This is a genomic window from Paenibacillus sp. UNC217MF (genome assembly GCF_000686865.1).
GTDB lineage: Bacteria > Bacillota > Bacilli > Paenibacillales > Paenibacillaceae > Paenibacillus_B > Paenibacillus_B suaedae.
The window spans coordinates 1-115,343 of the sequence record NZ_JMLT01000018.1 but is presented as its reverse complement, the minus strand read 5'-3'; the positions used below and the strand labels follow the sequence as shown (position 1 = coordinate 115,343).

Annotated in this window: 98 protein-coding genes and 4 pseudogenes (1 of these 102 running past the window's edge); 62 read left to right on the top strand and 40 right to left on the bottom strand. The window is 46.6% G+C overall.

Going from position 1 to position 115,343, the window contains the following annotated elements; all coding sequences use genetic code 11:
• Both BP95_RS0111455 and BP95_RS0111450 read left to right on the top strand, forming a co-directional pair.
• Window positions 1-240: the 3' portion of an alpha/beta fold hydrolase gene (locus BP95_RS0111455; protein WP_021254049.1), read on the top strand. 789 nt of this gene lie to the left of the window's left edge; the window shows 240 of its 1,029 coding nt (coding positions 790-1,029); its start codon lies off the left edge, out of view; the stop codon is at window positions 238-240.
• Window positions 241-442: 202 nt separating this feature from the next.
• Window positions 443-1,303, top strand: a complete 861-nt coding sequence (locus BP95_RS0111450; protein ID WP_021254050.1) for an AraC family transcriptional regulator — start codon at window positions 443-445, stop codon at window positions 1,301-1,303.
• An 89-nt stretch (window positions 1,304-1,392) separates the two neighbouring features.
• Here BP95_RS0111450 and BP95_RS0111445 read toward each other — a convergent pair whose 3' ends face one another.
• The 9 genes from BP95_RS0111445 to BP95_RS0111405 form a co-directional block, all read right to left on the bottom strand.
• Window positions 1,393-2,271: an SDR family oxidoreductase gene (locus tag BP95_RS0111445; protein ID WP_021254051.1), complete on the bottom strand. Its 879-nt coding sequence runs from the start codon at window positions 2,269-2,271 to the stop codon at window positions 1,393-1,395.
• Between the two features lie 29 nt (window positions 2,272-2,300).
• Window positions 2,301-3,458, bottom strand: a complete 1,158-nt coding sequence (locus BP95_RS0111440) for a hypothetical protein (protein ID WP_021254052.1) — start codon at window positions 3,456-3,458, stop codon at window positions 2,301-2,303.
• Window positions 3,455-4,774, bottom strand: coding sequence for a F390 synthetase-related protein (locus BP95_RS0111435; RefSeq protein ID WP_021254053.1), 1,320 nt, complete (start codon window positions 4,772-4,774; stop codon window positions 3,455-3,457). The genes BP95_RS0111440 and BP95_RS0111435 overlap by 4 nt, the downstream gene beginning before the upstream one ends.
• Window positions 4,767-5,657, bottom strand: coding sequence for an MBL fold metallo-hydrolase (locus BP95_RS0111430; protein WP_021254054.1), 891 nt, complete (start codon window positions 5,655-5,657; stop codon window positions 4,767-4,769). Before BP95_RS0111430 ends, BP95_RS0111435 begins: the two co-directional genes overlap by 8 nt.
• Window positions 5,648-6,664, bottom strand: a complete 1,017-nt coding sequence (locus BP95_RS0111425) for an NAD-dependent epimerase/dehydratase family protein (protein ID WP_021254055.1) — start codon at window positions 6,662-6,664, stop codon at window positions 5,648-5,650. Before BP95_RS0111425 ends, BP95_RS0111430 begins: the two co-directional genes overlap by 10 nt.
• Window positions 6,661-7,989: an ATP-grasp domain-containing protein gene (locus BP95_RS0111420; RefSeq protein WP_139170634.1), complete on the bottom strand. Its 1,329-nt coding sequence runs from the start codon at window positions 7,987-7,989 to the stop codon at window positions 6,661-6,663. The genes BP95_RS0111425 and BP95_RS0111420 overlap by 4 nt, the downstream gene beginning before the upstream one ends.
• On the bottom strand, window positions 7,979-8,974 hold the full coding sequence (locus tag BP95_RS0111415) for a beta-ketoacyl-ACP synthase III (protein ID WP_021254057.1): 996 nt from the start codon (window positions 8,972-8,974) through the stop codon (window positions 7,979-7,981). The genes BP95_RS0111420 and BP95_RS0111415 overlap by 11 nt, the downstream gene beginning before the upstream one ends.
• Window positions 8,975-9,517: 543 nt before the next feature.
• Window positions 9,518-10,879: an FAD-dependent oxidoreductase gene (locus tag BP95_RS0111410; RefSeq protein WP_028532207.1), complete on the bottom strand. Its 1,362-nt coding sequence runs from the start codon at window positions 10,877-10,879 to the stop codon at window positions 9,518-9,520.
• A gap of 260 nt (window positions 10,880-11,139) precedes the next feature.
• Window positions 11,140-12,033, bottom strand: coding sequence for a CPBP family intramembrane glutamic endopeptidase (locus tag BP95_RS0111405; protein WP_021254059.1), 894 nt, complete (start codon window positions 12,031-12,033; stop codon window positions 11,140-11,142).
• 263 nt (window positions 12,034-12,296) lie between these two features.
• Between BP95_RS0111405 and BP95_RS0111400 the strand changes: the two genes are divergently transcribed.
• From BP95_RS0111400 to BP95_RS32420, 4 genes and pseudogenes are all read left to right on the top strand, one after another.
• On the top strand, window positions 12,297-13,655 hold the full coding sequence (locus tag BP95_RS0111400) for an erythromycin esterase family protein (RefSeq protein WP_028532205.1): 1,359 nt from the start codon (window positions 12,297-12,299) through the stop codon (window positions 13,653-13,655).
• A gap of 161 nt (window positions 13,656-13,816) precedes the next feature.
• Window positions 13,817-15,625, top strand: a complete 1,809-nt coding sequence (locus BP95_RS0111395) for a helix-turn-helix transcriptional regulator (protein WP_021254061.1) — start codon at window positions 13,817-13,819, stop codon at window positions 15,623-15,625.
• A gap of 147 nt (window positions 15,626-15,772) precedes the next feature.
• A pseudogene (locus BP95_RS32425) lies at window positions 15,773-15,916 on the top strand (DNA-binding response regulator); the annotation flags it as partial.
• Between the two features lie 7 nt (window positions 15,917-15,923).
• Window positions 15,924-16,314, top strand: a pseudogene (locus BP95_RS32420) (alpha/beta hydrolase); the annotation flags it as partial.
• Between the two features lie 223 nt (window positions 16,315-16,537).
• On the opposite strand, the gene BP95_RS0111385 reads toward BP95_RS32420, so the two are convergent.
• On the bottom strand, window positions 16,538-20,842 hold the full coding sequence (locus BP95_RS0111385; RefSeq protein WP_028532203.1) for an S-layer homology domain-containing protein: 4,305 nt from the start codon (window positions 20,840-20,842) through the stop codon (window positions 16,538-16,540).
• A gap of 174 nt (window positions 20,843-21,016) precedes the next feature.
• Between BP95_RS0111385 and BP95_RS34410 the strand changes: the two genes are divergently transcribed.
• Together BP95_RS34410 and BP95_RS34405 are read left to right on the top strand one after the other, a co-directional pair.
• Complete coding sequence (locus tag BP95_RS34410) at window positions 21,017-21,391, top strand: serine hydrolase domain-containing protein (RefSeq protein ID WP_028532202.1); 375 nt, start codon at window positions 21,017-21,019, stop codon at window positions 21,389-21,391.
• A gap of 284 nt (window positions 21,392-21,675) precedes the next feature.
• Window positions 21,676-22,107 (top strand): hypothetical protein, encoded by a 432-nt coding sequence (locus BP95_RS34405; RefSeq protein ID WP_028532201.1) that lies wholly within the window; start codon window positions 21,676-21,678, stop codon window positions 22,105-22,107.
• A 169-nt stretch (window positions 22,108-22,276) separates the two neighbouring features.
• Here BP95_RS34405 and BP95_RS0111370 read toward each other — a convergent pair whose 3' ends face one another.
• Window positions 22,277-23,236, bottom strand: coding sequence for an NADP-dependent oxidoreductase (locus BP95_RS0111370; RefSeq protein WP_021254065.1), 960 nt, complete (start codon window positions 23,234-23,236; stop codon window positions 22,277-22,279).
• A 336-nt stretch (window positions 23,237-23,572) separates the two neighbouring features.
• On the opposite strand from BP95_RS0111370, the gene BP95_RS0111365 reads away from it, so the two are divergent.
• Together BP95_RS0111365 and BP95_RS0111360 are read left to right on the top strand one after the other, a co-directional pair.
• Complete coding sequence (locus BP95_RS0111365) at window positions 23,573-24,172, top strand: nitroreductase family protein (RefSeq protein ID WP_021254066.1); 600 nt, start codon at window positions 23,573-23,575, stop codon at window positions 24,170-24,172.
• A 305-nt stretch (window positions 24,173-24,477) separates the two neighbouring features.
• On the top strand, window positions 24,478-25,641 hold the full coding sequence (locus BP95_RS0111360; RefSeq protein WP_021254067.1) for an Ig-like domain-containing protein: 1,164 nt from the start codon (window positions 24,478-24,480) through the stop codon (window positions 25,639-25,641).
• A gap of 243 nt (window positions 25,642-25,884) precedes the next feature.
• On the opposite strand, the gene BP95_RS0111355 is transcribed toward BP95_RS0111360, so the two are convergent.
• Both BP95_RS0111355 and BP95_RS0111350 read right to left on the bottom strand, forming a co-directional pair.
• Window positions 25,885-26,427 (bottom strand): transcription repressor NadR, encoded by a 543-nt coding sequence (locus BP95_RS0111355; protein ID WP_021259883.1) that lies wholly within the window; start codon window positions 26,425-26,427, stop codon window positions 25,885-25,887.
• Window positions 26,417-27,562, bottom strand: a complete 1,146-nt coding sequence (locus BP95_RS0111350; RefSeq protein ID WP_028532200.1) for an IscS subfamily cysteine desulfurase — start codon at window positions 27,560-27,562, stop codon at window positions 26,417-26,419. The genes BP95_RS0111355 and BP95_RS0111350 overlap by 11 nt, the downstream gene beginning before the upstream one ends.
• 235 nt (window positions 27,563-27,797) lie before the next feature.
• Here BP95_RS0111350 and nadB point away from each other — a divergent pair, with 235 nt between their 5' ends.
• From nadB to BP95_RS0111330, 4 genes are all read left to right on the top strand, one after another.
• The gene (gene nadB / locus BP95_RS0111345; RefSeq protein ID WP_028532199.1) at window positions 27,798-29,495 is read left to right on the top strand and encodes an L-aspartate oxidase; all 1,698 of its coding nucleotides are present in this window, start codon (window positions 27,798-27,800) and stop codon (window positions 29,493-29,495) included.
• The gene (gene nadC / locus BP95_RS0111340) at window positions 29,477-30,310 is read left to right on the top strand and encodes a carboxylating nicotinate-nucleotide diphosphorylase (protein ID WP_028532198.1); all 834 of its coding nucleotides are present in this window, start codon (window positions 29,477-29,479) and stop codon (window positions 30,308-30,310) included. The genes nadB and nadC overlap by 19 nt, the downstream gene beginning before the upstream one ends.
• A gap of 22 nt (window positions 30,311-30,332) precedes the next feature.
• Window positions 30,333-31,430, top strand: coding sequence for a quinolinate synthase NadA (nadA, locus tag BP95_RS0111335; protein WP_021254072.1), 1,098 nt, complete (start codon window positions 30,333-30,335; stop codon window positions 31,428-31,430).
• A 203-nt stretch (window positions 31,431-31,633) separates the two neighbouring features.
• Complete coding sequence (locus BP95_RS0111330) at window positions 31,634-32,290, top strand: DJ-1/PfpI family protein (protein ID WP_021254073.1); 657 nt, start codon at window positions 31,634-31,636, stop codon at window positions 32,288-32,290.
• A gap of 149 nt (window positions 32,291-32,439) precedes the next feature.
• Here the strand turns inward: BP95_RS0111330 and BP95_RS0111325 are convergent, their stop codons facing one another.
• Window positions 32,440-33,021, bottom strand: a complete 582-nt coding sequence (locus BP95_RS0111325; protein ID WP_021254074.1) for a TetR/AcrR family transcriptional regulator — start codon at window positions 33,019-33,021, stop codon at window positions 32,440-32,442.
• A gap of 344 nt (window positions 33,022-33,365) precedes the next feature.
• Here BP95_RS0111325 and BP95_RS0111320 point away from each other — a divergent pair, with 344 nt between their 5' ends.
• From BP95_RS0111320 to BP95_RS0111275, 9 genes and pseudogenes are all read left to right on the top strand, one after another.
• Window positions 33,366-34,529 carry an MFS transporter gene (locus BP95_RS0111320; RefSeq protein ID WP_231515093.1) on the top strand — a complete coding sequence of 388 codons (1,164 nt, stop codon included), beginning with the start codon at window positions 33,366-33,368 and terminating at the stop codon, window positions 34,527-34,529.
• A gap of 178 nt (window positions 34,530-34,707) precedes the next feature.
• Complete coding sequence (locus BP95_RS0111315; RefSeq protein WP_028532196.1) at window positions 34,708-35,769, top strand: LLM class flavin-dependent oxidoreductase; 1,062 nt, start codon at window positions 34,708-34,710, stop codon at window positions 35,767-35,769.
• 66 nt (window positions 35,770-35,835) lie between these two features.
• A pseudogene (locus BP95_RS30145) lies at window positions 35,836-36,782 on the top strand (alpha/beta hydrolase).
• Between the two features lie 226 nt (window positions 36,783-37,008).
• Window positions 37,009-38,571 (top strand): histidine ammonia-lyase, encoded by a 1,563-nt coding sequence (hutH, locus tag BP95_RS0111305; protein WP_021254078.1) that lies wholly within the window; start codon window positions 37,009-37,011, stop codon window positions 38,569-38,571.
• Between the two features lie 53 nt (window positions 38,572-38,624).
• Window positions 38,625-40,289, top strand: coding sequence for a urocanate hydratase (gene hutU, locus BP95_RS0111300; RefSeq protein WP_021254079.1), 1,665 nt, complete (start codon window positions 38,625-38,627; stop codon window positions 40,287-40,289).
• Window positions 40,290-40,414: 125 nt separating this feature from the next.
• Window positions 40,415-41,701: an imidazolonepropionase gene (gene hutI, locus BP95_RS0111295; protein ID WP_028532194.1), complete on the top strand. Its 1,287-nt coding sequence runs from the start codon at window positions 40,415-40,417 to the stop codon at window positions 41,699-41,701.
• A 403-nt stretch (window positions 41,702-42,104) separates the two neighbouring features.
• Window positions 42,105-42,905 carry a CPBP family intramembrane glutamic endopeptidase gene (locus BP95_RS0111285; protein WP_028532193.1) on the top strand — a complete coding sequence of 267 codons (801 nt, stop codon included), beginning with the start codon at window positions 42,105-42,107 and terminating at the stop codon, window positions 42,903-42,905.
• A gap of 67 nt (window positions 42,906-42,972) precedes the next feature.
• Window positions 42,973-45,240, top strand: coding sequence for a sensor histidine kinase (locus BP95_RS0111280; RefSeq protein ID WP_028532192.1), 2,268 nt, complete (start codon window positions 42,973-42,975; stop codon window positions 45,238-45,240).
• Window positions 45,230-45,853, top strand: a complete 624-nt coding sequence (locus BP95_RS0111275) for a response regulator transcription factor (protein WP_021254083.1) — start codon at window positions 45,230-45,232, stop codon at window positions 45,851-45,853. The genes BP95_RS0111280 and BP95_RS0111275 overlap by 11 nt, the downstream gene beginning before the upstream one ends.
• A gap of 173 nt (window positions 45,854-46,026) precedes the next feature.
• On the opposite strand, the gene BP95_RS0111270 is transcribed toward BP95_RS0111275, so the two are convergent.
• Complete coding sequence (locus tag BP95_RS0111270; RefSeq protein WP_021254084.1) at window positions 46,027-46,428, bottom strand: RidA family protein; 402 nt, start codon at window positions 46,426-46,428, stop codon at window positions 46,027-46,029.
• A 464-nt stretch (window positions 46,429-46,892) separates the two neighbouring features.
• On the opposite strand from BP95_RS0111270, the gene BP95_RS33845 reads away from it, so the two are divergent.
• Window positions 46,893-47,120, top strand: coding sequence for a hypothetical protein (locus tag BP95_RS33845; RefSeq protein WP_021254085.1), 228 nt, complete (start codon window positions 46,893-46,895; stop codon window positions 47,118-47,120).
• Window positions 47,121-47,353: 233 nt separating this feature from the next.
• The gene (locus BP95_RS0111260; RefSeq protein WP_021254086.1) at window positions 47,354-47,800 is read left to right on the top strand and encodes a hypothetical protein; all 447 of its coding nucleotides are present in this window, start codon (window positions 47,354-47,356) and stop codon (window positions 47,798-47,800) included.
• Window positions 47,801-47,913: 113 nt separating this feature from the next.
• Here BP95_RS0111260 and BP95_RS0111255 read toward each other — a convergent pair whose 3' ends face one another.
• Window positions 47,914-48,573 (bottom strand): PadR family transcriptional regulator, encoded by a 660-nt coding sequence (locus BP95_RS0111255; RefSeq protein WP_021254087.1) that lies wholly within the window; start codon window positions 48,571-48,573, stop codon window positions 47,914-47,916.
• A gap of 33 nt (window positions 48,574-48,606) precedes the next feature.
• A complete protein-coding gene (locus BP95_RS0111250) occupies window positions 48,607-49,833 on the bottom strand; it encodes an MFS transporter (protein ID WP_028532190.1) in 1,227 nt (408 codons plus the stop codon).
• Window positions 49,834-50,085: 252 nt separating this feature from the next.
• On the opposite strand from BP95_RS0111250, the gene BP95_RS0111245 reads away from it, so the two are divergent.
• On the top strand, window positions 50,086-51,000 hold the full coding sequence (locus BP95_RS0111245; protein ID WP_021254089.1) for a DMT family transporter: 915 nt from the start codon (window positions 50,086-50,088) through the stop codon (window positions 50,998-51,000).
• 250 nt (window positions 51,001-51,250) lie between these two features.
• Here BP95_RS0111245 and BP95_RS0111240 read toward each other — a convergent pair whose 3' ends face one another.
• Window positions 51,251-52,531 carry a Kelch repeat-containing protein gene (locus BP95_RS0111240; protein WP_051614056.1) on the bottom strand — a complete coding sequence of 427 codons (1,281 nt, stop codon included), beginning with the start codon at window positions 52,529-52,531 and terminating at the stop codon, window positions 51,251-51,253.
• A gap of 335 nt (window positions 52,532-52,866) precedes the next feature.
• Between BP95_RS0111240 and BP95_RS32410 the strand changes: the two are divergent.
• The 4 genes and pseudogenes from BP95_RS32410 to BP95_RS0111220 all read left to right on the top strand — a co-directional run.
• Window positions 52,867-53,157 (top strand): annotated as a pseudogene (locus BP95_RS32410) (EamA family transporter); the annotation flags it as partial.
• Between the two features lie 476 nt (window positions 53,158-53,633).
• Entirely contained in the window at window positions 53,634-54,284 is a 651-nt protein-coding gene (locus BP95_RS0111230; protein WP_021254092.1) for an MBL fold metallo-hydrolase, read from the top strand.
• 124 nt (window positions 54,285-54,408) lie between these two features.
• Window positions 54,409-55,281, top strand: a complete 873-nt coding sequence (locus BP95_RS0111225; protein ID WP_028532188.1) for a pentapeptide repeat-containing protein — start codon at window positions 54,409-54,411, stop codon at window positions 55,279-55,281.
• 168 nt (window positions 55,282-55,449) lie between these two features.
• The gene (locus BP95_RS0111220; RefSeq protein ID WP_021254094.1) at window positions 55,450-55,875 is read left to right on the top strand and encodes a GNAT family N-acetyltransferase; all 426 of its coding nucleotides are present in this window, start codon (window positions 55,450-55,452) and stop codon (window positions 55,873-55,875) included.
• Window positions 55,876-55,939: 64 nt separating this feature from the next.
• Here the strand turns inward: BP95_RS0111220 and BP95_RS0111215 are convergent, their stop codons facing one another.
• The gene (locus BP95_RS0111215) at window positions 55,940-56,773 is read right to left on the bottom strand and encodes an MBL fold metallo-hydrolase (RefSeq protein WP_021254095.1); all 834 of its coding nucleotides are present in this window, start codon (window positions 56,771-56,773) and stop codon (window positions 55,940-55,942) included.
• A 31-nt stretch (window positions 56,774-56,804) separates the two neighbouring features.
• Window positions 56,805-57,431: an ArsR/SmtB family transcription factor gene (locus BP95_RS0111210; protein ID WP_021254096.1), complete on the bottom strand. Its 627-nt coding sequence runs from the start codon at window positions 57,429-57,431 to the stop codon at window positions 56,805-56,807.
• A 273-nt stretch (window positions 57,432-57,704) separates the two neighbouring features.
• Between BP95_RS0111210 and BP95_RS0111205 the strand changes: the two genes are divergently transcribed.
• From BP95_RS0111205 to BP95_RS0111190, 4 genes are all read left to right on the top strand, one after another.
• On the top strand, window positions 57,705-58,361 hold the full coding sequence (locus BP95_RS0111205; RefSeq protein WP_036666971.1) for a DUF2306 domain-containing protein: 657 nt from the start codon (window positions 57,705-57,707) through the stop codon (window positions 58,359-58,361).
• A gap of 166 nt (window positions 58,362-58,527) precedes the next feature.
• The gene (locus BP95_RS0111200; RefSeq protein ID WP_021254098.1) at window positions 58,528-58,953 is read left to right on the top strand and encodes a DMT family transporter; all 426 of its coding nucleotides are present in this window, start codon (window positions 58,528-58,530) and stop codon (window positions 58,951-58,953) included.
• Window positions 58,954-58,981: 28 nt separating this feature from the next.
• The gene (locus BP95_RS0111195; RefSeq protein ID WP_021254099.1) at window positions 58,982-59,683 is read left to right on the top strand and encodes a Crp/Fnr family transcriptional regulator; all 702 of its coding nucleotides are present in this window, start codon (window positions 58,982-58,984) and stop codon (window positions 59,681-59,683) included.
• 12 nt (window positions 59,684-59,695) lie between these two features.
• On the top strand, window positions 59,696-60,145 hold the full coding sequence (locus tag BP95_RS0111190) for a DMT family transporter (RefSeq protein ID WP_021254100.1): 450 nt from the start codon (window positions 59,696-59,698) through the stop codon (window positions 60,143-60,145).
• A gap of 333 nt (window positions 60,146-60,478) precedes the next feature.
• On the opposite strand, the gene BP95_RS0111185 is transcribed toward BP95_RS0111190, so the two are convergent.
• Window positions 60,479-63,064, bottom strand: a complete 2,586-nt coding sequence (locus BP95_RS0111185) for a TPM domain-containing protein (protein WP_021254101.1) — start codon at window positions 63,062-63,064, stop codon at window positions 60,479-60,481.
• A 364-nt stretch (window positions 63,065-63,428) separates the two neighbouring features.
• Here BP95_RS0111185 and BP95_RS0111180 point away from each other — a divergent pair, with 364 nt between their 5' ends.
• Both BP95_RS0111180 and BP95_RS0111175 read left to right on the top strand, forming a co-directional pair.
• Entirely contained in the window at window positions 63,429-64,121 is a 693-nt protein-coding gene (locus tag BP95_RS0111180) for a YjjG family noncanonical pyrimidine nucleotidase (protein ID WP_021254102.1), read from the top strand.
• A gap of 75 nt (window positions 64,122-64,196) precedes the next feature.
• The gene (locus tag BP95_RS0111175; protein ID WP_021254103.1) at window positions 64,197-64,943 is read left to right on the top strand and encodes a Fic family protein; all 747 of its coding nucleotides are present in this window, start codon (window positions 64,197-64,199) and stop codon (window positions 64,941-64,943) included.
• Window positions 64,944-65,036: 93 nt separating this feature from the next.
• Here the strand turns inward: BP95_RS0111175 and BP95_RS0111170 are convergent, their stop codons facing one another.
• The 5 genes from BP95_RS0111170 to BP95_RS30140 are packed head-to-tail and all read right to left on the bottom strand — an operon-like array spanning window position 65,037 to window position 69,323.
• Entirely contained in the window at window positions 65,037-65,957 is a 921-nt protein-coding gene (locus BP95_RS0111170; RefSeq protein WP_021254104.1) for a transporter substrate-binding domain-containing protein, read from the bottom strand.
• Window positions 65,954-66,721 carry an amino acid ABC transporter ATP-binding protein gene (locus BP95_RS0111165; protein WP_021254105.1) on the bottom strand — a complete coding sequence of 256 codons (768 nt, stop codon included), beginning with the start codon at window positions 66,719-66,721 and terminating at the stop codon, window positions 65,954-65,956. Before BP95_RS0111165 ends, BP95_RS0111170 begins: the two co-directional genes overlap by 4 nt.
• A 35-nt stretch (window positions 66,722-66,756) precedes the next feature.
• Window positions 66,757-67,413: an amino acid ABC transporter permease gene (locus BP95_RS0111160; RefSeq protein WP_021254106.1), complete on the bottom strand. Its 657-nt coding sequence runs from the start codon at window positions 67,411-67,413 to the stop codon at window positions 66,757-66,759.
• On the bottom strand, window positions 67,394-68,059 hold the full coding sequence (locus BP95_RS0111155; protein ID WP_028532185.1) for an amino acid ABC transporter permease: 666 nt from the start codon (window positions 68,057-68,059) through the stop codon (window positions 67,394-67,396). Before BP95_RS0111155 ends, BP95_RS0111160 begins: the two co-directional genes overlap by 20 nt.
• Before the next feature lies 1 nt (window position 68,060).
• Window positions 68,061-69,323 (bottom strand): threonine synthase, encoded by a 1,263-nt coding sequence (locus BP95_RS30140; protein WP_036591202.1) that lies wholly within the window; start codon window positions 69,321-69,323, stop codon window positions 68,061-68,063.
• Window positions 69,324-70,217: 894 nt separating this feature from the next.
• On the opposite strand from BP95_RS30140, the gene BP95_RS0111145 reads away from it, so the two are divergent.
• Together BP95_RS0111145 and BP95_RS34525 are read left to right on the top strand one after the other, a co-directional pair.
• The gene (locus BP95_RS0111145; RefSeq protein ID WP_028532184.1) at window positions 70,218-72,209 is read left to right on the top strand and encodes a methyl-accepting chemotaxis protein; all 1,992 of its coding nucleotides are present in this window, start codon (window positions 70,218-70,220) and stop codon (window positions 72,207-72,209) included.
• Between the two features lie 236 nt (window positions 72,210-72,445).
• The gene (locus BP95_RS34525; protein ID WP_028532183.1) at window positions 72,446-72,982 is read left to right on the top strand and encodes a tubby C-terminal domain-like protein; all 537 of its coding nucleotides are present in this window, start codon (window positions 72,446-72,448) and stop codon (window positions 72,980-72,982) included.
• Between the two features lie 79 nt (window positions 72,983-73,061).
• Here the strand turns inward: BP95_RS34525 and BP95_RS0111135 are convergent, their stop codons facing one another.
• Both BP95_RS0111135 and BP95_RS0111130 read right to left on the bottom strand, forming a co-directional pair.
• Window positions 73,062-73,868 carry a WYL domain-containing protein gene (locus tag BP95_RS0111135; RefSeq protein ID WP_028532182.1) on the bottom strand — a complete coding sequence of 269 codons (807 nt, stop codon included), beginning with the start codon at window positions 73,866-73,868 and terminating at the stop codon, window positions 73,062-73,064.
• The gene (locus BP95_RS0111130) at window positions 73,855-75,165 is read right to left on the bottom strand and encodes a helix-turn-helix transcriptional regulator (RefSeq protein ID WP_028532181.1); all 1,311 of its coding nucleotides are present in this window, start codon (window positions 75,163-75,165) and stop codon (window positions 73,855-73,857) included. Before BP95_RS0111130 ends, BP95_RS0111135 begins: the two co-directional genes overlap by 14 nt.
• A gap of 304 nt (window positions 75,166-75,469) precedes the next feature.
• Here BP95_RS0111130 and BP95_RS0111125 point away from each other — a divergent pair, with 304 nt between their 5' ends.
• From BP95_RS0111125 to BP95_RS0111115, 3 genes are read left to right on the top strand one after another with little or no spacing between them, the layout of a single operon-like run.
• Window positions 75,470-76,267, top strand: a complete 798-nt coding sequence (locus tag BP95_RS0111125) for a nucleotidyltransferase domain-containing protein (RefSeq protein ID WP_028532180.1) — start codon at window positions 75,470-75,472, stop codon at window positions 76,265-76,267.
• Window positions 76,267-77,559 (top strand): class I SAM-dependent methyltransferase, encoded by a 1,293-nt coding sequence (locus BP95_RS0111120; protein WP_028532179.1) that lies wholly within the window; start codon window positions 76,267-76,269, stop codon window positions 77,557-77,559. Before BP95_RS0111125 ends, BP95_RS0111120 begins: the two co-directional genes overlap by 1 nt.
• Entirely contained in the window at window positions 77,543-80,125 is a 2,583-nt protein-coding gene (locus BP95_RS0111115) for an AAA family ATPase (RefSeq protein WP_021254115.1), read from the top strand. Before BP95_RS0111120 ends, BP95_RS0111115 begins: the two co-directional genes overlap by 17 nt.
• A 115-nt stretch (window positions 80,126-80,240) precedes the next feature.
• Here BP95_RS0111115 and BP95_RS30135 read toward each other — a convergent pair whose 3' ends face one another.
• Window positions 80,241-81,041 (bottom strand): alpha/beta fold hydrolase, encoded by an 801-nt coding sequence (locus tag BP95_RS30135; RefSeq protein WP_021254116.1) that lies wholly within the window; start codon window positions 81,039-81,041, stop codon window positions 80,241-80,243.
• A gap of 147 nt (window positions 81,042-81,188) precedes the next feature.
• On the opposite strand from BP95_RS30135, the gene BP95_RS0111105 reads away from it, so the two are divergent.
• Both BP95_RS0111105 and BP95_RS0111100 read left to right on the top strand, forming a co-directional pair.
• Complete coding sequence (locus BP95_RS0111105) at window positions 81,189-81,575, top strand: winged helix-turn-helix transcriptional regulator (protein WP_051614055.1); 387 nt, start codon at window positions 81,189-81,191, stop codon at window positions 81,573-81,575.
• 198 nt (window positions 81,576-81,773) lie between these two features.
• The gene (locus BP95_RS0111100; protein ID WP_051614054.1) at window positions 81,774-83,246 is read left to right on the top strand and encodes a stalk domain-containing protein; all 1,473 of its coding nucleotides are present in this window, start codon (window positions 81,774-81,776) and stop codon (window positions 83,244-83,246) included.
• A gap of 177 nt (window positions 83,247-83,423) precedes the next feature.
• Here the strand turns inward: BP95_RS0111100 and BP95_RS0111095 are convergent, their stop codons facing one another.
• On the bottom strand, window positions 83,424-83,978 hold the full coding sequence (locus BP95_RS0111095; protein ID WP_021254119.1) for a DJ-1/PfpI family protein: 555 nt from the start codon (window positions 83,976-83,978) through the stop codon (window positions 83,424-83,426).
• Window positions 83,979-84,265: 287 nt separating this feature from the next.
• On the opposite strand from BP95_RS0111095, the gene BP95_RS0111085 reads away from it, so the two are divergent.
• Entirely contained in the window at window positions 84,266-85,003 is a 738-nt protein-coding gene (locus BP95_RS0111085; RefSeq protein WP_021254120.1) for a response regulator transcription factor, read from the top strand.
• Entirely contained in the window at window positions 84,996-86,396 is a 1,401-nt protein-coding gene (locus BP95_RS0111080) for a sensor histidine kinase (RefSeq protein ID WP_028532176.1), read from the top strand. The genes BP95_RS0111085 and BP95_RS0111080 overlap by 8 nt, the downstream gene beginning before the upstream one ends.
• Window positions 86,397-86,603: 207 nt before the next feature.
• Here BP95_RS0111080 and BP95_RS0111075 read toward each other — a convergent pair whose 3' ends face one another.
• The 4 genes from BP95_RS0111075 to BP95_RS0111060 are packed head-to-tail and all read right to left on the bottom strand — an operon-like array spanning window position 86,604 to window position 89,390.
• Window positions 86,604-86,957: a YxeA family protein gene (locus BP95_RS0111075; RefSeq protein ID WP_028532175.1), complete on the bottom strand. Its 354-nt coding sequence runs from the start codon at window positions 86,955-86,957 to the stop codon at window positions 86,604-86,606.
• Window positions 86,958-86,981: 24 nt separating this feature from the next.
• Window positions 86,982-87,713, bottom strand: coding sequence for an ABC transporter permease (locus tag BP95_RS0111070; RefSeq protein ID WP_028532174.1), 732 nt, complete (start codon window positions 87,711-87,713; stop codon window positions 86,982-86,984).
• A gap of 13 nt (window positions 87,714-87,726) precedes the next feature.
• Window positions 87,727-88,476, bottom strand: coding sequence for an ABC transporter permease (locus tag BP95_RS0111065; RefSeq protein WP_021254124.1), 750 nt, complete (start codon window positions 88,474-88,476; stop codon window positions 87,727-87,729).
• Window positions 88,473-89,390: an ABC transporter ATP-binding protein gene (locus BP95_RS0111060; protein WP_021254125.1), complete on the bottom strand. Its 918-nt coding sequence runs from the start codon at window positions 89,388-89,390 to the stop codon at window positions 88,473-88,475. Before BP95_RS0111060 ends, BP95_RS0111065 begins: the two co-directional genes overlap by 4 nt.
• 258 nt (window positions 89,391-89,648) lie before the next feature.
• Between BP95_RS0111060 and BP95_RS33040 the strand changes: the two genes are divergently transcribed.
• Window positions 89,649-89,792, top strand: coding sequence for a hypothetical protein (locus BP95_RS33040; RefSeq protein WP_155987228.1), 144 nt, complete (start codon window positions 89,649-89,651; stop codon window positions 89,790-89,792).
• A 28-nt stretch (window positions 89,793-89,820) separates the two neighbouring features.
• On the opposite strand, the gene BP95_RS0111050 is transcribed toward BP95_RS33040, so the two are convergent.
• Both BP95_RS0111050 and BP95_RS0111040 read right to left on the bottom strand, forming a co-directional pair.
• Window positions 89,821-91,863, bottom strand: a complete 2,043-nt coding sequence (locus BP95_RS0111050; protein WP_021254127.1) for an ATP-binding protein — start codon at window positions 91,861-91,863, stop codon at window positions 89,821-89,823.
• Window positions 91,864-92,325: 462 nt separating this feature from the next.
• The gene (locus BP95_RS0111040) at window positions 92,326-92,799 is read right to left on the bottom strand and encodes a GNAT family N-acetyltransferase (protein WP_021254129.1); all 474 of its coding nucleotides are present in this window, start codon (window positions 92,797-92,799) and stop codon (window positions 92,326-92,328) included.
• Between the two features lie 271 nt (window positions 92,800-93,070).
• Between BP95_RS0111040 and BP95_RS0111035 the strand changes: the two genes are divergently transcribed.
• The 6 genes from BP95_RS0111035 (at window position 93,071) to BP95_RS0111010 (ending at window position 97,553) form a co-directional block, all read left to right on the top strand.
• Window positions 93,071-93,826, top strand: coding sequence for a cyclase family protein (locus BP95_RS0111035; protein ID WP_028532172.1), 756 nt, complete (start codon window positions 93,071-93,073; stop codon window positions 93,824-93,826).
• A 165-nt stretch (window positions 93,827-93,991) separates the two neighbouring features.
• On the top strand, window positions 93,992-94,882 hold the full coding sequence (locus BP95_RS0111030; RefSeq protein ID WP_021254131.1) for a GNAT family N-acetyltransferase: 891 nt from the start codon (window positions 93,992-93,994) through the stop codon (window positions 94,880-94,882).
• A gap of 218 nt (window positions 94,883-95,100) precedes the next feature.
• Window positions 95,101-95,433: a PadR family transcriptional regulator gene (locus BP95_RS0111025; RefSeq protein WP_021254132.1), complete on the top strand. Its 333-nt coding sequence runs from the start codon at window positions 95,101-95,103 to the stop codon at window positions 95,431-95,433.
• A gap of 2 nt (window positions 95,434-95,435) precedes the next feature.
• Window positions 95,436-96,008 carry a hypothetical protein gene (locus tag BP95_RS0111020; protein ID WP_021259638.1) on the top strand — a complete coding sequence of 191 codons (573 nt, stop codon included), beginning with the start codon at window positions 95,436-95,438 and terminating at the stop codon, window positions 96,006-96,008.
• Window positions 96,009-96,259: 251 nt separating this feature from the next.
• On the top strand, window positions 96,260-96,796 hold the full coding sequence (locus BP95_RS0111015; protein WP_021254134.1) for a pyridoxamine 5'-phosphate oxidase family protein: 537 nt from the start codon (window positions 96,260-96,262) through the stop codon (window positions 96,794-96,796).
• A 13-nt stretch (window positions 96,797-96,809) separates the two neighbouring features.
• A complete protein-coding gene (locus BP95_RS0111010) occupies window positions 96,810-97,553 on the top strand; it encodes a YggS family pyridoxal phosphate-dependent enzyme (RefSeq protein ID WP_028532171.1) in 744 nt (247 codons plus the stop codon).
• An 85-nt stretch (window positions 97,554-97,638) separates the two neighbouring features.
• Here BP95_RS0111010 and pdxR read toward each other — a convergent pair whose 3' ends face one another.
• Complete coding sequence (gene pdxR / locus BP95_RS0111005) at window positions 97,639-99,069, bottom strand: MocR-like pyridoxine biosynthesis transcription factor PdxR (RefSeq protein WP_028532170.1); 1,431 nt, start codon at window positions 99,067-99,069, stop codon at window positions 97,639-97,641.
• Between the two features lie 191 nt (window positions 99,070-99,260).
• Between pdxR and glyA the strand changes: the two genes are divergently transcribed.
• A complete protein-coding gene (gene glyA, locus BP95_RS0111000; protein ID WP_028532169.1) occupies window positions 99,261-100,520 on the top strand; it encodes a serine hydroxymethyltransferase in 1,260 nt (419 codons plus the stop codon).
• A 90-nt stretch (window positions 100,521-100,610) separates the two neighbouring features.
• Here the strand turns inward: glyA and BP95_RS0110995 are convergent, their stop codons facing one another.
• Window positions 100,611-101,174 carry a CGNR zinc finger domain-containing protein gene (locus BP95_RS0110995; RefSeq protein ID WP_021254138.1) on the bottom strand — a complete coding sequence of 188 codons (564 nt, stop codon included), beginning with the start codon at window positions 101,172-101,174 and terminating at the stop codon, window positions 100,611-100,613.
• Window positions 101,175-101,425: 251 nt separating this feature from the next.
• Here BP95_RS0110995 and BP95_RS0110990 point away from each other — a divergent pair, with 251 nt between their 5' ends.
• The 7 genes from BP95_RS0110990 (at window position 101,426) to BP95_RS0110960 (ending at window position 111,204) form a co-directional block, all read left to right on the top strand.
• Window positions 101,426-102,577, top strand: a complete 1,152-nt coding sequence (locus BP95_RS0110990; protein ID WP_028532168.1) for an epoxide hydrolase family protein — start codon at window positions 101,426-101,428, stop codon at window positions 102,575-102,577.
• A gap of 199 nt (window positions 102,578-102,776) precedes the next feature.
• Complete coding sequence (locus BP95_RS0110985) at window positions 102,777-103,097, top strand: hypothetical protein (RefSeq protein WP_139170632.1); 321 nt, start codon at window positions 102,777-102,779, stop codon at window positions 103,095-103,097.
• An 870-nt stretch (window positions 103,098-103,967) separates the two neighbouring features.
• Window positions 103,968-105,341, top strand: coding sequence for an extracellular solute-binding protein (locus BP95_RS30130; RefSeq protein WP_231515091.1), 1,374 nt, complete (start codon window positions 103,968-103,970; stop codon window positions 105,339-105,341).
• A gap of 2 nt (window positions 105,342-105,343) precedes the next feature.
• Window positions 105,344-107,119, top strand: a complete 1,776-nt coding sequence (locus BP95_RS0110975) for a sensor histidine kinase (RefSeq protein WP_028532166.1) — start codon at window positions 105,344-105,346, stop codon at window positions 107,117-107,119.
• Window positions 107,120-107,139: 20 nt separating this feature from the next.
• Complete coding sequence (locus BP95_RS0110970) at window positions 107,140-108,723, top strand: response regulator transcription factor (RefSeq protein ID WP_021254143.1); 1,584 nt, start codon at window positions 107,140-107,142, stop codon at window positions 108,721-108,723.
• Window positions 108,724-108,898: 175 nt separating this feature from the next.
• A complete protein-coding gene (locus BP95_RS0110965; protein ID WP_028532165.1) occupies window positions 108,899-110,005 on the top strand; it encodes a hypothetical protein in 1,107 nt (368 codons plus the stop codon).
• 407 nt (window positions 110,006-110,412) lie between these two features.
• Window positions 110,413-111,204, top strand: a complete 792-nt coding sequence (locus BP95_RS0110960) for a YdcF family protein (protein WP_231515090.1) — start codon at window positions 110,413-110,415, stop codon at window positions 111,202-111,204.
• A 107-nt stretch (window positions 111,205-111,311) separates the two neighbouring features.
• Here the strand turns inward: BP95_RS0110960 and BP95_RS0110955 are convergent, their stop codons facing one another.
• Complete coding sequence (locus tag BP95_RS0110955; RefSeq protein ID WP_028532163.1) at window positions 111,312-112,361, bottom strand: 2,3-butanediol dehydrogenase; 1,050 nt, start codon at window positions 112,359-112,361, stop codon at window positions 111,312-111,314.
• Window positions 112,362-112,596: 235 nt separating this feature from the next.
• On the opposite strand from BP95_RS0110955, the gene BP95_RS0110950 reads away from it, so the two are divergent.
• Together BP95_RS0110950 and BP95_RS33840 are read left to right on the top strand one after the other, a co-directional pair.
• On the top strand, window positions 112,597-113,625 hold the full coding sequence (locus BP95_RS0110950) for a LacI family DNA-binding transcriptional regulator (RefSeq protein WP_021254147.1): 1,029 nt from the start codon (window positions 112,597-112,599) through the stop codon (window positions 113,623-113,625).
• Window positions 113,626-113,724: 99 nt separating this feature from the next.
• Window positions 113,725-113,856: a CatA-like O-acetyltransferase gene (locus BP95_RS33840; protein WP_081819863.1), complete on the top strand. Its 132-nt coding sequence runs from the start codon at window positions 113,725-113,727 to the stop codon at window positions 113,854-113,856.
• Between the two features lie 78 nt (window positions 113,857-113,934).
• On the opposite strand, the gene BP95_RS32400 is transcribed toward BP95_RS33840, so the two are convergent.
• Window positions 113,935-115,289, bottom strand: a protein-coding gene (locus tag BP95_RS32400; protein ID WP_155987224.1) for an IS3 family transposase whose coding sequence is annotated in 2 segments (ribosomal slippage) — window positions 113,935-114,836 and window positions 114,836-115,289 — 1,356 coding nt in all. Because the reading frame shifts where the segments join, the coding sequence is not laid out codon by codon here.
• Window positions 115,290-115,343: the final 54 nt, after the last annotated feature.

The window sequence follows — 115,343 nt, the reverse complement described above, 5'->3', positions numbered from 1 at the left end:
TTGATAGGGCAGGCATTGAAGAAGCCATTGCCTACATTTGTTACCAAGCTGGAAGTACCGGTCTATTTCATTATGGGGCAGTACGATTACATGACATCTGCGAAAGCTGCCAAAACGTATTTTGACCAAATCGATGCAGCTAAAAAGGAATTTATCACATACGATCAATCCGCTCATTATCCACAATTTGAAGAAAAAGAAAAGTTCTCGCAATGGATGGCGGACACGTTCGCAAAATGATGGATTCCAGCACTAAAGTCGAACCCTTGTTCATGACTGCCGCTAATCCAATGAATGACTCAGGCATTGTATGGGTTGAATAGATGAGAATAAGCGGGGACGATGATACGAACAGATGATAGGTCTGTCACACGATCGCACAGAATGACAGGATGGCAAGAGGCAGCCTTGATAAGATGTACTCAGAGAGGAGCAATTGCGAATGGAATGGCTGAACCGAATGATGTCGGCGCTTGATTTAATCGAAGCGAAGATGCAGGAGCCCTTGGATATGGCGGAGCTTGCGAAGGCGGCGTATTCTTCTCCCCACCACTTTCAGCGGATGTTCTATATGGTGACTGGTATGACAGTGGCTGAATATGTGCGGAAACGGCGCTTAACCTTGGCTGCTCAAGAGTTAGCGATGACTGGTTCTAAAGTGATCGACGTCGCGATGAAGTATTGCTACGATTCGCCAGAATCGTTCTCTAAGGCGTTCCGCAAGCTGCACGGCATCTCGCCCTCTGAGGCTCGAAATTCGGGTGTTCAGCTGAAGGCCTTCCCTCGCATTTCCTTCCACTTATCATTGAAGGGAGACAAAGAAATGGATTATAGAATTGTACAGAGAGATGCGTTTACCGTAGTAGGAAAGTCGATCCAGACGACCACGAAAGAGGGAGAAAATTCGATCGAGATTCCGAAGTTTTGGCAAGATAGTCACGCGGATGGAACCGTCGCTAAAATTGCTGCACTGGGCAAAAATCAAGATACCCTAGGCATTTGTTATGGCGCGCAGCAGGGCGGTGAAGTCTTTAACTACGCGATTGCGGTAGAGACGGATCGAACAGAATCAGAAGGTGAGTATGATTTTATTCAAATTCCAGCTGCGACGTGGGCTGTATTCACCTCAACAGGCCCAATGCCTGATTCCATTCAAGACGTATGGGGCCGCATCTATCAGGAGTGGTTCCCCGCTACAGATTATGAGCAAGCCGAGATCCCTGATTTCGAGCTGTATCCTCCAGGCAATCCGTGGGCAGAGGACTATCGCAGCGAAGTATGGATTCCGGTTATTAAGAAATAAATACGAAGAGTAAGAATTGACGGTTCATCAATCACTTACTAAACAACAAGGAGGCTGGCCCAACTGTATACCGGGCACAGCCTCCTTGTCTATCGTCGTAAAGCCCACAGCACGAGCCGCTCATACCACTTCCACGGCAATAGCCGGATAATGCGCAGGGGCATTGCCCCCCGACCCATGAAATAGCGCAGCTTCGGTCTTGGCATGCGCGCAATCCTGACGATGTGACGCGCCACCTCCTGCGGGGGAGGAGCCGTTTCAGAGCTGCGCTTCGAGAACTGCAGAACCGATTGAAGCAGCTTGCTGTAAGGCGAATTCTCGCGTATTTGGATAGAGGAGAACCCTTTCTCCCATATATCAGTTTTGTAGGCGCCGGGTTCGATTAGAACGGCATATACGCCGAAAGGCAGCATCTCAAGCCGCAACGCTTCTGTAAAGCCTTCAACGGCGAACTTGGAGGCGGCATATGGGGCGTAGCCTGGAAAAGCATATCGGCCGCTAATGCTGCTCACATTCATGATGGTTCCACTGCGTTGTTCCCGCATGATAGGCAGCGCTGCGCGCGTAACAGCGACCGTGCCGAAGAAATTGGCCTCCAGTTGGGCGTGCCAAGCGTCCATATCCACTTCCTCAACGTATCCACCTGCGGCATAGCCTGCATTGTTCACGAGCAAATCGACCCTGCCGTACTGTTGGCGAATATGCTCGAAAGCAGCTTCAATACTCTCTTGATTCGTGACATCAAGGGGCAGCACATGGATGTGTTCGGAGACGCCGCTTGTCTGGGCTTCAGCAAGCAACTTTCCTTGCTTGGCAGTATCACGCATCGTCGCCACGACATCATATCCTGCGCCCGCCAGCGCGACACTTGTGTAAAGCCCGAAGCCGCTGGACGTGCCGGTCACGACGGCGATTGGACGCGAAGGAGAACCATTAGAATGCTGCGACTTCGTATGTGGTGATGTCAAACATGAATCCTCCTTCCTCGTCTATATCCTCATAATTTATGTCGTTCCATCAGCGGAACGCCGATTCGATTGGCTACCAAGGAAATGAACGACCAGCAGCTCCGGCGATACACCGGCAGATGCCGATCCATGACGGCGGAATATTCCCAATGCCCGGTAGCTCCCCGGTTGCGCTTGAATTGTGCTGCGCCCGAGCTCTCGTTCCATTGCATGCCAAGTCGCTGCGCCTCACGGAACAGGACAGCGGAGAGCATGCGGTACAGGCCTGTTTCCAGCGGAAGGGCTGTATCGTAACCGAAGATTGGCGTCGTCAGTATACCGTCGCGGCAGAAGTAACCCATAATTCCGTCTATTCGTCCCCTCGATGTACGCAGAGCGACGAAGTGCAGTGTCTTCGTCGTCAGTGCATGTTCGAAGAAGCGCTCATTAAACTGCGGATTGCACGGTGAATATTTATCGATATAGAGCAAGTTGTACAGTTGAACCATGCGGGGAATATCGGCCGGTACAAGCTCTTCATGCCGAACGATCTCGTATTCATGCTTCGCAAGCAGTCCTTCATCACGCTTGATTAACCATCTCGCCTTGGCATTCTGAGTTCTGGAATCGCGGGTATCCAAGCAATAGATTTGGCGGCTAGGCACAAGCGCACATCCAGTTTCCTCCAAACTGCGACACAGCTCCGGGTAGTAGTGGCGATTCAACGAACGGAACACGATCGCGTGATCGGGGAACCGAGCTTGCAGCAGGGGGATGATGGCTAATACGTGTTCTGCCGTCATACGTGGATACAAATTCGTAGACAGCAGCCAATTGTTCACATGCACGACGCGATTGCACTGCGCAAACTTCATTCCTAATCCGATTCCACTTAACAGCCACGCAAGCGGCCGTTCCAGCAGCGGCTGCTTCAGCATGCCGAGCTCTTGCTTCGCATAAGTAACATAGTGCGTATACGGCGAGCATACATATGCGTTGTCGTACTCTCGTTCATTAACGGTAATCGGCAGCACATATTGGTCGTCGATGACGATCACCATCATCTGGGTCTGAATATTATCCACGTCGCGTTCCGGCCCATATCGTATCCATGGCTCTATCCATGCCTTAGCCGCATGCCCCTCCTCATCGTTCGGCCAAGGCAGCCGATCGATATTCGCTGCATCATATAGAACTGCGATACTCATACTGTAAACTTCCTCTCGATCCGGCGCAGCTTGTGCCCGGCAGACTGCGGCTTCCACTCGGTAAATTGAATCTCAGGCGCTGCACACTGAACGATTGCACATAGCTTTTGTAGTTCGAGCATAATGTCCCGTTCACATGCTGTCCGATATTGAGTAGGCACTTGCAGCGCCACCGTGATGTGCGTTGGCGAATGCTGCACCGCCGCATAGTGTTCAATCTTCGATGAGGCGGACAGAATTGCACGGCGAATAAAATCGGGAAATACAGTCGTAAGAGTGCCGTCTCTTAGTGAAGGCATATAGAACATATCATCGTGACGCCCTTCGATGCGCTCCAGTGCAGTGAAGGGAGATCCGCACGGACAAGGCTCGTTTCTCTCTGTCAAGACATCGTCCAGCCGATAACGAACGATCGGCTGAGTCATACGCCGGAAGTCAGTAATAATCGGAGTGAATTTTCTTTCCCGCTTGTCTAGCCACTCTTTCTCTACGAAGACGAGGTCTTCGTTCAAGTGAAGCGTCCCATGTCCGCACGTAATGCCGAGAAACCCCTCCGTGCATTGATAGATTTGGTGCACGATCTGCTGGAACGACGCGCTAATTATCGCTTCATCGAGCGGATCAAGGACTTCAGCTACGGCAAAAAGCTTGCGTGGACGTATCGCGAGCAAGCCCAGTTCCAGCTGTTCTGCAAGCATGCGGAGCATAGACGGCGGCGCGACGAGCAGGGTAGGGGCGTAAGTGTTCAGTCGCTTGACCTGCTCCTCCAATGGGTCGAGCAGGTCGAAGTAGGCGAACTGCAGCCGGCGCTTGCTCACGCTCCCGTACAAGTTGCTGTTGGCACGCAGGAAGAGCGCGATGCGCTCCCGAGCCAATACGGAACCAGGCAGAGCCTTGGCGAGCATCGCTCCGGCCCATGCCATGCTCTCCTGTGGGCTGACGAGGAAGAGGCCGCGATTGCCTGACGTCCCCGAGGACATACCGACGGTAATACCATTCCATTCTGGAGTGAAGTCGCGGCTCTCCTCAGCTGCCAGTGCCATGGCGAACGCTTCCTCCTTTCGTACGCCAGCGGTATTAAGGGCATCGAAATGCTCCATCATCAGCGACTTGTCCATGACTGGCATGCCGCGCCACTGATCGTCGGGGAGCTCGCCCATGCGCTCGCGGAAGAAGGGGGAGCACTGCCTGATTCGCCCCAGATGCTTCATCACTTGACGATGCTGCCACCGCTCCAGTGCTTCCCTGCTGCTCCAGCTTCGTCCGTACTTCGTGCGGATATATTCCCGGGCAGCGATCATCATACCTTTATCCACGCTGAGCACCTCCTTGAACCTTAGGGCTTGTTACGTACCTCTGTTCGGCCTCCCGGCAGTGCGTTGGGATGATGTGAAGATCCGGTCGCCTACGATGCAGGATATGTAATCGATGAAGGTTATCCTTATATTGCTGCCAATCCGCTTTGATCAGTTTGACGATGGACTTCGGACGCCGATGCGATGCATAGGCTGCCGTTGACCAAGCAGCGTCGGCGCAGAGGAAGTATTCATGCCCTGCAGAGCGCAGAAGCAGGCCAAGCTGACCCAGCGCATGCCCCGATAGGTTGATGCCGATGATGCTACCGTCCCCGAACAGATCGTATCCCTCTGTGAAGGGCGCATATCCCTCGTCCAAGCTTATTTTGCTGCATGTCTCCTCAATAAGACGGGACCGATCACCGAATCGATCCGGCAATAGCCCAGGCAGAAAGCCGGCTTTCGTAGCTTGGAAAGGAGACATGTCCTGCAGGGGACGATAAGCCTCGCGCAAATAATAAAACTCGGCATTCGCGAAGTCGCGCACACCGCCGATATGATCTGCGTGAAAGTGCGACAAAATAATTGTCCGCACGTCCTCCGGCATTACGCCAAGATTGCGCAGTTGATTGGCTGCACTCTCTTCTTCGCCGATATTGACCGGCGTCGTCCACCGATACAGCCTCGCGGGAAAGGACGATGTAGCCTGAAAGAAGCGCGTGGAATAGCCGGTGTCGAACAGGACTGGTCCGAGTCGCGGGTGCTCGATATAGGCGAACATGGCCGGAAAGCGCACAGAAGCGCCGCTCCCGCCTTGAATCGTAAGCCATTCCCGGTGCGTGCAGTACCCTGCGGTCATCAAGTTCACGGAAACTTCTGTTATGGCTCCTTTGTTCACGTCCATGCAGCTGACGAGCCTCCTTCTTGTACCCATGCTTCAGCAAATCGCTTCATGCCTTCCTCGATACCGATTCTAGGCTTATAACCCAACATCTCGCGGGCAGCCGTAATGTCGAGCGTCTGACTCCGTCCGATTAGTCCAACCGTATACCGCGTCAGCTTCGGCTCCTTGCCTCTGGCAAACCAGCGGGCGTTAAGCTCCAGCATCCCGGCCGCCGCCGAAGCGATCGGGTAAGCGAGCGGGATGGGGCGGAACGGCATTTCGAGCAGGGCGAACAGCCTAGCCAGCAGATCGCTCAGCAGCCTAGGCTCGCCGTTCGTAATATTGTACTTGCCGCCAAGCGCAGCCGCGTCAGCTTCGGCGGCTAGCAGCAGCGCATCGACCACGTTGTCGACATACGTAACGTCGAGCATCGACCGGCCGCCGCGAATGAGCGGCATATAGCCGCCTCGGTTCGCCTCTATGAGGCGCGGGAGGATGGCGCGGTCACCTGGACCGTAGATCGCGCGCGGCCGCAGCGTAATGGCGTGCAGCCCAGCCTCTTCTACGGCCTGATCCACCTCCCGCTCGGCTAGCAGCTTCGTGGCAGAATAGGCCGTAGCCTGTTTAGAAGGCAGTGGATCTGTCTCCTTAATATTCAATCGGTCACGCCAATTCCAGTAAATGCTCGGCGTTGACACATGCACGAGCCGTGCTCCTCCGCTTACGCATCCTTGTACGACATGGCGTGTGCCGATGACGTTGCTGGCGTAGAAGTCGGCATATGCGCCCCATGGAGCAGACAGTGCCGCGCAGTGGAAGACGGTATCTTGACCGTGGCATATCTCCTTAATCCGCTCGGCATCGCCTAACTCAAGCGGAATGAATCGGACACCCATCCGTTCCAGTTCATGACCTACATGCGTATTGCGGCCAATGGCGCTGACGGTATAGCCTTCTTCGACCAATCTTAATGTCAACCGCTGCCCTAGGAATCCAGTTCCTCCCGTCACTAATGCTCGTCGGCTCATGATGATTCACCATTCCATTCTATATCTGATGTAGTGGCCTCTATTAGTGAGACGGAGCGCTTTTTGCTCTCTCGCCAGAAGCGGTATAGCATAACGGCCTGCGCGACAAACGGCTTCGGATCCTGCCAGCGGAAGATGACATCTCGTCCTTTCCATAGCTCCCTCAACCAATAGCCCCGCTGAGGACTCCTCCAGCCGTACGCCAGCATGGCGAGCGTCAACATGGCAGGGCGGGTGGATGTTGGCTCGATGGGGTAGGCTCTCGCATGATGCTCGCCAAGATTTGCATCAAAATTTGCATCAAAATTTGCATTAAGATATGTATTTTGATTAGCAGTGTTATTTGTGCAGCCGTCCATGCCGACCTCTGTGTCGCCATTTCTCCCACCATTCATCTCGAAGAACGCTTTGTCCAACTGATCAGATGCGGTAAAGCAGTGGACGCCGCTTGTTGCACGGGGATTGCACTCGATTGGGTAGATGTTCTGTTCCGGCGTGACGATAAAGTCAAACGCAATCTGCCCCGTATATCGAAGCGGGGCGACAAATCGCTGCACCCATGCCAGCAGATCGGCCTGCGGCTCATGCTTGAAGGCGATGCTTGCTCCTGCACCAACAGTGAATTCGGAGGGATAGCAGGCATGAGCACGTACAGAGCCATCGCGGACAATGCTGTACGTGCAGTACAATGTGCCGCGAATATATTGCTGCCCGACCCAAGGATAGTCCGGGGTGATTAGGATATCGTCCGGAAGGGCATAGCCAGCCCGTACGAATAATACACGGCTCGCGAAGCGTGAGTAGGCCGGCTTCAGCACGGCAGCATCTTCCCCAAGCGTCTGTATGTAGCCGCATGCTTCCGCTTGTGATGTCAGCAGCTGTGTCGAAGGTGCGTGTAAGCCAGCTTGCCGGATCATTTCGATGAATTGTCCCTTATGATGAAGCTGCTTAAGCAGCTCCCACGGAGGAGCAAATAGCTCGCATCCATTGGGCCATGCCCGCTGTCTCTGTGCTAGATAGAACACTTCCTCGCAGGTTGGAATTACGCAATCCACCTGCTCGTCTATCACGATACGCTCTATCATAGCTAGGAACCGCTCTTGTTCATGGCGGGGAGGCGGATAACAGTAATGGCGGGTGACAAAGCGGGAGGCCGAGCCTATTGTGACGAGCAAGCTATCAGCCATGATGATCCGGTGCCCAGCACCACCCAATAGCCGCGCCAGTTCCAAGGAGACGGGGGAGCGGCTGCCGGTAATTAGGACAGTTCGCCTCCCATCCCGCGGAATATCGTTGGACGGACTGCTAGAACTGCTAGTATTCAAGCACCAGCCCTCCCAATGACAGCCCGGCAGAAGTTCCAAGCATCAGAATACGGTCTCCCCGCTGCACCCGCCCTTGGTGAATGGCCTCATGCAACCCCATCGGAATCGAGGCGGCAATCGTATTTCCGTGATCCGATGTAATGTTCATGAGCTGCTCTGGAGCAATGCCCAGCTTGCGGCTAATCAGGCGCATCGCCATAGCGCTGCCTTGATGCGGTATGATAAGCGGGAATTGCGACATTGCCGTATTTCCCGATCCAAGCAGCCGTTCAAGGAAGTCAGGCAGCAGCTTGGACGCCATTTTATAAATCGGCTGACCATCCATATGGAACATATAGTCGCTCATTCGAGCATCATCGTAATATTTAGCGTGCAGCCCCGTACCTCCGCCCCGTATCTCGGAGTATGAGGCTCCGGTACTATAGGTTTCTATTAATGAGGCTTCGATACGAGATTGCTCGTATGCTGCTGCTTGGCCTACGATAACGGCAGCGGCGCCATCGCCGAATAGAACCGCGCTTTCTTTATGCTCCCAGTTCAGGCCGACTGAGGCAACCTCTGTCGAGACGATGAGGATACGCTGATAGCGTCCAGCGGCAATCAGATATGACATGACGTCGAGCGCGGCTAGGAAGCTAAGGCAGGTCGAATTAATGTCAAAAGACGGCACCCCGGAGTTTCCTTTCCCCATTGCTTGCTGTATCAAAGCCGCTGTGCATGGAATCGGCTGCTGCATTGTACCGCTTGCGCATACGATGCAGTCGATGTCAGCGAAGGTGAGCCCCGCATCCTGCAGTGCGGCTTGTGCAGCGAATGCCCCCATCTCGGCGGCTGTTTCGTTTTCAACAAAATATCGTACGCGAACCTCCGACTTTTTCAAGGACCACCCGGCGGGTACGCCAAGCTTCCGATCCATTTCTTCCGAAGTAACGCGCTGCTTCGGTAAATATACCCCCGTACCGATAATTTTCACTTTTCTCTCCATACTCCCATGGCCTCGTTCCTCTTGTTGATTTCGATCATGACGTGAAGCTCTTGCTTATTACCCAAAAGCCCCCTCTATTGTAATGCACATTCTCTTGGTGGTTTCATCAATTTACTCGTTCGGTTGATTCTTCTATTATATATCGGAGTACTTTTACATTGGCGTGATAATCTGTCTTGCAAAAAAAATTGTAAAAAAACCTTACGATTAAAAATGCCATTACGTTCCTATCCAGATGTGTTGCTGTTGTTGCGTAATAAAAATGTAGTTTGTCGAGCAGAAAAAAGGTTGGGCTTAAGAAGGGCAGGCAAAAAGGGGAGAGTCGCCAAACTATCGCTATTCTTAAAAAGACGCTAACCGAAGTGTTTGTTTATCAAGAAAAGTGATACATATAGTAGAAACTACTGATAGAGAATCAATGGCCATGGTTTCATTTGTACAGATGTCAGAAACAATGGTGGTCATGAAAGTAAATCCCATGAAAGGGGAGTGTCCCTCGTCATATTCAATGACTATTGGGACACTCCCTTCATGGTAGTGCTTTTAGGCGTGCTGCAGTTCTCCGTCTACGAACTGGGGAAGTGCGGCAATGCCGGCCGTATTCAAAAAGTTCCAAGGCTTGTTAAAGTGAGGCTGGAAGAAGAAGTCGACGAAGGCCAGCTCGTCGATCGTCATCCCATTTTGAATGCATACCGACAAGGTATTCATCGCTTGGGTCAAGTCAACTTTGGACATGATTTGCGCTCCCAACAGGCGGCGGCTTTCTTTCTCATACACAACCTTCAAGGTTACGGTCTCTGCCGATGGCATAAATTCCGGCCGGTAGGCATCGATTACCGTAACTGCTTCGGCATTGATTTTCTCATCTGCGCATGCGACCTCGGTAAGTCCTGTCGAAGCCAGGTTGATATCGTATATTTTGAGACCGGATGTCCCCTGCGTACCTAAATATCTCGTCGTTGGCCCCATTAGATTGCGGGCTACCAGCATTCCCATCCGCACTGCATTGGTAGCCAGCGGGATATAGGCAGCTCTACCTGTCGGATTGTAATGAACAGCACAGCTGTCGCCGGCGGCAAACACGTCCTGCTTGCTGGTTTGCATATATTGATCGACGATGATTGCGCCATTTGGCAGCATATCCAACTGACCTTTGAGCAGTTGGGTATTCGGTCGGAATCCGATACAAAGAATGACCATATCCGTTTCCACTTCACCCTTGTCAGTGATGACCTTGTTAACGATGCCGTCCTTGCCTTCAAAAGCTTGAACGGTCTGCTCAAGCGCAAGCTCAATGCCTTTGCCGCGGAACGCTTCCTCGATCTGGCTGGTGAATTCGGCATCCAGGTATCGGTTCAGAATCCGGTCTCCGCTATCAATTAACGTTACCTGCTTACCGCTCTCCTGGAACGCCTCCACAAGCTCTACACCGATATATCCCGCACCGACCACTGTGATGTGGTTTGCCTGTTTAGCTTTTTCGATGATGTTGTTCGCATGTTCGTAATTTTTGCACAGCAGAATGTTGTCCAGCTCCATGCCTGGAAGCTGTGGAATGATCGGCCAGGATCCCGTCGTAACAATCAGCTTATCGAAGCAATCATTGAATTCTTCTCCGGTCAGAAGGTTGCGCACCTGTATCGTTTTCGCATCCGTATCAATGGAGAGAACCTCGTGGCGCATGTGAGTAATGACACCCAAATCCGCCAAGTGCTGCGGCGAGGAATAGAAGAGTCCTTCCGGCTCCTTCACGACACCGCCCACATACAATGCGATCCCGCAAGATAAGAACGATATATTGTCGTTGCGTTCGTAAACGGTAATCTCGGCATCGGGGTATAGCTTGGCGGCATTCACCACTGCTGCTGTTCCTGCATGCGTACAACCAATCACTGCAATTTTCATTGTATTTCCTCCTCGAAAATAAAATATAGGTAAACCAAAAAGGTTGAATTTTAATGTGATTAATGTGACATATTTCACAACCACAGTGTACTGTGATTTATTTCACAAGTCAATAGCTAATTGTTCTTTTTTTCACAAAAAAAGTAGTTGTCGGCTGACACAACATAAAATCCCCCTTAGTGCTAAGGAGGATTTAGGATCAATCCAATTCGTTACTCTCTTTTTCGTCAATGAGAATGAGTAGAAAGCTTCATTTCTAGTCACGTCAACTCTCGGACTTTTACTGTTCGTGACACTATAATTGCTGCAATGATAATGATAAATGCCGTAAGGAGACCCGACTCACCAATCCAGACCTCAGAAAACTCCCCTGTTGTTGCACGAGTGAAAGGACCTTGGATTACAGAATTCCATGAGGTATGGATAATGACAGAAGGCCAGACGCTGCCAGTGGCTAATCGCAATCGGGCGGTAATATAACTGAACGGAATGATACACAGGTAGATGCCTAGGACAGAGAGAAGGACAGATGGCCCAGCCACATACATACCCGATATGACAATCGGAATATGCCAAGTTGCCCAGATCAATCCGCTAAGCAAAATAGGACGCGGAGCCTTGGCCTCAACTAAACGTGTCAGCATATATCCCCGCCAGCCGACTTCTTCCCCCATAACGGGGATGAGGTTGATGATACTTCCTGCAATGCCAGCCACTGCGACCATAAGCACGAAGCTCAGCGGCGTAGGCAAGTACTGCAGACCAAGAGCATGATAGTACGTTTCGAAGGTACCTCCCACAGGAAGCTGGAACGAGGCTATACCACTCATCCAGGCGGTGGAGTAGGTGATTCCGCAGATGAGCATAGGAATGAGCAGGCCCAGTCCGATCCCTCTCCATACTTTTACACTGCCCAACTGAAAGGATACATCTGCAAAACCTTCCCGCAAGAGGAGACGAGTTAGAATCGAAGCGATTGCCGGTACGAACATGTACACAACAATAAGCAGAATATTTCCCGACATGATGACAACCGTATTTACGATCAGCGACAACACGAATAAGAAACCAAGAAAGAACGTAAGGCCTTTTCTGGCATGTTTTACTTTCACCTCCCCAAAATCCGAAGCGTTTTTGTTTCCACGCGATTTCAAAATTACATCCTTCCTTTCGACTCATAGAAATGTTTTATATTGATGCCCTCAATCTTTCGCAAATTCAGTATGACCAATGGGGCGTCATTTTTCATAGTGAGGCTTGTAACGAAATGACATGCGGTATGTGTCATCAATATTAATGACAGGATGTAACTAGAAAAAGTGATGCGGACTGAATGATAATCAGGCTGAGCGATTGACGTACAGCATGATTTGCCGTGTATTGCGCTCATCAAATTACTCAATTGAGGTGGAATAACATGAATAAGAAAATGATGGTTAGTGGCATGGCTGCAGTAGTTAGCACAGCGCTGTTGGTTGCTGGAGGAGCTTCGAATGCTGGTGCACGGTCAACAGAAGTGACTCATTCCGTGCAGACGTTGCAAAATAGTATTGTGAAATCCTTTGAATCACAGGTTTTTCCATTGAAGACGATTGACCCGACTCAATCGTTTGCAGATTTAAAGCCGCTTAAGAAGATGATCGGGGATGCTCATTATGTAGGATTAGGAGAGGAAACTCATGGTAGCTCTGAATTGTTTACGATGAAATTTCGTCTCGTGAAATATTTAGTTACGGAGATGGGATTTACGAACTTCGGGATGGAGGAGGATTGGGGGAATGGTTTGAAATTAAATGAATATATCCACACAGGCAAAGGAGATCCCAAGCAATTTTTGAAGCTATTATATCCAACTGATGAGATCGTCGCTATGGTGAAGTGGATGAAGGATTACAATGCTAATCCAAAGAACAAGAAAAAGATTCAATTTATCGGGCTCGATCTAAAGTCATTGGATAAAGATGTCTACGATACAGTCATTAACTATGTGAAGAAGCATCATCCCGATATGCTGTCTGAAGTCGTGCAGAACTATAAAGATATGCCAGCGGTAACTGTCAATTTGCAGGAGTATATGAAGCTGACTCATGAGGAGAAAGCCAGGTTCCAAGCGAATGCGGAAAGAGTTGTCCAATTGCTTGAGAAAGTAGCCGTAAAAGACGAGAAGAAGGCTAATTCAAATGAGCTTACGTGGGTGAAAGGGACGGCGAAGGCAATCAAGCATTATACAACCATGATGATTCCTGAAGATTATCCGTCTTTTGTCACCCTCCACGAGCAATATTTGGCAGACCTTGCCGTATGGACAAAAGAAACACTTGGTGGGAAAACGATGATCTGGGGCCATAATATTCACGTAGCTAAGGGTGTTATCGATAAAGAATGGTATCCGAAGCCAGCTGGGGAGTTCCTGAAGGAACGTGTAGGTGATCAATACGTCGTTATAGGAACCTCGATGACGGAAGGGCATTTTACAACATACGAGTTTGACATGAGTAGCGGCGGAAAGATTATGACAGATGCAATACCGCAGCATAAAAACAGTACGAACGATATGTTCGGAAAAGTATCTTACGAGAGATTCCTATTGGACGCTCGCCATCTGAAGGGAGAGGCAGGGCGATGGGTGAAGGAAAAGCAGCCGTTCCTCAGCTTAGGGGCGCGGATAATACCGGGCCTGCCGCCATATTTCAATGTGCCCCTGCGGGAACGGTTTGACATTCTTGTCCATATTCGTAACACAAGCCCATCCCATATGTTACAAGTACAAAAGTAGGAAATCATTTCTGGAGCAATCGGGATACGGTTGCTCTTTCTTCTTCTACTAGACCTTACTCCGCTCGAAGGTTCAATCATTTATTTCAGAAATTAATGGTTCTCAATTAGGTTGTATGTGGTGTAACTTGTAGATATCTGATGAAGGATTGAGGTATTCCTATGAAAGAATGGATGAAGCGATGGTTGTGGTCAGATTGGGTCATGTTATGTATACGGATCTCATGGTGGATCACGCTCGTGATTAGTCTATGCATATTGCATGAGCGAGGATTGCCGATACCACTTTGGGCAGCTATGGGGCTCTCTTTTGTTCCATTATTCGTCCCGCTTTGGCTTCAACAGTATCATTTGCAGTGGTATTTGATTGCTGAAATGGTGTTGTCGGGGAGTTTTGTTATTTTCCTAAATCTCTATGGGATATCGAATGTATGGCAATATGCCCCGATTGTATTTGTCATTGGCTTTCTAAGCAGTAATTCTACTTACCGATGGACAGCGATTCTATCTTCTGGTGTCATCCCGTTTATTCTCGGCTGGGTAAGTAAAATAAGTTGGATTGATATTATCGTAGACGTCATTTTGCATTATGGGATTGTATTTGCCTTGGGATATGCCTTTCAATTAGCGGTACTTACGCATAGGCAGGGGCAAGTGATCAAGGAGCAAAATCGGATTTTGGAACAACATGTGACTCAGGTTGAACAGATGACGTTAGTCGAGGAGCGAAATCGACTATCTAAGGAGCTGCACGATACGATTGGCCATACGTTGACTTCACTCATTATGGGAATGGAATCGCTGCGTCAGGCGGCAACAGGCGATCAAACTGAACGCATTGATGCTCTTCTGCGCTCTGCCCGCAGTGGACTAGAAGAAGTTCGAACTCATTTGCATCAAATGTTGTCATCTACCCTACCTGCATCTTTTACGACTTCTCTACAAAAGCTGGTTAGCAAATTCAAGGATACAACAAGGATTGAAGTGAAGTATCGAACATTAGGTGAGGAGTATGCCGTGCCTAATCCGATCAAATTAACATTGTACCGTTGTCTACAGGAGGCATTGACGAATGCGGCTCGTCACGGACAAGCAACGGCCATCGAGGTCTATTTGCATTTCGAAGCGAATCAATTGCGTTTGCAAATTCAAGATAATGGGGTAGGTAATGAACAGTTGCAGCCAGGCTTTGGGCTTTCTACGATGAAGGAGCGCTTGCTAGAGTTGTCAGGCCACTTATCAGTCCACTCTCATCGTGATGAAGGGACGGTCGTGCTCTGTACAGTGCCTAGATATGAAATTGTGCAAAGCAAAATACGGCTTGTTATCGTCGACGATCAGCAGTTGATTGTCGATAGTCTTAGCATGATACTTGATAATCAACAGGATCTGCAGGTAGTAGGAACGGCCGGAAATGGAAAATTAGCTGTTGAGTTGTGCGAGCAGGTTCATCCAGATGTTATCTTGATGGATGTCCGTATGCCTGAAATGGATGGAATCGAAGCTTTACAAGTGATTAAGGAAAAGTGGCCTGATCTACAAGTGATCGTAATGAGTACCTTCAGTGATGTAGAACAAGCGGTGACCGCACTTCAGTATGGGGCAGTGGGATATTTGTTGAAATCCATACAGCCCAAGGAGTTAATCGACACGATTCGCCTCATTCATGCTGGAGGCATGTCCATCACCCAGGAGATCGCGGAGCAAGTATTCGAAGAGATGAAGCAGCAGCGGGTGCAGCTCAAGGAACGTGGAAATATCATTTGGGATAATCCATATGGATTAATTAAACGCGAGTTCGAGTTGTTGGATCTACTGTACCGTGGATCACGTTACAAAGCTATCGCCGCTAGCATGAATCTTTCGGAAGGAACGATCCGCAATTATATATCTATCCTCTATTCCAAGCTAGGCGTAAATAACAGGCAAGATGCAGTGGACAAGGCGAAGGAAGAAGGATTGATTAGTTAGAAGAGGGGGCTTTGATAGATTAGTGGCAATAATCAACTTCTCCAAATAAGTCTATGAAATTCACGGGCTGTTTTTATGCCTCAAATCCATTTATAGTATAATGGATTATTAACAGCATAGATGGAAAACTGGGGAAAGAGGGAACATATGCCTACTATACTAGTTGCTGATGATGATGCGAACATTCGCGAACTTGTATGTTTATTTTTACGCAAAGATGGGTTCACAACAGTTGAAGCTGCAGACGGTAAGGAAGCAATGGCCGTCTATGCTTCAACGCATGTCGACATTTACGGCATTGGATTATGTGAACAAATATCCAAACGAGGTGACTGCATTTGTCGGAATCGATAGCAGTGTTCCAACACAACCAGGTATGGATGTCGAATTCCCATTAAAAAGATTAGAATTCCTCAAAAAATCAGGTCTCTTACGATTTGCTCTTATATTTAGTGCAGACCCCTATAAGGGTCTGGCATTCGATGAAAAAACCGTAGAGCAAATGAGTTTGATACTTTGTACAAGCGAATAATGAAGGGAGAAAGGAATGGGTACCTCTGCATGAAGAGCAGGTTAAAGACTCGGTACATGGAAAAATAATCACCATGGTGGGATCGCATTATTTGCACCACACCAAATTCAAAGAAATCGCTGAGAATGTTAGAGCATATATGAAAGAAGTAAAGTAAGTGTACTATTTGGATGAAGACCAAGCTTTGCCGGGTACTCCGTTTCAATCCTGCCAAAGGTGATGGGACGGGGGATTATTTTACTTTCGGCGCGCGTTCCTGGTTTTCTGTCACACGACCGCTGAACGATTCATAACGAAAAACCTGGAGTGGCTGTCTACATAAGGAGTCAGCCATTCCAGGTTTTTTTATTTGCGAACTAGGTTCGTTGAGATACGGAAGATTATTTAGTCTGAACTACGTCAATCAGATCTGCCTTTTCTAGCATACGATGAACGAGCACGGCAGCTTCGGCTCTCGTAATGTCTTTCTTTGGCAGCAATCCATTGCCGGCTCCGTTGATCAGTTTACTGCTAACTACTGCGCTGACGCCTTGTTTAGCCCATGCTCCAACAGATGCACCATCGATAAATGCGGATAATACGGAGTCCGCATCGGCATTGTTAACATAAGCTTTCAAATCAGTCAGTTGCATGGCTTTGGCTATCATAACCATGGCTTCCTCACGGGTAACTGTCTTCCCAGGGTGGAATGTTCCATCTTCATAACCCTTAATAATACCGTATTCCTGTGCTGTCACAACTGCAGCATTAAACCAATCCGATGCAGCAACATCTTTGAAGGTCATGGTTTCCCCTTTATTGTCCATGCCAAGCGCTTGAACAATAATTGCAGCGAACTCAGCCCGAGTAATCGCTGCGTCAGGCGCATAATGGGTATCGTCGACTCCGTTAATCACCATTCTCGACAGCATGTCGGAAACGATACCCTGTGCCCAATGTCCCTTCAAATCATCGAAAACTTTCTGATGTGAGATCAGCAAAAAAGTGCTGTTCGTCAAGCTCTTAATAACGGCGTAACTGCTTCCGTTACGAGTCATAATTTGCGTCGGCACATGACGAATTGATCCATCGTCGTTTAGAGCGACTGCTGTCTTGACTGTGTTAGGGTCGATGCCGCTTGGAATTGGAATTTCACGCTCGACAAAGTTGCTGAACCGACTAATATTCACCTTTTTATCCTTGTAAGAGACCATAACCGAAAAATCAACAGGTGCAGCCATTACAGTAAAATGACTTTTATTCGCTGCATCCCTAACTGATTTTTCCTTAGATGAATCACCCTTGGTGATAACGACCTGAACGGATAGGTCGCTTGTATTTGCTGGCCCACCAAATTTGGCAGACAAATCATTGAGGTTAATCTGTGCTGCTGGCAGCTTGATATTACCGATAGGCGTTGAAATTGCAAGCACGGTTTGCTTGAATTGATCCAATGTTTTTAATACTTCTCCATTTAGGTTTACTGACACTTTATCTGCTTCTTGACTCACAGGAATTGACAATGTTTGCTTGTCTCCACCGTTTGTCAGCTGTGAGGCCATAATGGCTGAATCAAGGGATACGTTCACAACGGTTTGCCCGTTTTCTTGCGTTACGATACTTGAAGCCAATTGATTGCGGGTCGACTTACCGCTGTTTGGATCGCTTATCCAATTGCTAGAATCGGAAGGGCGCGTTCCTGATGACGGGGATGCCGATTCCCTAGTTACGTTGACGGAATAGATTTTTTTCAATCCATTTGCTGCTGTCACTTCCACTGAAATGATGTTTTGACCTACAGCAAGTTGAATTGGACTACTTTCTTGACCACTAGTAACCAGTGCTCCGTTCACTTTTAACGAAGACGGTTGATCATATACCGAGACAGTCACTGTTAATGGAGACTGCTGATCATATACCGAGGCAGTTACTGTTAACGATGAGACACTGTTCGGAACAATCGCTGTGTAATCCAGAATTCTAGAATCGAAGGCTGGATTAAGCGCCCCTTGAGACAAGGCTAAGGCTTGCAAATCCGTCTTGCGATTCACTTGTGGTAAGACGCTTACCTCTGGAGAGAGTGCACCCACACCATTCTCATTGCCTGCCTGAACTGCAAAATAATAAGGTAAGTCGTTTGAAAGTCCCGTAATAAGAGCTGAATTCGCTGCTCCACTTACCCTTGCTACAGGTGCGGTTCCATAGCTACCAGAGGATATGCCTTGGTAAACCTGATAATAAGTGGCCCCTGTTACACTATTCCAACGTAAGTTCACTTGCCCATCTTCTGGCGTAGCAATAAATCCCGTCGGTGCAGCCAACGGATTTGCAGACCCTGGTGTATTTGGATCCGTTGGAGTTACAGGTGGAATAATGTTCCCTGTGTAGCGAGCCATTCGAATTTGATTTGACACCCCGTTATGTTCAGTCCAAGCAGCGAAAAGCTCACCATTGTACTCTTCTAGAACAGAAGCAAACGCTCGTTTAGTTGCGTCGACATTCAGTCCGTCAACACCGTCACCGTCTGCAGAAGACCAACTTGTGCCATTAAACTGTTTGACACGTACTTGCGGGGCTTTTCCGTTGGTTGTTTCCGTCCATGTTGCAAATAGTGTATTTCTGAACACTTTCAAAGCAGGAGGGCTGTCGAGCGCGATATCAGTTGCAATATTTTCTACCGCCTCCCAACTTGCTCCATCAAAACGTTTTACTCTCAACAGAACACCATTAGTGCCATTCTCGACCCATACAACATACAACTCATTGTTGAATTCAATTATAGAGGTGTTGGTGTTGTCGATATCTACAGATTCATTAACGCCTCCATTATCCACGTACACCCAATCTTGACCGTTATATTTCTTAATTCTTGGTTGGTAATTTTTTGCGCTATTCAACTCTAGCCAAGTTCCATACAATTCATTTTGGAACATAGCCAAGCTTGGTTTGCCAACAGTGTGTGATGCAGCGCGCCCAAGCGATTCCCAACTTCCATTAAATTTCTTAACCTGGACGTCATACCCAACATTCGCCGACTCAGACCAAGCTACATAAATTGCATCATTCGTGGATAACAGATTAGGATGCAAAGCTTGTTCCTGAGAATTGGCATTTAGTCCGTTTTTGTCGTCAACCCAAAACACTCCATCCCATTTTTTCACTCTTAATATTCTGACGTTTGCATTGTCGCGTTCTACCCATAGTGCGTATAATTCGTTATTGAAAACAGCTAATTTCGGAGTATCAGCCACTTTTGTAGGATCAACGTTTAAGTCTTCCGAGCCAGATAAGACTCCATTGGAATAGCTTTTAACTACAATTTTTCCATTTTCGACCCAGATTGCATAAAGCGAATCGTTAAATTGCTTCAAATCAGGATGATACGAGTAAATCAAATTTCCATTTAACCCGACGTTAATTTCATTATGAGCAGACGTCCAAGCGACACCATCATATTGTTTGACCCTAATTTGAGTCTGATAATTGTTAGATTCAGTCCACGCAGCGAACAGCTTGCCGTTATATGAGGACAAATTAGGATTCATTGCTGTAAGTGATGATGGATCTACATTTAGAATGGTTTCACTAGTTCCACTCCAGTTTGTTCCATCGTATCTTTTAATATGTATTGTTCCACCCCAATCACGGTCGACTGCTTCGGTCCAGATTACGTATAATGCATTGTCGTAAACTGCAGTTCTTGAATGCTTCGCGTTTTTTGAAACATTTACGTTTAATCCGGCATTGTTAGCACCATCAACGGACGTCCAGCTTACTCCATCATACTTTTTGACTCGGAGATGGGTGTGAACTCCATTTTTTTCGGAAAATACAGCAAACAACTCGTTGTTAAAAACAGTTAAACTACCGTTTGAAATATCGGATGAATCACTACCTAAGCCATTAGATCCGTCGATAAAAGACCAAGTAGTGCCGTCGAACTTTTTAACTCGCAGCTGTGACTTTCCTCCGCTTTTTTCATGCCAGGATATGTATAAATTTCCGTTGTAAATAGCAGACTCAGGGCTACTCGCCAATGAAGAAGGGTTTGCATTTAATCCATCGTTGCTACCGCCATCTACCCATTCCCAACTTGAACCATTGTGTTTTTTGACTCTGATTTGATAGTTGCCATTGGTACTCTCTACCCATACGATAAAGAGGTTATTATTATAGACTATCAAATGAGGGATGTATGCAATAGAGGGGGAATTCATATTCAGTCCCTTGCTGCCTCCACCGTCTACGAAAGACCAGCTTGAGCCGTCATATTTCTTGACTCTTATCTGACTACCTTTATTCGAATTCGATAATTCATACCATGTCACATATAGCTCATTCTGGAATACGGCCATGATAGGATTAGTTGCAGAAGCCAATGGATCTGCGCTGAAACTAGTGCCGCCGTCAACATACTCCCAGCTACTACCATTATATTTCTTGATTTGGATCGTGGTCTTATTATCTTGGTCTGCTCTCTCAGACCATGCCATGTACAGCTCGTTATTATAATTGACCATGTTAGGGTGTGACGTTTCATTGGTGGCGTCCACATTTAAACCAATTGTGCTGTTTCCAATTGGCTGCCAGCCAGTTGCAGCCATGGCCTTGGTAATGCCAGATCGCAGAGGAAGGACTGCTGTAAAGATGAGCAGGAATGCCATCAGTACAGCGATTGTTTTTCGCATGCGTAATTCGGGTTTCATTTACTACATCGCCTCTCGTAATTATGTTTAAGTTCTATCATGTATGTTTGACAGAATTGAACTCATCCTTTAAATATCGACATTTGTAGCTGGCAAATTAAGAGAGTCATAATATCGACATTTGTTGTATCGCTCACTTCCAATACCATATATGGCATCGGTTCAACGAGCAAGATGATACTCACAGCGGCTGTTATGAAGCTAGTAGACGATGGAAAACTAGATTTAGATGTGCCCGTTGTCACCTATATACCCGACTTTACAATGAAAGACAGCCGTTATACACAGATTACACCCCGCATGCTGCTGAATCATTCTTCCGGTCTTCACGGATACATTGGTCCAAATTCAACCTTGTTTGATGATCATGACACGTATGCACATCATACCTTGTTGAAAGAATTGGCGACTCAGGACTTACAAGCAGATCCGGGTGAATACTCGGTATATAACAACGTTGGTTTTTCGTTAGCTGAAATAGTGGTAGAGCGAGTTAGCGGCATGGACTTTACTGCATTTATACACAAGTATTTCACCATGCCTCTGTAAATGAACAATACAAAAACTCCGTAGGATGTTGTAAATCCAACGACATTGGTGGGGGTCTATTATCCTAATTATGAGGGACAACTTCCAACAGAAAATTATAATGTCATTGCAAGCGGAGGGATTTACTCCACTGCTGAAGATCTGGTTACATTCTCGCGGATATTCACAGGTGAAGTCGATGGAATTCTATCTCCCAAATCGGTAAAAGCAATGATGTTTCGTTTGTAAATGAGGATGGCTCGCAAAAATACAAATTCGTTGTTGAGAAAAATGGACGTACATACATGTGGTTGCGCTCCTATATTTCGATACCTAAGCTTGGACAGATCGCTATTTCAGAGTATAAGGTAGAGAGGCTAGAGGCCAACGAATTATCGCACGCTACTGCAGCTGCATGGAAAGCGCGTGAAAATAAAAAATATTACGTGTTAAGTGAAAAATATTCGTCGATGACTTATTTCAATGCAAAGCCGATTCTACAATTGAATAGCGTGAAGGTTGCTTCTGGTTATGTGTTGAATTTTACAATCATTGATGCAAACAAAGCAGTCAACAAACTGCAAATTCCAACGATGGCTGGCCGAGATTCGCTGGAACTTAGGCGGGGATATGTATCAATCACACCGTGGTCAGCGGTAACAATCAAGTTGTGCTGCCGGATAACGGAAGGGTTGTATTTGCTGGAGAGGTCGGCTCTATATTTGAGATTTCATTAAAAAAGGAGTAGGGAGGCTTGTCCAAAGATAAAAGTTCAAAGTGCTGTCTCTAAGATCATTATCGACCTTGGAGACAGCACTTTTTTACTTTTTTATGGGCCATTTATTCATTTATTACATCTTTTATAGAACAAATACGGATACAACTTACATCTAGTAAAAAAGATGTTCAATCCTCTCTGCTTAGAACGATCTTACCTCGTGTTCGTCCTGTTTGATTAGACAGATGTGCTCTTCTTACTCCATCAACCGTCATCGGGTAGACTTCCCCTACGATTGGTCTAATTTTTTGTGATTCAACCAGTTTGCGAATATGATTCATGTTTTCGCCATCGGGACGCGTGAACACGTACTTAATGTTTAATTGACGCTCTGCTTCTATTTTATTTATGGAATCAGGTCGAACTTCATCTGGCCCACCGAATATGGTAGCCACCGTTGCGTTCAACTTCATGCAATATAATGCCTCTTCGAATGAAGAACCACCGAGCGTATCGAGCATGAAATCAAACTCTAGTCCTGAATCTCGGATGCTTTCCTGATCGTATGCAATCACTTGATCTGCGCCTAACTCTTTTACAAAATCGATGTTTTTAGCGCTTGTTGTCGTGGTCACATGAGCTCCCAGCGCTTTCGCCAATTGAATGGCAAAGGATCCAATTCCACCACTTCCAGCTAAAATAAGCACGCGATCCCCTGCCTGAACATTTCCCACTTCTACGAGAGCCTGCCATACGGTAAGGCCCACGAGTGGAAGGGATGCTGCCTCAATATACGTCATATAACGAGGCATTGGAGCAACAAGATTTGCAGGAACAACAATCTCATCGGCGTACGTGCCTTGCTTCTCCATTTCTGGACGGAAGAACACATTGTCTCCTACTTGAAATTTGGTTACATCCGTTCCGACAGCCGCCACTTTACCTGCCGCATCCCACCCCAAGATCAGAGGAAGTTGATACGGAAAGCTTTCTTTCAAGTATCCTTCCCGTACTTTCCAGTCTACAGGGTTCACCCCACTAGCTTTTATCGTAATGAGCAGGTCGTTTGGGCCTACTGGTTCTGTCGGAACGTGAACCAACATAAGCGTCGTTTCATCTCCGTATGTTTCAATGCCAATCCCTTTCATATCAAAATCTCTCCTTCTATATTGGAAGTGCGGTAGGTTATTTACTTGTTATTTCATTTAGTATAGATAATTCAAATTCAAAAGTCATTTCTCTTTCTTGTTGACTATATTCATTTTATTTTATATAATTATCTCGAATTAGAGATACTCTAGTCCAAGATAAAGTAGTGCCATCCCAAATAGCTGTTGTTCATATTTGTATAAATGCGAAACACGCAGGATACATTAATTGAGGATGGATGAAAAGTATCGAAAATGATGCAATTAATTTATTTACACATGTTTCCACAACATATATCGATTTAAAGGATAATCGAATTTAGGAGGAAGAAAACGATGACAAAAGATTTCTACACTGCACTTAAAGAAAGACGTACTTACTACGGAATCAATAAAGAGGTCAAAGTATCAGATGAAAGAATCAAAGAAATCGTCGAATTTGCTGTGAAACACACTCCGTCAGCGTTCAATTCACAATCTTCGCGTTTGGTTGTATTGTCTGGTGAGGCACATAATAAATTATGGGACATTACAACGGAAACATTGAGAAAAGTAGTTGGTGATGGAGACTTTTCTGGAACACAACAAAAAATGGATTCCTTCAAAGCAGGTTATGGTACTGTATTATTCTTTGAAGATGAGGCTGTAGTGAAATCACTTCAAGAACAATTTACTGCATATGCTGACAACTTCCCAATTTGGTCAAACCAAGCATCGGGTATGCACCAATTAGTGGTGTGGACAGGATTGGAAGCAGAGGGATTGGGAGCATCTTTGCAGCATTACAATCCACTGATTGATGATGAAGTGAAAAAAGAATGGAATATCCCTGCTAATTGGAAACTTATTGCGCAAATGCCATTTGGTAATCCAACAGCTGCACCAGGTGAAAAGCAATTCAAACCGTTAGAAGAGCGTGTAAAGTTTCATAAGTAATTAAGTACTATATAAACGGAACATTCAATACAAAGAATCCATTTTGATTTGTCATTATTCAAAATGGATTCTTTTTTTGTGCCAATAAGTAATTTTCATAAGATTTCTTTGCAGTAGATTCTTGCATAACCTAGCCGAAGGATTGAGAAGGAAATCGTATACGCGTGCGAGATGTTCACTTTTTCTCACGATAAGCCGTTAATAAATAATATAGTAAATAATTGGACAGGTGAACTTTTTTGAATCCACCATAGTCTAATCGTTAGCTATACATAGAGAACCTAGTCGTTGAGAGAGGAGAAATTATGAAGTCAGTATTGGAAGTTAGAAAAGGCCGCATTGGCATTGGGTGGCTCATCGTTTGTTCGATGCTTATCTTGACCTTATCATGCCCAACAAGTTTATATGCCCAGAGCGACGCGGTATCGGTGACATACGGCAATCAGCCAGGTTCCGTTAAGGAGTTTGTGAAATATGACGTGAGTCCATCTAATTCTGTCACATTAGGTGCGGGTTCCTCCAAGTCGATTAAAGTATACGGATATGAATCCAATGGGAAAAAAGTATCGCTTGGATCGAAGGTGCAATGGCAGTCAGGCAATGAGCAAGTTGTGAAAATGAGCGGCGCAACAATTAAAGGAGTGGCGGAAGGAAGTACGATCGTTACAGGCGTATATGGATCACAAAGGTTTGATATTTCTGTACACGTTACTGCTACGATTAAAAAACTAATTGTAACTCCTACGAAGGTGGTACTGTCTCCCGGGAAGTCTGCGGCTTTTTCCGTTCAAGCGGTCTATGCGGGCGGGAGCACAAGAGATGTAACTTCACAGGTGACGGCGAAAGCGTCAGGTCAGGGCATCGATGTTGGCAGCGGTGTCGTTACGGCGGTGGGGCAGCCAAAGGGAAGCGTCAGTGTAAAACTGTATTATGGAGGGAAAGGTGTAACTCTTCCCGTTGTACTACAGGAAAACTTGGTGAGTATTGATGTTCAGCCTACATCTCTCGTGGTGGAAGCGGGAGCTGCGAAGCCCATTAAAGTAATCGGCACTTTATCGAGCGGCAAAAAGGTGTCTCTTGCTGGCAAGATAGCATGGAAGTCCGGCAATGATCAAATTGCCAAAGTAACCGTTTCCGGCGTAAAAGGACTTACGGAGGGAACGACGAGAATTGTGGGCGTGTACGGTGATCGTACGTTTGAAATCCCGGTTCAAGTCACACCAAAGTTGAAAAAGCTGACCGTTGTGGCATCAACGGCGAAGCTTGCGCCTCATCAGTCGACGAGCTATCGAGTACAGGCAGTATACAGCAGCGGTAACACGTCTGATGTCACGTCACTTGCCAAGTCGAAGTCGAACGCCAAGGCGACTGCCAATCAAGGGATGATTACTGCAGTAAGTAAAGGGAAGGCTGTCCTTACCTTTTCATATGGCGGCAAACAAGTATCTCTGCGTATCACAGTAGAGTAGGATGATCTTGAGTTCTAGTTCTATACAAGGCCTGCACAGGTTGATGACCTGTAGAAGTAAAGCATGATGTTCGTGTTGCTCGTGATGTCAGCGTCATGAAGATGTATATATCGGAAAGCGGCAGCTCAGGATTCGTCATTCCTGATACTGCCGCTTTTCATTTGCCATTATCGAGAATCTCTTCATTTCACAGGAACTATGTAGACGCCAATTAGACATCTATCCGTAAGAATGTGCCCGTGCTTAGTCCGTAATAAGGAACCCGACCTTTTTGAGCGCTTCGCATACTTCATCCAATCGCTCTTCGCTTGGGGAGGTCAAGGTATGGAGATGAATTCCATTCGTAAGCTCTGAGATGAAGGCTGCTCCGCTGCTGCGGATATTGTTCATGAAATCATAGACCTCTTTGCGGGTATTGACGCGGATTTGTGCCGAGATTTGCCCGTATATGGGGTGTTCCACGATAACATCCTTGACGCCTACGCCATAATCGACGATAAGCAGCAGTTCTTCCTCACTTTGCTCGGGTGCGTGCTGAACAGCAATTACTCGCTCGAACAACGAGGCGTTTTCTTTTGTGCTTTGATCCATGTATACGTATCCTTGGCTAGTCGCGAGAATGGGCTCGTTGCGCGCCTTTAGCAAGGTCATATCTTGCACGATTACTTGGCGTGATACATTAGCTCGTTGGGCCAACTCGGTTCCTGTGAGTGGAGAGGAGGACTTCAGCCAATCCAGCAGCTTCGTTCGGCGCTCTTCGCCTGTCAGCTTGATGTTAGTCGCCAATTGGATTTGCTCCTTTCAAGGACGCCAGCAATGTTAATAGGCTGTCCAGATGCTCAGTAGTTGTGGATCTGCCGAAGGAAATGCGGATAAACCGAAGCGCTTCCTCCTTGCGAAGTCCAATAGCCGCAAGAGAGGGGGAATGCTCCTGATGACCTGCTGCACAGGCCGTTCCGGTCGAAATGCAGATTCCGTTACGATTACATTCTAGCATAACATATTGGCCCTCCATCCCGTCAAAGAGGCACCCGGCAATATGTGGAGCAACTTCGGCGTATTGTTCGTTAACAGCAGGGGTGAGTGGAATTCCAAGCCGCCCAGCTTGGGTGAACAAATAAGTATGAAGCTGCCGGAAGTGTGATAACAGCTCAGCTTGATTCTCTACGCAATGTTCGGCTGCGGTCACGAAGGCGCCAATACCGGGAACATTGACTGTGCCCGCGCGAAATCCGCGTTCATGATGGGTTCCTGGAAGGACAGGCTGCCAAGGGACTCGTGGGTGAAGGTAGGAAGCTCCCACCCCTTTGGGGCCATACACTTTGTGGCTGGACAACGAGCAGGCATCCACCCCCAACTGGCGGATATCAATCGGGAGCTTGCCAAATGTCTGAACCATATCACTATGCAGGAAAATGCCTCGTGCTCTGAGTAGAGGCGACAGCTCTGCCAGCGGCTGCACAATTCCTGTCTCGGAATTGGCATGCTGAATGGATACTAAGCCTGTGTCCGGTTCAAGTGCATGTTCAAGAATTTCCTTCGTAATGATGCCTCTCGCATTCGGCTCAATGAGCGTCACCCGGTACCCTAACCGTTCCAGATAGGGAATGGCATTACGGATGGAGGCATGCTCCATTACCGTTGTGACAAGATGCTTTCTCCCCTCAGGCAACCCGTTGAGAATGGATTGAATCGTCAATAGATTCGACTCCGATCCTCCGCTCGTAAAATATATGCCTTCCTTAACTCCGCCTATCATACTTGCCAGCTTCTCTCGGCAGTATTCCAGCACATTTGCTGCACGGCCGCCTGTGTCATGAAGGCTGTGACTATTGCCGTATGCTTCGCGGCTCAATTCGGTTAGTAGGTGCAGCGCCTGTTCATCCATAGGTGCAGCAGCGGCGTAATCCAAATATATCAACGGTGAAAGTCCCCTTTATATTCTTGTTATTTGTTACTCATCATGCAGTCACTTTTCCTATGTCTATCCAGGAATGAGTTACCTTTATCAAAATCCTTGCTTGCAAAGTGACTGAGCTTATTGTAATGTTGTATCAGATTTACTGTCAATACAGGTGTAAAGACACATGTATATTATATGATTGTCTGTTTGTAAAGTTCTTGCACTTATTTTCGAAATAAAGAAGTGAAGAGATATGGAAAAGGGAGAACACTCCGTTATTGTTGTAGGTTCTGGAGTCGCGGCATTGTCGCTACTATCCTCGCTGCCTCCACATATACACGCAACTGTATTAACCAAAGGAAAGGTGTCAGACAGCAACTCAATTCTGGCACAAGGGGGGATTGCTACCTCCTACTTGCCAGATGATACGATGCTTAGTCATATCGCAGATACACTTGAAGCCGGAGCGGGGCATAACGACCTGAACATGGTACAGACGGTCATTCGGGAGGGCAAGGAAATTATGCTTGAGCTTGTAGAGGCTCAGTTTCCTTTTGACCGTGATCGCGATGGCAGGCTAATGCTGGGACGTGAGGGAGCTCACCGTGCGAATCGGATTTTTCATGCTGGCGGTGACGCCTCTGGCAGGATGCTGGTGGAGTATTTGCTGCAGCAGATCCCGAGTCATGTTCAAATCCGTGAATATGTTACTGTAATTGATCTTCTTGTGGAGAAAGGGCACTGTAATGGTGTTGTTCTCCGAAGCAAGGAAGGGCAGATCGAGACGCTTCATGCTGATCATGTCGTGTTAGCCACAGGAGGAAGTGGCGGCCTGTATCGCCATCACAGCAATCATCAGATTGCAACCGGCGATGGGCTGATGCTGGCCTATCGTGCAGGAGCGCATCTAACGGATCTTGAATTCATGCAGTTTCATCCGACGTTGCTTGTGAAGGATGATCGCAGCTATGGACTAGTGTCCGAAGCGGTGCGCGGGGAAGGCGGTGTGTTAATTGACGAGCATGGCCGCCTGATTATGGAAGGCAGACATGAACTTAAGGATTTGGCTCCACGTGATGTCGTAGCTCGTGTAATTCATGAAGAGATGCAGCAAGGGCATGCGGTGTATATAGATATTCAAGCATGCGGAGAGTTTCGAAGTCGCTTCCCGAGTATTACACGACTTTGTGAAGAAGCTGGTGTAGATCTGGAGCAGGGACGGATTCCAGTAGCACCGGGCATGCACTTCCTCATGGGGGGCATTCAAGTTAATGAATGGGGAGAGAGCAGTATTCACGGATTATTTGCAATTGGGGAAGCTGGCTGCAACGGACTCCATGGAGCTAATCGTCTAGCGAGCAATTCATTGCTGGAAGCCCTAGTTACAGGGCGCAGGGCGGCAATGCGAATTCGTGCGAGTGAACTCGGGAAACTGGGATCACGGGCCGATGAGGTTGAGGCAAACGTTGTCAGAGGAACCAGAGCGACTGAAGCATTCACGGGTGAAGCAGCAATTACTGGCGAAGTAGGCATGGCTAAAGAAGTCGAGGCTGAAATAGTTGATGGTAATGTGCAGCACTCCATTTCGATACAGGTTCCGCAGACGTCGCTTGCTGAGCTTCAGCGTAGAATGACGGCGGCAGCAGCAATTGAACGGAATCGGGAACAATTGCAGGGCATGAAGCAGTGGTTAATGGAGATGCCGACACAGGCCTTGAAAGTGCAAAAAATCACAAGGGAACAGTTGGAGCTTGCGAATTTGTGGCAGCTGGCACAACTTGTTACCGAGTCTGCTCTGCTGCGGGAGGAGAGCCGCGGGGCTCATTACCGGAGCGATTGTCCGAATCGTGATTATCATAATTGGGGAAGTAGACAAATTGTCCATTCCCTGACAGGAACTCAAATTGTGCGTAACGAAAGGATTGTGCCATCATGGAACGTTTTCAGTTAAGACGGCTGCTGGAATCCTTCTATGCGGAGGATATCGGAAGCGGGGATCAGACATCGTCATTTCTATTTGACGGCGAACAGTGCGAAGCGATTATTAAAAGTAAGGCTGCTGGATTGCTTGCAGGGACGGATGTCATTACAGAGGGCTTTCGGCTGATGTCAGAGGGGATTCAGATTTCCTTGCAGAAGCGAGATGGGGACTCTCTATCTAAGGGAGAACCAATAGCCGTCTTACAGGGACCTGCGGGAGCAATGCTGACTGGAGAGCGCGTTGTCCTGAACTTGCTGCAGCGCATGTCTGCGATTGCGACTCAGACGCGACAAGCGATTCGGCTGCTCGATGACGAGCATACTCGAATTTGTGATACGCGCAAGACGATGCCGGGTCTGCGCATGCTCGACAAGTATGCGGTGCGTGTAGGCGGCGGCTATAATCATCGCTTCGGTCTATATGACGGCATTATGATCAAGGACAATCATATTGCGGCTTGCGGCTCGATCACAGAGGCGGTTAGACGAGCGAGATCTTATGCCGGCCACATGATTCGGATTGAGGTAGAGATTGAATCGGAGGCACAGCTGTTGGAGGCCATTGCCGCGCAGGCAGATGTCATTATGTTCGATAACCGCTCACCGGAAGAAGTGAAGCACTTCGCATCATTAACACCAGAAAGCATCATAACTGAGGCATCAGGGGGCATTACGTTCAACACGCTTCACCAGTATCGGGGAACAGGTGTAGATTATATATCGCTCGGATTTTTGACTCATTCGGTACACAGTCTAGACATTAGCATGGATGTAGAACTTCGTTAAGGAACAGAGGGGGAGAGAGACGATGTCCATATTGGAAGTGATGAGAGGCGAACATGGCATGATGCCTGAGCACTATAAGCGGCTGAGTGTGGAAGAGATGGAGCAGCGGGTGCGTGATATCAAGCAGCGGTTCGGCTCGAGATTGTTGATTCCCGGCCACCATTATCAGAAGGATGAGGTCATTCAGTTTGCTGACATTACTGGGGATTCGCTGCAGCTTGCTCAGCGAATTACAGATGCGGAGTTTATTGTCTTTTGCGGTGTTCACTTCATGGCGGAGACGGCTGACATGCTGTCATCTCCGAGTCAAGTCGTTGTGCTCCCAGATATGCGTGCTGGCTGTTCGATGGCGGATATGGCCAATATGCAGCAGACCGAGGTGGCGTGGGAACGTCTGCAGGCATTGTATGGAGACACCATTATTCCGTTAACCTATGTCAATTCATCGGCTGAGATTAAAGCCTTCGTTGGCCGACATGCTGGCGCGACGGTAACCTCATCTAACGCGAAGGAAGTATTGGCATGGGCGTTCAAGCAGAAGGAGCGAATTCTCTTCCTGCCGGATCAGCATCTTGGACGGAACACGGCTTATGATCTGGGCATTCCGCTGCGCGACATGGCGTTGTGGGATCCGGAGCTGGGCGAGCTGGTGACAGATCGTGAGGATGTGCAAGGCATTCAGGTTATCTTGTGGAAGGGGCATTGTTCAGTACATGAGAAGTTCACGGTAGACAATATTCGCAGTGTTCGGGAGCGAGATCCAGAGATTCAGATTATCGTTCATCCTGAATGCTCGCGTGAAGTCGTTGCGTTATCGGATTATGCAGGATCCACGAAGTATATCATTGATACGATCAATGCCGCGGAACCCGGAACGAAATGGGCCGTCGGAACGGAAATGAATCTCGTGAACCGCATCATCCATACTCACCCGGATAAGCAGATTGAATCGCTCAATCCGAATATGTGCCCGTGCTTAACGATGAATCGGATCGACCTGCCTCATTTGCTCTGGTCATTGGAGCAGATTGACCAAGGCAAGCCGGTAGGCATCATTACGGTGCCAGAATCGATCAAGGTCGATGCTGTTAAGGCGCTGGATCGAATGCTGCAGATTTAGGTAAGAACTATTAGAGGTGAGTGCATTATTGTAGATAGCAATTTATTGCTGATTGAGAGCCGCAGGTGCATAGAGCATGTACACGCTATTTTCCATTATACCCAGCAATGGTTTCACAGTATCGACACCAATATACTATAGGGGGGTATGGTATACTGTGTGTGAATACGAATCAAACACCATGCGTAAGGGAGAGGTCTTGGATGGAAATCGCAATCATGCTATACGATGGAATCACAGCCTTAGACGCAATTGGGCCCTATGAAGTATTTGCGGCTACAATGAAATGCAAAGTGAAGTTTGTCGCCAAAGAAAAAGGGTTGATCAAATTAGATTCGAAAATGGGCTATATGCATGCCGATTACAGCTTTTCGGAGATTACTTCAGCTGATATTCTTGTCGTGCCTGGCTGCAGCCCGCCAAACTATAAAGCTCCGATGAATGATGAAGCGACGTTGAATTGGATACGCCAATTGCATGCGACCACGACTTGGACGACATCGGTGTGCAACGGATCTTTGATTTTGAGTGCTGCTGGCTTGTTGAATGGTGCCAAGGCAACAAGTCATTGGGGATCCTTCGAACTGCTTCGTTCGCTTGGAGCCATTCCAACAGATGAGAGAGTGGTTCGCCATGGCAAAATCGTCACAGCGGCCGGCATCTCTTCCGGTATCGACATGGCACTCCAATTGGTAGCCTGGGAAATGGGTGAAGAGATGAGCAAAGGAGTGCAGTTGATCTTGGAATATGACCCTCAGCCTCCGTTTGATGCAGGTTCGCCCCATAAAGCGCCGGCCCTATTGGTAGAACAGATAAGAGGAATGCTTCAACAGTTCTCACAGCAGGAGCCGAATTTATAAATCGTAATACGTCTATCAGGTCTGGATACAGACAGGCAAGGATTAGAACAGAGAGATAATTCAGCAGCTGAAAATAGAAAGCAGCAGTCTAGTACTTTATTTGGGTACTAGACTGCTGCTTTTTCATTTCCTAGACGACCTACATTACATTATTTCAGCAACGCAAGCGTCGTTCTGATCGCATTATCAATAAATGATTGCTGTGGACGAGACTTCAACATAACAGTCAGTCCAATTAGCGAGATGATGAGCGCTTGGGACAGAGCCTTCGCTTCTATATGAGCATCGAGCTCGCCTAATTGAATCCCGCGCTCTATCGTTTCTTGAAAAATGACAGACAAGTACATTTGATGTTCTCTTGTTAGAATTTCGAATTTCTCATCATGAGGTGCAAGTTCGACCATGGTATTAATGCAAAAACAACCCCGACTGCAATCACCTGCATATTCCTCAGCAACCACATCTGCAAAAAACGCAGCAAAAGCTTCTTTGACAGAAGAGTGGCTTTGAAGCTTGTCGCGTGTCTCAGAAGCCCGGGACATCATGTATTTGCGCAGCGCAGTTTCGAACAATTCTTTTTTGTCTCCAAAGGCAGCGTATATGCTAGGGCGCTGAATACCCATTCTGGAGGTTAGATCGCTTAACGAGGTAGCCTCATATCCCTTCTCCCAAAATAGCTGCATGGCCGCATCTAATACTTTACCTTCGTCAAATTCACGAGTTCTTGCCACAATACATACCTCTCTTTTTTACGTACTGACCAGTATACTATTATTTTATGATTAGCTGTTCTCTTTGTCAAATATAGGTCGGACTATCCTAATTGAGAGAGGATGGACATTTCAGCAGACGCTAATGAAGTCAAATATACTTGTTGACAATAAGAGTTGGCGTGAGCTATATTTACTGGGAATTATAACATACCGATCGGTACAATATAATAATCACTAAGTTAAGCGAATGGAGGTAAAGTGTGTCCAACATGGAGGAGGTTCTAGAAAAGGCAGAGATTCATGCCCATGCCAAGGGGAATTCCGCAACACAGCTTACGTCTGATTCTGATCAGCACACGACGATGTCTCGTTATGTGATCCTGCTGTTTGCGGCTGCTTGCGGCATGTCTGTCGCCAATATCTACTTCGCCCAGCCACTGCTCGATCAGCTGTCGGTTGAGTTTGGTATTGAGCATTCGCTCATTGGCATCGTGATTACGATCACTCAGATCTTTTATGGGCTGGGATTGCTTCTGCTGGTACCGCTTGGGGATATGTTGAACCAGCGCCGGTTAATTATCGGACAGATGTTATTGTCCATGGTCGCTCTCGTTATCGTGGGAACGGCTCCTACCAGCACCGTTCTATTTGTTGGCATGGCATTGGTGGGACTGCTTGCCGTAGTGACGCAGACGCTTGTGGCGCTTGCGGCAACGATGGCTGCTCCCGCTGAACGAGGACGCGTCGTTGGCATTGTCACAAGCGGAATTGTCATCGGCATTCTGCTTGCAAGGTCCATTGCTGGTATTGTAACGGATCTTGCAGGTTGGCGTGCCGTATATCTAGTCTCCGCTGCGCTGCTGCTGCTTATCGTTTGTATGTTTGCTAGAGTGCTGCCCCATATTGAGCGTGAGGTCAGGTCACTGTCCTATCCTCAGCTGCTCGGATCCGTGATTACGTTGTTTGTACAAGAACGGATGCTGCGTATCCGCTCTGTCCTGGCGCTGCTGATTTTTGCTGATTTCAGCATTTTGTGGACTTCACTCGTACTGCCACTTAGTGCGCCGCCGCTATCGCTTTCACACAGTGCTATCGGGGCGTTTGGACTAGCGGGTGTTGCCGGAGCTTTAGCGGCAGCACGAGCGGGGAAGCTGGCTGATCGAGGCTATGGACAGAGAACGACGGGCTTTTCTCTGGTTCTACTGCTGCTCTCATGGTTGTTCATCCGCTATACGGAGCAGTCCTTATTCGCATTAATGATTGGCATAGTTCTGCTGGACTTGGCGGTGCAAGCCGTACACGTCACGAATCAGACGATGATCCTTCCTTTGCGCGCGGAGGCGCGCAGTCGACTAACTGCCGGATACATGGTGTTCTATTCGATCGGCAGTGCAAGCGGCTCAATTGCTTCAACCCATGTCTATGCACATTATGGCTGGGGAGGCGTATGCTTGCTCGGAGCCTCTGTCAGTGCAGCAGCTCTCCTTTTTTGGACAATAACCAGACGCGTTGGTGCTGCTGCATGAAGGTAAGCTGGCGTCCTATGATCTACAGATTCAGCATCATGAATCGGATTGCTTATCACCTCACTCAACAGAATTGAATAATCACTCGAAATGAAGATATATATACGACGTTAAATAAATGTTTTCAAGCCTACTCTACTCGATATGCTATGAACGATACGATAAGGAGAGATTGTCCGTGGAGATTGGTATTACTTCGTTTGTAGAGACAAAGCCGGATATTCAGACTGGTGAAGTGATCAGTCACGCACAGCGATTGCGCGAAGTCGTAGAGGAAATTGTGCTTGCTGATCAGGTGGGACTTGATGTGTTCGGCATAGGGGAGCATCATCGCGAGGACTATGCGGCATCTTCACCTGCAATCGTGTTGGCAGCGGCTGCATCACGGACGTCGCGCATTCGGCTGACGAGTGCGGTGACGGTACTTTCTTCAGCAGATCCAGTGCGCGTATATCAGGATTTTGCTGCGCTTGATGGGATTTCGAATGGACGTGCTGAAATTATGGCGGGCCGGGGTTCCTTTGTCGAATCTTTTCCCCTGTTCGGCTATGATTTGAACGATTATGATGAGTTATTTGAAGAACATTTGGAATTGCTTCTCCACATAAGAGAGTCTGAGAGGGTTACCTGGTCAGGGCGTCATCGGCCAGCGATTCGCAATCAGGGCGTGTATCCGCGTTCGGTTCAAGATCCATTGCCGGTATGGATTGGGAGCGGGGGGAATCAGGAGTCCGCTATCCGTGCAGGTCTGCTAGGACTGCCGCTGATGCTGGCGATCATTGGCGGGAGTCCGATGAACTTTGCACCGCTTGTGCAGCTGTATAAGAAGGCAGCCGCGCATGCTGGCCATGATGAATCGCGGCTCCAGGTCGGTTCACATTCGATAGGATTTGTTGCAGAGGATACGGAAGCAGCAGCTGATATGTTTTTCCCATCTACCCAGGCAGGCATGAATAAACTCGGCAAGGAGCGGGGCTGGGCGTATTATGACCGTTCCAGCTTCGACGCCGCCCGCAGCTTTGAAGGAGCGCTGTATGTTGGCGATCCGGACACGGTTGCTCACAAGATCATACACCTTCGCAAGCAGGTAGGCATTACACGCTTTATGATGTATGTGCCCTTAAGCACGATGCCGCATGACCAAGTAATGAGAGCGATTGAGCTGTTAGGGACGGAGGTTGCGCCACGAGTTCGGGAGGAAATTAGCAAGTGGGAAGCTGAAGCGGGAATTCAAGCGTAATGCAGAGTTGTTATAGATAATAGAACAAGTGCTTCGAAACTACATCTCGGTATTGGAGGAACTTACATGAATTTTGAAAGTCGGGTATCGCCGGAATTAAGAGCGGCATTAGCACAGTTTCCAGGTTTTCAACTAGAGGAGAAATTAGCGTGGAGCAGAAGCTTGTTGTCAAATCCTCCGATTGAGAAGTCAGAGCATGTACATACGACAAGCCAGATGATTCCGGGGGCAGCAGGCGAGATGTTGGCCAAGGTATACGAGCCTGCCTCGCGAACGGGCGCCAAGCTTCCGGCCATGCTGTGGATTCATGGAGGAGGCTATGTAATGGGGCATCCGGATATGGACGATAACTTGTGCGAACGCTTCGTGCAGGCAGCGAATTGCATCGTTGTATCGGTCGATTACCGACTTGCTCCCGAGCATCCTACCCAGCTGCAATCGATGATTGTTACGCCGGCCTGATATGGATGACGAATGAAGCCGAATCGTTAGGCATTGATGTAGATCGAGTCGCGATAGCTGGTGCGAGTGGAGGCGGCGGTCTAACCGCAGCGCTTGCCTTAATGGCTCGCGACAAAGGCGGTCCGGCCCTTATCTTCCAAATGCCGCTGTATCCGATGCTCGACAACCGAAATAAGTCGGCATCAAGCTATGAAGTTATGGCCGACAACGCAACCTGGAACCGGACGAATAACGTAGCAGCCTGGAGCATGTACTTGGGAGATGCTAGCGACACTCGCGAAGTATCCCCATATGCGGTGCCGTCGAGCGCAGAAAGTTTGGCGGGGCTGCCGCCGACCTATACGTGTATTGGCCAGCTCGATCTGTTCCGAGATGAGACGATCGATTATGTGACTCGACTTGCGGAAGCGGGGGTAGATGTTGAGTTCCATCTGTATCCTGGAAGCTATCATGGCTTCGAAGTGTTCGTCCCCGACGCGGAAGTGAGCCGGCGCGCAAGTCAGAGCTATGTGGATGCGATGGCCAAGGCGCTTAATCCGTCAGTCTGCTGATGCACCATACTTGACAGAAATGAATACACATGTAATAGTAAATGAAATGGATATATTTGCCTATCTAATTCAAATGAAAGGGCGATGCATAGTGATGCGCGTTCATCATTGTTACTGGGATGAGCAATTTCATAGGTCGGCCCTTTTGAACAAGAGGCTGTGTGGAAGCTAACAACTTCCGCACAGCCTCTTTCTTTTGGTAAAGCAAGAAAGGAGAGGAATGGTTGTGGCAGTTAAACATTTGCAACAAGAAGAGCATACGGGGCCAATCACGCTGGACGGAGGACAATTGGCACTAGGTCAACTGACTGCGATTGCCTATGATTACGCTCCAGTGGTTCTCGCCTCCGACGCCGTACAGCGCGTCATGCGATGCCGTGAAATGGTCGAGGAATTTGTGGATGCGAATAAAGTGGTATATGGGGTGACTACTGGATTCGGCAAATTCAGCGATGTCATGATTTCGCCGGAGGATTCGGCAGAATTGCAAGCCAACTTAATTCGGAGTCATGCCTGTGCCGTTGGTTCTTCCTTGCCAGAGGCAGCGGTGCGTACGATCATGCTGCTGCGGGCGAACGCCCTCGCGAAGGGATTCTCCGGCATTCGTCTGGAAACGCTTCAATTGCTCATCGATTGCCTCAACCGGGGCGTTCATCCGGTGATCCCTGAGCAGGGATCACTTGGCGCGAGCGGAGATTTGGCCCCATTGTCGCACTTGGCGCTGGTTCTTATGGGTGAAGGGGAAGCTGTCTATCATGGAACGCGCATGTCCGGTCATGATGCATTGGCATCGGCAGGTCTGAAGCCCGTGCAGCTGCAGGCCAAGGAAGGACTGTCGCTCATCAATGGCACACAGATTATGACAGCAATCGGTGCACTGACTTATGTGCATGCCCTGCGGCTTGCCAAGACGGCGGATGCGATCGCGGCTCTGACGGTGGAGTGCTTGCATGGGATTACGGATGCGTTCGCGGATGAGCTTCAGCGCGTCCGGCCTTATCCAGAGCAGATTGGCGTCGCTGCCAATCTAAGAACACTGCTGAGCGGCAGTCAGTTGACGACGAAGCAAGGCGACATTCGTGTGCAGGATGCCTATTCTCTGCGCTGCTTGCCTCAGGTTCATGGCGCATCGCGACAGGTGCTTGCTTATGTGGAGGATAAGTTGAATGTGGAGATGAACGCAGCGACCGATAATCCGCTCTTGTTTTTGGAACAGGGCACAGTCATCTCAGGCGGGAATTTCCATGGACAGCCGATGGCGTTTGCAATGGATTTCTTGAAAATAGGGATGAGCGAGCTAGCCAACATAGCGGAGCGGCGCACGGAGCGGCTTGTCAATCCGGCATTGTCTGGCGGGCTGCCTGCATTCCTTAGCCATCAGCCTGGTATGGCGTCCGGCATGATGATTCCGCAGTACGTGAGCGCATCGCTCGTCTCGGAGAACAAAGTACTGGCTCATCCGGCGAGCGTCGACTCGATCCCTTCCTCCGCCAATCAGGAGGATCATGTATCGATGGGCACGACGTCTGCCCGCCATGCGGCACAAGTGGTAGACAATGTGTCCAAGGTGCTGGCCATTGAGCTGATCTGTGCGGCAGAAGCCGCCGAGTTCCGAGGCGCAGAGAAGCTGGCTCCTTCGACGCGTGCGCTCTTCGACTTGGTGCGCAAGCTTGTACCGCCGGTAACGACGGATCGCTCTTTAAGCAAGGAGATTGAAGCCGTTGCATCTGCGCTTAGCAGAGGGGAGTTCCTTCATGCCGTAGAGGAAGTAGCAGGCCGATTATATTAAGTCGACTTCAAGAAGAGAACATCAGGTTTCATATGAAAAGGAGGCGTAACAAGATGAATCAGGTAAAGAGAAGCATTCGTGCACCGCGCGGTAACGAGTTAACATGCAAGGGGTGGGTTCAGGAAGCAGCCATGCGCATGCTGATGAACAATTTGGATCCAGAAGTGGCGGAACGACCGGAAGACTTGGTGGTCTATGGCGGGATTGGCAAGGCGGCACGCAACTGGCCTTCCTACGAGGCCATTGTCCGTGAACTGCAGCGGCTGGAGAGCGATGAGACGCTGCTTATTCAATCCGGCAAGCCGGTCGGCGTATTCCGCACACACGAGCGGGCACCCCGCGTACTCTTGTCGAACTCTGTGCTCGTACCGAATTGGGCGAACTGGGATCACTTCCGCGAGCTCGAACGCAAAGGGCTGATGATGTATGGCCAGATGACTGCGGGAAGCTGGATTTATATTGGGACGCAAGGCATTCTCCAAGGCACATATGAAACGTTCGCTGAAGCTGCTCGTCAGCATGCAGGAGGGTCGCTTCGCGGCACGCTTACATTAACGGCCGGTCTTGGCGGCATGGGTGGTGCCCAGCCTCTTGCTGTGACGATGAATGATGGCGTCGTGATTGCAGTCGAGGCAGATCGTTCTCGGATTGAACGCCGAATTGAAACGCGTTACTGTGATGTATTGACCGAGACCTTAGACGAAGCATTGGAACTCGCACTTCAAGCAATCAATGAGAAGAGGCCGTTATCGATCGGATTGCTTGGCAATGCAGCAGAGCTGTTCCCTGAATTTGTGCGCCGCGGCATCAAGCCTGACTTCGTAACCGATCAGACTTCTGCTCATGATCCGCTCAACGGTTACATCCCAGCTGGTTACAGCTTAGAGGATGCGGCTGCTCTTCGCGTCCGTGATCCGAAGCATTATATCGAGCTGGCGAAGGCCAGTATGGCGGTTCACGTGCAGGCGATGTTGGACTTGCAGAAGCTCGGATCTGTTGTGTTCGATTACGGCAACAACATTCGCCAAGTGGCATTCGATCAAGGTGTACAAGATGCGTTCGCATTTCCAGGCTTTGTTCCGGCTTATATTCGTCCGCTCTTCTGCGAGGGCAAAGGGCCATTCCGCTGGGCTGCCTTATCGGGCGATCCAGAAGATATTCGCAAGACAGATGAACTCGTATTGAAGCTGTTCCCGGATAATGATCATTTGCGCCGCTGGATTACGATGGCCCAAGAGAGGGTGTCCTTCCAAGGTCTACCGGCCCGTATTTGCTGGCTCGGATATGGAGATCGCGCCAAGTTCGGCTTAGCGATTAATGAGATGGTGAAGTCAGGCGAGCTAAGCGCTCCGATCGTTATTGGCCGTGATCATCTCGACTGCGGCTCCGTTGCTTCCCCGAACCGCGAGACGGAGGCAATGAAGGATGGCTCCGACGCTGTAGGAGACTGGGCAATCTTGAATGCACTTATTAATACATCGGCAGGGGCCTCTTGGGTATCTGTCCATCACGGTGGCGGCGTTGGCATGGGATATTCCTTGCACGCCGGAATGGTCGTCGTTGCCGACGGCACGGATGAAGCTGCGGAACGGCTGCGCTGCGTCTTGACGACCGATCCGGGGATGGGAGTCATCCGTCACGTAGACGCAGGATATGACGAAGCGGTTGCGACCGCGGAGCAGCATGGAATCTGTATTCCAATGCGTCAGCAGTCCTGAGAGCAGAGCACGGAATCAACATTGCAATGCCCGCAGTCCTGACAGCACGGGAAATTGCCGATAGTACGGCGAAGTACCAACGGAATATTACCTACCTAAATACGCAACGAGGGAGGTTTCTTACATTGGAACAGATTGATTTGCTTCTAACAGGTATCGGATGCTTATACACCCCCGAAGGTAATGGACCCAGATATGGGGATGAGATGGGACAGATTCGGGAAATTAAGGATGCAGCTGTCGCCATAAATAAAGGAAAGATCGTATTGGTAGGACATAAGGATGAAGTGATGGCTGCCTTGGCAGGAGCAGCTATTCGCGAGACGATTGATGTCGGTGGCCGCATCGTGACTCCCGGGTTAGTCGATCCGCATACGCACCTCGTTCATGGCGGATCCCGTGAGCACGAGCTAGCAATGAAGCGTTCGGGCGTGCCGTATCTAGACATCCTGGCGAAGGGCGGCGGAATTCTAAGCACGGTCAAATCGACTCGGCAATGGAGCGAGCAAGAGCTATACGACAAGGCTTATCGAAGCCTAAATGAAATGCTGCTCCAAGGGGTGACGACGATAGAGGCGAAGAGCGGCTATGGCCTGAATCTGGAGACAGAGCTGAAGCAGTTGCGTGTCTCGCGTCGACTTCATAATACGCATCCGGTGGACATCGTCTCTACCTTTATGGGTGCACACGCTGTACCCGAAGAGTATAAAGGACGGACTGAGGAATTCGTGGCCGTGATTATTGAGAAAATGCTTCCGGCCGTTGCAGCAGAAGGGTTAGCGGAATTTTGCGACATCTTCTGCGAAGAAGGCGTATTTGACGTGGAGCAATCCCGCGTTATCTTGATGGAGGGCAGACACCATGGGCTCATTCCGAAAATTCATGCGGATGAAATTGTAGCCTTAGGCGGTTCTGAGTTGGCCCAAGAGGTAGGAGCGATCTCAGCCGAGCATTTGGTGATGACGACTGATCAAGGATTGTCCAGTCTGGCCGCAGGTAACGTGATTCCGGTCTTGCTTCCGGGAACGACCTTCAATCTTGGTCTGTCCCAGCATGCCCGCGCCCGCGATATGATCGACAAGTTCCGGCTGCCTGTCGCTCTCTCGACCGACTACAATCCGGGATCATGCCCGACGGAATCGATCCAGCTCATCATCATGCTGGCATCCTTGAATCTGAAAATGCAGCCTGAAGAGATTCTGACAGCATGCACGTTGAATGCAGCTGCTGCGATCGGACGCGCAGCAGACATCGGCTCTATCGAAGTCGGCAAGCGGGCGGACTTGACCATTTTTGATGCGCCTAACCTAGCTTACTTGCCATATCATTTCGGCATTAATCATACATTCGGTGTAATCAAGAACGGAACGCAGGTCGTGTGGAATCGTACCCTGAAGACGCAAGTAGTGTAAGGAGGAGGTGTGCGATGAATACTTGCATTCCTCATCTGCGTGTAGCGGAAGAAGCTGACTTCCGTGATTAACCGGAAATGAGGCAGCCTATTCGAGGCGCGGTATGGTGAAGCGACCGTAATACTATAATTGCCGACCTTTCATATCTACAAATCACCTAAAAATTCGCCTACAAGATGGATGCTGCCTGACGCAAAAGCGGGGCAGTATCTTTTTTATTTCCATTTCGCTCCCTGACATGAAGTTGAATAGAATATAAGAAAGGAGCCTCTTTTTTTGCGAGAGCACGCAAAAATATTTGCGTCGTTGCATGCAAATCATGCGCTACATACAGATTCGCCAATCTATGGCTTCATGATATTTTTAAAAAGCATTGAAGTTCAATAGATTGGAGTGAATACAGATGGCTGTATTTTATGAGAGGCTGAAAAACTTCTTTAATTTACAGGATCCAGACTATGTTGATTTTCTGCGAAAATATGAAGCAAAAGGGAAGAAGCAAATTACATTCTATTTAATGCTTGCTCTCATTCCAGGGGTACTGACTTATATTCTTATCTATTTTTTTCGTGAGCCGTTTATGGAATTGACGGGTTTATCTAGTCACAACACGCAGTTTTTCATCTTGGCTATTATGGCATCGGTCTGGCATGTATTTTTTCCATTTGCAATGTTACGATATGCTGATAAGCTTTCCTTTAAAGAATCCCTTCGATATTTAGGCTTTACAAGACTGGATCTAAAAGGGCTTATTATTGTGTTTCCAGTAATTGTGATTCTATTTACGTTGATCTCCCTTCCCTATATGAGGTTCATTTTTCCGCCTTTGCATGAATATTTAAATAGCCTCCCGTATTTCCACATGGGAGAGTGGCATATTTGGCAGCAAGGTTATTATGATTTCCCGTGGTACTTGTTGGTGATTGGGGTGTTCGGGAATTTTGTAGGAGAAGAAATCTATTTTCGTGGTTACTTGCTCAGAAAAGTGGGCTCGCTTAAGTTTGATTGGTTAATTATTGCAGTGTTATTTCAAATTTATCATATGTGGCAAGCACCGCAGAACTGGGCGTTCATTCCTCTATCCATATTTATTCCCGAAGAGATATTAGTCAAACTCCGGAAAAATATTTATGGTGCCATTTTGCTTCATCTTTTTGTGAATACGATTTGGGGTATCATTACTTTTAAACTAGTTGGAGTGTAAAATGAGTAAAGAATCTATGCTACACGACTAATATTACTAATATTAAATGTCAACCAAGGTGAATGTAATGAAAAATGTAAAGGGCAAACATCAGTATTTCGTATATCTATCTTTGTTTCTTTTTTTATTCGCTGCATTCTATATTCATTGGCAGTCTTTTGAATACCCATATATAGGCGTTAAATTGGAGAATAAGAATGAAAAATGGTTCGTGACAGGGATTGATCCTGGCGGGAAAGCAGAAGAAATAGGAATCGAACCAGGCGACGAGCTCATAGCCTTGGATGGAAAGAGATTAACCGATTGGCCACATAGCAAGATTATCGATATGAAACAAGTGAAGACGTATACGATCCTCCATCACGGCACAGAAATACAAGGCAAGGTGGATCAGCGGGATTTTTTTAAACAGATCTTTGCGATTGGAGTTGAATTGATACTCGTCGGAATCGGAAGCTTTACTTACTTCAGGAAGCCTGAATCACATCTGATACGCGATTTTTTCAAAATGAATATTGTGTTGGCGTTCATCATTTTGACGATTTATGCGACTGAATTGATTATAGCGAATGTAATCTTGGCCGCATGCTCGATCTGGATTCCTTACATGATGCTCGACATGTTCCTTCAATTGATTTTTACAAAGGTAAGACCTGTGGTGCAAAGTTTATTTACCTGCGCTAAAGCTGTGCTCGTTGTTTTTACCCTCTATGCCTCATTCACCATCACGATTGGCAGAATTCCCGATTGGATCAGGGATATTACACTTATTCAATTTATGATTGTTATTGGGATTATATTAGTTTTGGGGAGACTTCATTGGAGTCGTTTTGATCGAATAAGAAAGAACTATTTGTTGATCCTTGTCACTGGAATTTCTCTCAGCTTTCTCCCCTTTTTATTTTTATATGCGATCCCGAATGTAGTGGGATCACGGTACATGTTAGCACCAGAATATGCGATGATTGGGCTTATCCCTTTCTCCTCCACGATTATGTACATTTTGATTAAACAGAGAATGGTAGATATGCAACTTTATATTTCCCGGCTATCTATCCATACGTTGTTTGTTGCCGGACTGTTCTTTGTTTATTTATGCTCGATTTCATTTAAGTGGTCACCTATGATTTATATTTTTTTCTTATTCGCCTACACAGGAAGTTATCAGTGGGCTTTGAAATGGGCTAACGACAAAGTGAACGGTAGAAAGCTATGGCTAGAGAAAGAAAAACTTAAACTCTCGATTCAACTTACGGAGAAGAAGAATAACCGTGATTTAATGATGATGCTGGTGGAGATGATCCAAGAAGTAATCGACGTAGAAGGCATCTGTGTTATATGGAGAGACGGCGTTCAACAACATGCCTATTGCGTAGGTGTTTTCGAAGAGCTGGAAGAACAGTTAATCATGGAGGATTGTAGCGAGCTGGATGTAAGGCAAAAATATCATTTTAGTGAAGTGCTACGTGTAGGGGAGAAGGATTATTTATGCCTTGGGCATAAGAGCAATGATACGTTTTTCTCGGCAGAGGAACTTCAGTTTTTAGAAAAAATACATATGGAAGTGTTTCGACTGTTAAGGAATGCCCAATTACTCTCCAACATGCAAAAAAACTATCTATCGGCAAAAGTTCAAGATGGTAATGATACCAAAGAGGCAGCCAATCCTAACAACAAGATGAATTATGTAATATTGGAGGCACAGGAATTTGAGCGAATACAGACCTCTTACATTTTACATGATCAAATCTTGCAAAACCTTATTTTTCTTTCCCGTGATTTAGAAGAGCTGTATGATTCCAAAGTGATCAATAAACAGAAAGTGAAGCTCTGGCTTCATTGTATCTATGACTCACAGAGTGAGATTCGCCTGTTATGTGACCGCCTTCATCCGCATATTGTTGATAAAACCGATTTAAAGGACGCTGTACAATGGCTGATTCGTTCAACGAAGGAGAGAGCGGAGCTTGAAATCGAATTTCAATACAAGCTTTCGCCCGATCTGGTTCTGCAACCGTTAGTGAAAACCAATATTTTTAGAATCATCCGGGAATTGCTTACGAACGCAGTCAAACATGCCAATGCTTCAAAGGTAGTCTTAGCGATTTGGAATACTGGGCGTGTACTTCAATGTAGGGTGCAGGATAATGGAGCAGGATTTGACGTCGCGGAACTGGGCCGACATAACTCTGATCAACGTCACTTTGGTCTTGTATCCATTCATCATCAGGTCACTTATTTGGGCGGTGTAATGAATATTCATTCTTCAATAGGGACAGGCGTAGATGTTCATATTTGTGTGCCAGTAATGGAGGATCATTGCCATGTTGGATAAAATTAAAGTGATACTGCTGGATGACCATCCTTTAGTCATGGAAGGATTGAAAAACCGAATAAACGAAGAGAATGATATTCATGTAATCGGAACTTTCACGGATCCACGCGAGGGTGTTCAAGAGCTGGATCATGTAAAGCCAGATGTATTCGTTATGGATATTTCAATGCCGCATATGGATGGCTTTGAAGTGGCAAAGCTATGCAAGGAGAAATTCGGGCTAGCTATGAAAATTATTATGTTGTCCGGCTACACTTATGAGGAATTCTACCAAAAAGCGTATGATATTGGAGTCCATGCTTATTTATCCAAACAGGCCACTTACCAGGAAATCATTAATGCGATTAGGCAAAGTGTATTAGGCCATATCCTAATACCGGAGAAAGTTCTAAGCGGTCTAAAGCAAGATCAATTGTCCGCTATGGAGAGGGAAGTGCTTAAACTAATTGCTCAAGAAAAGAGCAATCAAGAGATCGCTGTTATTCTAACGATGAGCAAGCGAACCGTTGAATATCACATTGCATCTATTATTGATAAGCTTGGAGTTAAGACGCGCATTGGTGCTGTTGTAAAGGGCTACGAATCCGGTTTGCTAATAAATCAAACCAAGTAGAATGGCGGATAAGGCTCGTGATCCATTTGGCATCCCCTGTAATCCCCATGAGCGCGAGGGTAATTATATAGAAGGCAAAATCTCTACGAGAACTATCCAGCCTTATCAAAAGAAAGCCCCCCTCAATGAGGGGGACTTTCATACTTTCATATCAACATGATGTGAGCCATCTATTAGCCTGCGGCCCATACATCCAATTCAATTTTCAATTCAGGAAGACCTAATCCAGCAACATAGGCAATCGTCATGGAAGGAGAGGGAGCGCCGAATACGTGATTCCACTCCGCATCGAAATGATCCCAGTCGATTTCTTCCGTCGCCCAAATATTCACTTTCACGACATGATCAGGCGTCAGCTTCTGAGAAGCAAGGAGGGCAACAATGTTGCTCATCGTGTTCGTTACTTGTTCGTTGAAGTCAGTGGGAATGTGATTGTTTGGATCGATTCCAATTTGACCAGAAAAAACATACAGCTCCGCATCTCTGCTAATTTTGGTTACATGGCTGTAGTGTCCAACCGGCTTGGCAATTGATTCAGGATTATATCTGGAAACGATAGGATTGGTTTGTGTCATTACTAATATCTCCTTTTAAATGGTTTTCGTTCATTTCCTTCAAAATGGACAGACGTATCCCGTCCTTATGAATTCTAGAAGAAAACAGCAGTAGAATACCCGATACCGGAGGATAGGCTTCTCAAAGATCTCTTTTTCATCAGGTACTCACTCCTTCCCATTTAAAAGTTAATCAATTGATGTAAAACACCTAAATTATAGCATTAGATCTGTTGAAATACTAGGGAATGTTCACTTGATTGGATGACATACTTACGAATAGCGCCGCAATACGTCATCAGTCTTCATTTTTGTTATCGCTGTGATGAGCTTAAGAAGAAAATGAAGGGGCAATGACTTTGTTCATAGATTGAAAATGGTAAGGAGAGGCTGCTAGGCAGACAAAATCCCCTCGCTACGATGTATATTCGCCGTGTCCCAACTGGATTTGTGTCATATGGTGAATAGGGAGGAGGGGAACAAAATTGGAAGCCTATCAGAATTGCTTGTACTGTATGAACAAAAAAGTTCGTATCCTGACAATGGACCGCCAAGAATACCGAGGGACGGTTGTTAAGGTAGATTATCAAAATGTCTATTTGCGTCCCGAAGCGAATTATGGAGCTGTAAGAACGTCAGGCTTTTTTCCTTTCGTTAATAACGATATCATAACCTTAAGCTTATTCACATTACTCGCTATTGCATTGATATAACTTGATGGATCCGGAGCTCGGCATTTGCCGGTCGATTTCGTCTCATGACGAGCTTCGGGTTTACATATTCTTTGTTTTGTTTGAGTCTACTCATTTCATAAAAAAGTAAATTTATTCAGTGAATCATGTCATATCGCTACCCTAGTGGGCAGCATATTTGAATCGTAAAATGATAGGTAGAACGACACCTCAGATTCTTTGCGCTTCAAACTATTCTGGGAGGTTATTAATTGATGAAAAAACAGATCATAGCAGGTATTTTGGGGCTTACTATGGTAGCTGGCCTATCCACGCCAGCGTTTGCAGCAATTGATTTTTTTAATGAGATTGAAAATAACGATACGTTTAAGCGTGCTAATGAGTTTCCTCTAAAAACACATACCATGATCAATGGTAAAGCATCCCGCGATGACGATTACGACTATTTTAAGTTTAAGGCTCCTGAGACTACATTCTATACATTTGACTTTGGCGCTGCTAACATTGAGCTTCCTGTTGAGGGAGCCGAAGTGACCCTGTATGATGCCAATAGAAAGAAAATCACGAGCGGAGAAGTGGACTCGCGCAACGAATTGAAATTTTCTGAAAAGTTGATAAAGGATCAGGAATATTTTATTCGAGTAGAGAACAATTCCAGCAGATTTTATGATTATATTTTAGAAGTTTATAAAAGAAACTGATCGCAACATCAAAATGTCGACTCGTTTTCCCGATGAATGATTTATTCATCGGGATTTTTCTTTTAGGTCACGCCTGTTGATTAACCAGATAACGGAAAATGATTATCTATATATTAATCATTCATTAAATTGCCATAATATTTCTGGAATAAAGGTTCGACGTCCGAAAATCGAATATAGGCTTCATCAGGCAAATCTGATTTGTCGATATCCTGCGACCAAAGTGCGGAACAGGACTCCACTAGTTCGATCGTGTCTTTACACCAGATTATATAATGGATTTCTTGTTCCAAACCTCTTCTTATGACCGCTGAGCTCATTAAAATCCGTGAATTCATGACATTACGCTCTCGTATGCTTTCCCAGCGCTCATGAAGAATGCGTTTCATCTTGGCTAACCGCTGTTCCCGCTCCTTTTGATAGGCCTTTAGCTGGAAAATAACCTCCTCTGCGGGAATGTTGTCCATAAAGAAGACCTGCATCAGAAAGGAGTCCTTAAGCTTCGGCGTTTCCGGAGGCGAAAGCAGCCAGGAGATCAGCTCCTGCTTGCCTTTTTCCGTGATGGCGTAGATCTTTTTGTCGGGTTTGCCCGTCTGCGGCTGCATGCGGCTTGTAATGTAATCCTCCTGTTCTAAACGTCCAAGTTCCGGATAGATTTGTGATAAATGTGAATGCCAAAAGATGCTCATAAAATCATCAAATTCCTTTTTGAGATCATAACCAGTCGCTTCCCATTTACTAAGAAAGCCCAAAATTCCAAACTTCAACGACATCGTTTCTACTTCCTTTCTGTCATTTTCATATTCTTAAACCGCCTCTGTTTCAATATTCGTTTGCTCTGCGGAGTTTCCTTTACCAAGAGATGGTATAGCCAAAATTCCGGCAATTCCGAGTATAAGCAACATTCCGCTGATCAGGAGAACCGTCGTTGTTACTCCCCATATCGAAAGCAACACTCCGGTCAGCAATATACCTGGCAGAGCCGCACTGGTTGAAATCATATGGTACATGCTGAAAACGCGAGTGTAGTTATCCTTCTCCACAATATCCTGAACGTAGGTCACAAATGTAATGTTAAAGCATCCCAGTGCAATTCCCTGCACGAAAAAGAGGGGCAATATCACCAGCCAATTTTGGATTGCATATAAGCTGCCGATGCTGATACAAAGGGTGAAAAATGGAGGGACGATCAGCCATTTTCTCTCTATCTTTTTATACCATTTTGGAACGAGAGCCGCACCCACGATCATGCCGGAAAGGGAAGCTGTTCCGATAAAACTTAGATTTTCAACGCCTGAACCAAGCACATCCCTTAAAAAGGAGAGCAGAATCAAATCCACTGAGGAAGCAATGAACATGGCAATCGTCAAAAAAACAAACAACGTGCCGAGCTGGCGGTGACGAGCAATATAAAGGACACCTTCTTTCATTAAAGTCCATTGGCCACGGCGTTCCGGCATTTCCTGTTTCACCTTTGGCTTCATACGCATAATGCACATCAGCGAACATAGGAGAAGAAAGGCTGAAAACAGCAGCAACGAAGCAGGCGAGGATCCGTTTTTGAGCATAAAGGCGGTAAAGATCTGACCTGTTATTTTGACGACCGTATAGCCCATCTGAAGCCAGCTATTCGCTGATGGACGTTCTTTTTCGCTAACGATTTGAGGGAGGAGAGACTGACTGGCTGGCATGAAAAATAAACCGACAATGCTTTCTGCAATTAGGAGCGCATATACCCACGGCATCGGGATCATATTTGAGAGTAAAAAGAACAGGATCATACCGCTCATGCGGACGACATTTGACCATACCATCACATGCTGCAGCGTTTTTCCGGATATCCAGGCTCCGGCAGGCAGGGCTAGCAGCACAATAGGGAGATAGTATGCAACATAGAAAAACGTAAAGGATTCTGTTCCGCTCGACTTGATTTCAATCCATTTGAGTAGCGAGAAAAAGAGTATGGAGTCCGCAAAAACGCTCAGGACTCTTCCGGCAAATAATTGCCTGAAAGCTTTGTGACGCAGCAGCATGTAATGACCACCTTTTTGGTTAATGTTGGTGTAGTCATTGTAAATGATATCACTTCATGAGTAAAGTATTATATATAAATATTTATCTATAAAATATAAAAATCTTTGGAACGTAACATTTTACCGAATGAGCGGCCTTCAATAGGCTTGCATTCCCTACTATTTTTTGTGTGCCTTTCTAATTATACTTACATGTGTACATGGTAACGAACGCTGTATAGTTGATTAACACATTGTTTAGGGGGAGCAGTATTGAAATCACCGCTTATGTCTTATGCGACTTTATTTCTCGGGGTGTTGGCATTATCGACTTCAGCTATCTTCGTGAAGTTAGCAGATGCGCCGGCTGGCATTACGGCGTTTTATCGGATGCTTTTTGCAGCGGTTATGCTGCTGCCGTTTCTTCTCGCGGACAAAGAGAGCATGCGAGAAATACGTTCATTGTCGAAGAAGCAATGGGGGTATGGACTGCTGTCAGGCTTATTTCTAGCCACGCACTATGTGCTCTGGTTTGAGTCATTGAATTACACGTCAGTCGCAAGCTCAACGGTGATCGTGACCTTGCAGCCGCTCTTTTCCATGGCGGGAGGCTACTTTTTGTTTAAAGAACGCTTCCGTATGGGGGCCATACTCGGTTGTATCGTAGCGATTGCAGGAAGCTTCGTCATCGGGTGGCAGGACTTCCAGATTAGCGGGCAGGCGCTGTTCGGCGATATTCTTGCCTTTATTGCGGCAGGAGTCATTACGGCTTACTTCTTTGTTGGCCAGCATGTTCGCAAACAGTTGTCGCTCGTTCCTTATTCCATTATCGGCTATGCAAGCAGTGCGCTCTTGTTAAGTCTCTTTTCCTTCAGTCAGCAAACATCCTTCTTCGATTATTCTGCTCACACATGGTGGTCTTTTATCGGACTCGCCTTCATCGCCACGATTTTAGGTCAGACGTTATTCAATTGGCTGTTGAAATGGCTCAGTACGTCAGTCATTTCCATGAGTATTCTTGGGGAGACGGTAGGAACGTGCATCCTTGCTTATTTCATTTTGGATGAGGTTATTACGGTACAGCAAGGCATTGGCATTGCACTCATTTTGATTGGACTTGCTGTGTTCTTATTGCAGCAACGGCAGGTAACCGAGCAGCAGATAAATCGTAAGGAAATTGGGACATAGATAGATTGGCATTACAAATATGAATTAAAAACTGCTGTAGAGTGTTCACAACTCTGTCAGGTGAACACAAAATAAAAAACAAGTCAGACATTGTTTGCAAACGAGATGACACTTCTTATTGGAATCGGACTTCCGTTTGAAGCTAAAAACAGCTTTACTCGTAGTACATATTAAGGCGAGGCGGTCAACGAGGGATTTCTTAACTAAGAGCATATTAATAAGGAGCTGCGGTTAAGCAGCTCCTTATTTTTTACTTCACAGTATATTCATTTACTTCAAACGATAAAATCTTATCGTAGATTACATAATCCTTACGGCTGGTAAAAGGGCCTTTATTATTGTTATGTTTATTGATGGCATAAGATGTTGTGCCTACGCCGGCGTTTTTGTTCTCATACCAGGAGATAAAGGAGTTGACTTCTCCCATAGAAAGATCGAATTCTTTTTCTAGTCCAGTCGTCATTGTAACTGTAAGGATGGCACGATTACCTTTAGGTTGTTCTGGATTAGTCGGCTCAGTAGGTTCAGTAGGTTCAGTAGGTTCAGTAGGTTCTGTTGGTTCTGTTGGTTCTGTTGGTTCTTCACTAGTTCCAGGATAATAAACTTCAACTTTATTAATGGAAGTAGTGGTTTCGCCGGCTATTGCAAAAATCGCATTATTAAAGGATACTACACCTGCTCTTCTTGTAGTCGGCATGTCTAATTTTTTTGTCCATTCATTTTTTACCGGGTCAAATTCATAGACAGAGTTTATTTTTGTTCTACCATCAGGTTTGCCGCCTCCAACCCCATAAATCTTTCCGTTAAGCTCTGTCGTCCCAATATATATGGCGGTTTCCGGATAAGGGACTCCATTTTCCCAGGTATCTGTTTGAGGATCGTAGATTTCAACTATACTTTGGGAGTTTGAATTAGCTGAATTTTCCCCACCGATTGCATAAATTTTTCCGTTTAATGTAGTGAGGCCAATACCGGATCTAGAAGAAGGCATTTTCGCCTTCGCAGCCCAACTGTTGGTTTCCGGATTGTATTCATACACGGTGTTGGAGTTTGAACCACCAGGTTTATATCCCCCTATAACATAAACTTTATTATTAATTGCAATTCCTGAAGTGTAACTTCTTGTTTCGGGCAATCTTGTTTTGCTGGACCATTTGTCCGTTTTTGGGTCATATGCTTCAACTACATTAGAGTATCCGCTTCCATCCTTTCCGCCCATTACGTAAATGATATCGTTCACGACAGCTATTGCCGCTCCGACTCTTGCTGTAGGCATGGGGGCTTTTTCGATCCATGAGTCATTAGTTGGATCATAGGCATATACATTGTTGGCAAAACTGGAGTATCCGGAGGGAGAACCCCCGATTACATAAATGGTGTTATTGGCTAACGCTACATGGGGATAGCTTCTCGACACTGGAAAATCATTTTTTTGTTCCCATTTCTCCACGCCAGTGGAGGCGTATGCGCTTGGAATGAAACATAACAGTAAAAGTAGCGACAATAGAATCGATAAGACAGGTTTCTTCATAATCTTCTCCTTTAAATTCAGACTGTGTACTGATTATATGAAATTGGAATATGTTTGTCTATATATATGAACATATGAAAAAATGTAAATAAATGTTTTTCGTATACTAAAAAAGTGGTAACTTTACTGATAAGGTGATTCATTCCATTAGCTGTGCTTCGAGTGGAGTTCATCTACCTTGTTGTAAAAATATACATAATATGGTGACAGTGGAGTTGCTTGCTCTAACATCGTAGTCTTGATGCCGACTCAATTTCGTTGAGATCTCCGTTGCCCAATTAGCCACCTTGAAGAGAATCACGTTTACTGTCAAAGAAGCAAGTAATGGGGATCTTTATTCCGCTCAAACGTGGTGATCCTTTACTGGACTAGCCTTCATCGCAACGATTTTAGGTCAGACGTTATTCAATTGGCTGTTGAAATGGCTCAGTACGTCGGTCATTTCCATGAGTATTCTCGGGGAGACGGTAGGAACGTGCATCCTTGCTTATTTCATTTTGGATGAGGTTATCACGGTACAGCAAGGCATTGGCATTGCACTCATTTTGATTGGACTTGCTGTGTTCTTATTGCAGCAACGACAGGTAAGCGAGCAGCAGACAAATCGTAAGGATATTGGGGCATAGATAGAATGGAGTGTGAATTATCAAGCCGCCTTCAACCCAGATGGCTCTAATAAATGAATGCCTGAGGCGAAAGGGATGAACCGTTCAGGATGCTGCTGATAGGCCTTCCATGCGATTTTATCTGTTCCGACAGCACCTGGTTCGGAAACATTTAGCTCTCTTTTGTAGAACAGTGCCTATGAGAAAGTTACTTTTTTATTGCTTGCTATCTGGATGGCGACTCACTTGACTCTAGGATAACACTTTGTACTTTGTCTTTAGTGTTCAGCTTATCACACTTAGCAGGAAAGGAAGATGTTCAATCGGTTTGTGCCGAAGGGGAGACGCGCATGTATATTGATATTGGGCAATCACGCAATGGAAGGGATCGCATATGAGAGGGTCCAGTTGACTTTAACAGGGTAGGGAAATATCTTAAGAATATAACAGATCATTATGGACGGAAGCGGTTTTTATAAATGAAAGGTGGTATGTTTATGCGAATCAAATGGTTCGGGCAATCGGCTTTTTTATTGACTTCGCAGGCAGGAACAAGGATTTTGATTGATCCATACGGACGTCTGCTTCGTTATCGAATGCCTGAGGTAGAAGCGGATATTGTTCTGGTTACGCATGAACATCGCGATCATAATCAGATTCAGGTAGCGGTTGGCGATTACTTGCTTGTGAATGAGCCGAAGGAATACACCTATGGTGACGGTGAGGTGCTGATCAGCGGCTTTAAGACCTTTCATGATAAAGTGAACGGTGCGAAAAAGGGTGACAATATTGTATTCCGCATTCAAGTCGATGGCCTGACTATCTGTCATTGTGGGGATCTGGGTCATCTATTGTCTGAAGAGCAAAGCCAAGCAATCGGCAAGGTAGACGTTCTTATGACTCCGGTAGGCGGAAGAATGACCATTAACGGAGATGAAGCGGCTCAACTGATGCGTCAATTGCGGGCAACGATAACCATTCCGATGCATTACCGTACGAAGGCGCTCCGTCCGCTAGGATTTCTGATTTTTGATAAGGTAGATAAATTTCTCGCAGCATCCGGTCAGCAGGTTAGAAGCTATAAAGAGCTGGATATTACACAAGACAGTTTGTCTCAAGCCGCGGGCGTAGCCATCATGCAATATTGAGGGCAGTGGAATATGAACGAACTTGACGGTAATGTAGAAATGACACCATTATCATTTTGCTAGAAAGTACCAAGCACATCCGTTATAATCGTCTCAGATTATTAGCACATCGGAGGTGCTCTACTTGCTAGAGGAAAACCGAGATCACTCTCATGTACGTAAGAATATACATTGGGCCGACCTGCGGGCGGATTGCGAGAATTGCTTCGGGCTTTGTTGTGTTGCGCTCCCATTTTCTTTTTCGGCTGATTTTGCGATGAGCAAGGATGCGGGAGTTCCCTGCTCGAACTTGCAAGCTGACTATCGATGCGGAATTCACGCGAATTTGCGGGCACGAGGATGTAAAGGGTGCACCGTGTTCGAGTGCTTCGGTGCAGGACAGAAAGTGTCGCAGATTACGTTTGAGGGCATTGATTGGCGAGAAAGCTCGGAGAGAGCGAAAACCATGTATAACGTCTTTCCGATTATGCATCAGCTCCACGAAATGCTGTGGTATTTACATGAAGCACTTGTGCTAGAGGCAGCGCGTTCCATTCGTCAAGAGCTTAATATGATGGTGGAGGAGACAGTACGTCTGACAGAGCTCCGTGCAGATGAAATTCTGAAGGTGGATGTTCACGCGCATCGTGCAAATGTAAATAGACTGTTATTGCAAACGAGCGAGCTGGTATGGATGGACGTACGCTGCAATCTGCAGGCAAATTCGAAGGAGAGACGGAAGAATTACCGCGGAGCCGATCTCATGGGTGCGAAATTAAAAGCAGCTGATCTCAGAGGGGCAGATTTAAGAGGAGCCTATCTGATCGCGGCTGACTTGCAGCATGCGAATTTGCGCGCAGCCGACCTCATCGGAGCGGACTTGCGCGATGCAGATATTCGCGGCGCGGATTTGAGAGACAGTATTTTTCTGACTCAGGTACAGATTAACGCAGCGAAGGGAGATTCGCATACTCAACTGCCGGGAAGGCTGTCTCGACCGGCCCATTGGACAGCATAGCCAGTAGAAGGCAGGCTGGAGAAAGGAAATTATGGTTGTGGAATATATGAATCTTCCGTATTATGGTGTATAGTGCTTCTTTTGATGATACGGAGGGTATTGGTTTGTTACTTTACTATTGATATTGTCGATCTACCTCAGAACAATTACATGAGGAGATGATCGAATATGATATACAAGCACTCAGTCGACGGGATTACAGATGAAATGCTGGAAGACTTTTTTGTAGATTGGCCGAATCCGCCAAGCCCGGAAACTCACCTGCGGTTATTGAAGAACAGCAGCAAAGTGGTTCTGGCGATGAATGAACAAACGGGTCAGGTCGTAGGATTTATCACGGCGATAAGTGACGGTGTACTGTCTGCCTATATTCCACTGCTTGAAGTGCTGCCAGCATATAAAGGCAAGGGGATCGGCAAAGAATTAGTCAGTCAAATGATGAAAGCGTTGGATGACATCTATATGATTGATTTATGCTGCGACGATGACCTGGTTCCCTATTATGAACATTTCGGCATGATGAAGGCGAACGGAATGATATTCCGAAATTATCGCATGCAAGCTGGGAAGCAGAAGGAAATAGAGGCGAGGTAAATAAAAACGCTAACGCTTGGGCAGATGCCCAAGCGTTTTTTGCATAAGAAGGTCGACCAGCGCCTTAGAACTGAACCGAAAAGCCACGGAATTGGTGAACGCCAGTTCCGAAGCGGACAAGATCCTTCTCAAGCAGCTCTGCAGCCGCTTCTTTCAACGCACCTAATAATTCGGGCTCCAGCCCAAGCCGATTATGGGAGCCGAATACTTGTACAATACCCTCAATCCCCGAAATTTTCTGCCAGGAGGCCACAAGGTCTTCTGGACTCGTCGTAGGATAGAATGCATAGATTGGTGTTTCATCGTACAGCAGATCGCCAGTAAATAAGTAGCCTCTGCTTGTATCGTGCACGGCGATATGTCCGGGGGAATGGCCGGGCGTATGATAAACGAAGAGTTTACGATTCCCTAAATCGATGGTATCTCCATCTTGCAGCAGACCAGTTGGCTTGCCTTGATAGGGAGTATAGGCAACAGGATCGAAGGTAGGCGGTAAGGGTCTCGTAATATCACGCGACACATCTTTGCGAATCTGCTCAATCGGCAATCCCTTAATGCCATTAATGAGCCAATCTTCTTCCAGTTCGTGGACGTAAATCCGCTCGAACTTGCCGTGGCTGCCGATATGATCCCAGTGCACATGGGTGGTAAGTACGGTGATGGGCAGGCTGGTTAGTTGGCTAGTCATTCGCGTAATATCATCGATACCGAGTCCGGTGTCGATGAGAGCGGCTCGTTCACTGCCGATGAGCAGATAAGAATGAACTCTCTCCCAATGGCCGTATTCGCTAAGGGAATACGTAGAGTCGTCGAGCTTCGCGACGGTGAACCAAGTATCGTCTATTACGATAGGATATTTTGTTGCGTGCTGCTCGCGATTGGCTGTGTTAGATTGCATGCGGTATCCCTCCAGAAAGTGAAGAATGTAATCATTGAATGGCGATCTCTTCGCTGTCATCTTGGAATGCGATCAGGGACAAATAATAGCTTTTTAGATCCTCATTTTCTTCATTCGTCTCATTTGTCTCTTGCTTCCCATACTTCTCATGCTTCGTGAAATGCTTGTCCAGCAGCTGCTTGAATTCTTCGACGAAGGCGTGGAAGTTCTCTTCCGTTGCGATCATTTGATAGGTGGATGCGATGTTCTTACGCTGATCCAGATTGCTGCTGTTCAGAGCGAAAGATGCAGCCGGTGCGCTCTCAATCTTAGTGCGGGTGACCTCGACGGTCTCCATGAACACTTGTCGCGACGTCTCGATCAGATCCATGCTCGGCAGCAAATGATCTTCTGGGATGAAGCGGCTCGCAACTGCGCGGTAATATTTTTGAACGATACCGTTCTTCTCCTCTTTGCGGACAATTTGAATCACCTGATGCTTCTCTAACTCCTTCAGGTGAAAATAAATATTATTTCGGGTTATACCCAGCATTTCAGCAAGCTGCTGCCCGGTATACTCTTGCTTGACAAGGTTCATAAGCATCTTCGTCCGGAGAGGATCTGCAATTGCTTTTAGCTGCTCATGAGTCTGAATTTTATAGACGCTGGTCACAGTCATCGAAACACCTCACTACAATTTACCGGTAAAATATAATTTACTGTTTAGTGTGTTTATATTAACACGAGTTACGAAGTTGGGCAATCATTCCATTTTCGATATGAGATACTATGATTCAGGAGTAGAGAAATAGAGAAATAGAGAAATAGAGAAATTGAGACGCATGGTGTGTAACTAGGATTAGCTCTAAAGCAAAATACTTCTGCAGACGGAGTGAAGTAGCTAAGGGTGCATGATACACTCCTTCCAGTATAGAGGAATGGAGAATGATGGATGAAAGTGCAGAGTGCGGCTCGCTCATGGGCCTTTGGGATAATGGCATTTCTGGCAATCATTGTCGGAATTTATGCTTTAGCGATGTATGCTATACCATCTCATATCCAAGAAGCTCCGCTTGTAAAAGGCAAAGGGGAATTGCCGACGTTGTGGTATCCAGTATTGTGGGCGCACGCCATATCTTCAGGACTTGCTATTACTATCGGATGGCTTCAATTCATCAAGCGATTACGAGTACAAAAGCCTAATCTACACCGCGCAATCGGCTATGTGTATGCGTGCCTGATTGCGATTGGGGGGATTACAGGGCTCTATTTATCCTGGTACGCGGATGGCGGTTGGCTCGCCGCAACAGGCTTCGGAGTACTGTCTACTTTATGGATGTATACTCTGTATCAAGGGATAGTCCGCATTGTTGTCGCTCGCGACTTAGCCGGACATGGCCGCTGGATGATTCGCAACTATGCGCTTACATGTGCGGCAATTACACTGCGCCTGTATATGCCGCTGGCAGCGATACTCTTCGGGCTTTCAGATTCCAATGACACATTTGCAGTGATCGCTTGGCTATGCTGGGTGCCAAATCTGTTGGTTGCAGAGAGTTTGGTCGCACACCGTCCATCAGTAGGTAGTAGAAAGTCATACATACAATAGCGGTTTGTTTACCTAAACAGTGTGAACGCGGATGCTGATGCAATATTCCGCCTCTACGCTGTTTTTTGCTTTTTTGATACACTTGGGACATATGTCCTTCCCCCAAGACATGGGTCTGATTTTAAATAATAGTGAAATTGAATTCATGTCTAGAGGAGCGGGAATGATGGCGGGAATCCTATTTGCATGGTTAGGCGGAGCGTTCATAACGCTGCAAGGCGTGGCGAACTCCCATATCAGTCAACATATTGGCACATGGCAAGCAGCAACGATTACCCAGTTCACGGGATTTGTACTGGCCTTCGTCCTTCTGCTGCTCGTCCGTGATGGACAATGGAGAAGAGTCAAGCAAGTGAAGCCGATATATCTGGCTGGAGGTGCCTTGGCAGCAATTATCATATCGAGCAATATCACAGCCATTCATCAGATTGGAGTGACTCTGACGATTGCAATGGTGTTAATTGCCCAGCTAAGTGTAACCTTCATCATCGACAGTAGAGGATGGTTCGGTGTAGCGAAGCAGAATATGAAGCTGGCGCAGTTCATCGGCATTGGGATGATGATCGCCGGAGTGATTATATTGAAGCTGTAATTTTTTGCGGCAGGGGTGAAGGTGCGCTATGAAAGAGATCAAGGATCGTGAACAACTGGCTCATTATTTGGAGATTCATCAGATAGCATCAATATTTAATGCACAGATATTGCCGCATTTGACATTGTACACTTATGAGCAAGGTGAACTCATCTGTTCGCAGGGTGATCCAGCCGAGTATTTATCCGTGCTTGTGAAGGGAAAGGTTAAGGTGTATAACACCTCGGCAGAGGGCAAGGCACTGATCGTGTCGTTCAAAACCGCACTAGAAGCGGTCGGGGACATTGAATATGTGCAAGGCATTGACTTCATGAATACGGTTGAGGCGGTGTCGCCGGTTCATATGATTATCGTTCATTACCGCTGGCTGCATCAGTATGCGAAAGAAGACGCAAAGCTGCTTCAATTTTTGTTGAAGCTCATTACGACGAAGTTTTGCATGAAATCAGATTCCTTGAGCTTTAATTTGATGTATCCGGTGGAGGCGCGCTTGGCGAGTTATCTCTTGTCGATATCGTATGATGAATCGGATCCGCGATTTAATGGACAGCTTAATGCGGTGAGTTTGCGGGATGTAGCCAACTTTATTGGCACCAGCTACAGACATTTGAATCGAGTTATTCATAAGTTCTGTGAAGAAGGCTTGGTCGAGCGCAGTCGAGGGTTTATTTCCGTGAAGGATCGGGAGCGATTGCGTACTCTGGCAGGCCATAATATATATGAAAGGTGAGAGGGGACGCTTATGATTGCAGGCTTAGTATTGGCGCTCATCGCTGGCTCGCTTGTTGGTGTGCAGAATGTGTTCAACAGTAAAGTAAATGAAGGCGTGGGAACGTGGACGACTACAGCAATCGTGCTGGGCATGGGATTCCTAGCGTCACTCACCATTGGCCTCTTAGTGGAAGGAAAGCAGCTATTTGATTTGCCTAATATGAAGACATGGTACTGGTTCAGCGGCATCATCGGGGTCGGTGTCGTGCTTAGTGTGGTACAGGGAGTGAAGCGGCTTGGCCCGACGTTTGCCATCTCGATTGTGATGGCGTCCCAGATTAGTTTTGCGCTGTTGTTCGACTCTTTGGGGTTGCTTGGCCTCGATCAGGTTCCTTTTACGGGAAAACAAGCAATCGGGGTTTTGATCATTATTGGCGGCGTTATTGTATTTAAGACGGGGAAAAGAGTAGAACCGCTGTAGATTCCCTATCTACTTCGTTTTTTTTAGATACGCGCTGGATACGATGCTGGATGTAGAAGATGGATATCAGTGGAATGATTTCTATAAGAAGATAGACGGAAATGTGATGGCAACGGTCACTGAACCGCTTGTTGTGTTGAAGTAGCGGGTTGATGGTTTCTCTGGGGTGATGAAGGGGTTGGCTTAGTGCTAGTTCGTTCTGGATTTTTGTTGAAAAGGAAGGAGGGCCTCACCATCCACTTTGCCGTGGATGGTGAGGCCCTTTTGTGCGTGAAAGGTTATTGTAGATTGCAAGTTGAAGATTGAAGGTAGGGTACCCCTTCACTTCTGCTACTACCAATTCGATCCGCCGGAAGAATTCTTATTGTCGCCTCCCCAGCTAGACCCGCCCGAGCTATTGGAGTTGTTCGAGCTGGATCCGCCCGAGTTGTTGCTATTCGAGTTGGAATTATAGCTGGTCGATCTACTGGTTTGCTCTCGGCGTCTTTCCTCTTCGCGTCTGCGTTCCTCTGCACGGCGAGCCTCTTGGCGTCTTCGCTCCTCCGCCCGGCGGGCTTCTTCTCGGCGCCGTTCCTCTGCTATCACAGCATCATAAGCGGCATTCATAGCGCTAATAATGCCTGCCACCGCAGCAGCTTCCTGACTGGCGCGTTCGTATTCGCCGCGGTACATATAGTCATTCGCAGAGGACATGATCTGCGAATATTGGGAGTCAAAGTGAGATAATCTTACTTTTCGGTTTGTACGATGATACGTGGAACGATACCGTGCTTCCATGTCGTTCATCGTGCGTTCTGCATCGCGCTTCACAATGGCAGTTCGCTCGACATCTTGCAAGTAGGCTTCCGCTTCGCGTGCATATTGCGAGCTTAGCTCTGACTGTAAGTCAATGTCATAAGGAGGCTGGGCGAGCAACTGCTTCAGTCCGGAGTCCAGCTTCATCAAAGATTCTTCCGCATATCGCCATGCTTGCACGAGACGATTGCGCTTAATAACATCTTGGGCGCGGGTGTAAGCTTGTTCACCGCTCTTCATCTGTCTGTTGATTAGTTCGAGCGCCTGATCCAATTTCATGACAAGTTCTTCATATTGCCTTTGATTGCGATCCTGATCCTGGCAAGCTTGCAGTATGCCATCAAGTTCCTGACGAGCCATCTCGTATTCCTGCACTTCTTCCGAAGAGAGGGAACGCACATTGTCCAGTCTGGAACGCATGTTGGCAATGACGGAAAGCCCGTTATGATACAGTTCCCAAGCATGATTCCAGTAGTTGGAACGGTAGGTATGGCTAATTCTCTGGTGCAGCCCATTCATGTGCCGCTCTTCTTCTGGCAGGTTGGAAAATCTATTCGCGATGGCTTGGATGTCCTCCGCATTTTTCAGCTTCAAATCTGCCAGCCGCTGTGTCATATGTACAGCATCCGTCAGGTGCTGGCCTCTGCGTTCTGCCAATTGCACAGCTTCCGAAATCTTGCCGCTTCGCAGTTGTTCCAGCATCCGTTCATTCGTGTCTCTAGCTTGCTCCAGACAACCGTAAGGATCGATGCGGATTAGCTTGAGTCTATGTTCTTGTACGATGCTTTCGAAGCGGGCGCGACTGCTGGCTACCTCATTCGGAAATTGCTGGTACAGATTGGCGTAATGAGCGATGGACGCGATATCCTGCGCCAATTGCTCGATTTCTGCCTTGGAGGTATCCATGATGGCATTGGCGCCCATCGGATCGAAGGTATCCATATCATCCACGGTTTGCACACGGCTGACGAGCGTATGGTAGCGTTGGTCGATTGCTTCAAGCGTCCAACCGCGTGTACTGATTTCTTGGCGATATTCGTATTCGAGCTGCTGAAGACGCGCTCGCGCTTCACGAATGCTGTCTACGAGCTGTCGCTCCGTGACCTCGATTTGTTCAATTTGCTTCGTTAGCTCTGCTGCTTCTTTTACACGCGTTTGCCGCACGTTGTCTGCCGCATCGAGCTGGCTTTTGAATTTCGGCAGCAGCGTGTGGGCGAAGCTGATCTGCTTCATTTCCTTCAAGCTGGACTCCAGCGCAATGATGGATGCCGTTAATTGCTGCTCGATAGCCGCAGCTTGCTGCTGCGTCGCGCCTTGATACAGCTCAGTGTAGTGGTGCACTCGCTCGAGCGCTTGACTGACAGTGGCCATAACGGCAGGAATTTGGGTACGAATTTTGCGCAGCCGCTGAAGCTGCCACATCCATGCAACTAGCAAGATGCACAATGCAGCTAAGCCTGCTACGATACCGACCCTAGGCCACGGAATGCTATTCCAGAAAAGGACGAGCGCACTTGGACCTTCCGGTTCTTTCGGCACAGTTACGGGCTGACTTTCGTTCTCCGATGCGGGCTTCGATGGTTTGTTGCCGGATGGGAGGTCTTTAGCAGGCTTCTCCGGCGTTGGTACAATCGGCACAGGCTTCAATTGTTTGGTCGCTTCCATAAGCGTTATAGTGGCCCTAGCGAAATTGCCCTCTTTCGCCTTCGGAATAAAATGTTTGTCAACGAATGCGCTGAGCTTAGAGCGAGACGAGTCATCATTGGGCAGTGCGTCGATCTTCTCTTGCAAAGCCGGATTGTTGAAGTTCATCTCTACGCGCCGATCTTCCTTAGACAATAGGATGAGGATGTCATCCGCTGTCAACTTCCATTTGTGATATACTTCGGTTGCATATTCTGCTGCATCCTGGCCATCCAAACGATTGATAGTCAGGAGATAGAACGTATAGGGCTTCCCCTTGGCAGCTCGCTCGATATAGGGAATCGATTCTTTAGGAATCATCTTGGCTATATCGCGCACTATGGCCGATTTGCTCGGAATCGCGTCTGCCTGAACAATTCCCGGATGAAGCAACATGACAATCATCATGATGGCGGACAGCCATCGTATTGCATTCTTCACGGTGATCCTCCGTTTCCAGTCGTGTGTTATGTTATTGGTTCCTATTTCCTATTACGTATTACGTTTGATACCAGTATAAGGTGCAGTCGGAAGCGGGAAAAGAACTTTTCTTACAGGGATTGTCATGGTGAGTTGTAGAAGTACGAAGGACGAGCAGCTAGGAAAAGTGCAGCCAGCAGGGCTGGATGAGAGCATTTAGGAGTGTAAGCCTATATCCAGTACAACAGATGCACGCACGTGAAAATAGAGGGAATATCACACAAGTCGTGCAGATGTAGAGCAGCTTGCAGTGTTGATGGATATGAAAATAAAATAGAAAATATAGCCTGTAGAGCAGGCTATAACATAGATAGGTGGAGATAAGATGCGCATATATCGAACATTATTATTTGACGTTGATGATACATTGCTTGATTTCAAGGCAGCGGAGAAGCTGGCGCTGCGTTTGTTGTTCGAAGGACAGCAGATCGAGCTGACAGAAGAAATGGAAGCCCATTATAAACAGATGAATCAGGGATTGTGGAGGGCGTATGAAGAGGGAAAGATCAATCGCGACGAGGTAGTGAACACTCGATTCTCTCTACTTTTGAAGGAGTATGGGCATGAAGTGGATGGCGTTCTGATGGAGCAAAAATATCGGGGCTATTTGGAACAGGGACATCAGCTCATTGACGGAGCTATGGAAGTAATTACGAAACTGCACGGCGTGTATGATTTGCATATTGTGACGAATGGCTTGTCTAAGACACAGGATCGAAGGCTACGTGATTCCGGTCTACATCCGATGTTTACTAGCATTTTCGTATCGGAGGATACAGGGTACCAGAAGCCGATGAAGGAATTTTTTGATTTTGTGTTCGCACGCATTCCTAGCTTTGACCCGCAGCAGGCATTGATTATCGGGGATTCGTTAAGCTCGGATATGAAGGGCGGACAGCTGGCAGGTCTGGATACCTGCTGGTTCAATCCCGAGGGGAAAGCGAATGAAACGGATATTATTCCAACCTATGAAATTTGTTCGCTTCAGGAGCTGTATCAGATATTAGGATTGAAGTGATGGTATTGGAATAAATGATTGTCTAGAAACGCAATAGACTTGATATAATACTAATAATAGAGAGGGAAAAGGTAGGTGATAGGTGTGGATCTTACTTTGATTGATGAGTTAAAGAATAGATTGGATTCGCTGCGACCACTACCTGCCGAAGTCGTTCGGAATTTAGAGGAAGTATATCGTGTTGAATGGACGTATAACTCGAATGCAATTGAAGGAAATACACTGACGCTGCTTGAAACGAAGCTTGTGCTCGAACAGGGGTTAACGATCGGTGGAAAAAAGCTTCGGGAGCATTTTGAAGTTATTAACCACGCTGAAGCGATTGCCTACATTCAAGAGCTCCTTCGCCAGGATCAGGAGCTAACTGAGTATGTGGTGAAATCAATTCATCATCTTGTTCTTAAAAATATTGCGGACGACGCAGGACGATATCGAATGGTCAATGTTCGTATATCAGGTTCACAGTATGTTCCGCCCCATTATACGGTTGTTCCTGAGAAGATGGAAGAGCTCATGAAATGGTACGAGAATCAACAAGGATTGATGCATCCAGTGATGCTGGCTGCGGAATTCCAATTTAGATTTGTATGTATTCATCCTTTCTCAGATGGAAACGGCCGAACTGCAAGACTCCTTATGAATCTAATTCTGATGAAGCACGGATATCCTCCTGCCATTGTGAAGGCGGCGGATGCTGTCAGAATGCGATATTATGAGACGTTGGAGGAAGCAAGCGTCCAAGGTCAATTGGAGCCTTTTATTCAATTGATTATGGAGTGTGTTGCAGATAGTCTCCAGGCATATTTATTCGCTGTGGAATAATAAAAAACGAGGCTGTCTTGCGGTCATGTTAATCATGACGGCAAGACAGCCTCGTTCTATGTTCGGGTGCTATTGTATTGTACGGCGCTTGTGTTACTTCCAGTGTCCTCCTTCCACGATAATATCGTCTGGAGAGACATCCGGGCCGAGTTCCTCTTTCACGTATTTATCGTACAACTGCAGCAGGAATTTCTCTTTTCCCAGCGCCTCCAGCTCTTGATTCACCCAATCGCGCAGCTCAGTATTGCCTTTCTTGACAGCTGGCGCGATCGGCGCCTCTTTCTCCAGCTTTTCTGGAATAAGGGCGAAGCCAGGGTTTTTTCGTGCCCAAGCGAGTAGGATGAAATTATCCTGTGCGTACCCGTCGCCGCGTCCATCCTTCAATGCTTGGAGGGATTCGGTGTTTTTCTCGAATTTGACCAGTTCAACGTCGGGGTATTTTTTGGTGAAGAAAATATCAGCTGTCGTTCCCTTCGTTACGATAACTTTCTTTCCTTTCAAATCAGCCAACGACTTAATGCCACTCTGATCGTTTACGAGTACTTGTGTAGTCACCTTCAAATTTGGATTTGTAAAATCAACAATTTCCTTGCGCTCATCGGTCACGGTCATGTTGGCTACAATCAGATCTACCTTGTCGCTTTGCAAATACGGGATACGACCTGCTGGCTCCACGACGACGAACTCAATTTTGCTCTCATCTCCAAGTAGATCCTTCGCGAAGCGTCTTGCTAAGTCATTATCGAAGCCAACCAACTCGCCTTTCTCATTTGTGAACCCGAATGGGGGCTTGTCGGAGAATACACCTACGAGAATTTTGCCGCGTTCTTTAATTTTGCTAAGGGCACCGGTATCGGCATTCGATGATTTATCGCTCTCTTGTTGCGTTGCTGTGGTAGGTTGTTCTTTCGCTCCACTGCCTGCATCGCTTCCATTGCTGCTTGAACTGCATGCGGACAATAACCCGACCATGAGCAGTACCATTAATAATGTGAACCCCAATTTGTTCTTCATCCAATTTCTCTCCTTTTCCATGTTTCAATGTCCAAAAATTTATCCAAAAAGCGACGGGCTCGTTCGGTTCTGGGATCTGCAAAGAAAGCATCCGGCGCTCCTGTCTCGCATATTCGGCCTTCATCCATAAACACAATCCGGTCGGCTACAGCACGGGCGAACCCCATCTCATGGGTCACGATAACCATCGTCATGCCTTGTTCCGCCAAGGCAAGCATGACTTCCAGCACCTCGCGCACCATCTCGGGATCAAGTGCAGCCGTCACCTCGTCGAAGAGGATGACCTCGGGATTCATGCATAGTGCCCGCACGATCGCGATTCGCTGCTGCTGGCCGCCCGACAACTGACGAGGATAGGCATCCTTCTTGTCTAGCAATCCGACGCGCTCCAGGAGCTTCTCGGCCTGGGCGATCACTTCTGTACGGGTACGCCGCTGGGCCTTGATTGGTCCGAGGAGGATATTATCGAGTACCGTCAGATGGGGGAATAGGTGATAGCTTTGAAACACCATTCCAATCTGTTGGCGAATGTGCTGCCAGCGCGTTGCTGGATTGGTCAATTCTTGACCGTGGAATCGAATGCTGCCGCTCTGCGTTGTCTCGAGTCCATTCAGGCACCGAAGCAGCGTGCTCTTGCCGCAGCCGCTTGGCCCGAGTATAACGGTCACTTCTCCTTGAGCAATTTGCAGGTTGATGTCCCGCAGCACCCAATGCTTGCCGAACGACTTGCCGACATTGGATAGCTCAAGCAATGCGTCGGGCATGAATGGTTCCTCCTTTCTATTCAATCAGTGAGGTATTAGGATAGCAGCTTGTGCTCCAGCCTTCTTGATAAGGCAGATAACGGATAGCACAGTATGAAATAGAGCATGAATAATGCACCGTAAATAAGGACGGCTTCTCCTGTGCGCTCTATAATTTGCTGCCCCGTCTTGATCACATCGGTGACGCCGATAAGAACAGTCAGTGATGTCGTCTTGATGATGCGTGTGTACACATTAATCGTAGGCGGGATCATGCGTCGCAGCGCTAGTGGAAGCAGAATGTATGCGTACAATTGCAGGGTACTGAGTCCAATCGCCATGCCAGCTTCTCGTTGACCTTGCGGCAATGAGATAAGGGCACCTCGTGCAACCTCGCCAACTTCAGTGATCCCCCAAAGTGACAACACCAGTACTGCACATACAGAGCTTGGAACATTCAGACCGAAGAAGATTGGAAGACCGAAGAAGAAAAAGAACAGCCATACCAAAATCGGGATAGAGCGGAACAATTCTAGATAAGTACGGGTAATCAACCGCAGCCACGGACTAGAAGAGGTGCGCAGGGCACCGAATAGAAGGCCGCCAATCGTGCTTAGCGCGATGCTCCAGATGGCGATAAGCCCTGTCTGATACAACCCCTTGGCAAGCTGGGGAAGCGATACGACAAGCAAATCAAGTCCCGAACTGGCCATGCTGGAACCTCCTTTCCAGCCAAGAAAGCACAAAGGATAATGGCAGGAACAACAGCAAGTACAGGGCCGTCATCATGAGCAGCATTTCATAGGTTTTGTAGTATAGTGCAATGTAGTTCGTAGCCGTGTACAAAATTTCCGGCACGGCTACTGCAGATACAACCGTCGTCTCTTTCAGTAGAAAAATAAAGTTGGCAAATAAGGACGGCGTAGCAATTCGCAGCGCTTGAGGTAGGACGATATCGCGAAACAACTGCCAGCGAGACAGCCCAAGTGCCAATCCTGACTCCAACTGAGACTTGGGGACGGCTTCGATTCCAGCGCGGAACACTTCAGTCAAATAACCGCCGCCGAGAAACGTCATCGCCAGTAAGGCTGTGGTGTAGCTGGACATGCGAATTCCGATACTCGGCAGTGCAAAGTACAGGAAGAACAATTGAATCAACAAGGGTGTATTGCGAGCTACCTCGATGTAGGCACGTACAATGGCAGTTAATATCGGTACTCGGAAATACAAGAGAATCGAGTTGAACACGGCAACGAGCAGAGAAGCAGCGATGGCGGCTCCAGCAATTCCGATCGTGACTAGGGCTGCGTGCAAGAAGTCGGGCACATGCTCCAGCATGAAGGAGGTATCGAGTGTCATGTTAGCCGGTTTCCTCCCGTGAGGTGGACTGCCTGCTGGAGATAGTGCCTCTTCGGTTCAAGTAATCATCAGGTTCCAAGACAGGGATGCTGGTCTGGACGACATGCGGGTATTTCAAGCCGAGCCCGGTATTGATCGCAACGACGGTGTCGCTGTCCTGGATCCAGCCGCTATCACGCAATCGGCGTGCGGCGACGAATGTAGATGCGCCTTCCGGGCAGATGAAGGCTCCTTCAAGCTCAGCAATAAGGCGCTGCTCGCCCAACAGTGCGCGATCATCCACCGCAATTGCACAGCCCTCGGTTCGATAGATGGCATCCAATATTAGAAAGTCTCCTAGTGCCTTCGGTACATTGATGCCGAACGCAAGGGTAGAAGCATTCGGCCAAGGTATCGACTCGGATTGCTTGTTCTTCCATGCCTCGACGATGGGGGCACATCCCGCAGATTGGACAGCGACGAACCGAGGGAGCTTGCCTTGAACCCAGCCTAGTGCCAGCAACTCTGTCAATGCCTTATAAATGCCGATGAGGCCGACACCGCCTCCTGTTGGATACAGGATGACATCGGGCAGCTTCCAGCCTAGTTGCTCGGCAATTTCGAAGCCAATCGTCTTCTTGCCCTCGATCCGGTAAGGCTCTTTAAGAGTAGAGGCATCATACAGGCTGTCATCGTCGCTGATTGCTTGAGAGACAATTTTGCCAGCATCACTAATTAAGCCATTGACCAGATGGAGTCGAGCTCCTGCAATTGTACATTCACTGCGTGTTATAGCAGGGGCATCTACAGGCATGACGACTGTGGAACGTATGCCCGCGCGAGCCGCATAAAGTGCCCAGGCTGCACCTGCATTGCCATTCGTCGGCAATGCTAATTCCTCAACGCCGAGCTCCTTGGCCCTGGATACACCAACAGCCGCGCCGCGGGCTTTGAAAGAGCCGGTCGGCAGAAGCCCATCATCCTTCATATACAACTGGGGAATACCAATTCGGTGTCCAAGCTTGGGCAGGGGGAGGAGAGGGGTAAAACCTTCTCCTAAAGAAATCACATTCTGCTCCAGCTCGATAGGGAGCAGTTCATGATAGCGCCACAGGCTTGGTTCTCTTGCAGCCAGTTCGGAGCGTTGGACGGTTTCCCTCAGTTCATCCAACCGATAGGCTACAAGTAATGGGGAACCGCAAGCACATAGATGCGCCTGCTTGTGCGGGGAATAACTTGTTCTGCATTTCGGGCAATGCAAATGAGAGATATAACTGAATGGCACGGTACGCTCCCCTTTCTGCACATGCAGTGATGGTATTAGGAGCCTCCGTCGGTACGGTCAGCGGAATATTGAACGATTTGACTTACATCCAAAATATGTAACGCGATAAAATAATAATAAAGTTGAGTAATCCAATTTGTCAACTAAGAAATTGAAACTCGCACTCTAGTACATGGAATTTTACCGCTTAGACGCGGTTCAAATTGGAGCAGCAAAGGCATTTTTACAATACATCACTGGTCAAGAATGGGCAGCGTGATATGCCAAGACGTATCCATATACACTTCTCGCGAGATATGAAGGGCGTAATCAAAGCCTTAAGCGAGGTAGAACTTTAGAACTATTTTATTCATTAAAGTCAAATACGACTGCCAATAAGCCGATGAATCAGGTGAGTGAAGAAATGTGGCGGCATTGCAAGCCATTCAGGAGCAAGGGAAGGCGAGCCTTTTTAAGGCTGGCTCTTGAGAAGAGTCAATGTGAATGTAATTTCAAAATATAAGAAACAAGACTGCCATCTATCCCAACTAAATTAGGGGGGTGGCTTTTGTTCTTGTGTTATAAATTATCGGAGTTTCTGGAATTAATAAAAAATTAGTAGAATTTCATGAAGTGCTTATAGTTTAAATGAAACGAACCGAAATATTAATATACAGGAATAATTCTCGATACTATTAAAGCTGGGAGATCCGTATCTACATCTAATAAATACGCCGTAAAATTATCAATAATTTTGTATAATTCTGCATAATCGTTCGGAATTATATCACTTTATACATATTAAACATGTGCTAAAATTTCCACGTTAAAGACGTTATAACGTCTAATCTGGGGTTTTTATTCAGATCCCAGTATGAGTTTTGTAACGTTTACAATTCATAGGGGGTCGACATCATGTTTAAAAAGTTACAGAACAAGCTTATGTTAATTTTTGCAGTATTGCTGGTTTCCTCCTTGGTCATTCTGCAATTGACAACTAACTTGCAGATGACTAATAGCTTTAAAGAAGAGTTGGATGAGATAGGAAGCGAAGAAGCGGAGGCCTTATTGCAGGTTACGGATTTGCGTCTAAATAATTATGCAAATGATATTTTGCATTTTAGTGAAAATCCAGAAATCAAAGACATTGTAAAAAACAGAGACAAGCTAACTCCTAACATGATTCAAGTTATGAAATCTTATACAAAAATCAATCCTGAAATATCTGCTATTTATATGGGGAATTCATCGAAGCAGATGTTTGATCCCGAAGCTAATGTATTCAAAAAAGATTATGATCCTCGCATTCGCCCATGGTATAAATTGGCTAATGATGACAAGGATAAAGTGAAATTCACCCCTCCGTACAAGGATAGTGTCAGTCAGAAAATGAAAATAGCGATCTCTAAGGCCATTGTGGAAAACAACAAGGTTCTTGGGGTTATATCGCTTGATGTGAACCTGGATCAATTGACAAAGCAAATCAGTGAAACGAATGTAGGATATAATGGGTTTGGATTTATTTTGGATGCAGAAGGAAACTCGGTAGTGCTGCCGGATACAGAAGATGCAGCCGGGAAAAATCAACGGGAAAGACCATATGTCGACAAAATTTACACTACAAATGAAAGTGCAGGGAAAGTTAATTACACGGATAAAGGCGAACCGGAAGTTCTATATTATACGACGTCCGGTCTTACAGGATGGAAAATCGGTGCTGTCTATCAAGAAGACGAACTGTTAAAGCTCACGAACCATATTAAATATATGAACATCATCATAACCTTGTGCGCCATCGTCGTTTCAAATGTTATTGTCTACTTTGTCGCCCGCTTCTTTACGAAGCCGATCGTTCAATTGACGAAGCAGGTGCAGCTAATGGCTGATGGAGACTTGACCGTGGAAGGGAAGGTAAGTTCGAAGGACGAGATTGGCCAATTAACAGGCCACTTTAATCATATGGTACAAAGCGTGCGGGAGGTCTTATCCCGCGTGATTGGTTCCTCTGAACAGCTCACGGAGTCGGCCGAAAATCTGAGTGCCGTATCGGAAGAAACAAAAGCGGCAAGCGAAGAAATTGCCCACGCCATGTCGGATGTCGCGCAAGGTTCGGCCGAAAGCGCAACAAATCTGGATCATATGCAGGAGGTCACAAGCAAGCTGGACTCGCAGTTTAGATCGGTGGAAGAAACGATGTCTTCCATGCAGGCGAAGTCAAACCAGACACAACAGGCAAGCATCGATGGAAGAGAGACGTTGGCTGTGCTGCAAGTGCGTTCCGATGAATCGTTCCGTGAAATTCAATCGATCGAACAAGTATTGAACCTGCTCGTAACCAAAATCAACGACATTCAGGCTGTGGCCGAAATGATCAAAGCGATATCAGCTCAAACCAATCTGCTTGCTTTAAATGCGTCGATCGAAGCGGCAAGAGCGGGAGAGGCTGGCAAGGGATTTTCAGTCGTCGCCACAGAAGTGCGTAAACTTGCAGAACAATCCGCTAGTTCGACTGAGCAAATTAGCAGCACCATTCAGGGCATTATAGAAGAGGCTGCGAATGCCACCCGGGCGATGAGCCGGACCAAGGAAATCACCTCGGAACAAAATGAGGCTGTGCAGTCGACAGAGATTGCATTTACAAGCATTCAAAGCTTGATGCAGCAAGTGATCGAGGCGATTATGGAAATGTCGGACAAAATACAGACGGCGTCCGAGCTGAAAGAAAACGTGGTTCAGTCCATTGTAAATCTGTCCGCGATCTCGGAGGAATCCGCAGCCGCCGCGGAAGAAGTCAGCGCTTCGACGCAGGATCAGTTGAAAGCAATTGATACGGTCTCGCAGTCGGCGGAAGATTTAAGCCGATCCAGCAGCGAGTTGGAATTGCTAGTGAAGAAATTTAAAATATAAGCTATCATTGTGATGTTACGCGGCGGTATGCTGGGATCTTCTATGAACCCAGCATACCGCCGTTTTTATTTGAGCAGTCTTAAGCATAAAGTTGGTTGAAAGGGTATGGTTGGAAAAACACGAGATAGAATGGTTGGCTTCGTATTGACAAGGTCATTCATACTGGGGGATAGTAAATAAAAGGAATTATTTTCTTGGTGTTGAATGTTGATTATTACCTTCAAAGTGGTGATCCAATGCCCCGTTATCAATATGTATCCCCTATCTATCGCAAAAGCAGAAAAAAATTCGCGTTAACAGATGCGAACGGGAATCGAGTGGGGGATATTCAAAGACACTATAACAGTACGCTCCATTATGTTGTTGATAATGTTTTTAGCGATTATTTAGTCAATGTTGAAGTCTTTAATAACGAAGGGAGGTCAATGAGCAAGGCTATTGAAATTTGGTCGCTCAAGACAATGATTAGGTCGGAATGGAACGTGGATTCTAAACATGTCGGAAGATTTGTGCTGAAAGATAAAACGAGGGTCAAACCAAATCCTAGTATGGAGTTCGTGATTGATAATAAGGTTTACTTATTAAAAAAGGACTTCATGGATCGAACCACTAAGTTAACATGCTTATCTGAATCTGACAGAGACATAGCTTTGATTACTTACAATAAGGTTATACCTCCTCGGACGATTAGGATCGAGCTTTTAGACGATGAAGTGGACGTTTATACTTTGGCGTGTATCTACTATTTATTTTCGTTGAGAGATTATACGTGACAGCCCTGAAAGCTTATTTATACAAACGAACACCTTCTGGTGTAGGATTGGCGAGAGCCCACCCCACACCATCTTAGGTCTATACACTGTTTTCTTCATACCTCGCCAGTGCCATGGCAGCCGTCTCGCGCATGCGCTTCTGCAGGTATGCGCTATCCTGTACACGGACGCGCTTGCCGAGGAAGCGTATCTTGGACAAGAGGAACTCATGCTCATTCCACGGCAGTCGGATTCGAATCTGGTAGCTGCGCTGTTCCTCATCGTACATCACCTCCGTCTCGAAGCAGGAGAAGGCATACAAGATGCGCGACAGCTCGCGGTTATATTCACGGATGACCTCAATCACAACCTCAGATTTGCGACGATCGCGCAAGCGGGCAAGCTTCGCTAGAATGTACTCCGCTTCCGCAGGCGGGATCAATTCTGCCGTCAATGATGTAATATTGCGCAGCTTGGTGTTCATGAGACCACGGTGCTGACGATGGTACCAGAGCAGGTACCATTCTCGCTTAATAATGGAATACTCTAATTTATATGGAAAGCCCTCATGCTCCTCGTTGACACGACCGCCCTTGATTGCGTAGCTGATGCGTATTCCTGTTCCGGAAGAGATGTACCTGCGGAGCGGCCGCAGCATCGGATGATAGACATGCTTTTCCTTGCTCTTGGCCTTCTCAATAAGATTATGGGAGGTATCCATGAGCATCTCTGAGGACAGGATTCCATTTAATTTGGTTATCGTATCTTCGGAGAAGGCCTCGTTCGCTGCAGGATGCGCAAGCATTGTCTTCAACCATGCCCGTTCATGGGAGGTAACCACGAATGTACCCGCATCATCGAGACGGGATAGGATTTGATAGCCAAAGATTTTCTCAAATGGGTTCATAGTATGCAGCAATCTCCTTCCATTCCTCTATCAGCTCGCGGCGTAGATGTCTGGGCTCAAGCACTTCGCAGCTCGATCCGAAGCTGCGCAGCCAAGGCTTAATCTCCGTAATTCCATTTACCGTAATTTCGTATAGGAAGGATTGATCATCTTCCTCAACAATTTCCCCCCACTGCCCTTGCAGCAGTACCCGCTGCTTAATGAAGTCCGGTTCTCCTGGGCGAGGACTAAAGAAGCGGGCACGCACCTTCACGGGCCGTCCGGTATCGATAAGCCAGCTGTACTGAAGCTTCTCCATGAGCGCCGCTGTCTTCATCTGAAATACTTCCTCGGATACATCCTCCACTTCTTCAATATGGGTCATGCCCTCCATGCGGAACTTGCGGATACCCTCTCTATCGCTGCTCAGCATATACCATCTTCCATATTGATGGTCATATACGATATTTAAGGGCAGAGCCTTATGCCAAGTTCCTTCGCCTTCCCTCTCGAAGCGCGGATTCGTCTGCTGCGCGGCATAGCTCTTCTCTGCCTTGGGCGTGAAGTATTGGAATTGCACTCTGCATCGCTTGTTGATCGCACCTAATAAGGTAAACAGATGGGCCTCATCCAATATGCGAAAATGATAGTGATATTTATATAAAAAGGTATCGGTAAGATATTGCCCCTCATGATCAAGCAGCAATTGCTTCTTCAAGCTGTCCCGCAGCAAATAGCCATGGACAGAAGGCACCTGCGTGTTCGCCATTACATCCACGAAATCGTATAAATCAAGCAGCTCCTCATCCGATAGTTGCTGTATAAGCTCATCGTTCAAGCGGTAGCGATATGGACGGGATGCATTCGCTTTGCGTATGACGCCAACCGACTCCAAATATTTCAGGTCGCTTCGAATTGTCTTCTCATCAGGCAGCGACAGCTCTTCCGGCGTTCTGCCGCAGCATTCATCCATAAGCTCCATAGCAGTCATAGATTGCTCCTGCAGCGCCTCCAAAATAATCGATATCCGAACCGATTCAGATTCCTTCAGCGACTTGGCTCGAAACAAGAACAATAGGGCAGGATCGGATGAATCGTCATTACGTTGATGAACAGCTTCTGCCAGTTCCATTTCTGAGGCATGCTTAGATTGTACCTCTGAGGCAGCGGCAACTTCTTTCAAGCGTCGAGCCGTTTTGTCCAATGTATGTACGGAAATGCCCAGCCGATCTGCAAGCTGCTGTCTATTGAACGCCCCTCTCATCAGCATGAGCGTGCGCAAATACTGAATCTCCTTATCGAAACTCTCCTTAGCCATGTCGAATCTCCTTCCTTCTCCCAAGTAACCCATGCTGTTTTCTTTTATTGTATCAGGTAAACATTTGCGGGAGCACGAAATAATCTCGGTAGGTCGTAATACTTTCGCCATGTTCGCAAAACCGGAAATAAGAGATGATGAGTGCACAAAGCAATGCGCATCGGTTCAACGGTTAGGGAATGGCTTAAATGCTGGAACGCCTGAGCACCACGCGTAGAAGGATGGAAATCAATCGAAGCAGTGAGTACAACGAAACGAGCAGCTTGCAAAGGGATAGCTTTGATAGGGAAGGAGTCAAACTTATATGGAAAATATACGGCAGCAAATTATAGATGCGTTACGAAATATCGAGACAGAAGAACAGGTACGAATAGTATATGCTTGCGAATCAGGCAGTAGGGCTTGGGGATTTCCATCGAGGGATAGTGATTATGATGTTCGATTCATCTATGTAAGGCCTATGGACAACTATCTATCCTTATTCGAAAAACGAGACGTGATTGAGCGGCCGATCAGCAATATGTTGGATATCAATGGTTGGGATATGAAGAAAGCACTGTCCTTATTCCGCAAGTCGAATCCGCCTTTGCTTGAATGGCTGCAATCTCCGATTGTATATGCGGAAGAATTGGATGTGGTGGAGCAGATACGTGCCTTATCCTCCGATACCTTTTCGCCAAGAGCCTGTATGTATCACTATTTGCACATGGCCACAGGAAACTACAGAGAGTATTTGCAGAGGGAGTCCGTGAAGATCAAAAAGTACTTTTACGTGCTGCGCCCGCTGCTGGCCTGCCAGTGGATTGAGCGTTATCACGAGATGCCACCTATTGAATTCACGGTGCTGGTAGATCGGCTTGTGCTGGCGAACAGTGAACTTCATGCCGCTATTCAACAATTGCTTGCGCGCAAGATCGCGGGAGAAGAGTTGAATATGGAGCCGAGAATCGAAGTCATCAATGCCTTTATCGAACAATCCATCGGGTACTATGAACGGATTGCCGCACAGCAGCCTGTTGCAGCAGGCGGATATGATGCACGGCTTGATGAATTATTCCGCAGGTCGATTACAACCGCAGATGTAAGGAGAGAAGAAGCATAATGGCAATCGTGCAATTATCGTCAACGCATCCACAGTTTTCATTTCTCATTCGGAAAAATCCGCATAACGGAATGATCTTGAGACAGATTCGCAAGGGGACGGCATACGGCTGGTACAGCGATGCAGCGAAGTATAACGTATATTTCAAGGATGCGGACAATGAGGTTTCCTATAAGCAGCATAAGGATGAGGTTTTTGAATATTTGAACGTATCTCGCTATAATACGCCGATTTTCCCGCTGCATGCGATTGGCGAATTTTTCTCGGCACCCTTCAAAGCGCAGAGCGAAGAGGATGTTGCGGGTTATGAGCATTCCTTTACCATTAACATGATTCATGTGGATCGCATGCAGTACATTCATTTTTTTCAAAAACATGTAACGGCATATACCTTCGACCTCCATCACAGGACGGATAAGAGCTACTCTATTAAGATAACGACACAGCGAAGCCTGCATGAGCTGCTTCATGTCGTGAGTGTGCTGTGCTTATTCTTGTCTATGTTCGGCAATGAGAGTCTTGATATTTCGGACAGTATGATCGTGAAATATGTGAAGAGCATGAACATTATCGATGCCCCGTACTATATTCGCAGCCTGTTCGCCCGTATTTTCTTGTCCTCGAAGCAGGATTTCCGCAAACATAAGGTGGAACTTGAACGTACCGATCGATATGCGATCCAGTTCGAATACGGCGGAACAGCGATGCAGCGCAGAAATTTCATTGCAGGCATACTGCCTTTCAACAAATCGATTCTCGATGTTGGCTGCGGCGAGGGATTCTATGCAATCCCTTATGCTTCGAAAGTAGAAAGCAGCAGCTACTATGCAATAGATATTAATGAAGATCTGCTTGCGGTCGTGCAGCGAAAGGCCGAGTCCAAAGAACGAGATAACATTATAACCTATCCGTCACTTGAGCACTTCATGGAGCATTACAACGGGGAGCAAGTCGATGTGATGTTGACAGAAGTGATTGAGCACATGAGCAAGGATGAAGCGAAGCATCTGATTCAGTCAATTTGCACAAATATTGATTTTGAACATTTCGTCATTACGACACCGAATGCTGACTTTAACGTCTTCTACGAACTGACGGCGTTCCGGCACCTCGACCACCGCTGGGAAATGGGAAAAGAGGAGTTCGAAGTTTGGTTTGCGGAAGCGATGACCGCTTATGGAGCAGCAAACACATACGAATTCGTAGCGATCGGGGATCGCGTGAATGGCATATCGACGACACAAGGCGTCGTTATTAGGAAAGGAGGAGAAGAATGTGGAGCTTGTCACTAACGTTCATACGATCTATATGATGATTGGGCCGACGGAGTGCGGCAAGACGACGTTTGCCAAGGAAGTGCTGATGCCGCAGTTAAGTGGAGATGCATCAGGGGCCATGCAAATGAATGTGCAATATTTGTCCTCGGACAGCATGCGGCAAGAAATACTCGGTCACGACTATGATAAATATGATCAGGTTATGCTGGAGGCCAGCGCCCAAGCTTTCAATCTGCTATATACGAAGCTGGACATGGTCACTTCTTTTCCGGTGAATGCGGAGTTCGTGATTCTGGATACGACCGGACTAGCCGAGGATATCAGGGCCAAGGTTCGAGAGATTGCTGAACGCAATCACTACCACGTAGAGGTCATCCTCTTCGACTACCGCAAGCGCGAGGACTATTATGCATCAGAGCGTTCGAAGAGACTGATCACGAACCATATGAATCGGTTGAAAAAGGATGTGCTCGGTTCTCTTGCGCGGGAAGGGTATGCCAATATCCATCGGGTGCGCAGCAAGGACTTTTACTGGCTTGAACAGGGGGCTGCCAATCCGGAATACCGCGTCATTGTTCAAAATCGCGGCGAATATGCGGCTACATTCCTGCCGAATGAACGCAATTATACGATTGTCGGCGATGTGCATGAATGCATTCATGACTTGCAAGGGCTGCTGCGCAGCTGCGGCTACCGAATTGAGGACGGCAGGCTCAGCGCCATGGAGCGCGTGCAGGATACGGACATTATTTTGGTAGGGGACTGGATTGATAAAGGCAAAGCGACCAAAGCAACCATCGACTTTTTATATGACAATCGGGAGCACTTCCGGTTCGTGCTCGGAAACCATGAGAACTTCGTATACAAGTACTTGCAGGGAGAGGTTAGTGGTGTCGATAAGGAGCTGGTAGACACGTATTTTGATTCGATTCAGGTGTTGATGGGTGATCGAGAACTGTTGGATAGATTTAATCACTTGGTTTCCCTATCGCAGCCATTCTATCAATATCGTTCGCCTCATGCGCCATCGTTCTATGTGACTCACGCACCTTGCAGGAACAAGTATATTGGGAAGCTGGATGGGAAGGCCGTTCGTCGTCAGCGTAATTTCCGCATTGATCGGGATGCGCCGCTCGAAGAACAGCTGCGCTTTATTCAAGAAGAAGCGGTTAGCAATCAGCCTTATCATATATTCGGCCATGTGGCGGCCAAGACAGCCTTCCGTATCAAGAACAAAATTCACGTAGACACGGGCAGTGTGCATGGCAATCGATTGACCGCTGTAATTATCTCTTACAAGCCATTCTTCAAATCGCATCCTGCTAAGCAAGCGATTATTGAAGAAGAGCTTCCGACACTGTTTGAAGTTCAGCGGAAGGTATCCCTGCAGGAGCTAAATGATGAAGAAGTACGGAGATTGCACTACTGTACGCGGAATCAGATCAATTTCATATCTGGAACGATGTCGCCTTCGGATAAAGATGTAGATGCGCATGAACTGGAATCGTTGAAGAGGGGATTGGATTACTTTGCAGAACATCAAGTAGAGAAGGTAGTGCTGCAGCCTAAATATATGGGATCGAGATGTAATATTTATCTGTATCGTGACGTTGAGCAGTGTTTCGCGGTGAGCCGGAACGGATATAGAGTCAAGCAAGTGGATCTAACAGACGTATACGAGCAGCTGCTTCACAGATTCCGAACGTATATGGAAGAGAACCAGATCGCAATGCTTCTGCTGGACGGTGAGCTGCTGCCTTGGAGAGCAATGGGGGAAGGGCTGATCGAACGGCAGTTCAAGCCGATTGCGGCAGCTTTGGAGAGCGAGCTTGAGTTTTTACAGCAGCAAGGTTTTGAAGCTGCATGGGGGAAGCTTGTGGAGACGTATCGGAGTACGGAATTTGAAAAAGACCAGTATCATATGTCGAAAGCGGTTCTTAGTGAAAAGTACGGCAGTCCTATCTATCAGAGCTATAAGCATGTTCACGATGCGATCAAGACTAATGTTCCGCTGAGCGAGCATGAGGAAGCATACGAGACTTATCAGAAGCAGCTAGGACTGTACGCGGAGGACGGGGATTTGGAATATAAGCCGTTTGGTCTGCTTAAAGTGATTGATGAGTCGGGTGAGGAACGTATTCCAGATGAGAATACATCTGTGATATTTAGCTTCTTATCTGACGATGAGTACGTAATTGTGGATCTAACACAGCCAGATTATGTTGAGCAAGCCGAACGCTATTTCTCTAAGCTGACAACGGAGAAACATATGGAGGGCGTCGTCATTAAACCAGAGTTCACGATAAACAATGCCGTACCTTATATGAAGGTAAGAAACGCGGACTATTTGTCACTTGTTTACGGCTATGATTATCAATTCCCGCATAAGTACGATAAGCTCATCAAGCAGAAAAATGTGCGCCAGAAGCTGAAGACCTCGCTGGGCGAGTATCGTCTGGGCCAGCAAATGCTTGCTGTAAAACTTGACGAAATAACACCTCAGCATGCGGAGTATAAGGAACTGGTTGCAAACCTATTATTCGAAGTAGGCAGAGAGAAAGAGCTTGATCCAAGATTGTAACATGCATGAACTGAAAGTAATCATTGTTGATGGAATTGGTCAATTGAAGACTTTCTTTAGTAAGAGCGCTCTTTGGGATGACCTCATAGAGCGCTCTGCTGCATGAATTGATAGATTAGTGCAGAACTGATCTAAGCCGCTCATCTACTTGAGCGAGGAAGAGCAGCAGTTCTTCTAGCAAGGCGACGCCATTCTCCGTGACAATCAAATGTCCAGAAGCAATTTCACGGTACTGTGAACCAGAGATCAGGGCAGCAAGCTCCTTCGTCTGATTGACAGGCACCATGCGGTCATGGGTCAATCCAATAACGAGGGTTGGAGCGGTAATGCTGCCTAGGAGCGAACGCAGATTGATGCGGGTGTCAAGTTCAATGTGATGGTTCATCTCCGGCGCAAGATTTTGAGCGAGATCATCTGCCATCGCCAGCAGCTCATGAATGGCATACCGATTCAAATAATCGGAGCTATAGCCGGTATACATTAGGAATTGGGCGAATGCGGTACGATCGGAAATGAGCAGCTTGTGCCATAAATCGAATTGGAACTGTACCGACACGTCTGATTCAACCCATCCTGCAACCAGCGTAAGCGATAGCACGCGCCCTGGGTATTTGGCTGCCAGAGCTGCGGCAATCTCTGCTCCTAGCGAGTAGCCAATGACATGAAATTGCTCGAATCCTTCCTGGGAAGCGACGGCTAGATGTTGCTCCACCACATCGTCCAGTTCTAGTCGTAAGTTTGCTCCCAACTGACCGTAGTTGGGTGACATGACGGTGAAGTGGGAGGACAGGGTATGACTTAATTCTTCCCACAATTGATGGGTTGCTCCTGTCCCATGGATGAGCAATAAGCCTGATCCGCTGCCTTCAACGGAATATAACACCTCTACAGAATCCTTCTTCACAATTTTATCCATTTCATCCACCGCCCATATGATATATTGAGACTGTCGACTGATCATTTTGATTGGCGCTTATCTTTTCGATGCTAATCATAATTTATGAACGTAATTAATGTAAGTACGCACTTTTTGGTGAAATACTTACCGTAAGGAGAGTATGAGATGACAAGTCCGTCTATGTATGAAATGAACGGAAAGCAGTACCAGTGTGCAATCGAGTTGGCAGTCTCTATCATTTCGGGGCGCTGGAAGCCGACTATTATTTGCAAACTGTTTGCAGGCAAGCATCGTTATGGGGAACTGAAGAAAGGGATTGTAGGCATTAATCATAAAATGCTCGCAGAACAGCTTAAGGAGTTAGAGGCTGCGGGAATCATCCATCGTCATGCCTATCCTGAAGTTCCGCCTAAGGTAGAGTACGAATTAACTGAGCTTGGGATGAAATTAAAGCCAATTATCGATCAATTGCAAGAGTGGGGGGAGCTATTCCAGCTGGCCAATCTGCGAGAGGTGATCCCAGCAGAGAATAATATTGTAACGGATCTTTAACCATGCCATGTGGCGATCGAGAGAGAGGCAAAATGTAAGAAAGAATGCCAGGATACATTGGCTCCTTTACAGATATAGTAGGCGGAGCTTCATGAAATTGTACATAAGGTATGTGGAAAATCACGTTAATAAAATGGTAGAATATGGTCTAGTAATGGATAGAGAACTTTCAATTTCATAGAGAAAGGAAACGTTATAATGGGAAGAATAGTACATGCGGGAAAATGGATGCTGGCGGCGGTATTGAGCTTAGGGATAATTGGAGTATCCAATGCATCCGTCGTATCGGCAGAGCAGGAATCAAGCAACGCAATTCAAGAATATGGATCGAACTCATTAGTTAAAAAAGACAAAACCTATTGGGTGTGGGGAAATTATCAGGCTGTGCCGACTCAATTGCATGGAATTGGCCCAGTAACACGGATCGTTGGCCCTTATGTGGTGACGGATGACAAGAAGGTATGGTATTTGAAAGGTAGCGCGATATCGCCAGAAATTAAGATTCACCCCGTAAGCGGCATAAATGATATGGTTTTCTGGAATGGCGATTTAGCTATTGATGCAGATGGCAAAGTTTATATTGTTGCAGACGAAGACAATGCTCAATTCAAGGAGCTGTCCGGCATCGATCAGGTTGAAAAAATAGCCGCGCACTCCCCTGAACATCCGAACCCGGAACGATGGTTTTTCCTGAAGAAGGACGGTACTGTATGGGAGGGAACGAATAAATTAACTTCGTTTGAGAAGGTTGCTTCCTTACCTCAGGTGAAGTCCGTGGCGAGCGGGCTGGTGCTTAAAAAGGACGGCACGGTGTGGAGCTGGCCGCTTCAATTTCCGGAGGGAAGCACCCCAGCTCCTTCGCAAGTTGATGGTTTGGCTGCGATCCGATCAATCTATTCAAATAGAGAAGCGAATCTGGCAATCGACGCAGCATCTCGCCTCTGGTTTTGGGGTGGTACGTGGACGGGGGTGTCCGACGGAACAACGGTTCATGACAATCCGAAGCCGATTCAGTTGAAGAATATTTCTGATGTGAAAGTAGCGTATGTTGTGGAACGTTCAATCATTGCGCTCACGAATGGCGGAAACGTATATCAAGCGTCTATTGAAACCGAATCGATGTCAAGCGGCGCCAAGTTTGAACTTATTGCTTCGAATATCAGCTCGGTAAAGGCTGGCTGGAGACATATCATCATGCAGAAGGCAGACGGCTCTCTATGGGGTTGGGGCATCAATAAAGATGCGGAATTGGGATATGGCGACTATGAGTTCATGCATGCGCAGGCCGTGCCAGTACACAGTGCGGTATCGCTTGTGTTGAACGGAGAGACTGTTAAGATGAACAACGGCGTTGTTATTCGCAACGGTCAATCCTTCGTGCCGATTCGTTCGATATTCGAGAAGCTGGGTGCCACGATCAAGTTTGATATACTAAGCAAGGTTGTCACGGTCAGCCGCTCCAATGCGGCTACTGGCAGCGCGGAATTGACCATTGAAGTCAACTATAAGTCGGGGACAATGACGTTGAACGGCAAGGAAGTTCAGTTGGACAACAAGCCTTTCGCGATTAAAGGAACCTCTTATTTGCCGCTTCGCTTCATTAGCGAGAAGCTGGGAGCGAAGGTCGAATGGCTACAGAAGGAAGATAAAATTTCGATTGCGATGAAATAGGGAGTATGAATAGAGTCTTGTTCCGGTTATGACAAATACCGGGAAAGGCTCTTTTTATATAACTTGTGTTCAGAAGAGAATAGTTAAATTAGGGCTGCAGGAAATCAAAGAGGTTTGTCCCCCGCAGCGTGAACACTGTGTTATGCGTAATTACAGTCCTCTTCGAAATACTATATGTTATTTATTATTCCCTTTATACCAATTGGAATCAAAATCCAGATTTAATAGTTGTCCGAATCTAATTCCAAACTCTATAAATGCCCTTCCTCTAGCTGTTAATATCCCCCCATCTTGCACTACTAAATCATCACAATAATTCTCTTCATTAAAAACTCCTGTTTGACTTCGGCCTGCTTCATGCATACCGATTGTATACTTCCGATTTTCTAATATCCCCGCTTTAGCTAATAAATAGGGTGAGCTTGAAATTGAACCAATAATCACTTCGCTATTAAACTCAACGCATCTTCTAATAAATTCTATTAAATCATCATTATCGAATAGCGTTGTAATATCCATACACCCAGGAATCAAAATGCTATCCAATGTCTCTATGTCTACATCATAAATAGTATAATCGGACAGACACTTCAAATCGGATTCTCCAAAGATCGGTTCTGCAGTTATCCCTATTGTTGTAATAGGTTTATTTCCTTGTTTCAAAATGGACAATGCAACGGTTAACTCATACTCACTGAATAGAGGAAATAGTAAAACACCTGTTTTCTTCATTTTCGAATAATCCATCCTCACTATATTGTTTTACTGTAATTACGCATAACGTCTTATTTACGAATTCCGTAAATAACTCCATATGTGGGGTATTCGCGAAACTTTTGAACTATCCTGCCCGTTATTCCACAATTCTAGTGTTCTTAAGCTTCCTTTCAGGGCCCTGGAGTCTCATTTATGCAGGTTATATACATCTTCTTGTCGAAGTTACTATTTTCCCTCGGTCGATTCCAAATCAATGATATGCTTAACGAACTACTTATAGTAAGAAAAGGCAGGGGAGCAGCGTGGACAATCTAAAGAACAAAAAAATACTTATTGTGGACGATGAACCTGACATTCGAACCATGATCGATATGATGCTGCGCAAAGAGGGCTATTATCGAATTTATACGGCATCCGACAGCAAATCTGCACTAGCCGCGTGCCGCAGGGACAAGCCTGACATCGCCATATTGGATGTAATGCTTCCGGATCAGGACGGCTTTGCGCTGCTGACGGCCATCCGCCAATTCTCCAGCATGCCGGCGCTGTTCTTATCTGCGAGGGGTGAGGATGAGGATCGGCTGCTCGGACTAGGCCTTGGAGCCGATGATTATATTGTAAAGCCTTTTCTGCCAAGGGAGCTGATCCTTCGCCTGAACGGCATTTTGAAGCGAGTGTACCAGACGCATCAGGAGGAGAGGTTGCCGACCTTTCCATTGGAAGGATGCACGGTGGATTTAGAGAGCGCTGTGGTCTATAGTGAGACCGACGGGGATAGTGAACGTGAGCAGCCGCTTACGGCCAAGGAGCACGCCATTCTTATGAAGCTATATGAGAATAGAGGGCGCATAGTGACGACCGATGCATTGTTTCAGGCCGGTTGGGGCGATGATGGCGCCAGTTATGAAAATACGTTAATGGTGCATATCCGGCGAATTCGGGAGAAGATCGAGGTGGATCCTTCCAAGCCTTGTAGTCTTCTAACGGTTAGAGGGCTCGGATACAAGCTTGTGGTGAAGGAGCATAAGAACGATGGATAGCATTATCCGCCTTATTCGTCGTTTTACGGGCATCACGTTTGCCATTTTTGCCGGGATCATTGCTTTGAATTTGGCCATGCTCGGTTTCTTCGTGTTCAAGGAGATTAACGCCGGACAATCCCCACAGCATGTCGTGGAGTTCGTAGCGAATCATTTGCAGCGGACGGGACAGACACATGTATTAGACGCCTCCTCCCGCCAGATGCTGGAGGGTACCGAAGCATGGGCGATGCTGCTTGATAAGGGCGGCCAGGTTATATGGGATTACAAGCTGCCTGAAGACGTCCCGCGTGCGTATTCCTTAACCGAGGTTGCCAAGTTCACCCGTCATTATCTGCAGGAGCATCCGGTATACGTATGGGAACATACAGATGGATTGGTCGTGCTTGGTTATCCGAAGGATAGCCATGCGAAGTATCATTTTGACTTTCTCGTGCCATGGATACGTTCTTTACCGCAGAGGGCCTTAATCCTACTGCTCGGGAACATCGTACTTGGATGTGTGCTGGCTATCATAATCGGCACTCGGCTTGCCCGATCCTTGAAGCCGCTCACGGGCGTTGTTCACGCGCTAGGCAAGGAAGAGGCCGTTCGTGCAGAAGAGAAGGGGATATTCGGCAATCTTGCGCGAAGCATCAATGATACCTCTGAAATGCTGCGAGAAAGGCAGGCGGCTCTTCGTACTCGCAATGAGGCGCGGTCGAATTGGATTGCGGGAATTTCCCATGACATTCGCACGCCTCTGTCCATGATTTTTGGGTATGCAAGTGCTTTGGAAGAACATGCAGAGGTGCCTGAGGAGCAGAGGCGGCAGGCGGCAATTATTCGTAAGCAGGGAGAGAAGCTGCGCTCCCTCGTTAGTGACTTGAATCTGGTCTCCAAGCTGGAGTATGAGATGCAGCCCTTGAACATGGCGCCTATGCGATTAGCGGCTCTAGCCAGACAGGTTGCTGCAGACTTTCTGAATCAAGGGCTGGATGAGCAGTATGCGATTGAATTGCAGATCAAGGAAGAGCATATTCAGGCTGAAGTTGATCGCAAGCTGATGCTTCGTGCCATCACGAATCTGGTTCAGAATTGCATCGATCATAATCCAGATGGTTGCGACATTTCGCTGCTTATAAATCAATCAGCCGATGGTTCGGCTTGTCAATTTACAGTGATGGATAACGGAGTAGGGATTCAGCGTGAATCACTGGAGGATCTGTTGAAGCTGCCATACTCTGCGGAGAGGAAACACTTGCGACAAAATGGACATGGCTTGGGGCTTCCTATGGTGGCTAGAATTGCCGAGGCACATCGTGGACAGCTGTGGCTGGTGAGTGACACGGGGCAGGGCATGTGCGCTACAATTGAGCTGCCAAGCTGTTCGGCCAAGGCAGCTTGTAGCTAATCTAAGCTAACAAAAAGACGAACATAGACAGTTAGTAGAATTGTATGATGGTGTTCTAGTATTTATGGAATATCTCATTTACATCATGACGTTCAACGTTCTTGATCAATGAATATGCTAATATGCTCCTCAGTTAAACAATCACGAAAAGGGCCGTTCTCTGATCAGCGTATGATCCAGATAGCGGCCCTTGGTTGAATAAAACTACTATGGCTTATAGGTTCTTCTTATGTTCTCGGGAAGAGTGTCATAGGGAACTTCATGCCAATAGGTAACTCCTCGAAGCCTTGTCGTATACAGCTCCAGATAAGCTCCCTTGCGTAATTGCTTGCTGGTGGTAAAGTCCAGCTGTTTTTGACTTCCTTGGCTATCAAAAGCAAGGAGGCTGTATTCATATCTGCCGTTCTTGTTTTTCATCGCTTCGTTACTGTTGATTTGTGCATAATATATCGTCTTCCCTTCCGGGTTGTCCGGCGCTATTCTTTCCGGAGCAAGGATGAAAACACCGAATGCGACGACGGCTGCGAACAACAGCGCGGCGATAAGGATTATTTTTTTCATTGCAGGTTCCCCTTCTGGCGCGAATTAGGCTTGTATGACATCATTCCTTTGCAGGCTGCGAATGGAGAGACTAGTGAACAGTACAATATAAATGACGCTGATCACATAGAATTGGAATAGCTCCGCACCATTAAGACTCTCCTGACTGAGTACACCCATACCAATCGTCAGCATGGAATACGGCAGCAGCATGCCGAACTTCGCGACATACAGCCCCAATCCAAGGAAAACAGCGCATAAGCAGATGCCGATCGGTGCCGCAAAGCTGCGGATTCGCAGCGAGAGCACTAGCTGGATGGCAGCTATCGCGAGAGAGGATATCCATCCTCGAAAGATCCATCCTATCGCATCGGAAGGAAAGGCCGAGGAAATGCCGAGCAAATGTCCCATACCGAAATAGAGAGTGAAAAATATCAACTGAACAAAAAACAGGAGCGCTCCAACGACAATCAGCTTGGCTATGATGACGCTGGCAATGGATACAGGGGCCGTCAGTACAGCATTCCAGTTCCGGTTCATATGCTCTAATCTGCATGCATAGGCACAACAGATAGCGATTAGCACAGGGAGGAAGAACATGCCATAAAAGAGAGCAGCTTGCGTCCACAAGCTGTACCATTCCTGCTGCAGAACCTCTCGATTGAAATAATAATTCGCACAGCCAATTACGAGACTAATAACGGGAAGAACAACAAGAATGATCCAAATTCGAGAATGCCGCAGCTTCATAACTTCGGCGGAAACGCTTCGTAACATATCGATTAACCTCCTATACTTCCTTGCGAGAAACATGTATATTACCTGCCGCGTAACATGCGGCAGCGATGAGCAGCACCGCAGCTATCAGAACGGGACTTGGCGGCTGCATCACGTATGTTGCGGTTTTCTCTGTATATAGATAGGAGACAGGAGACAGTCCGGAATAGTAAGACCATATAAATATCCGGCGCACGAATGCAGGAAATAGATCCGCTGTCATGCCAATAAAACCGCCAATCATGCCTAGGCACAGGGCAAAGGATTGATTCTTTACGATAAGGGAAATCCATTGCTGCAAGGCAATGATGGCTATGCTTGTCAGAAGTGCTCCTCCAATATGCAAAATGAGCAGCCGCAACGGGAGCGAATCGAAACCGTTCATCATGCCGAACGCGAGAATAATGCAAGCCTGGAGGACGAGGTAAAGGAAGAGAATCGATGCAGCGCATATGAATTTGGCAGCATAGATGCTGTTCCGATGCATATTCGTTGCCATTAACAGCTTCCATGTGTTTCCTTTGTGCTCCATGTCGCACAAGCGCGATACGACGATAGCCGAGATAATCGGGAGAAATAAGCCGTTCATGGAAGATGTTGTTGCAATTATCGTTTTCCAGTCCGCGCTGCTGGGATTACGAGCGATCGACATCGTTGTTGATACCAACGCCCATAGCATTTGAGCACTCAGAAATAAGGCTGCCATTGCGAAGATACGCTTGCGGCGAAGCTTGAAATATTCTAGGGACAAAGCTCTAATCATAAGCTTTTCTCCCTTCCGGTAAGCTCCAAGAATATATCCTCCAGTGTTCTTTTGCGTTCTTCGATCCGAAGAACATCAATACCGCTCAGCACGAGATCCTTATTCAGCCTCGCCACTTGTTGATCGCTCATATGCTCGGTTTGTAAGCATTCGTCCTGCAGGTTGGCCATATAGCCCTGAGTTTGCATCCATGCTGCGGCTGCGGCATTATTGCCCGTTCGAATTGCGAGGGACGATCTATTTCGCTCCTGCAGCGTCTCTATTTTCCCTTGGTAGAGTAGATTGCCGTCATTAATAATGCCAACGGAGGTGGCGATCTGCTCAATTTCAGAGAGCAGGTGGCTGGAGAGAAGCACGGTAATTCCGTACTGCCGCGGCATTGATTTGATCAGCTCGCGAATCTCCCCGATGCCTGCAGGGTCTAACCCGTTCGTAGGCTCATCCAATATGAGCAGTTTGGGATAGGAGATAAGAGCCATAGCTATGCCCAGCCGTTGCTTCATGCCGAGTGAGTAATGCTCTACTTTTTTGTTTTTCTGGTTTTCAAGTCGGACAATTCTCAGTGCCTCATCTATATTTTTTCTCGGAACCCCGCGTAATGTCTGCATGACCCTCATATTTTCAAGTCCAGTCAAATGACCGTAATAAGAAGGAGATTCAATCAAGGAACCGATCTGATTAAGGATAGAACGCCGATGTTTGCCGAGCTCCTGACCGAATAGGGTGATGCGGCCATCGGTGGGCTTGGCTAGACCAAGCAGCATCTTCAAGGTTGTGGATTTTCCCGCCCCATTCGGGCCGAGGAAGCCGTATATTTCGCCTTCAGGAACCTCAAGGTCAATTTTGTTCACCCGACATACATGGTTATAAAATTTCGAAAGGCTGTAAGTAGCAACGACGGGTTGGGTATTCATCGAGTATCTTCAACTCCATTTCGTATCATTCAAATTATGATTGCATGCTTCAACTGTAAGTCCCGAACCTTTCATAAGGCTGAAAATTACCTTACGCCAACCTTAAATGACGGTGTATGTAAGAAAGATGAGAAAAAGTTGAGACGAAGGAACCGGGCTTCTGAATTATAGTAAAGGCAACAAGAAAGTACTCTCGAATGTACGAGGTTGATGATGAGAGGAACAGATGGAACAGATATGGGAGATGGAGGAGTAGATATGAGTTCAATGTCGAAAAAACAAGTGGTCGTTCGTGTCGAGGACATTATCGAGCAGCTAGGGTTAGATGAGGAGGCCGTTCTGCAGGAATTGCGGGAAGAGGTCAAGATACATAAGGAGGGCCTTAAGGCTGAGATGTGTTGAATCATCAGCCCAAGGCCCTGCTGTGCTGTTAATGAAGTCCCTTGCTTTTTATCATCTCGGTCATATTTTGAACGGCCTTGTTCAAATAGCGATAATAGGTGGCGCGGCTCATATTGCAGGCAAGCGAAGCCGCGATGTGATTATGAGGATGCAAGTTGTAGGCCGTATTTAGGAGAAGCAGATCCTGCTCTTGAAGGCGGTATGTGTTGTGCTCAAGGATAGATAGCAAGTGTGCTTGCAGAGCGACTCCGTTCGCAATTGCAGGAAAGAAGCGGGTATAGTGATTTAGTTTGCCGGGCTCGTGCAGACAGGATAGCATTTTCCGAACATCTTGTACGGTGATCGTGCTTCCTTGCTCGCTGGACTCGCTTGTCTGCTCCGTGAAGAAGGACATGATCCATTCCCCGAATCGTTCTTGTCTGAGATCAAGCTCCAAAATATCCGCTCTTGCGTATGAAGTATCACAATTCCTTGTACGTGTGGGACGAAGCTGGAACCCAACCTGCTGCAGGAATGTCTTCAAATTCGGATTGGTGGCAACAAGCACTGCGCGGGAGCCTTGACCGAGTAAGGAGAGCCGATCTCGGGTAAGCAGGCCGACGATCTCTTCTCGAGTGAACATGGGATGCTTGTCTGTTGCTGCTGCTAAGACAGCGTAGTACGTATCCGCCTGATCCGCGCTGCAGGCTAGTTCCTCATCCGTGAAGCATTCGTGAAGTTCGGAAGGTATGTATTGTTCCATCAGTCGGCTTGTATCCCGATGCATAAGCAGCAACATGAACATGCCGATAGGCTTGCCATCCGCTTCGCGCAGAACCACAATACTCTCTGGAAATTGTTCAACGAGTTCATCCATAAATTGATGGTAAATGCTACGCTGCCATGGATCGATGCTGTAGTCGCACCACTGATCCAGCAGCTCATGCAGCACAGGCAGATCGGCTTCGGTCACAATTTCGAGCGGCGAGTCTGGCGAATCTACTGTCCAGTCCGCATACAGGCGATCAGATTGGAGGGTATCCTTGCACAAATAGAGCAGCTTAGCCGCTATTTCGCGCCGATGATGAAGATCTACATGGCGAAATTGCTGATAGAGAAGCTTGGCTGCCTTCGTTCGAAGCTCTTCCAATCGCTCGGGCTCTCTTGCTCGGAAATCCCGATGCAGATGCATACGGGCAATATCATGCAGAGCAATGCCATCAGGAACGGTTCGAATAAAAGACATGCTCTGCAGCAGCCGATATTGCTGAATCGTGACAGGGCGCCCCAGGAACTTCGAGAGCATCTCTTGGTTGGCTTGCTGCAGCACGATCAATGCATCGACGCATGGCTGAACTTCATCGGTTGTGAGTTCACGCAGTAAATGGGCGCTGATCGTCTGAGAGACAATACTCGTATCCTTGTTCGACAGCTCCTGTTTCTTTTGAACAGCTTCTACTGCAAGTGCCAGACCGAGCGGATGGCCATCTGAGCTCCGAGCAATTTCCCCGCTTATCTCCTTCGAGAATGCACCTGTGTGTGAAATATAGTCCATCGTCTCCGCAAACGAAAAATGGGCCAGCGGCAATTCGGTAATGTGTCTCCCCTTGTGCGGATTCGTTTTCCATACAAGTGGGATAGGGGAGCGTGAGGCGAATACGAGGAGGACACCCTGTGACGACATCTTTGGCCAAAATGCATTCATAATCCAGCCTTCCAGCAGTGATATATGCTCGGAATTGTCAATAAAGATAGCGATGCGATGGGAAGCGTGAGCAGAAATAAGTACTTCGAGCGGATCGACAGGCTGACGATTATATCGTTCTAATTGAATGGCGGACGCTAAGTATTCGAAAAATCCTACGGGCGTTGTCAAGCATGAGCGTCCGTCCAGCCAGATGCTCGTCCAATGTCGTTGCTGAACGGCAAGCATCATCTCCGTCATGAGCGAGCTCTTGCCTATGCCGCCCATGCCAGATATGTATAGAATACGGGAAGGGGCTTGGGGATCGTCGAGCCAGTCGATGACGTGACTCATTTCTTTGCTGCGCCCGATGAATGGTTTGGTATGTTCCAACCAATGGAGCTGCACGGTATCGGCTGCGCCTCCTTGTGATTCATTTATATCTCATGTTAACGATTCCCTTCTCATCTGGCAATATCGATAAGACAACAGACTGCTTCTGTAGAGAGCATACTTGAGGAGTATATTATCGATTAGCTTTAACATCATAACTGTGTAGAACCGAGCGGTATCAGGAGTATTTCCTGAGCATCCTCGGTTCTTTTTATTATATTCATGAACAGTGGGTCTATAATGGTTTTAAATATATTTATCTGGATGACGGTGTAGTAACGAGTATTCAAGAATAGTTTCCCTTTTAATGAACCGAGAGGCAGATGGGAATTATCCTGTTCGCCTCTTTTTTGCTTAGCAAACTTATCGTTATATTCGGAGATTAGAAGAAGATGCCACATGAAAATAACTGCACGCGTTCGAGCATACTGCATGGCGCGGAACGCGTGCTTTTTTATTTGCTAGGGAAGGAGGAAATTATATTGATAAACAGAAAATGTATTGCTCGTCAATGGTGACCTCGCATCTTTGTCCAGTGTCGGTGAATCCGGTTTTGATGTACAACCGTTGTGCAGGGATATTTTTATGATTCACAGCCAGTACAATTTCGTTGCAATCCGGAAAATGTTCAGGTATAAAGCTCTTCAAAAGCTCTAACCCTGTTGAAGCATATCCCTGCCCCTGCTTCGCATAATCGATAGAGAAGGACGTAAGCAGCAGCGCATGTGGATTCTCGGAATATTCCTGAACTCTTGCATTCTTATTCAATACAAAAAAACCTACCGGCTGATTGCCAGCTGTTATGACGATAGGGTGCTGACCGTCAGAGGTATCCAACCGTTGATTCGGCATTGCAGCAAACTGTTTTTGCTCCGCAGGGAGTTGATAGGATTGGAGTGCCTCCAAATATGCAGGCTTGTAAAATTGCAGTTCTACTGTAAGCTGGTTCATCTTCTCGATTTCACCTCAACTTATACAGGAATTTGGATTAACCTTTTTGGAATCAGTGTAGCAATTTGGATGCACATTCTCAATAAAAACCTGAATCAAGGAAGCGATTCATCTCCGATGAAATATGAACCTTTTTGATATATGGAGGATACTATTCCCTTGCTGTTGAATGTAAGGACAAGAGTTGTTGGTTATAGAGCTCCGTCTCGTTGCGAGTCGTGCTGCATCTAACATTCGATATATCCGATCATTCGAGGGAGATGGAATGAAAATGAAGATAATAGACTTAAGCGTATCTATTAGTCCGCGCATTTGCGAGCCGCTCCCGGCTAAGATTGAATTTTCCAGTCACAAGGAAGGCGCTCAGCAGGCAGCCGCCATGCTTGGACTTAAGCCAGATGATTTTCCAGAGAGCCAAGCCTGGGCTACCGAAACGGTGACCTTGAACACGCATGCCGGTACACATGTTGACGCGCCGTGGCACTACTGGCCAACCTCGGAGGGCAAGCCGGCAAGAACGATCGACGAGCTCCCGCTGGAATGGTTCTTCTCTGATGGTGTGCTGTTTGATTTCAGCAAGAAGCCGACCGGCTATGAGATTACGACGGATGATTTGGTTGCTGAGCTGGCACGGATCGGCTACACGCTGAAACCTTATGACATTGTGCTCATTCGTACCGATGCGGACAAGCGCCTCTATGAGGAACATTATGCCTTTCTGCACGCTGGGGTATCTGCGGAAGCGACTCGTTGGCTGATTGAGCAGGGCATTAAGGTAGTAGGTACAGATGGCTGGGGCTGGGATATTCCATTGAACCTTCAAGCTGAGGCGTATAAGCGTGAGCCGAAGGATGGAGTGTTATGGGCGGCTCACTTTGTCGGCCAAGAGCATGAATATTGCCAGATTGAGAAGCTGGCGAATCTGGAGCAGCTGCCGAAGCCGTTCGGTTTTAAGGTGTGCTGCTTCCCGGTAAAAGTTGAAAAGGCGAGCGCAGGCTGGGCGCGTCCGGTTGCTATTTTCGAATGAACGGCAACGAGACTAGAATCGGATTACATATAAGAGGTTCAAGAGATCGCAGTTTCATTTCACTACTGGGCTTTTGAATACAGACCTTACCGACCGATATTATGTCGCGTGGGGATGGACACGGTGCTGGAGCATTACGATAGATGATAAGGAGAATATTACTTCATGTCGATCATAATTCATACCATTTCATATGAACGTATCAAAGAATTAGCTGCCTTTATCGCTCGATTGAATCAAGAGAAGCAGCATCATGTTGGATTTTGTGGGGATCAGGAAGACGAAATTGCGGGCACGCTTTCCGAGGAGTTCTCTGATCTTGAGTTAGATACATCCTTCGTGGTTGCCTATGAACATGAACGAATCATAGGAGCCCTCGGCTTTGATGTCGACCTGGAACGCGGTGTGGCAGAGGTATGGGGGCCGTTCATCGAGGAGGGAGCGAGATGGAATGACCTTGCACATGAGCTGTGGAGAGCGGGAATTAACCAGCTTGGTGACAAGGTAACGACACTGCACAGCTTTTATAATGAGGAGAACAAGCAGGCTCTGCAATTTATGGATGGCATATCGTCGTCAACATATTTGCATGCCCATTTGGTATTGGTATGTACCCGCTCTGCATTTGCCTATGCGCCGGCCCATACCCTACAGGAGATCACACCAGACTATGTTAATGCCTTCATTGCACTGCATGATGCTTCGTTCCCGAACACATATTACAGCGGACAAGAAATTATGAGCCGCCTTCAGGACGATCATCGGATATTTATTGCTGTCGATCACCAGCAGAGCTTGCTTGGCTACGTATATGTGGAAGCAGACTGCGACGCGCAGGAAGGAAATATCGAATTCATCGCTGTATCACCGCATGCGCAAGGACAAGGTCTCGGTACTTCACTGATACAAGAGGCACTGCGCTTCCTGCTCCTAGACAGGAAGATTGACGAAATCTCCTTATGTGTGGAGGAAGAGAATGGGAAGGCAATTTCCCTCTATCAGAAGGCAGGTTTTCGGCAGAAGCATCGGCTATTGTTTTATAAAATAACCCGATAAATATATGGATAATCCACAATAAACCCAATTAACCTAATTAACCCAATTAACCTTCACTGGATGTTGACCCTTATAAGGTGCGGCATTCGTGGAGGTTTTTTGATTGGGAGAATGATGAATGATACCTTACTTTAAATTATACATTGCTTTATAAGGTATAGATCGTATATACTGTTCCTGTACCTAATAAAGTAAGGTATCAGCGAGGAGTGACTTTGTTGAACGTCGATAAGGAAATATTGCGCGGTTACATTGATACGATCATCCTGAGTCTGCTGTATCATCAGGATTTGTACGGATATGATTTAAGTAAGGAAGTGAAGAAGCAGAGCCAAGGTTCCTTCGAACTGAAGGAAGGCACGCTGTATCTCTCCTTCAAGCGTCTTGAGAACAATGGATACGTGACAAGCTATTGGCAAGAGGGAAGTGCGGCAGCTCGGAGAAAGTACTATCATCTCACCGAATCGGGCAGAGCCTATTTGAGTCATAAGAAGGCAGAATGGCTCTTTATGAAGCAATTAATGGATCAATTTTTAGAAGGAGTGGAATGATCATGACGATGAGCAAAGATACAGAACATAAAATGAAGCAGTTCATTAAGCAAAATACACAATTAAACATGGCAGGCAGTGATGAACTAACATACTTTGAGAAACTGGTTCAAAAAGCGAACGCAACGTTAGGAGAAGCGAAGAAGCAGGCAGCCAAATTCAAATGGACATCACAGAAAAATCGGGAAGCGCAAGAAGATCTGATGGGTTATATGTCCGATTACATTCAAGACCTTGTCGCCGAAGAGGGAATCTCTGAAGCGGATGCATTCGAGCGTGCGAAGGCCGCGTTCTCTGTGGAGAATCCAGATAATCCGCTGCTGCACAGTGAAGCGAAATGGCTGCATTATGGGGAGCCTGCTGTTGCGGAGGCGATAGGTCTCTACTACGGCGCGTTCATGTTCATTGGCTTGGCACTTGGTGCGCTTGTTGGCGTTATTCTGCAAATGGTCGTCCTGAAGGAGGGGATAGGCGTGTTGTTCTTTATCGTCACAGGTATTGGCCTAATGCTTGGCTTGGCACTCGGAATGATGAAGAACGCACAAATCAGCTTGGGGCGGGATCGAATAGAATAAGCTGGCAGTTCATGTGGAGCCAGAGAGAACCGGAATGAATGACTTTCATTCCGGTTTTTTCATGGAGTGCGCCTAGCCCATGCTAAGCGGAATAGAACTAAACACGGATGCGCTCCTTATCAGGTTTGACGAAGAGGGATCGCTTACTGTCTAATATGGATTGCATTAATTATATGTTTATGGACATTTAACCTCATTCCAATGGCTGATAAACTCACATCATAATCATTCAATTCAATAGAGGTGAAGCCATGAATGGAGTACGTTACAAAATAAGAGAAGTGTTGGATAAGAGCAGGATTGAGACCTTTCTGCGGCAAGCTCGAATTGGACATCTTGGAATGGTCGATGGTCATCTGCCGTATGTTGTTCCTCTTAATTTCGTTTGGACAGATGGCAAGCTTTATTTCCATGGAGCCACTGGCGGGAGAAGAAATCAGGTTATAGGTGAAAACCCGGAGGTCTGCTTTACGGTTTGTGAAGAGTACGGGACGATTACAAATCCGGTGCCAGCCAAGACGGACACAGCGTATATGAGCGTAATGATTTTTGGCAAGGTACAGCCTATCGTCGATCTGGATGAAGCTACACATATGCTGCAGGAAATGATTGATAAGTATGTGCCAGATTACTATAATCGTCCATTACCCAAGCAGCACGTGGACAAATACCGATCAGCTGTATTCGGTGGCCCGGTTCAGGTGTATCGAATAGATCCACATCATATTACCGCCAAAGAAAATCCGATTGAAGAGGGGAAAATGTTTGAGCCTGGAAAAACGGTGTAAAGAGGGAAGAGACATGGGACATTTAGTTGAAGAGAATCTCAGAACCGTAAGGCAGCAGATGGAATTGGCTTGCCAAGCATCCGGGCGCAAGGTAGAGGACGTGAAATTGTTGTTGGCAACCAAAACTGTTCCGCTTGAAAAATTGCAAATGGCCATACAAGCGGGGGAGACTCTATTTGGGGAAAACAAAGCGCAGGAACTTCGGGACAAATTTCCGCTTATGCAGCAATCTAATCAGGTGGAATGGCATTTTATCGGACATTTGCAAACGAATAAAGTGAAGGACGTTGTTAAATATGTTACGCTCATTCATTCTGTAGACCGTCTGAAATTGGGGCAGGCCCTGGACCATCAACTCGCCAAAGAGAACAAGACTATGGATATTCTGGTGCAAATCAACACTTCCTACGAAGAAAGTAAATTTGGTGCTTCCCCGGAAACGGCACTGGAGTTGGTGGAACAATTGTCCCAGTTCGACACGTTGAACGTGAAGGGCTTAATGACGATTGGAAAACTAAATGCGACAAACGACGAGACCCGTCACTGCTTCCGATTATTAAAATCGATTCAAACCCAAGTTAGGGAGAAAAAGTTTCCGCGTGTAGAAATGGATATCCTCTCGATGGGCATGTCTGGTGATTTCAAGGTGGCTATCGAGGAAGGGGCTACTATCATCCGCGTAGGGACAAGCGTATTCGGGCAACGTTACTTGCCGGACAGCTATTACTGGAACGAAAATGCGCGCCAGGACGATTAGGAGAGAGACAGGAGAGCGATTACGAACACAACATTTTCTACATGGTTGATGTGAGCAAGCGAAGGTCGTGACGGGGATGCTTGGCTTATAAAAGCATCCCCGCAAGACGATAAATTCCTTCTTCAATAGCTGCTTCATCTACTTTCGCAAAACCGAGTACCCAACCTTTTCGATCACTTTCCAAGCAATACGTGCTCAGCGGATACACGCGGATTCCCTTTTCGAACGCTAACTTTGTCACGGCTTCCTCATCAAACGATTTATCAGCCTCAAGAAGCATATGCAATCCCGTTTCTACGCCGCTTAGTGTGAAGTGGTCGCTCAGACCTGTTGCGATAATAGCCTTCGTCATGGCTTCATGTCTACGACGATATACATTCCGAACTCGTCTCATATGACGCATAAAATGACCATGCTCGATAAAATGAGTAAGTGTTAATTGCTCCATAATCGGCAGATGCCGATAGGTTAATTCATGGACTTGGGTAATTTGACGAATGGCCTCTTTGGATCCGACAATTGCCGATAACCGAATGCCAGGAGCGACCATTTTGGAGTAACTCATCATATATAGCGTGTTCTGAGGTCGCTGACTGAACAGCGTCGGGAGCGGGTCACCGCGATATCGAAATTCACTATCGTAATCATCCTCAACAATCCAGAACCTCTGCTCAGCAGCCATATGTAACAATTGCTGCCTGCGCGGCTCCGACATAATTGCTCCAACCGCACACTGGTGCGATGGCGTAACATATATAAGTTTGGACTCAGGATGAATGCGGTCAACGCATAGTCCGTGTTCGTCAACCGGAACGGATTCAACTTGCATGCGCCGATACTTCATCACCATCCAGGCAGCAGGGAAGCCGGGATCCTCAACTGAAACCGTTTCTCCTTGCTGTAACAGAGCTTGGGCAATCAAATCAATGCTATGCTGTGCGCCTGAGGTCAAGATGATTTGATCGACATCCACATGAACTCCCCGTTCAAGCGACAAATAACGTTGAATCTGCTCTCGCAGCGGTAGAAATCCATATGCATTTCCGTAAGCCCAATTGTCCAGGTCTGTTTCTGTAGAGGCGTGCAAAAAGGAGTGTCTCCAATTTTTTCGGAAATGCTCGTCTAGGTATGGCTCATGAGGAGTGAAATCGATCTCTACTTGACGATGATCTTTATTTCCAAACCAATCGTGTAAATGTCCGATTCCCGTGTTTAATGATGGCAATTCAGGAGGGATCGGCCCTTGTGTGGCAGCATCTTCAGAAGGACGAGTTGCATATGTCCAATCGCTAACTCTTGTTCCGCCGCGACGAGAGGTTACGGTATACCCGCGGCTGAATAATTCCTCGTAAACAATCTGGATGGTTGAGCGTGAAACACCAATCAATGGAGCGAGTTCACGGGTTGGGAGCAGTAATTCCCCTGGAGGCCATTTTCCGGATGTAATATTATGTATCGCTTGATCCAGAAGCTGCTGCCAGATGGGACGTTTATCATTTCGATTGACTTGTAACATTCAGACAACTCCCGCGTTTTTGGCATGATTATGGATTGCTATAATTACTCAACTATGGATATTAATCAACACTCCATTGATTGGTATACTAGCACGACAATTGTTGATTGTGCAACACAACTGAATTCTCTTCTTATGGCGGAAATATCAGATTTCAATAGTGAAATAGACAGGTAGAGAGGAAGATGATCATGAATTATTTGGAGCAGCAAGATAAAGCGGTGGCTAATGCAATTCGGCAAGAGCTTACACGGCAGCGGGATAAAATAGAACTGATTGCATCGGAGAATTTTGTAAGCCGAGCTGTCATGGAAGCGACGGGCACAGTACTGACCAACAAATATGCTGAAGGGTATCCGGGAAGAAGATATTATGGCGGATGTGAGCATGTCGATAGGATCGAGGAACTTGCCATTCACCGAGTTAAAGAGCTTTTCGGTGCCGAGCATGCCAATGTGCAGCCTCACTCCGGTGCACAGGCGAATATGGCGGTATATTTTGCATCAGTAAAGCCTGGTGACACGATATTGGGCATGAGTTTATCCCATGGCGGCCATCTTACACACGGGAGTCCGGTGAATTTTTCTGGAAGATTCTATAATTTTGTTTCTTATGGTGTCGATGAACAAACAGGGCGCATTGACTATGACCAGGTGCGAAAACTCGCCCATAAGCACCTTCCACGCATCATCGTGGCTGGTGCCAGCGCCTATCCACGAACGATCGAATTTGAGTTGTTCGCCCAAATCGCGGCCGAAGTTGGGGCTCTTTTCTTTGTAGATATGGCACATATTGCAGGAATCGTTGCAGCAGGATTGCACCCAAACCCGCTGCCACACGCACACTTTGTTACGACGACCACGCATAAAACGTTAAGAGGGCCAAGAGGCGGTGTCATCATGTGCCGTAAACCATGGGCGCAAGCCATTGATAAAGCGATATTCCCTGGATCGCAAGGCGGCCCACTTATGCATGTTATCGCGGCAAAAGCGGTTGCGCTAGGCGAGGCATTGCAACCGGACTTCAAAACGTATATAGCAAAAACGCTTGAAAATGCTAACGTATTGGCGGAAGCGCTAATGAATGAAGGGTTAACCGTTGTATCGGGGGGGACAGACAATCATATTGTTTTGGTTGATTTGCGCGCAATTGGACTTACGGGCAAAGAAGCAGAATCCATACTCGATGAGGTGGGGATTACGGCGAATAAAAACGCAGTTCCTCATGATACGGCCAGCCCGTTAGTAACGAGTGGCATTCGCTTCGGAACTCCTGCAATGACTTCACGAGGATTAGGACCCGAGGAGATGAAAGAAATTGCCCAGCTTATTGGACTGGCCTTTAAAAATCCCAAGAGTTCGACGATTAAAAATCAAATACTAGAAATTGTACGTGAAATGACGTCTCAGTTTCCTTTATATGAAGGACTTCATTCGTTAGATAGCATGTAAATTTGCTTCATTGCAGGAAGGCCGGTAAGCGGAAACCTCACGTCCGGTCTGATGCGAAGGGCTGGGAAGCCAGCCCTTTACTCTACTCCATTACAGCGACGATTCGTTTTTATGTTTATGGCGGAAGGTCTTATTCTTCGCTCGATTTCCGCATGCCTTCATCGAACACCATCTCCCCGTTCCGGGTCTGGATCGATCCACAAATACCCACTGGCAATCCTCTGCTGTACATACACGTATGCGATGCCACATCTTCGTTCGTCTCAGTTCGTACACAATAATGAGTAGTTGAGCTAATCCTTTAGCTGCATTTACTTGCAGAGGCACAAGCTGCTCTCCATTCTCCTGGAACACGAGCCCGAACTGGAAATTCTTCGTAAGCTGCTCCAGCTTAACCTGTTCTACATTTCCATCGTGCTCGTTGTTCACTATTGTTTTGCGAAGTTCATTGCGAAGCTCGCGCGCCAATTGCAATTCTTCCTCTGAAGCAGCATTATCTGATTCTGTGATAAGCTGGTGCTGCAAGAGCCACTCGACTAAACGGCTAGGCTCTGTTAAATGCTCGATCCCGGGATCTCCCTCGTACCGCGTTCGTCTATCCTGTGTATTGAAGAAATCAGCAATTATTTCAAGCTGATCATATCCATTCGTCATCTGCTCAACCACTCCTATTGACACATCGTTAACTAACTATTAAGATTTATTTACTAGTTGACTAACTATTTAAACCGTTTTACTGGTTACGTTCGTGAGTTATGTCTTATACGTGCTTCTTGATTTCTGATTTCATTATCAGTGTATCACTAGGTTGTTCTAAATTATAGATTTGATGAACTCGCGGCCTAGCTTCCTCAAGTCTTTTCTATCTATTCTCGTATTTATTCTGCCAAGGAGCGAAGATAACGATGAACATGAATCCTTTCACTGTGAGTATTTCAGACGAAGAGATTGAACAATTGAAGCAAAGACTGCGAATGGCGAGATGGCCGGATGAAATCCCAGGAGCAGAATGGGATTACGGGATTCCAATATCGTATATGAAGGATATTGTTCATTATTGGCTGCATGATTTCGATTGGCGCATGGTGGAACGGCGTATCAATTCCTTCTCTAATTACAAAGCGACGATTGACGGGACAGACATTCACTTTGTGTACGAAAAAGGGAAGGGAAGTCGCTCATTACCAATTCTAATTCCCCACGGCTGGCCAAGTACATTTTATGAGATGCTGGATCTGATTCCGTTTTTGACACAGCCGGATAACGATGGAGGCAATGATTCCATCTCCTTCGATGTCATAATTCCTTCGATTCCGGGGCATGGGTTCTCGAGTATACCATTGGGGCCGGGTTATGAGGATAGACAGGTCGCGAATGTGTTGGTCAAGTTGATGGAGGGGCTGGGCTATGAGCAGTTCGGGGCACATGGCTATGATTTGGGGGCGAGCGTACTTGGCTTGCTATGCTTGGATCATCCGGAGAAGGTCATTGGGTATCATACGACATCACCGGGGAATCCGAGTCCTTTTATAGGGAAGGGCATGGAGATGTCCGAGGCTGAGCGGGCCTTTCTTACATGTGGCGATCAGTGGTATCGCGAAGAGGGCGGGTATGCGCATCTATTGGGGACGAAGCCTCAGACTGCGGCGTATGGACTGCATGATTCTCCTGTAGGTCTGGCAGCCTTTATTTTGGAAAAATGGTATTACTGGACGGTAACCGAAAAGGGTGAGCGGTTAGAGCAGTTCAACAAGGACGATTTGCTGGCAAATGTCTCAATCTACTGGTTTACCCAGACGATTAACGCGGCGAACCGCTATTATTATGAAGGCAGGCATATCAAGTGGCCGAGTGAAGGTGAGACATGCCCTGTACCGCATGGCGTTTCGTTAACGAAGACGCAGCCTCATGAGCGTCCGCCGCGAGAATATGTGGAGCGCTTGTTCCCGAACATCCTGCAATGGAATGAGCTGAATACAGGTGGGCATTTTGTTGCGCTGGAGCAGCCGGGGCTGGTTGCAGAATCGATACGTTCATTTTTTAATATTAGATCATAGTAATAGCCCCAGTGAAGGGGGAAGTAACTCCTCTGAATTCATTGGGTTTGTAACCCCATACTATAAAAGGAGGAAGGTGCACGAATTGAAAAGAAGGCTGATCCTACTTGTAGCAACAATATGTGTTTTTCTCGTTGCTTTTCTGATATGGCAGAGTTATTCAGAATCAAATGATTTCTCATCAATGGAGGGGGAGATCATGATCATGCAGCAAATGAATCCGACTGAAACACCTATGTACAAGTTTAATCTGCAGACAGATGCTCTTTTACCGTTTCATAATAATTTTTTCGAACCGCATTATAGTGTTAATAATGGGAATAAGCTTCTTGCTGTCATTCAAAACGGGGATGAGCAAGATATTTATGAAATTGAAGATGATAATGCTAGTTACTCGAAAAGAGAGAAAATAATAGCGGGAAAGAACATTCAATTTCCAAAGTCAATTCCTGGCCGTCATGCCATTAGCTTTATAGAAGAAGGCGAGTTGAAGGTATATGATAGAGACACGGGGCATTAACTTCCATAGCCTCGCTTGATAGTGGATATCTATACTATGATTGGCTTGATTCCAATCGGGTTCTTTTTACCGCACAAGATGAACAAAAGTCTCCGCACATTATGTCGTTCAATCTTACGAATCATCAACTAGATGAGTATAAATCGAATGCTTCTAATCCCTCACTTTCCTACAATAAAAAATATATTGCATACCAGCAGAGTAACGAAACGAACGTTGTCCATATTGATTCCATAACAGGTAATGATCATTCTACGATACAGGTTGATACGCAAGGTGTGCTGCCATATAAACCATCTCCTGATGGAAAATACCTATTAACCAATATGTATACGAATAGCATTTCTAATGTAGTTATTATTCATATCCCTACTGCTAAAATAAAAACTCTTTTACGTTCAACCTGGGCAGAGTATCTGGATTGGAAGTTGTAGGACTCGATGGTGGCTGTACTCAGGAGAAGAGCATATTGTACGACCGCGAAACCTCTTTTCGGTATCTATTTCAATTAGACCGGGAAGAGTTTTTTTGTATTTGTATCATACATAATATAAATATTGCTGAGAAATATTGTTTGAAGTTCAAATTTTATACTATAATTTGAATTAGGACTTGTGTCGCAATCGAAATGGTTCTGTAGGAGGGATCGTAGAAGCTTCTCAATTACATGGGGAAATAAAAAAAATCGAAAGGATGATTTTTGTAGTGTTGAGCAGCGGTAAATTTGTAAATAGATTCATGCTGATAATTTACATGCTAACCCTTCTTGTGTTAGGCCTATTTTTTATACCCAAGTTCAACCCAATTTCAATCAGTTCTGAGAATAAAGAATTGCGGGATGGAAAAAACATAGCCATTGTGATCAATAGTTTGAGTTTTCCGTTTCCGGCAGGCTTGGATGAAAATCAAAATCCTTATTTGGATTACATTAAAAAACATGTCGGATTGAATGTCCGTGTCGAACTGCCGCCCGTACCCAGTTATGAAAAAACGATCGACACCATCATTTCGATGGAACAGAATCATCCCGATATGATCAGCATCAATTCCCCGATCCAATTTGCCAAATTCGTGACGCAAAATAAACTCCAACCTCTCGATCACTGGATCAATGAATACGGAGCAGATTTAAAGCGTCTCATACCGGAAGAATTATGGGACCGCGTTCGGTATGATGGCTCGATTTACGCAATTCCGAGTGGTCAGCAGGTGAAGGGGAGAGAAATCATCTATATCCGCAAAGACTGGCTGGATAAACTGAACCTGCCGATACCCGTAACGCTGGAAGATTATAAGGCAGTAATAAAAGCATTTTCGGAAGGCGATCCTGACGGAAACGGAAAGAGAGATACATACGGCTTTACGATGATGAAGGATTTGTATCATTCTTCACCGCTTTTTGGGGCGTTCGGAGTTCAATTGAACCAATGGACGGAACGAGGGGGGAAGCTCGTCTATGGCAACGTTTTGCCGGAAATGAAGGAAGCGCTCTCATTCTTTGCTGAGCTTTATCAACAGGGATGGATTGATCCGGATTTCCCTATTTACCGTAGAGAGGTCATGAACGAAAAAATAATAGAAGGGAAGGTTGGAATGTTTTCCGGAGCTTGGTATGATACACGCGGAGTTATTGCTCAAAGCTTGATGAAAGATTCGAAAGCGAATTGGATAACCATTGACTATCCGATTGGCAAGAAAGGGAAGCAGGGAGTAGGCGCATTGAATCCAGTATTCGGGTATCAAGTGGTTCCAAAAGGGAGCAGTCATGCTCGCGAAGTCATTCAATTTTTAAATTTCATTGCAGGTAAAGGCAGAACCTCACTAGTTCTGGGATTTCAAAATCAAGTGTGGGATTGGAAAGACGGAAAAATTGTCAGCAATTTTAATGAACATGATAAGCACCTGTATAGAGGCATATATTCTGCACTGGTGAATGTGGACACACGGTGGCTGTTGCGTGCACGCAATGATTCCTACGGCAAAAAATTTCGTCTCAACGAGAACATTGAAAAATTGGAAAAGCATGTCGTACAAGATGCATATGGAGGCCCACCTCCTCTTACCATTGTAGGAAAATGGAATGAACTTTATTCATTGCAGGAAGTCTTCGTAAAAATCATTCTCGGCCTAGAATCCATGAATTCATTCGACGACTACGTAAAACGATGGTATGAGAGCGGAGGCACAGAAGTTACGCAGGAAGTAAACGATTGGCATGAATCGCATAAAAAAAATAGGATGTAGCCATGAAACTATTCCAACGTGCGCATCATAAGTTTCTGCAAACCTCGCAATTACGGCTCAGCATCTATTTCTTCATTGTGCTTCTGCCGCTAGTTATCATTAGCTTGTACGTCAATAACAGAGCGAACCAAATTATTATTCAAAAGACGACAGAACAGACTCAAGATAAGGTGGAGTCTGTTATGAATAACCTGGAATTGTCGTTGCATCATTTTGAGACGTTAACCAATCTAATTGCGGCGAACCACAACATTAATGAGAAACTTAGGGTGCATGGGTCGGGGATGTCACCTCGTACAATTGTACAGTACTCAGAGCTGCTGCAAGAGCTATGGAACATTTCGGCGGTGAGCCTGGTGGCTTCCCAGATCACGATTTATCAGATGGAAACCCATACGATGATATCTACGAAATATGGAGGAAAGAGAATCGAATCTGCAACCGAGCGAGAAAGTTTCGCCTATTTAAATCGACTTGCGGATCAAGCGAGTACTTTCCTTATGCCCCAGCCCAAAGAGGGGGTAGAACCTGTAATCACAGATTTAGTGGAGGTAAACTCAATATCTCTTGTCAGAAGGATGAATGCCTTCCCTGATGAGGACAAAGCAAGTTTACTAATTGTGACTTTACATAAAAATGCTCTTCAGACACTTATAAGCCCGCTGTTGAAATCTGAGTTGACTAGCTTGAAAATAACGAACAGAGAAGGAGACCCCATTTTGACCGTTCCTAATACCGATTCAGGAGGACAGCAAGATGGGGATATACTCGAAGTGAGCATGGAGTCATCTAGCTATCCAATCCGGCTGGAAGTATTTCGGCCGATCGAAGAGATTTATCAAGAAACGAAAACAATGAGACAATTTACCTATTTAATCATAGCGTGCAGTTTTGTGCTTTCCATGCTTATATCTTGGGGTGTTTACAACCGCATAGCTTCCCCTTTAGGCAGATTAAAGCATGCGATGAAGGGGTTAATCGGAGGAGATTATGATATCCGGTTACACACAAGAAGGAAGGATGAATTTGGTTATTTGATGGACTCGTATAATCAAATGGCCGAGCATCAAAAGCATCTGATTCAGGATCATTATGAGCAGCAACTTCGCATTGCCCGCACGGAGCTCACGTTTTTGCAATCTCAAATTAATCCCCATTTCTTATATAATACGCTGAACTCTATATACTGGACGGCTCAAAACTACGAGGCAGAGGAAATAAGCGAGATGGTGCTGAACCTGTCACACTTTTTCCGATTAAGCCTTCATAAAGGGCAAGATACATTCACGGTAGAGGAAACGATTACCCATCTAAACTACTACTTACGCATCCAGCAAATTCGCTTTTTACATGGCTTTCATGTCGTGTATGAGATACACCAAGAAACGAAAACGATCCCTATATTAAAGCTGCTATTGCAGCCCTTGGTTGAAAATGCAGTTATTCATGGACTGGAGCAGATGAAGGGCGATGGGTTGTTGATCATTTCGAGCTTCTTGAAGCAGGGGAAATTGATGATAACGGTGCAAGATAACGGAAGCGGAATAAGTGAGCAGCGCCTGCAATCCATTCATCAAGTGATTCAGGAAATCGACGGCAAGTCGGCTCCTTTATCTTTTTTGGAATCACCAGAAACGGAGCTATATGGCTTGCGCAACGTTTGTTCCAGAATGAGGATGTTCTACGGCCCTGAAGCGTGCATCCGATTCGAAAGCCAGTTAGGAGTAGGTACAACAGTAACTCTTGAGCTGCCTTTATCAAGTACGACAGATGAATAATGAAATAAGGAGAGGATCGCTTGAATCTTCTTATTGTAGAAGATGAAATTAGATTTTTGCAAAATCTGCTTCACATGCCCTGGGAAGAACACGATATCGAAGTAGTAGGGTCGGCGAATAACGGTGCTGAAGCTCTCGCTCAGATACAAATGAAGCAGCCCGATATTATTTTAATGGATATTCAAATGCCCGAAATGGACGGTCTTTCCTTGGCGAGTCAAGTGGCTCGGGCTTATTCGAACACGAAAATCATCATTTTAAGCGGTCATGACAATTTTTCCTATGCGCAGACGGCGGTGGAGCTTGGCGTATACAAGTATTTGCTCAAGCCTGCTGCTGAAATGGACATTCTCCAGGCTGTAACGGACGCAGCCCGATGCATTCAAGCAGAGTTGATGGAGCGAACGCGTCAACTAATGATGCAGGAGCAATGGACGCAGTACCTCCCCGTCCTGCATCAGCATACGATTCGCAATCTAGCATATGGACGATATCAGATAGAAGAGCTGGAAGCTTCCTGTGTTTCATTAGGGCTTCATATAGACATGGAATCTCGTTATGCGGTAATCGTTCTGGACGTGGACGAATATGTCTGTTCCAGCAATGAAGATGGCATGACCTTGGATAATCTCGTGCATGTTATTCGAGATATACTGCCGACTCCTGATTTTTATGTATGCACGGAAGAGGATAAAACCATTATTGTGATAGGGAATACGGGAGCGCTGGAACATACTCCGCAGCAGATGCTCGGGATTCACGTGGCGATGGAGAAGCTCATTCGCAACATCAAGCAATGTCTTGGCATTGACGTAAGCGCGGGAATTAGTGGAGGAACCGGAAAGATAGACGAACTGCTGCCATTATATATTCAAGCCAAAAAGGCGCTGCAAAATCGGGTCGTTTATGGAACAGGAATCGCAATTCCATATGATGAGCCGCTCCAAGCTGAGTTCAATAATCGTCCGGATTACGAGCACGAGGACAAGCAGCTAGAGATGGCATTGGAGACGATGGATCAAGAACTTGCCATGCGAATGATTTCGAACATGTGCGAGGCGGCGAAGAACAACTCTGCTTCGTATGAAATTATGATGGAGCAGTTAATGTACATCGTTGGCGTGTTGACGCTCTTTATCCGCAAACGCGGATGGTCTGTACAGGATGTGACAGGAGCGGATTTCGATTTTCTCTCGAATGTACAATCACTTACGACGCCAGAGCATATGTACGATGTATTGCATCGTGCTGTAAGAAGCATAATCACATATGCAGAGAGCCATGACAGGAAGGTTACCCATACCACTGTTCAAGCGATTATTGAGCTGCTTGAGGCGGAACAGGATCAGGAATTTACCTTGCATACGATCGCTGATCGTTTTTATGTGAACGCCTCCTATTTAAGTCGCTTATTCAAGCAAGAAATAGGAATGTCATTTACCTCATATGTTCTGGAACGCAAGATGGAACGGGCGAGGACGGCGTTGATGAATGGGGCGAGAGTGTATGATGCTGCCGCCATGATCGGATATCGAGACGTCAGCTATTTTACTAAAATATTCCGTAAATACTGGGGCGTAACGCCAAGCAGTGTAAAGAAATAAATATTACTCTAGGGAATAGGCTGAATGTCATTTTTCAACCGAATATTGTCATCATTGTCTAGTTCCAGAGTCTCGCAACTCCTTGTATGCTTCTGTAGAAACAATTAAATGGTTCATAAAGGGAATTAAGTGAATTGTTGTAAAACTACTAAACTAAGGATAAGGAGTCGATGTTATGAACATGAAGCCAAAGAAGAAAAGAAAGGCTTGGTTTGCAGGGGTGCTGACGATTACGTTTACCTTGAGTTTGTTCGTTAATTTGTTCTCGACACCAGTGATTAGAGCGGCAAAAGACGTTGAAGAAAATGAAATGGATAGCATTGCGATGGATCGAAGTGACCTGTCAGCAAGAAATATGGTGTTTTTATACAGCGGTCATTTTGGGGACGGTCAACGGTACATTCCATATGAATCGGCAGAGCTTGAACGTTTGGATACGGTGAGGCAATTTGTTATTGCGATAGATAATAAGACAAACAAAATTGACAATTATAAAGAGAGAAATATGATTGATGATGTAAATGAAACGGTGCAGACAATCGTGGACACGAACAGCGAATATAAAGTACTTGTTTCTCTGCCAGCACACGATGTATCGAGCAAGTTAAATGTTGATCAGTTATTCGATGAATATGTAAGCTATATAAAGGAGTTAAAACGAAAGCTTGGTCCAAATTGGGACTCGGTAACTGGATTTTATTATCCAAACGAAGCCATATACTTCTATGGGACTCAAAATTACAGCTACTCGCAACTTAAAAATCAATCGCAAGTTCAGTTGTTGGAAAAACTTTCGGAGTATATAAAGAACAGTGACGACGTAGACGGAGCTACTTCTTTTGCATGGGCTCCCTATTATGGTTTTGGCCCTAATAGGGAAAAGATAGTGGAAACAATTGCATACATCGTGGACGAGACAATGATCTTTGATGATGTGTATATTCAACCCCACTATTATTTTGACAAAGACAGCGCAATAAATTTGCAGCCAATTTACGATAGCGTGAAAGAAGGAAGAATATATGGGGATGGTGGTCGGTTGGTTGCAAAGAATCATTTAGATAAAACGAAAATCGGAATTCAAATGGAGATTGATTCAGGGTATTTTACCGATACAGGGAAAAGAGAAAGGTATGACCAGACAGTTGATAAGTTCAAGGAACTTCTAGGCGAAAAAGGGCGATTCAGCTTTTACATGGGATCTAAAGGCTTAATAAATCGATTTAATATTCCATACTTCAAAGAAATACTAGATAAAGTAAACGAATTCTATACAAAATGAGTTTATGCAAGCCGATTCCTCTATTGTGAAGGAATCGGCTTGTTTTATTTTTGGGCGGAGGATTGCTGGGATTATCTGCATCTTGTTAACAGTTGGCAAAGCCATGAATGTCTCATCGTGATCCATTTCAATAATGACGGGGGAAAAGGGTTGCAAAAAGGAATGAATTGCTTACAATAGTAAGGTTGGAAAGGGAGTGTATGATGAGTTTTTTTAGTTTGATTCTATTTGGGCTTTTTGTTTTTTTATTTATCAGGGAAAAAAGACGGATCAGTCTTTCATTCCTGTTCATGGCGGCTGTAGCAAATTTATTCTTGGACGTGGTGGCCTTTTCTAACCAGATTCCGTGGGTTAACATAATTATAGCCGCGGTTATCCTTGCCTCTATTCCTTTGAGCGTACTGTTTGTGAGTATATATTTGCTGCTTAACGGACGAATTATGCTGAAGAAGGAAAGCAAGAAGCTTGCGAATATGTTGTCACTATTATTGAGTCTCCTGATCTTTGCGATGATCGGCATGTTTTTCTACATTTTCTTTATTTCGTATAATAATAAATTTGCTGTTTTTTATCTCGGGACGCTGCTCATCTTCATGTACTTTTCCTTTGTATTCGTCAGCTTTCTGACGTATGCGATCTTCTATCATTACTGGAAAATATGGTACAAGCCCGATTTCATTATCGCGCTTGGCTCTGGTCTAATCGGAGGGAAACGAGTCCCGCCGCTTCTAGCGTCACGTTTGGATAAAAGCATTGAACAATATATGAAGTATCATCAAGTGCCTAAAATTATCGTGTCGGGCGGCCAAGGGCCGGACGAATTGCTTAGTGAAGCAGAGGCAATGAAGAAATATATCGTGGCGAAGGGAGTTCCAGAGCAGGACGTGCTTATGGAGGACAAATCTCGCAACACGATGCAAAATATGCTGTTCTCGAAGGCCATTATGGACGAGATGAAACCCGATCATAAAAGCATCTTCGTCACGAACAACTATCATGTATTTCGGGCAAGCATTTATGCGCGGCTCGCGGGATTGAAGAAGTGTGAGGGTGTTGGCGCGAAGACAGCAAGATATTACATGCCAAGTGCGTTCATCCGCGAGTATATCGGTATCATTATGATGTACAAATGGTGGCATCTTGCAGTGGTATCAATGATCGTATGTTTTACCGTCTTGCTGTTGAGAACGGCATTATGATGGAGAAAAGATCGAGCAAGGGGAGCTGATTAACCCCTGACTCGATCTTTTGTTTTATTTCAGTATGACTTTGAAGCACCCTAAACCTTCGTGTTTTTGTTTACGGATTATTGCGGCTTCACCATAATCTTTACTTGGTTTTTCTCTTTCAAGAGCGCCTCGAAGCCATGATCAACGACTTCATCCAATTGAATGCGCTTCGTTACCAGCTTCTCTGCTGGGAAGTAGCCTTGCTCCATCAATTTGATAACCGCAGGGAATACATTGCGGTAACCGATGATGCCTTTCATTGTGCGTTCCTTCGTTACAATTGCATTCGGTTTAATAGTAGCTTCTCGCTCGAAAATGCTGACGATCATCACTTCACCGCCGAGCTTGGCTGCATCAATGGCATTGTTCAGTACAGCAGGAACTCCCGTTACTTCATAAGTGACATCCACGCCGCCGCCTGTCCGTTCGCGAAGCTCCTTCACGACATCGACTTGCGAAGGATCAAGTACAATGGCTCCGAGTTCTTCTGCTTTTTGCTTACGCTGCTCGGACAGTTCAATTGCATAGATCTCCGATGCGCCGGCAGCCTTCAATGCTTCGATAACAAGCAGTCCAATTGGGCCTGTACCGAATACGGCTGCACGATCCCCAACTTGAAGCTTGCTTTGACGAACTGCATAGAGAGCTACTGCGGAAGGTTCAACAAGCGCGCCTTGCTCGTAAGAAACGCTATCTGGAATCTTATGCACCATGTGCTCGTCTGCTGCTACATATTCGGAGAAGCCTCCACCGCCGCCAGCGAGACCAAGGAATCCCATCTTGTCGCAGAGGTTATACAAGCCTTGCTTGCAGGCTTCACATTCACCGCATGTGAAGATCGGCTCTACAACAACGCGATCGCCCTTTTGGAATTTGGTTACACCTTCTCCAACCTCGACGATCTGTCCAGAGAATTCATGTCCCATAACGATTGGAGCTTTCTCTCCAGTTAGAGGATGGGGAGTGCTGTCTGAAATGAAGATCGGTCCTGCCGTATATTCATGCAAGTCGCTGCCGCAGATGCCGCAGCATTCGACTTTAATTTTTACTTTGCCTTTACCGGCTGCTGGTTCTGCAATGTTCTCCACGCGCAAATCTTTGACGCCATGCCATCTTAATGCTTTCATGTGCTCATCTCCCCAGAAGTATAGAAATGAAATACTGTATGAAATGGAAACGGGAAAATATTTTCGGAAACGTTTCCGATATTAAATATGTCACACTCTTAGTGTGATGTCAATCACAGTCTTCTACTGCAGGAAGATCAGGTGAATAATGTGAATGCAGATGGTATGATACAGAAATAAGGCTTGGCTGGAATGGTGGAAGCAATTCCACTTGTAACGAGAGGGAGATGTACCAGTGGTTCAGAGAAAAGTCACAATCGAGGATGTTGCACAGCGAGCAGGGGTCGGATTGGCAACCGTATCGCGTGCAATCAATGACGCAGATGGCATTAGTCCGAAGACGAAGGCCAAGGTGATGCAGGCGATTGAAGAGCTGGGCTTCGTGCCGAACTCCTTCGCACGCAGCCTTAAGGTACGGCAGACGAAGCAAATTGCGCTAGCCGTTCCCGATATTCGCAATGCCTTCGTTCCGGAGATTGCCTATTCCGTCGAGCAGGCGGCCAAAAATTACGACTACCGTGTCGTTCAGATCAATACATTAGGGAATGCACGAGCAGAGCTTGAAATACTTAGGGAAGTGAAGAAGCTTCATGTAGACGGTCTGATTGTCCTGCCGCTAGCTTACCCTGCAACGCTGCCTGACTTGATTAATAAATCGAGCATTCCGATCTCCGTTATTAACTATGGGAAGAAGCTCGGTGACGATGTGAAGGCGGATATCGTCAGTCTATCTACGCAAGAGGGCAAACTTGTCATGGAGCATTTCATGAACATAGGCCGGACGCGGATTGCGTACGCAGGTGCGCCGAAGCATATCATTGAGGAGCGTTTCTTTGCCTACGAGGATGCCCTCCCGCAAGTAGACAGCTCTCTGGTCTATCTCGGAGATGATTTCTCGATGCAAACGGGATTGAAGGCAGCCGATTATTTCTCAGGTCTAACGAAAATGCCGGATGCGATCTATGCGGGCAATGACATGATTGCGATGGGACTACTGAACCGATTCAAGGAATTGGGGATCCGCGTGCCCGAAGACATTGCGATTGTTGGCATTGATAATATTTTGTGGGGAACAATTACGACGCCGCGGCTTAGCTCTGTGTCGATCATGGGAGCAGAGGTTGCCAGAGTAGCGACCGAACTGCTGCTTAATCGTATCATCGAACAGAAGCGCGGTGTATATGAACGAGTGCAGTTTGAGCCTCGTCTCATTGTTAGGGATTCTAGTGTGGCGATGACGCGCAGCTCGCAGCAGTTGGACTGATCTATATCTTGATGTACATTCAATTTGAATGTGTTCAATGAGGGAACGTATTTGCCGATCATCACATTTGGACAGTATTTCGGGTAAACGGGTCGAGTCCTGCTGCCCGTATCCTTGCAGCTGCATCATGTGGTGTGCGGCGGGTATCATGCAGGCTTATTAGTTGGCGAGCTGCAGCGATTGGCTGATTATAGCAAGGAATGGATAAATGATCCGAAGGAATACACATGATTGAGCAAAGTAATGAAGCCGTTGGAAAGAAGGCCATAATTATGAAGTGACCCCCAAAAGTTAGACACGGTTATTTCATCAAGCAGCTTTCTCAAAATGAGTTCGGTACTGTACCGGACTCATTTTTAATTTTGCCTTCAACCGTTTAGTATTGTAGTAATCAATATATTTTTTCAGTTCTTCCTTGAAATGTTCCACATTTTCAAACTCTTTGTAGTACAAAAACTCCGACTTGAGAATGCCGAAGAAATTCTCTATGACGGCGTTGTCGTAACAATTCCCTTTTCGTGACATACTTTGGAGAATGCCTCTCGACTTAAGCGCATAGCCATACTGCTTCATTTGGTAATGCCATCCTTGATCTGAATGAAGAAGAAGATGGTGCTCCTCCGGCAGACGCTCCAGTCCTGCATCCAGCATCTCAGATACCAGAGAATATGTTGGTCGTGAACCAATGGTATAGGTGATAATTTCCCCGTTGTATAAGTCCAAAATAGGCGACAGATACAGCTTTTCTCCAAATAACTTAAACTCCGTGATGTCCGTTACCCACTTCTCATTTGGCGCTTCCGCCGTGAACTGGCGATCCAGATGATTCGGTGCAGTCTTGCCGACAGCCCCTTTATATGACTTATACTTTTTCATGCGGACTAGGCATTTAAGCCCCATCTCTTTCATGAGCCGCTGAAGCTTCTTGTGGTTCACTTTCCACCCACGGATTGCCAATTCATCACGAATACGACGATATCCGTAACGTCCATCATGTTCCGTGTAAATGGACTGGATCTCAGCTCTCAAATCCGCATTCGGATCTGATTGGTTTGTACGCTTTATAAGGTTGTAATAGGTGCTACGCGGGATACCAGCCAGCTGTATGAGTGCCTTCACCGGATATTTATGCCTCAGTTCCCAGACGGTTTGTGCTTTGTCCTGTTTGGTGGTTGTTCCTTGTTTCGAACTAAGGCATTCAACTTTTTTAGATACTCATTCTCCATTTCAAGCTGCTTGATACGTTCTTCGAGCGCTTCGACAGACCCTTCAACTACGGATCGTTTAGTAGACGAATTGGATTTTTCCTTCATGGATGGACGCCCCTTCTTTTTTGGCTCAAGGGCTTCTAAACCGTCTGTCTCCATCTTTTTCTGCCAGGAATGCAAGATGGAAAAGTTCGAAAGGTTGAATAGAGCAGCGGTATCCATGAGAGAAGCTTTTGATTGAGCCATATGATTAAGTACGTCCAGTTTAAAGCTTGCCGAATAATTTGTATAGCCGTTAGTAAAGGCAGACTCACCATGCATCTCATAGAGCTTCAGCCAATATTGGAATTGGGACTTGTTAACGTCCATTTCGTTTGCGTATTCTGTCTGCGATAGAAGATCAGGGTTGTACCCTTGAATTATCGCCAATTTCCTATCCTTCGTAAATTTAGTCATAAAAAACTGCACCTCCAACTGTTAGAGTGTGTCTAACAATTGGGGTGCAGTTCA

Excerpts from the sequence above, each read along its gene's own strand:
- BP95_RS0111450 (WP_021254050.1), top strand. The coding sequence starts at position 443 with ATGGAATGGCTGAACCGAATGATGTCGGCGCTTGATTTAATCGAAGCG.
- BP95_RS0111440 (WP_021254052.1), bottom strand. The coding sequence starts at position 3,458 with ATGAGTATCGCAGTTCTATATGATGCAGCGAATATCGATCGGCTGCCT.
- BP95_RS0111430 (WP_021254054.1), bottom strand. The coding sequence starts at position 5,657 with ATGGACGTGAACAAAGGAGCCATAACAGAAGTTTCCGTGAACTTGATG.
- BP95_RS0111425 (WP_021254055.1), bottom strand. The coding sequence starts at position 6,664 with ATGAGCCGACGAGCATTAGTGACGGGAGGAACTGGATTCCTAGGGCAG.
- BP95_RS0111415 (WP_021254057.1), bottom strand. The coding sequence starts at position 8,974 with ATGGAGAGAAAAGTGAAAATTATCGGTACGGGGGTATATTTACCGAAG.
- BP95_RS0111410 (WP_028532207.1), bottom strand. The coding sequence starts at position 10,879 with ATGAAAATTGCAGTGATTGGTTGTACGCATGCAGGAACAGCAGCAGTG.
- BP95_RS0111400 (WP_028532205.1), top strand. The coding sequence starts at position 12,297 with ATGAATAAGAAAATGATGGTTAGTGGCATGGCTGCAGTAGTTAGCACA.
- BP95_RS0111395 (WP_021254061.1), top strand. The coding sequence starts at position 13,817 with ATGAAAGAATGGATGAAGCGATGGTTGTGGTCAGATTGGGTCATGTTA.
- BP95_RS0111385 (WP_028532203.1), bottom strand. The coding sequence starts at position 20,842 with ATGAAACCCGAATTACGCATGCGAAAAACAATCGCTGTACTGATGGCA.
- BP95_RS34410 (WP_028532202.1), top strand. The coding sequence starts at position 21,017 with ATGATACTCACAGCGGCTGTTATGAAGCTAGTAGACGATGGAAAACTA.
- BP95_RS34405 (WP_028532201.1), top strand. The coding sequence starts at position 21,676 with ATGTGGTTGCGCTCCTATATTTCGATACCTAAGCTTGGACAGATCGCT.
- BP95_RS0111370 (WP_021254065.1), bottom strand. The coding sequence starts at position 23,236 with ATGAAAGGGATTGGCATTGAAACATACGGAGATGAAACGACGCTTATG.
- BP95_RS0111365 (WP_021254066.1), top strand. The coding sequence starts at position 23,573 with ATGACAAAAGATTTCTACACTGCACTTAAAGAAAGACGTACTTACTAC.
- BP95_RS0111360 (WP_021254067.1), top strand. The coding sequence starts at position 24,478 with ATGAAGTCAGTATTGGAAGTTAGAAAAGGCCGCATTGGCATTGGGTGG.
- nadB (WP_028532199.1), top strand. The coding sequence starts at position 27,798 with ATGGAAAAGGGAGAACACTCCGTTATTGTTGTAGGTTCTGGAGTCGCG.
- nadC (WP_028532198.1), top strand. The coding sequence starts at position 29,477 with ATGGAACGTTTTCAGTTAAGACGGCTGCTGGAATCCTTCTATGCGGAG.
- nadA (WP_021254072.1), top strand. The coding sequence starts at position 30,333 with ATGTCCATATTGGAAGTGATGAGAGGCGAACATGGCATGATGCCTGAG.
- BP95_RS0111330 (WP_021254073.1), top strand. The coding sequence starts at position 31,634 with ATGGAAATCGCAATCATGCTATACGATGGAATCACAGCCTTAGACGCA.
- BP95_RS0111320 (WP_231515093.1), top strand. The coding sequence starts at position 33,366 with ATGTCTCGTTATGTGATCCTGCTGTTTGCGGCTGCTTGCGGCATGTCT.
- hutU (WP_021254079.1), top strand. The coding sequence starts at position 38,625 with ATGAATCAGGTAAAGAGAAGCATTCGTGCACCGCGCGGTAACGAGTTA.
- BP95_RS0111285 (WP_028532193.1), top strand. The coding sequence starts at position 42,105 with ATGGCTGTATTTTATGAGAGGCTGAAAAACTTCTTTAATTTACAGGAT.
- BP95_RS0111280 (WP_028532192.1), top strand. The coding sequence starts at position 42,973 with ATGAAAAATGTAAAGGGCAAACATCAGTATTTCGTATATCTATCTTTG.
- BP95_RS0111275 (WP_021254083.1), top strand. The coding sequence starts at position 45,230 with ATGTTGGATAAAATTAAAGTGATACTGCTGGATGACCATCCTTTAGTC.
- BP95_RS0111270 (WP_021254084.1), bottom strand. The coding sequence starts at position 46,428 with ATGACACAAACCAATCCTATCGTTTCCAGATATAATCCTGAATCAATT.
- BP95_RS0111260 (WP_021254086.1), top strand. The coding sequence starts at position 47,354 with ATGAAAAAACAGATCATAGCAGGTATTTTGGGGCTTACTATGGTAGCT.
- BP95_RS0111255 (WP_021254087.1), bottom strand. The coding sequence starts at position 48,573 with ATGTCGTTGAAGTTTGGAATTTTGGGCTTTCTTAGTAAATGGGAAGCG.
- BP95_RS0111250 (WP_028532190.1), bottom strand. The coding sequence starts at position 49,833 with ATGCTGCTGCGTCACAAAGCTTTCAGGCAATTATTTGCCGGAAGAGTC.
- BP95_RS0111240 (WP_051614056.1), bottom strand. The coding sequence starts at position 52,531 with ATGAAGAAACCTGTCTTATCGATTCTATTGTCGCTACTTTTACTGTTA.
- BP95_RS0111230 (WP_021254092.1), top strand. The coding sequence starts at position 53,634 with ATGCGAATCAAATGGTTCGGGCAATCGGCTTTTTTATTGACTTCGCAG.
- BP95_RS0111220 (WP_021254094.1), top strand. The coding sequence starts at position 55,450 with ATGATATACAAGCACTCAGTCGACGGGATTACAGATGAAATGCTGGAA.
- BP95_RS0111215 (WP_021254095.1), bottom strand. The coding sequence starts at position 56,773 with ATGCAATCTAACACAGCCAATCGCGAGCAGCACGCAACAAAATATCCT.
- BP95_RS0111210 (WP_021254096.1), bottom strand. The coding sequence starts at position 57,431 with ATGACTGTGACCAGCGTCTATAAAATTCAGACTCATGAGCAGCTAAAA.
- BP95_RS0111205 (WP_036666971.1), top strand. The coding sequence starts at position 57,705 with ATGAAAGTGCAGAGTGCGGCTCGCTCATGGGCCTTTGGGATAATGGCA.
- BP95_RS0111200 (WP_021254098.1), top strand. The coding sequence starts at position 58,528 with ATGGCGGGAATCCTATTTGCATGGTTAGGCGGAGCGTTCATAACGCTG.
- BP95_RS0111195 (WP_021254099.1), top strand. The coding sequence starts at position 58,982 with ATGAAAGAGATCAAGGATCGTGAACAACTGGCTCATTATTTGGAGATT.
- BP95_RS0111190 (WP_021254100.1), top strand. The coding sequence starts at position 59,696 with ATGATTGCAGGCTTAGTATTGGCGCTCATCGCTGGCTCGCTTGTTGGT.
- BP95_RS0111180 (WP_021254102.1), top strand. The coding sequence starts at position 63,429 with ATGCGCATATATCGAACATTATTATTTGACGTTGATGATACATTGCTT.
- BP95_RS0111170 (WP_021254104.1), bottom strand. The coding sequence starts at position 65,957 with ATGAAGAACAAATTGGGGTTCACATTATTAATGGTACTGCTCATGGTC.
- BP95_RS0111165 (WP_021254105.1), bottom strand. The coding sequence starts at position 66,721 with ATGCCCGACGCATTGCTTGAGCTATCCAATGTCGGCAAGTCGTTCGGC.
- BP95_RS0111160 (WP_021254106.1), bottom strand. The coding sequence starts at position 67,413 with ATGGCCAGTTCGGGACTTGATTTGCTTGTCGTATCGCTTCCCCAGCTT.
- BP95_RS0111155 (WP_028532185.1), bottom strand. The coding sequence starts at position 68,059 with ATGACACTCGATACCTCCTTCATGCTGGAGCATGTGCCCGACTTCTTG.
- BP95_RS0111145 (WP_028532184.1), top strand. The coding sequence starts at position 70,218 with ATGTTTAAAAAGTTACAGAACAAGCTTATGTTAATTTTTGCAGTATTG.
- BP95_RS34525 (WP_028532183.1), top strand. The coding sequence starts at position 72,446 with ATGCCCCGTTATCAATATGTATCCCCTATCTATCGCAAAAGCAGAAAA.
- BP95_RS0111135 (WP_028532182.1), bottom strand. The coding sequence starts at position 73,868 with ATGAACCCATTTGAGAAAATCTTTGGCTATCAAATCCTATCCCGTCTC.
- BP95_RS0111130 (WP_028532181.1), bottom strand. The coding sequence starts at position 75,165 with ATGGCTAAGGAGAGTTTCGATAAGGAGATTCAGTATTTGCGCACGCTC.
- BP95_RS0111125 (WP_028532180.1), top strand. The coding sequence starts at position 75,470 with ATGGAAAATATACGGCAGCAAATTATAGATGCGTTACGAAATATCGAG.
- BP95_RS0111120 (WP_028532179.1), top strand. The coding sequence starts at position 76,267 with ATGGCAATCGTGCAATTATCGTCAACGCATCCACAGTTTTCATTTCTC.
- BP95_RS30135 (WP_021254116.1), bottom strand. The coding sequence starts at position 81,041 with ATGGATAAAATTGTGAAGAAGGATTCTGTAGAGGTGTTATATTCCGTT.
- BP95_RS0111105 (WP_051614055.1), top strand. The coding sequence starts at position 81,189 with ATGACAAGTCCGTCTATGTATGAAATGAACGGAAAGCAGTACCAGTGT.
- BP95_RS0111100 (WP_051614054.1), top strand. The coding sequence starts at position 81,774 with ATGGGAAGAATAGTACATGCGGGAAAATGGATGCTGGCGGCGGTATTG.
- BP95_RS0111095 (WP_021254119.1), bottom strand. The coding sequence starts at position 83,978 with ATGAAGAAAACAGGTGTTTTACTATTTCCTCTATTCAGTGAGTATGAG.
- BP95_RS0111080 (WP_028532176.1), top strand. The coding sequence starts at position 84,996 with ATGGATAGCATTATCCGCCTTATTCGTCGTTTTACGGGCATCACGTTT.
- BP95_RS0111075 (WP_028532175.1), bottom strand. The coding sequence starts at position 86,957 with ATGAAAAAAATAATCCTTATCGCCGCGCTGTTGTTCGCAGCCGTCGTC.
- BP95_RS0111070 (WP_028532174.1), bottom strand. The coding sequence starts at position 87,713 with ATGTTACGAAGCGTTTCCGCCGAAGTTATGAAGCTGCGGCATTCTCGA.
- BP95_RS0111065 (WP_021254124.1), bottom strand. The coding sequence starts at position 88,476 with ATGATTAGAGCTTTGTCCCTAGAATATTTCAAGCTTCGCCGCAAGCGT.
- BP95_RS0111060 (WP_021254125.1), bottom strand. The coding sequence starts at position 89,390 with ATGAATACCCAACCCGTCGTTGCTACTTACAGCCTTTCGAAATTTTAT.
- BP95_RS33040 (WP_155987228.1), top strand. The coding sequence starts at position 89,649 with ATGAGTTCAATGTCGAAAAAACAAGTGGTCGTTCGTGTCGAGGACATT.
- BP95_RS0111040 (WP_021254129.1), bottom strand. The coding sequence starts at position 92,799 with ATGAACCAGCTTACAGTAGAACTGCAATTTTACAAGCCTGCATATTTG.
- BP95_RS0111035 (WP_028532172.1), top strand. The coding sequence starts at position 93,071 with ATGAAGATAATAGACTTAAGCGTATCTATTAGTCCGCGCATTTGCGAG.
- BP95_RS0111030 (WP_021254131.1), top strand. The coding sequence starts at position 93,992 with ATGTCGATCATAATTCATACCATTTCATATGAACGTATCAAAGAATTA.
- BP95_RS0111020 (WP_021259638.1), top strand. The coding sequence starts at position 95,436 with ATGACGATGAGCAAAGATACAGAACATAAAATGAAGCAGTTCATTAAG.
- BP95_RS0111015 (WP_021254134.1), top strand. The coding sequence starts at position 96,260 with ATGAATGGAGTACGTTACAAAATAAGAGAAGTGTTGGATAAGAGCAGG.
- BP95_RS0111010 (WP_028532171.1), top strand. The coding sequence starts at position 96,810 with ATGGGACATTTAGTTGAAGAGAATCTCAGAACCGTAAGGCAGCAGATG.
- pdxR (WP_028532170.1), bottom strand. The coding sequence starts at position 99,069 with ATGTTACAAGTCAATCGAAATGATAAACGTCCCATCTGGCAGCAGCTT.
- glyA (WP_028532169.1), top strand. The coding sequence starts at position 99,261 with ATGAATTATTTGGAGCAGCAAGATAAAGCGGTGGCTAATGCAATTCGG.
- BP95_RS0110995 (WP_021254138.1), bottom strand. The coding sequence starts at position 101,174 with ATGACGAATGGATATGATCAGCTTGAAATAATTGCTGATTTCTTCAAT.
- BP95_RS0110990 (WP_028532168.1), top strand. The coding sequence starts at position 101,426 with ATGAACATGAATCCTTTCACTGTGAGTATTTCAGACGAAGAGATTGAA.
- BP95_RS0110985 (WP_139170632.1), top strand. The coding sequence starts at position 102,777 with ATGATCATGCAGCAAATGAATCCGACTGAAACACCTATGTACAAGTTT.
- BP95_RS0110975 (WP_028532166.1), top strand. The coding sequence starts at position 105,344 with ATGAAACTATTCCAACGTGCGCATCATAAGTTTCTGCAAACCTCGCAA.
- BP95_RS0110965 (WP_028532165.1), top strand. The coding sequence starts at position 108,899 with ATGAACATGAAGCCAAAGAAGAAAAGAAAGGCTTGGTTTGCAGGGGTG.
- BP95_RS0110955 (WP_028532163.1), bottom strand. The coding sequence starts at position 112,361 with ATGAAAGCATTAAGATGGCATGGCGTCAAAGATTTGCGCGTGGAGAAC.